The sequence below is a fragment of the Fluctibacter corallii genome, from assembly GCF_025751585.1.
Taxonomy (GTDB): domain Bacteria; phylum Pseudomonadota; class Gammaproteobacteria; order Enterobacterales; family Alteromonadaceae; genus Fluctibacter_A; species Fluctibacter_A corallii.
Genome location: NZ_JAOWKX010000010.1, coordinates 1 through 115,343, shown reverse-complemented (window position 1 = coordinate 115,343; position 115,343 = coordinate 1). Strand labels below are relative to the sequence as shown.

Annotated in this window: 100 protein-coding genes, 1 tRNA gene and 1 pseudogene (1 of these 102 running past the window's edge); 39 read left to right on the top strand and 63 right to left on the bottom strand. The window is 44.4% G+C overall.

What is annotated here, in order from left to right; translation table 11 throughout:
• Positions 1-145, bottom strand: partial view of a 50S ribosomal protein L11 gene (gene rplK, locus OE749_RS16985; protein WP_026376737.1) — the start only. Its footprint begins 284 nt before the window's first position; the window shows 145 of its 429 coding nt (coding positions 1-145); it begins with the start codon at positions 143-145; its stop codon lies beyond the left edge, outside the window.
• Positions 146-471: 326 nt separating this feature from the next.
• Here rplK and OE749_RS16980 point away from each other — a divergent pair, with 326 nt between their 5' ends.
• The 6 genes from OE749_RS16980 to dkgB all read left to right on the top strand — a co-directional run bounded on the left by OE749_RS16980 (position 472) and on the right by dkgB (position 8,116).
• A complete protein-coding gene (locus OE749_RS16980) occupies positions 472-1,395 on the top strand; it encodes an RNA polymerase sigma factor (RefSeq protein WP_263713679.1) in 924 nt (307 codons plus the stop codon).
• Positions 1,373-2,026 carry an anti-sigma factor family protein gene (locus OE749_RS16975; protein ID WP_263713678.1) on the top strand — a complete coding sequence of 218 codons (654 nt, stop codon included), beginning with the start codon at positions 1,373-1,375 and terminating at the stop codon, positions 2,024-2,026. Before OE749_RS16980 ends, OE749_RS16975 begins: the two co-directional genes overlap by 23 nt.
• A gap of 12 nt (positions 2,027-2,038) precedes the next feature.
• Positions 2,039-3,394 carry a peroxidase family protein gene (locus OE749_RS16970; RefSeq protein ID WP_263713677.1) on the top strand — a complete coding sequence of 452 codons (1,356 nt, stop codon included), beginning with the start codon at positions 2,039-2,041 and terminating at the stop codon, positions 3,392-3,394.
• Between the two features lie 10 nt (positions 3,395-3,404).
• Positions 3,405-3,929: a hypothetical protein gene (locus OE749_RS16965; protein WP_263713676.1), complete on the top strand. Its 525-nt coding sequence runs from the start codon at positions 3,405-3,407 to the stop codon at positions 3,927-3,929.
• Positions 3,930-3,950: 21 nt separating this feature from the next.
• Positions 3,951-7,142, top strand: a complete 3,192-nt coding sequence (locus OE749_RS16960) for a CHAT domain-containing protein (protein WP_263713675.1) — start codon at positions 3,951-3,953, stop codon at positions 7,140-7,142.
• Between the two features lie 167 nt (positions 7,143-7,309).
• Entirely contained in the window at positions 7,310-8,116 is an 807-nt protein-coding gene (gene dkgB / locus OE749_RS16955; RefSeq protein WP_263713674.1) for a 2,5-didehydrogluconate reductase DkgB, read from the top strand.
• Positions 8,117-8,210: 94 nt separating this feature from the next.
• Here dkgB and OE749_RS16950 read toward each other — a convergent pair whose 3' ends face one another.
• From OE749_RS16950 to OE749_RS16935, 4 genes are all read right to left on the bottom strand, one after another.
• Positions 8,211-9,035: a substrate-binding periplasmic protein gene (locus OE749_RS16950; protein ID WP_263713673.1), complete on the bottom strand. Its 825-nt coding sequence runs from the start codon at positions 9,033-9,035 to the stop codon at positions 8,211-8,213.
• Positions 9,036-9,141: 106 nt separating this feature from the next.
• Positions 9,142-9,678, bottom strand: coding sequence for a transcription termination/antitermination protein NusG (gene nusG, locus OE749_RS16945; RefSeq protein WP_263713672.1), 537 nt, complete (start codon positions 9,676-9,678; stop codon positions 9,142-9,144).
• 3 nt (positions 9,679-9,681) lie between these two features.
• The gene (gene secE, locus OE749_RS16940; protein ID WP_263713671.1) at positions 9,682-10,059 is read right to left on the bottom strand and encodes a preprotein translocase subunit SecE; all 378 of its coding nucleotides are present in this window, start codon (positions 10,057-10,059) and stop codon (positions 9,682-9,684) included.
• Positions 10,060-10,119: 60 nt separating this feature from the next.
• Positions 10,120-10,196 (bottom strand) — tRNA-Trp (locus OE749_RS16935).
• A gap of 227 nt (positions 10,197-10,423) precedes the next feature.
• Between OE749_RS16935 and OE749_RS16930 the strand changes: the two genes are divergently transcribed.
• A complete protein-coding gene (locus OE749_RS16930) occupies positions 10,424-10,828 on the top strand; it encodes a hypothetical protein (RefSeq protein ID WP_263713670.1) in 405 nt (134 codons plus the stop codon).
• A 100-nt stretch (positions 10,829-10,928) separates the two neighbouring features.
• Here OE749_RS16930 and OE749_RS16925 read toward each other — a convergent pair whose 3' ends face one another.
• Both OE749_RS16925 and OE749_RS16920 read right to left on the bottom strand, forming a co-directional pair.
• Positions 10,929-12,770 (bottom strand): ABC transporter ATP-binding protein, encoded by a 1,842-nt coding sequence (locus OE749_RS16925; RefSeq protein WP_263713669.1) that lies wholly within the window; start codon positions 12,768-12,770, stop codon positions 10,929-10,931.
• A gap of 50 nt (positions 12,771-12,820) precedes the next feature.
• The gene (locus OE749_RS16920) at positions 12,821-13,234 is read right to left on the bottom strand and encodes an MAPEG family protein (protein WP_263713668.1); all 414 of its coding nucleotides are present in this window, start codon (positions 13,232-13,234) and stop codon (positions 12,821-12,823) included.
• A 126-nt stretch (positions 13,235-13,360) separates the two neighbouring features.
• Between OE749_RS16920 and OE749_RS16915 the strand changes: the two genes are divergently transcribed.
• Positions 13,361-14,170, top strand: coding sequence for a class I SAM-dependent methyltransferase (locus tag OE749_RS16915; protein ID WP_263713667.1), 810 nt, complete (start codon positions 13,361-13,363; stop codon positions 14,168-14,170).
• A gap of 34 nt (positions 14,171-14,204) precedes the next feature.
• On the opposite strand, the gene dbpA is transcribed toward OE749_RS16915, so the two are convergent.
• The 17 genes from dbpA to OE749_RS16830 form a co-directional block, all read right to left on the bottom strand.
• The gene (gene dbpA, locus OE749_RS16910) at positions 14,205-15,584 is read right to left on the bottom strand and encodes an ATP-dependent RNA helicase DbpA (RefSeq protein WP_263713666.1); all 1,380 of its coding nucleotides are present in this window, start codon (positions 15,582-15,584) and stop codon (positions 14,205-14,207) included.
• A 38-nt stretch (positions 15,585-15,622) separates the two neighbouring features.
• Positions 15,623-16,300, bottom strand: coding sequence for a crotonase/enoyl-CoA hydratase family protein (locus tag OE749_RS16905; RefSeq protein ID WP_263713665.1), 678 nt, complete (start codon positions 16,298-16,300; stop codon positions 15,623-15,625).
• A gap of 20 nt (positions 16,301-16,320) precedes the next feature.
• The gene (gene pyrC, locus OE749_RS16900; RefSeq protein ID WP_263713664.1) at positions 16,321-17,358 is read right to left on the bottom strand and encodes a dihydroorotase; all 1,038 of its coding nucleotides are present in this window, start codon (positions 17,356-17,358) and stop codon (positions 16,321-16,323) included.
• A 234-nt stretch (positions 17,359-17,592) separates the two neighbouring features.
• Positions 17,593-17,922 (bottom strand): zinc ribbon domain-containing protein YjdM, encoded by a 330-nt coding sequence (locus tag OE749_RS16895; protein ID WP_263713663.1) that lies wholly within the window; start codon positions 17,920-17,922, stop codon positions 17,593-17,595.
• A 185-nt stretch (positions 17,923-18,107) separates the two neighbouring features.
• On the bottom strand, positions 18,108-19,991 hold the full coding sequence (locus OE749_RS16890; protein WP_263713662.1) for a HEAT repeat domain-containing protein: 1,884 nt from the start codon (positions 19,989-19,991) through the stop codon (positions 18,108-18,110).
• 71 nt (positions 19,992-20,062) lie between these two features.
• Entirely contained in the window at positions 20,063-28,357 is an 8,295-nt protein-coding gene (locus tag OE749_RS16885; protein ID WP_263713661.1) for an FG-GAP-like repeat-containing protein, read from the bottom strand.
• A 302-nt stretch (positions 28,358-28,659) separates the two neighbouring features.
• Positions 28,660-29,016, bottom strand: coding sequence for a winged helix-turn-helix transcriptional regulator (locus OE749_RS16880; protein ID WP_263713660.1), 357 nt, complete (start codon positions 29,014-29,016; stop codon positions 28,660-28,662).
• 251 nt (positions 29,017-29,267) lie between these two features.
• On the bottom strand, positions 29,268-29,732 hold the full coding sequence (locus OE749_RS16875) for a hypothetical protein (protein WP_263713659.1): 465 nt from the start codon (positions 29,730-29,732) through the stop codon (positions 29,268-29,270).
• A complete protein-coding gene (locus OE749_RS16870; RefSeq protein ID WP_263713658.1) occupies positions 29,713-33,324 on the bottom strand; it encodes an RHS repeat-associated core domain-containing protein in 3,612 nt (1,203 codons plus the stop codon). The genes OE749_RS16875 and OE749_RS16870 overlap by 20 nt, the downstream gene beginning before the upstream one ends.
• A 2-nt stretch (positions 33,325-33,326) precedes the next feature.
• On the bottom strand, positions 33,327-33,743 hold the full coding sequence (locus OE749_RS16865; protein WP_263713657.1) for a hypothetical protein: 417 nt from the start codon (positions 33,741-33,743) through the stop codon (positions 33,327-33,329).
• Positions 33,744-33,753: 10 nt separating this feature from the next.
• A complete protein-coding gene (locus tag OE749_RS16860) occupies positions 33,754-36,159 on the bottom strand; it encodes a PKD domain-containing protein (RefSeq protein ID WP_263713656.1) in 2,406 nt (801 codons plus the stop codon).
• A gap of 65 nt (positions 36,160-36,224) precedes the next feature.
• Positions 36,225-36,815 carry a hypothetical protein gene (locus OE749_RS16855; RefSeq protein ID WP_263713655.1) on the bottom strand — a complete coding sequence of 197 codons (591 nt, stop codon included), beginning with the start codon at positions 36,813-36,815 and terminating at the stop codon, positions 36,225-36,227.
• A 51-nt stretch (positions 36,816-36,866) separates the two neighbouring features.
• Positions 36,867-38,075 (bottom strand): FlgD immunoglobulin-like domain containing protein, encoded by a 1,209-nt coding sequence (locus OE749_RS16850; RefSeq protein WP_263713691.1) that lies wholly within the window; start codon positions 38,073-38,075, stop codon positions 36,867-36,869.
• On the bottom strand, positions 38,065-38,973 hold the full coding sequence (locus OE749_RS16845) for a TolB family protein (protein ID WP_263713654.1): 909 nt from the start codon (positions 38,971-38,973) through the stop codon (positions 38,065-38,067). The genes OE749_RS16850 and OE749_RS16845 overlap by 11 nt, the downstream gene beginning before the upstream one ends.
• Positions 38,970-39,689: a ferric reductase-like transmembrane domain-containing protein gene (locus tag OE749_RS16840; RefSeq protein WP_263713653.1), complete on the bottom strand. Its 720-nt coding sequence runs from the start codon at positions 39,687-39,689 to the stop codon at positions 38,970-38,972. The genes OE749_RS16845 and OE749_RS16840 overlap by 4 nt, the downstream gene beginning before the upstream one ends.
• The gene (locus OE749_RS16835; RefSeq protein ID WP_263713652.1) at positions 39,686-40,684 is read right to left on the bottom strand and encodes a chromate resistance protein ChrB domain-containing protein; all 999 of its coding nucleotides are present in this window, start codon (positions 40,682-40,684) and stop codon (positions 39,686-39,688) included. The genes OE749_RS16840 and OE749_RS16835 overlap by 4 nt, the downstream gene beginning before the upstream one ends.
• 406 nt (positions 40,685-41,090) lie before the next feature.
• Positions 41,091-41,771: a hypothetical protein gene (locus tag OE749_RS16830; RefSeq protein ID WP_263713651.1), complete on the bottom strand. Its 681-nt coding sequence runs from the start codon at positions 41,769-41,771 to the stop codon at positions 41,091-41,093.
• A gap of 486 nt (positions 41,772-42,257) precedes the next feature.
• Here OE749_RS16830 and betI point away from each other — a divergent pair, with 486 nt between their 5' ends.
• The 5 genes from betI (at position 42,258) to OE749_RS16805 (ending at position 48,171) form a co-directional block, all read left to right on the top strand.
• A complete protein-coding gene (betI, locus tag OE749_RS16825; protein ID WP_263713650.1) occupies positions 42,258-42,902 on the top strand; it encodes a transcriptional regulator BetI in 645 nt (214 codons plus the stop codon).
• Complete coding sequence (betB, locus tag OE749_RS16820; protein WP_263713649.1) at positions 42,903-44,360, top strand: betaine-aldehyde dehydrogenase; 1,458 nt, start codon at positions 42,903-42,905, stop codon at positions 44,358-44,360. It begins immediately after the preceding gene.
• A gap of 11 nt (positions 44,361-44,371) precedes the next feature.
• Positions 44,372-46,045: a choline dehydrogenase gene (betA, locus tag OE749_RS16815; RefSeq protein WP_263713648.1), complete on the top strand. Its 1,674-nt coding sequence runs from the start codon at positions 44,372-44,374 to the stop codon at positions 46,043-46,045.
• Positions 46,046-46,233: 188 nt separating this feature from the next.
• A complete protein-coding gene (locus OE749_RS16810; protein ID WP_263713647.1) occupies positions 46,234-47,451 on the top strand; it encodes a BCCT family transporter in 1,218 nt (405 codons plus the stop codon).
• A 21-nt stretch (positions 47,452-47,472) separates the two neighbouring features.
• Entirely contained in the window at positions 47,473-48,171 is a 699-nt protein-coding gene (locus tag OE749_RS16805) for a TorF family putative porin (RefSeq protein WP_263713646.1), read from the top strand.
• Here OE749_RS16805 and OE749_RS16800 read toward each other — a convergent pair.
• From OE749_RS16800 to OE749_RS16735, 14 genes are all read right to left on the bottom strand, one after another.
• A complete protein-coding gene (locus tag OE749_RS16800) occupies positions 48,161-48,703 on the bottom strand; it encodes a response regulator transcription factor (protein ID WP_263713645.1) in 543 nt (180 codons plus the stop codon). The genes OE749_RS16805 and OE749_RS16800 overlap by 11 nt on opposite strands.
• A complete protein-coding gene (locus OE749_RS16795; protein ID WP_263713644.1) occupies positions 48,681-49,769 on the bottom strand; it encodes a GHKL domain-containing protein in 1,089 nt (362 codons plus the stop codon). The genes OE749_RS16800 and OE749_RS16795 overlap by 23 nt, the downstream gene beginning before the upstream one ends.
• A 56-nt stretch (positions 49,770-49,825) precedes the next feature.
• Positions 49,826-51,919 (bottom strand): TonB-dependent receptor, encoded by a 2,094-nt coding sequence (locus OE749_RS16790; RefSeq protein WP_263713643.1) that lies wholly within the window; start codon positions 51,917-51,919, stop codon positions 49,826-49,828.
• Between the two features lie 108 nt (positions 51,920-52,027).
• Positions 52,028-52,195, bottom strand: coding sequence for a YrhK family protein (locus OE749_RS16785; protein WP_263713642.1), 168 nt, complete (start codon positions 52,193-52,195; stop codon positions 52,028-52,030).
• On the bottom strand, positions 52,188-52,667 hold the full coding sequence (locus OE749_RS16780; RefSeq protein ID WP_263713641.1) for a carboxymuconolactone decarboxylase family protein: 480 nt from the start codon (positions 52,665-52,667) through the stop codon (positions 52,188-52,190). Before OE749_RS16780 ends, OE749_RS16785 begins: the two co-directional genes overlap by 8 nt.
• Before the next feature lie 40 nt (positions 52,668-52,707).
• Complete coding sequence (locus tag OE749_RS16775; RefSeq protein WP_263713640.1) at positions 52,708-53,517, bottom strand: helix-turn-helix transcriptional regulator; 810 nt, start codon at positions 53,515-53,517, stop codon at positions 52,708-52,710.
• 84 nt (positions 53,518-53,601) lie between these two features.
• Entirely contained in the window at positions 53,602-55,167 is a 1,566-nt protein-coding gene (locus OE749_RS16770) for a carotenoid oxygenase family protein (protein WP_263713639.1), read from the bottom strand.
• A 35-nt stretch (positions 55,168-55,202) separates the two neighbouring features.
• Positions 55,203-55,625 (bottom strand): DUF2141 domain-containing protein, encoded by a 423-nt coding sequence (locus OE749_RS16765; RefSeq protein WP_263713638.1) that lies wholly within the window; start codon positions 55,623-55,625, stop codon positions 55,203-55,205.
• 243 nt (positions 55,626-55,868) lie between these two features.
• On the bottom strand, positions 55,869-56,045 hold the full coding sequence (locus OE749_RS16760; protein WP_263713637.1) for a hypothetical protein: 177 nt from the start codon (positions 56,043-56,045) through the stop codon (positions 55,869-55,871).
• A 10-nt stretch (positions 56,046-56,055) separates the two neighbouring features.
• Positions 56,056-56,304, bottom strand: a complete 249-nt coding sequence (locus tag OE749_RS16755) for a hypothetical protein (protein ID WP_263713636.1) — start codon at positions 56,302-56,304, stop codon at positions 56,056-56,058.
• A gap of 70 nt (positions 56,305-56,374) precedes the next feature.
• Positions 56,375-56,578: a hypothetical protein gene (locus tag OE749_RS16750; protein ID WP_263713635.1), complete on the bottom strand. Its 204-nt coding sequence runs from the start codon at positions 56,576-56,578 to the stop codon at positions 56,375-56,377.
• Between the two features lie 133 nt (positions 56,579-56,711).
• Positions 56,712-58,277, bottom strand: coding sequence for a methyl-accepting chemotaxis protein (locus OE749_RS16745; protein ID WP_263713634.1), 1,566 nt, complete (start codon positions 58,275-58,277; stop codon positions 56,712-56,714).
• Positions 58,278-58,285: 8 nt separating this feature from the next.
• Complete coding sequence (locus OE749_RS16740; RefSeq protein WP_263713633.1) at positions 58,286-58,825, bottom strand: SCO family protein; 540 nt, start codon at positions 58,823-58,825, stop codon at positions 58,286-58,288.
• A 40-nt stretch (positions 58,826-58,865) separates the two neighbouring features.
• On the bottom strand, positions 58,866-59,702 hold the full coding sequence (locus OE749_RS16735; RefSeq protein ID WP_404828200.1) for a sugar phosphate isomerase/epimerase family protein: 837 nt from the start codon (positions 59,700-59,702) through the stop codon (positions 58,866-58,868).
• Between the two features lie 284 nt (positions 59,703-59,986).
• On the opposite strand from OE749_RS16735, the gene OE749_RS16730 reads away from it, so the two are divergent.
• The 4 genes from OE749_RS16730 (at position 59,987) to OE749_RS16715 (ending at position 63,803) form a co-directional block, all read left to right on the top strand.
• On the top strand, positions 59,987-60,733 hold the full coding sequence (locus OE749_RS16730) for a PEP-CTERM sorting domain-containing protein (RefSeq protein WP_263713631.1): 747 nt from the start codon (positions 59,987-59,989) through the stop codon (positions 60,731-60,733).
• A 122-nt stretch (positions 60,734-60,855) separates the two neighbouring features.
• A complete protein-coding gene (locus OE749_RS16725) occupies positions 60,856-61,533 on the top strand; it encodes an SDR family oxidoreductase (protein WP_263713630.1) in 678 nt (225 codons plus the stop codon).
• A 125-nt stretch (positions 61,534-61,658) separates the two neighbouring features.
• Positions 61,659-63,275 carry a methyl-accepting chemotaxis protein gene (locus tag OE749_RS16720; RefSeq protein WP_263713629.1) on the top strand — a complete coding sequence of 539 codons (1,617 nt, stop codon included), beginning with the start codon at positions 61,659-61,661 and terminating at the stop codon, positions 63,273-63,275.
• 45 nt (positions 63,276-63,320) lie between these two features.
• A complete protein-coding gene (locus OE749_RS16715; RefSeq protein WP_263713628.1) occupies positions 63,321-63,803 on the top strand; it encodes a hypothetical protein in 483 nt (160 codons plus the stop codon).
• Here OE749_RS16715 and OE749_RS16710 read toward each other — a convergent pair.
• Complete coding sequence (locus OE749_RS16710) at positions 63,797-66,340, bottom strand: serine/threonine-protein kinase (RefSeq protein ID WP_263713627.1); 2,544 nt, start codon at positions 66,338-66,340, stop codon at positions 63,797-63,799. The genes OE749_RS16715 and OE749_RS16710 overlap by 7 nt on opposite strands.
• Before the next feature lie 140 nt (positions 66,341-66,480).
• Here OE749_RS16710 and OE749_RS16705 point away from each other — a divergent pair, with 140 nt between their 5' ends.
• The gene (locus OE749_RS16705) at positions 66,481-67,443 is read left to right on the top strand and encodes an FHA domain-containing protein (protein ID WP_263713626.1); all 963 of its coding nucleotides are present in this window, start codon (positions 66,481-66,483) and stop codon (positions 67,441-67,443) included.
• Positions 67,444-67,455: 12 nt separating this feature from the next.
• Here OE749_RS16705 and OE749_RS16700 read toward each other — a convergent pair whose 3' ends face one another.
• On the bottom strand, positions 67,456-67,785 hold the full coding sequence (locus OE749_RS16700) for a hypothetical protein (protein ID WP_263713625.1): 330 nt from the start codon (positions 67,783-67,785) through the stop codon (positions 67,456-67,458).
• A gap of 9 nt (positions 67,786-67,794) precedes the next feature.
• Complete coding sequence (locus OE749_RS16695; protein ID WP_263713624.1) at positions 67,795-68,178, bottom strand: hypothetical protein; 384 nt, start codon at positions 68,176-68,178, stop codon at positions 67,795-67,797.
• A 229-nt stretch (positions 68,179-68,407) separates the two neighbouring features.
• Between OE749_RS16695 and OE749_RS16690 the strand changes: the two genes are divergently transcribed.
• The 4 genes from OE749_RS16690 to OE749_RS16675 all read left to right on the top strand — a co-directional run bounded on the left by OE749_RS16690 (position 68,408) and on the right by OE749_RS16675 (position 71,579).
• Complete coding sequence (locus OE749_RS16690; RefSeq protein WP_263713623.1) at positions 68,408-69,043, top strand: hypothetical protein; 636 nt, start codon at positions 68,408-68,410, stop codon at positions 69,041-69,043.
• 66 nt (positions 69,044-69,109) lie between these two features.
• Entirely contained in the window at positions 69,110-70,138 is a 1,029-nt protein-coding gene (locus OE749_RS16685; RefSeq protein ID WP_263713622.1) for a hypothetical protein, read from the top strand.
• Between the two features lie 415 nt (positions 70,139-70,553).
• A complete protein-coding gene (locus OE749_RS16680) occupies positions 70,554-71,000 on the top strand; it encodes a hypothetical protein (protein WP_263713621.1) in 447 nt (148 codons plus the stop codon).
• Between the two features lie 105 nt (positions 71,001-71,105).
• Positions 71,106-71,579 (top strand): ASCH domain-containing protein, encoded by a 474-nt coding sequence (locus OE749_RS16675; RefSeq protein ID WP_263713620.1) that lies wholly within the window; start codon positions 71,106-71,108, stop codon positions 71,577-71,579.
• Here OE749_RS16675 and OE749_RS16670 read toward each other — a convergent pair.
• The 8 genes from OE749_RS16670 to OE749_RS16635 form a co-directional block, all read right to left on the bottom strand.
• Positions 71,539-72,141: a flavodoxin family protein gene (locus tag OE749_RS16670; protein ID WP_263713619.1), complete on the bottom strand. Its 603-nt coding sequence runs from the start codon at positions 72,139-72,141 to the stop codon at positions 71,539-71,541. The two genes, OE749_RS16675 and OE749_RS16670, sit on opposite strands and share 41 nt — an antisense overlap.
• A gap of 68 nt (positions 72,142-72,209) precedes the next feature.
• Positions 72,210-74,000 carry a tetratricopeptide repeat-containing diguanylate cyclase gene (locus OE749_RS16665; RefSeq protein ID WP_263713618.1) on the bottom strand — a complete coding sequence of 597 codons (1,791 nt, stop codon included), beginning with the start codon at positions 73,998-74,000 and terminating at the stop codon, positions 72,210-72,212.
• 100 nt (positions 74,001-74,100) lie between these two features.
• Complete coding sequence (locus tag OE749_RS16660) at positions 74,101-75,075, bottom strand: hypothetical protein (protein ID WP_263713617.1); 975 nt, start codon at positions 75,073-75,075, stop codon at positions 74,101-74,103.
• A gap of 161 nt (positions 75,076-75,236) precedes the next feature.
• A complete protein-coding gene (locus OE749_RS16655) occupies positions 75,237-75,971 on the bottom strand; it encodes a hypothetical protein (protein ID WP_263713616.1) in 735 nt (244 codons plus the stop codon).
• Between the two features lie 97 nt (positions 75,972-76,068).
• Positions 76,069-76,602 carry a hypothetical protein gene (locus tag OE749_RS16650; protein WP_263713615.1) on the bottom strand — a complete coding sequence of 178 codons (534 nt, stop codon included), beginning with the start codon at positions 76,600-76,602 and terminating at the stop codon, positions 76,069-76,071.
• Between the two features lie 67 nt (positions 76,603-76,669).
• Positions 76,670-77,977 carry a DUF1302 family protein gene (locus OE749_RS16645; RefSeq protein WP_263713614.1) on the bottom strand — a complete coding sequence of 436 codons (1,308 nt, stop codon included), beginning with the start codon at positions 77,975-77,977 and terminating at the stop codon, positions 76,670-76,672.
• Entirely contained in the window at positions 77,974-78,780 is an 807-nt protein-coding gene (locus OE749_RS16640; protein ID WP_263713613.1) for an outer membrane lipoprotein-sorting protein, read from the bottom strand. The genes OE749_RS16645 and OE749_RS16640 overlap by 4 nt, the downstream gene beginning before the upstream one ends.
• On the bottom strand, positions 78,764-81,175 hold the full coding sequence (locus tag OE749_RS16635; protein ID WP_263713612.1) for an efflux RND transporter permease subunit: 2,412 nt from the start codon (positions 81,173-81,175) through the stop codon (positions 78,764-78,766). Before OE749_RS16635 ends, OE749_RS16640 begins: the two co-directional genes overlap by 17 nt.
• Before the next feature lie 104 nt (positions 81,176-81,279).
• Here OE749_RS16635 and OE749_RS16630 point away from each other — a divergent pair, with 104 nt between their 5' ends.
• The 3 genes from OE749_RS16630 (at position 81,280) to OE749_RS16620 (ending at position 84,223) form a co-directional block, all read left to right on the top strand.
• The gene (locus OE749_RS16630) at positions 81,280-81,738 is read left to right on the top strand and encodes a MarR family winged helix-turn-helix transcriptional regulator (RefSeq protein WP_263713611.1); all 459 of its coding nucleotides are present in this window, start codon (positions 81,280-81,282) and stop codon (positions 81,736-81,738) included.
• A 27-nt stretch (positions 81,739-81,765) separates the two neighbouring features.
• The gene (locus OE749_RS16625) at positions 81,766-82,611 is read left to right on the top strand and encodes an alpha/beta fold hydrolase (protein ID WP_263713610.1); all 846 of its coding nucleotides are present in this window, start codon (positions 81,766-81,768) and stop codon (positions 82,609-82,611) included.
• Between the two features lie 388 nt (positions 82,612-82,999).
• Positions 83,000-84,223 (top strand): FG-GAP repeat protein, encoded by a 1,224-nt coding sequence (locus tag OE749_RS16620; RefSeq protein WP_263713609.1) that lies wholly within the window; start codon positions 83,000-83,002, stop codon positions 84,221-84,223.
• Between the two features lie 101 nt (positions 84,224-84,324).
• On the opposite strand, the gene OE749_RS16615 is transcribed toward OE749_RS16620, so the two are convergent.
• Positions 84,325-84,924 carry a porin family protein gene (locus tag OE749_RS16615; RefSeq protein WP_263713608.1) on the bottom strand — a complete coding sequence of 200 codons (600 nt, stop codon included), beginning with the start codon at positions 84,922-84,924 and terminating at the stop codon, positions 84,325-84,327.
• A gap of 485 nt (positions 84,925-85,409) precedes the next feature.
• Complete coding sequence (locus tag OE749_RS16610; protein ID WP_263713607.1) at positions 85,410-85,874, bottom strand: Lrp/AsnC family transcriptional regulator; 465 nt, start codon at positions 85,872-85,874, stop codon at positions 85,410-85,412.
• Between the two features lie 140 nt (positions 85,875-86,014).
• On the opposite strand from OE749_RS16610, the gene OE749_RS16605 reads away from it, so the two are divergent.
• Positions 86,015-87,055 (top strand): zinc-dependent alcohol dehydrogenase family protein, encoded by a 1,041-nt coding sequence (locus OE749_RS16605; RefSeq protein ID WP_263713606.1) that lies wholly within the window; start codon positions 86,015-86,017, stop codon positions 87,053-87,055.
• Positions 87,056-87,193: 138 nt separating this feature from the next.
• Here OE749_RS16605 and OE749_RS16600 read toward each other — a convergent pair whose 3' ends face one another.
• Positions 87,194-87,355: a hypothetical protein gene (locus tag OE749_RS16600; RefSeq protein WP_263713605.1), complete on the bottom strand. Its 162-nt coding sequence runs from the start codon at positions 87,353-87,355 to the stop codon at positions 87,194-87,196.
• Positions 87,356-87,546: 191 nt separating this feature from the next.
• Between OE749_RS16600 and OE749_RS16595 the strand changes: the two genes are divergently transcribed.
• The 5 genes from OE749_RS16595 to OE749_RS16575 all read left to right on the top strand — a co-directional run bounded on the left by OE749_RS16595 (position 87,547) and on the right by OE749_RS16575 (position 93,743).
• Positions 87,547-88,098 carry a GbsR/MarR family transcriptional regulator gene (locus OE749_RS16595; protein WP_263713604.1) on the top strand — a complete coding sequence of 184 codons (552 nt, stop codon included), beginning with the start codon at positions 87,547-87,549 and terminating at the stop codon, positions 88,096-88,098.
• Between the two features lie 23 nt (positions 88,099-88,121).
• Complete coding sequence (locus tag OE749_RS16590) at positions 88,122-89,498, top strand: cytochrome ubiquinol oxidase subunit I (protein ID WP_263713603.1); 1,377 nt, start codon at positions 88,122-88,124, stop codon at positions 89,496-89,498.
• Entirely contained in the window at positions 89,495-90,493 is a 999-nt protein-coding gene (locus OE749_RS16585; RefSeq protein WP_263713602.1) for a cytochrome d ubiquinol oxidase subunit II, read from the top strand. Before OE749_RS16590 ends, OE749_RS16585 begins: the two co-directional genes overlap by 4 nt.
• A gap of 111 nt (positions 90,494-90,604) precedes the next feature.
• Positions 90,605-91,576 (top strand): aldo/keto reductase, encoded by a 972-nt coding sequence (locus OE749_RS16580; RefSeq protein WP_263713601.1) that lies wholly within the window; start codon positions 90,605-90,607, stop codon positions 91,574-91,576.
• A 67-nt stretch (positions 91,577-91,643) separates the two neighbouring features.
• Positions 91,644-93,743, top strand: coding sequence for an alpha-amylase family glycosyl hydrolase (locus OE749_RS16575; protein WP_318527894.1), 2,100 nt, complete (start codon positions 91,644-91,646; stop codon positions 93,741-93,743).
• Positions 93,744-93,813: 70 nt separating this feature from the next.
• Here OE749_RS16575 and OE749_RS16570 read toward each other — a convergent pair whose 3' ends face one another.
• Positions 93,814-94,992 (bottom strand): porin, encoded by a 1,179-nt coding sequence (locus OE749_RS16570; protein ID WP_263713600.1) that lies wholly within the window; start codon positions 94,990-94,992, stop codon positions 93,814-93,816.
• A gap of 244 nt (positions 94,993-95,236) precedes the next feature.
• Here OE749_RS16570 and gloA2 point away from each other — a divergent pair, with 244 nt between their 5' ends.
• Positions 95,237-95,620: an SMU1112c/YaeR family gloxylase I-like metalloprotein gene (gene gloA2 / locus OE749_RS16565; protein WP_263713599.1), complete on the top strand. Its 384-nt coding sequence runs from the start codon at positions 95,237-95,239 to the stop codon at positions 95,618-95,620.
• Here the strand turns inward: gloA2 and OE749_RS16560 are convergent.
• The 3 genes from OE749_RS16560 to OE749_RS16550 all read right to left on the bottom strand — a co-directional run bounded on the left by OE749_RS16560 (position 95,600) and on the right by OE749_RS16550 (position 100,375).
• The gene (locus tag OE749_RS16560; RefSeq protein ID WP_263713598.1) at positions 95,600-96,487 is read right to left on the bottom strand and encodes an ROK family protein; all 888 of its coding nucleotides are present in this window, start codon (positions 96,485-96,487) and stop codon (positions 95,600-95,602) included. The genes gloA2 and OE749_RS16560 overlap by 21 nt on opposite strands.
• Positions 96,484-97,710 (bottom strand): MFS transporter, encoded by a 1,227-nt coding sequence (locus tag OE749_RS16555; RefSeq protein ID WP_263713689.1) that lies wholly within the window; start codon positions 97,708-97,710, stop codon positions 96,484-96,486. Before OE749_RS16555 ends, OE749_RS16560 begins: the two co-directional genes overlap by 4 nt.
• Positions 97,711-97,837: 127 nt before the next feature.
• The gene (locus tag OE749_RS16550) at positions 97,838-100,375 is read right to left on the bottom strand and encodes a TonB-dependent receptor (RefSeq protein WP_263713597.1); all 2,538 of its coding nucleotides are present in this window, start codon (positions 100,373-100,375) and stop codon (positions 97,838-97,840) included.
• Positions 100,376-100,683: 308 nt separating this feature from the next.
• On the opposite strand from OE749_RS16550, the gene OE749_RS16545 reads away from it, so the two are divergent.
• Entirely contained in the window at positions 100,684-102,678 is a 1,995-nt protein-coding gene (locus tag OE749_RS16545) for an amylosucrase (RefSeq protein ID WP_263713596.1), read from the top strand.
• 153 nt (positions 102,679-102,831) lie between these two features.
• Here OE749_RS16545 and OE749_RS16540 read toward each other — a convergent pair whose 3' ends face one another.
• Positions 102,832-103,887, bottom strand: a complete 1,056-nt coding sequence (locus OE749_RS16540) for a LacI family DNA-binding transcriptional regulator (protein WP_263713595.1) — start codon at positions 103,885-103,887, stop codon at positions 102,832-102,834.
• An 80-nt stretch (positions 103,888-103,967) separates the two neighbouring features.
• Between OE749_RS16540 and OE749_RS16535 the strand changes: the two genes are divergently transcribed.
• Positions 103,968-104,324, top strand: coding sequence for a hypothetical protein (locus tag OE749_RS16535; RefSeq protein ID WP_263713594.1), 357 nt, complete (start codon positions 103,968-103,970; stop codon positions 104,322-104,324).
• Here the strand turns inward: OE749_RS16535 and OE749_RS16530 are convergent.
• Both OE749_RS16530 and OE749_RS16525 read right to left on the bottom strand, forming a co-directional pair.
• On the bottom strand, positions 104,321-105,430 hold the full coding sequence (locus OE749_RS16530) for a tetratricopeptide repeat protein (RefSeq protein WP_263713593.1): 1,110 nt from the start codon (positions 105,428-105,430) through the stop codon (positions 104,321-104,323). The genes OE749_RS16535 and OE749_RS16530 overlap by 4 nt on opposite strands.
• Before the next feature lie 87 nt (positions 105,431-105,517).
• Positions 105,518-106,267: a ferredoxin--NADP reductase gene (locus tag OE749_RS16525; RefSeq protein WP_263713592.1), complete on the bottom strand. Its 750-nt coding sequence runs from the start codon at positions 106,265-106,267 to the stop codon at positions 105,518-105,520.
• 155 nt (positions 106,268-106,422) lie between these two features.
• Here OE749_RS16525 and folM point away from each other — a divergent pair, with 155 nt between their 5' ends.
• Together folM and OE749_RS16515 are read left to right on the top strand one after the other, a co-directional pair.
• Positions 106,423-107,133 carry a dihydromonapterin reductase gene (folM, locus tag OE749_RS16520; protein ID WP_263713591.1) on the top strand — a complete coding sequence of 237 codons (711 nt, stop codon included), beginning with the start codon at positions 106,423-106,425 and terminating at the stop codon, positions 107,131-107,133.
• A gap of 233 nt (positions 107,134-107,366) precedes the next feature.
• Complete coding sequence (locus OE749_RS16515) at positions 107,367-107,612, top strand: hypothetical protein (protein ID WP_263713590.1); 246 nt, start codon at positions 107,367-107,369, stop codon at positions 107,610-107,612.
• A gap of 15 nt (positions 107,613-107,627) precedes the next feature.
• Here OE749_RS16515 and OE749_RS16510 read toward each other — a convergent pair whose 3' ends face one another.
• Entirely contained in the window at positions 107,628-109,088 is a 1,461-nt protein-coding gene (locus tag OE749_RS16510) for an alpha-amylase family glycosyl hydrolase (protein ID WP_263713589.1), read from the bottom strand.
• A gap of 285 nt (positions 109,089-109,373) precedes the next feature.
• Between OE749_RS16510 and OE749_RS16505 the strand changes: the two genes are divergently transcribed.
• Genes OE749_RS16505 through OE749_RS16495 form a run of 3 tightly spaced genes read left to right on the top strand, consistent with a single transcriptional unit; the run spans position 109,374 to position 113,405 of the window.
• Positions 109,374-111,419, top strand: a complete 2,046-nt coding sequence (locus OE749_RS16505) for a TonB-dependent receptor (RefSeq protein ID WP_263713588.1) — start codon at positions 109,374-109,376, stop codon at positions 111,417-111,419.
• 41 nt (positions 111,420-111,460) lie between these two features.
• Positions 111,461-112,525: an agmatine deiminase family protein gene (locus OE749_RS16500; RefSeq protein WP_263713587.1), complete on the top strand. Its 1,065-nt coding sequence runs from the start codon at positions 111,461-111,463 to the stop codon at positions 112,523-112,525.
• Positions 112,512-113,405 carry a carbon-nitrogen hydrolase gene (locus OE749_RS16495; protein WP_263713586.1) on the top strand — a complete coding sequence of 298 codons (894 nt, stop codon included), beginning with the start codon at positions 112,512-112,514 and terminating at the stop codon, positions 113,403-113,405. The genes OE749_RS16500 and OE749_RS16495 overlap by 14 nt, the downstream gene beginning before the upstream one ends.
• A gap of 24 nt (positions 113,406-113,429) precedes the next feature.
• Here OE749_RS16495 and OE749_RS16490 read toward each other — a convergent pair whose 3' ends face one another.
• From OE749_RS16490 to OE749_RS16480, 3 genes and pseudogenes are all read right to left on the bottom strand, one after another.
• On the bottom strand, positions 113,430-114,089 hold the full coding sequence (locus tag OE749_RS16490; protein WP_263713585.1) for a glutathione S-transferase family protein: 660 nt from the start codon (positions 114,087-114,089) through the stop codon (positions 113,430-113,432).
• Between the two features lie 2 nt (positions 114,090-114,091).
• A complete protein-coding gene (locus tag OE749_RS16485) occupies positions 114,092-114,700 on the bottom strand; it encodes a glutathione S-transferase family protein (RefSeq protein WP_263713584.1) in 609 nt (202 codons plus the stop codon).
• Between the two features lie 221 nt (positions 114,701-114,921).
• A pseudogene (locus tag OE749_RS16480) lies at positions 114,922-115,343 on the bottom strand (hypothetical protein); the annotation flags it as partial.

Here is a 115,343-nt window from a genome sequence, read left to right as displayed (position 1 = left end):
GGCTTTCTGTTTTTGCGTTGAACGCTTTACAGAATTCCATGATGTTAACACCGTGTTGACCTAGTGCAGGACCAACCGGAGGACTAGGATTTGCAGCACCTGCCGCAACCTGTAGCTTAATTAAGCCGGTAACTTTCTTAGCCATGATAAATCTCTCAAATTTGGGTTAAACGCCTCGCAAACACTGAGTGATGTATGCTCAAACGGCTTCCCATCTAATAAAAGGGTCGCGAATTATAGTAGAATAATCCACTCTCTGCAACACAAAAACGCATATTTTTTGAACTTTTTGGCGGCAGAAAAAATAAACGCTAAATTCTACACTATTGTGCCTCTGTGCGCACGCAGTAATTGAATAAATCAATAGGTATGACTATCGCTAGTCACACACTTCGATAGAACAGAATCATATAGCAAGTATAAAGAAAGACCTGCCTCACATCTGTGTGGTTTGGTGTTAAATGGAGAAAATTGAAAGACCTCCAGAGTCTAATCAGCAAGTTGCAAGGCCGCATAAAATCACCTAGTCTAGCTGAAAACAATAAGGAAAATAAAAGTAGGGTGGTCACCATTAATCATTCGCAGGGCACACAAGAAAGTTTGAAGGATTTTTCTCCCGAAAAGGTCATTCAACGTATCGAAAGTGGTGACAAATCCGCAGAACAAAGTCTCGTCAGTTATTACTGGAGAGGGTTACTGTATGTTCTAAATCGACACACTCAAGATTCGACACTTGCGAATGACATCGCGCAAGATACTTTCATCACGGTTATTACAAAAGCGAGGAAAGGTGAAATCACCTCTCCATCCGGATTAGCATCGTTTATTCGTCAAGTCGGGATTAATCTGACCATCGCCTATTATCGCAAAGCAGGAGTAAGCAAAACTGACGCCTCGGAAGATATTGATGTGAAATTTGCGGATAATACCGTCTCTCCGACGGAGCGAATTGGCCAACAACAGCTAGTAGAGATCGTGGTAGAAGTCATTCAAACACTTCCCACTGAAAGAGACCGTGAGCTCATCACATCCTATTACTTACACAATACACCTAAGCAAACCCTTTGCAGCCAACTATCTCTTACGCCTGAGCACTTTGATCGTGTGTTATACAGGGCAAAGGAAAGGCTAAAATTGACCTTGAGTTCACGGCTAAATTTAGACGTCTCTCATACCACGTTGTCTCACTTACTCTCCCTCGCAATCGTGAGCACACTCACCCATTCGCTAATAGCGAGCTCCGTAAAACAGACTCCTGAACAGGTGACACACAGTGAAGTGGGAGAATTTTATTCCTCTTCGCACTTACCATACAGCAGGATAAAAGATTCTGACTTACACACGTTCGAAGTAAACACTATAGGAGCCTACCGTGACGAATACACCAACAAGTGAATTCAATAACGATTTAAACGATTTGCTCCACCGCTATCACAAGGGAATGCTGACGCCGGAGGAAGAAATTGAATTTGAAACTCGCTTAATCAGCGACCCAGCACTCCTTCACGAGATGGAAATTGAAGCGCTTCTTCACAAATACATGCCTGAAGTTCAGAAATTAAGGCAGCCAGTCACTAGCAAAGTTGCCTCTATAAAGTCACGAATTAGCCAATATAGCTGGCAAGCTTTGGCTGCATCCATACTCGTATTTTCTCTATCGGGTTCTTATGTTTTTAAGGTTTACCACTCTCAAAATGATACGTTTACCGCGACATCAAGTGTGGTATTTCTGGAGACCGTACGCTCTTCCTCCCAGCCCATGGCTGTATTTAAGAAGCGCCCAGGGGCAGAATCTTTACTCGTATTTTGGCAAACTCGCCCACTATCTAAAGCACAATACACCATAGATGTAACAACCGCTTCTACGACAGAATCCGTTTATTCGACTACGATAAATGTAACAGACGAGCATGGCGAAATTGCTATAATGCTACCCACTGACAAATTACACGGCAGTGAATATCAAATTCGACTCTTTGATAAGCAAAAAGAAATCATTGCTGAGTCGCAATTTAAAATCGAGTAGCTGGGACAAATTATGCGTAACGGACTACCACTTCACCTACAGCAAAATCTTCAGCACACTCATCAAGCCCCCTCTATAGGTACCTTAGTTGATCTAGGCATTGCCATGCATGAAGCAGACACCAGCGGTGAGGGGCGATTTATAAAAGCAGGTTATACGTATTTGGGACAGTTTATTGATCACGATATGTCTAAACTCTCCACCTCGAATACACCCGTAGATGCTAACCACGGGGTTGAAAATGCCGTCAACCACGCGACACCGCAGCTCGACTTGATGTCGATGTATGGTACTGGTTTTAACGATATAAGCGCGCCCGTAAATACGACAACCGGGCATTTGAGGCTATCTCCCATACTTGACTCACAAGGTCGAATCGATCATCGTCGCCTTTACGATTTACCTAGAAGAGCAGATAAAACGGCCATCATTCCTGATCCACGCAACGATGCACATTTGTTGCTCGCCCAATTTCATACTTTGTTCATGCGCTTTCACAATAAGGTGGCATCAATTTTATTTCCATTTACTCATAATGGAGAAGCCACCTATCAACAAGCCAGAGCTTACGTGATTGAAAGCTATAAACACATTATTGTTGAGGACTTCTTAAAAACAATTCTTCACCCTCAAATCTGGGCCTTTTATTTTGACAAACCCGCAAGCCAGTTGCACTGCTATTGGAATAAGGATACAGAGAGTGGACTTCCTTTAGCCTTCAATGGTGCCGCATTTCGATTTGGTCATGCCATGGTCAAAGATGCCTACTTTCTTAACAGTCAATCTGACAGAGTGACACTCAGTGATCTCTTTTTATTCACAGGGAAGAACAACCTAGGTGGATACCATCATCTTCCTGAATGGCTAACCGTAGATTGGTCTATGTTCTTCTCACCACATGCACAGCAGGCAAGAACAATCAAACCAAGTACAATCATTGAAGTACCAGATAAAGCGTGGCCGAATGGACAACTTGCCATTGTTAACCTGCTAAGAGGGCGAGCATTAAACTTACCTGATGCATGGACAATGATAAAAGAAATAAAAGCCACATTACCTAATGATATCCGCCCGCTACTCAAAGCTATACCTAAAGACAAGATATTCGATAAAGGGCTAACTAACTTTAATCACATTCCAAACAAACGCGACATTATTGATTCTCCTCCGTTGTGGTATTACGTGCTAAGAGAGGTGAAAGCGCTCGGCAAACGGAAACATCTTGGTCCGCTAGCCAGCTTCATTGTTGGCGATACGTTTGCAAAATTGCTCAAAAGAGGCAAATGGAAAGGCCAACATTACCCTGAACAATTGCAGACACCCACTAAATCCATCACAGCATTACTGGATTTAGTCGGAAAAGATTAAGGAACCTACGATGAATACTATGAGTGATTACACTGACTTTAACGGAAAATGGCAGTTCCACGACAAGGATATACGTGGCGATGAAGGTAATGCCGCTTATTACCCTACTGAAGAGCACCTTTTTTATGCTGTTGCCAACCATAAAGGTGTATCGACCTTCAAAGTGGATAGCGACGGCAATGCTGAATTTATGGACTGTGCTGGTATTGCGTCAAAGGATTTGCCGTCGGCGGTGATATATAGCATTGAAGATCATAAAAATGGGAGAGATCATCTGCTTGAAGCCACGTACGTGGAGAGAGAAAAAGACAAAAGCTTTATGGTGCATTATTGGTTTTGGTCAAACAATATCGAAAATGTCGAAATCAAAAAAGATATGTCGAAAAAAGATGTTATTTCTTTGTTTAATGCCGCGTATCAAGATGACATAAAGACAAAAGCGAATGGCCAATCAACCGAGCTGCATGCTTCTGAGGTGAGTAAAACCAAACTTCCTGTCGCGTATTCAAAATGGCAGTGTGTCAATAACATGTAATGTGGAAAAAGTGAGAAGCAGTTGAGATACCTCCTTTCTCTTTGGCTTTTCACGGCGAGTAGTTGGGGAATGGTATGCCCGGAAACCTTCAAGAACTGGCCGCTGGAAAGTGAAATTATTTTACAACCTGTCGGGGGCGTGTTGGTGTCTCAATCAGAAGGAGATATCGTATTACGCTCACCTACAGGTACTGTATTCGATTTTCCTTCTAAGACCGCAAACCATGAATTTGCACTCAATCATGGCTCCTCATCTTCACGCCACCCTTGGTGCCTTTACAAGAAACAGATACAAAACTCAAATGTGCTCCCCGCTCCTATTGAGCTGATTCCATTGTCCTCAAAAGATACGTCAGATTTACTCGAAGAAACCAACCGCTTATGGCAAACAAAACGCAAAACTGCGCGTGTCACCGCGGCTGCAATATTGGCGGGTCTATTTGAAAAAGTACACATGCAGGAAGGCGCTTTACGAGACTTCATTGCCCAGAATGTCGCTGCTGCTTACTTTGATATATTCGAATATCAACAAGCGTTAAATTTTATAGAAAAGTCTCGTCCAATTTATCCCATCCATACAACGACAGGCCAACACTTAACGGTTATTGAGAGTCATATTTATTTACGTCAGGATCGTGCAACAGAAGCAGAACAGAAACTCAGCAACTTAATCACACAGTTAGAAGCACAACCACTGACACGGATGGTTTTAAACTTACGTGTACAAGCGACGTCAATGCTTGCAGAAGCGAAATTAATTTTAAATAAAACCATGGAGGCTAAGGCGCTTCTTGACACCGCCATTGTCTCCCTATCAAAAGAGAACCTAAAGTCTGCGTTGTCACCGGATATACTGGCAACACTCTATGACAACGCTGGATATTTATATATTAAGTTATCTAATGAAAATACGGTGCGTCGTCCCGAACTGTTGAAGAAAGCGCTGGATATGGAGTTTGAAGCACTAGCTTCTGGTTTAACAGGCGTCAGTCAAACTCGCAAGGCGATTTTACACAGTAACATTGGCTGGGTTTTCAAAAGCTTGGGCGCATTAGACAGCGCACAACGAAACTACCTTATTGCGCTATCATTACTTGGCGACAATGACGATGAACAACGGGAGTCTGTTATTTATCGAAACTTAGGGCGCACTTACTTGGCGCTGGGCCTTTACAGTAAAGCCATCATTTATTTAAAACGCGCGCAGGAACTGACTTATAACCAAACACCGGTTTGGAATGCCCGAATTGACTGCTTTCTGGGTGAAGCATACCTTGCATTACGTAACCAACAACAAGCCGCTATCGCAGCTACGCGCTGCTTAGATTTTTTCTCTACAACGACTTCGTCGGCAGATGATTTGGCGCGAGCATTAACTCTTCAGTTTTATTTATTGAAAAACGAAGGCTCCGAGCTAACCGCACGGGATGCGATTGCAACACGCTTATTTCATGTGATGGGCGCCATTACTGATAATGACGTTTTAGCCAATGCACTTCAGGCAAAAGGAGAATACCAATGGATGAAAAGTAACGCAAGTTCAGCACTTACTACGCTCTCACAGGCTATTGATATCGCCAAAACCAGCGCAGATCCAACGCTAGCAATCAAAATGCAAATGCACCTAACGCACAAACTCATAGAGAGTAAAAATGTCTCACAAGTGGAACACACTATTAACGAAACCACAGCGTCTATTATTCAAACACTTTCAGAGATAGAGCCCTTTGAGTTAGGCCCTGCTTGGAGCGGCACCGTCGATGGATTCTTTGCTACGGTTATTAGTTATTTCATTGCCCAGAATTCCCCACAATCTATTCAGAAAGCATTAGAAACCAGCGAACTGATTCGCGGTATCAACCTAAAACGCGCGGTATTTCATGAACGTCGAGAGGTTAACGAGAATACCCAAACGACGCTCGACAAAATAAGTGCTTTGTCTACGCAAATTATAAGTCATCAAGATACCCAGTATGATTCTTTATCTCTGGCACTCAACATCGAAACCGATTTGCTGAAACTTAAGCATCACTCTGGCCCGAAAAGTCTATCGCAGCGTGAGGTTGAACATTACCGAAGCCTCACACCTCACGCGTTACCAACAGATACTGTTGGTATTACCCCACTCAATGCTAAAGAGATACTGTCGATACTGAGTCCCAGCGAGATGGGGGTGCACTACCTTGTTAACCAAAATACGATTGGTGCTTTTTTCGTGTCATCTCAAACTATAGAGTATAAGCACATAGGCAGTGTTGACGAGTTAAGTAAACTCAATGATCTCGCTTTAGAGGCCATCGCATCGAGAAGCTGGAGCGTGGCCGACCGACTCTCTGAATTGGGCAAGGCGCTATTCAAGCAAATAGACATTACCCGTTTTGATCAAATTTATATCGCACCTCACCAGTTTCTTCATAATGTACCGTTTTCGGCACTGTATCTTGAGGCATTCAATGCATCATTAGGAGAATTGGCATCGGTGACAATGCTTCCATCATTATCCAGTAAAACCTTACATAAGCCTCGAACTTCCTCGGCTGAATCTTTTAATGTCGCTGTGTTTACCGACCCTTTTATTAGCCATAGTAGCGGTAAAGAAAACTGGTTGAGTTCTCTTCCTTCATTGCCGTGGTCCAAATTAGAAGCGACACATTTAAAAACGCTATTTGGGGAGGAAAGCACTGTGTCGTTTTCAGGTCATCGCGCCAATCGCAAACATTTACTTACACAGCAAAGTCGCAATGCGACAATTCTACACATTGCCACTCATAGTTATTTCAATGAAGAATCTCCTCTTAACGTAGGATTCACCCTCGCAACAGAAGATGAGTTTGGCATCAAAGATCCAGGCTTTGTGACATTTTCTGAGTTAAGCCAATATCCTTTTTCCAATCAGCTCGTCATGATCAACGGTTGTCAAACCGCGTTAGGTATCAATGCACACGGTGAAGGATTAATGAGTATGGCGAGGAGTTTTTTGTCTTCCGGCGCTGAAAATGTTGTCGCAACACTATGGCCCGTTTCTGACCGCGCATCTTTAACCTTCATGGCCTACTTTTATGATGCGTTAAGCGAAACAGGTTCTGTTAGTGAAGCGCTCGCACGCGCAAGAAGTAACATGCGTAACAACCGACGGTTTGCACATCCATTTTACTGGGCTGCATACACACACTACTCCATTACAGGTATACATACGATTTCAATTCCTGACTGACATGCACTGATTCGAGCACAAATCACAGGTAAAAATTTCAGAATCAGTGAAGTATTTTCTAATTCATGCAAGATGTAATGATGTTATTTTCAGATATATCAACACCTTATAAGTTGGCATTATCTTTTCATGATAGAAAGTTCTTTCGTAACTCAGTAAGGATTAAAATGGCTATCATTACAATTCCCTCACCAGGCTTTGGTACTTTCCGTTTGAAAGGGACTGAGGTCAAACAAGCGACAGAACATGCTCTAGAGGTAGGCTTTCGTCATATAGATACAGCGCAAATTTACGACAATGAAGCAGATATTGGTGATGTGCTCTCGCAAAGTAACGTAGACAGAGAGGATATTTTTCTCACGACCAAGGTATGGTTTGATAATTTTACTAAAGATAAATTTATAGACAGTGTTGATCAATCCCTTGAGAAGCTACAAACCGACTATGTAGACCTTTTACTCATTCATTGGCCCTCTCCCGATCATCAAGTTCCTATGTCTGAATACTTGCCTGAACTTGTATCATGTATGCATAAAAGTAAAACACGCTCTATCGGTGTGTCTAACTTTACACCACAACTCATTGAAGAAGCGGCAGAGGTCATCGGCAAAGAGAATATCTTGGTGAATCAGGTAGAAGTGCATCCTCTGTTTCAAAACCGCCACACGGTGGATTACTGCAATAAACAAGGTATTCAAATCGTCAGCTATATGCCGCTGGGCAACGGTGAGGTGGTAAAAAATAGCCTAATGTCGAAAATAGCGAAGAAATATAATGTATCGCCCGCCACCATTGCGATCGCATGGCAGTTACAGCAGGGGCTAATCCCAATACCAGCATCCACGAGTAAGGCGCATTTAGCGGAAAACTTTTCGGCGCGAAATATCAGGCTAGAAAAAGAAGATATGGATGCCATCAATGAACTGGACACCAACCAGCGAATGATAGATCCTGACTTTGCGCCCGACTGGTAATCTACGTCAGACTTAATTGCATTCATCGTCAGTATGTGGCGTTCAATCAAGATGTTAATACATTAGGTGAGACGCCACATACTTCGCTTGATAGTTAAAACGGTGCTTGCGTGATTGCATAATAGTGAGAGTAATAACGCGATTCTATCTCGTTGTACTCACCAGATTCTTTCATGTTGCGAATACATTGATCTGTTGAGTGCAAAAATGCCGCGTGGTCCTTCACTATTTCAGATGATTTTGAGAGCGTCATGAAATACGCCCTTGAGTCAGAACCATACGTTGTTGCTTTCACCTTATGCCCGAGACCTAATTGCTGTGCATGCCAATGAAATGTGGTACTCGATGCCACTACTACGTCCACATCGCCGTTTACTAGAGCATGAACAAGTTCTTCATCTCTTTTGACCGTATGCACTTCACCCATGTCGGTTTTACTTTTTATCACCGTTCTATATTCAGGCCAGTAATTTAAGCCATTCAAGTGACCCACTTTCAATGGCTTGAAGTCAACCGAATGCTCAACATCAAATGTCGCGTCATTTCTAATAAATGCACGATAGGTAGATTCAAAGACACTTTCTTTGCCGTAGGTCACAAATGCATCACGCTCTGGATTATGACCATAAACATTAATATCAACCATACCTTCCGTTACATTCTGCTTAAGGCGCCCGACTGGAATGAACATAAATTGTGGTTGAAAACCTGCTTCAGGAATACACCTTTTTAGCACTTCTTTTGCTAAGCCGTCTTGTGTCCAAACTCTACCAGCAAAGAAGAACGGTGCCCAATCAGTATCAGCCACAACAATGCTGGGTTTTGATAGGTCTTTATTCGCAGCGCCAATACCATGCGCCGGTGTGATGAGAGCCAGCGCCGAAAAAAGAAACCCAATGCATGCACTTACTACTCTCATGCGTTTACTACTCTTAGTGTGTCTTAAAGCTTGCAACTCCTTCGCACAAATAAAAAAGGGTGACGTCCGTCACCCTTTTATCAAAATGTTTAAGCAGAAAAGCCGATTAGCCTTTCTCTACTTGCCCGAACTCTAATTCGACTGGCGTAGAACGACCAAAAATCAATACTGAAACTTTCAGGCGGCTCTTTTCGTAGTCGACTTCTTCGACTACGCCGTTGAAGTCTGCAAAAGGACCATCGGTAACACGAACCACTTCGCCTGGCTCGAACAATGTTTTTGGTTTTGGCTTGTCTACCGACTCTTCTAAGCGATTTAAGATTGCGTCTGCTTCACGCTTGCTGATTGGCATAGGACGGTCAGATGTTCCACCGATAAAGCCTAGTACGCGAGGTACGCTCTTAACTAAGTGCCAAGAGTCTTCGTTCATTTCCATTTCTACGAGAACATAACCTGGAAAAAACTTACGTTCACTTTTGCGTTTTTGACCAGCACGCATCTCGACAACTTCTTCGGTAGGAACAAGAATTTCACCAAAGTAGTCTTCCATATCATGCATCTTGATATGTTCTTTCAGTGTTTTTTGTACGCGCGCTTCATAACCTGAGAACGCTTGTACAACGTACCACTTTTTGCCAGCCATTAATTAAATCCCCAATCCGGTAATAAATGAAACCAAACGCACGATAATGCCGTCTAGTCCCCATAAAAGTAACGATACAACTACTGTAGCAGCTAAAACGATCAATGTTGTTTGGGTTGCTTCTTGTCTTGTTGGCCACACAACCTTGCGAACTTCAGTACGAGATTCCTTCGCGAAATTAATAAAGGTAGCACCCTTTTCTGTGCTTGCCGCAACAAAACCAGCAACAACAACACCTAATACAGCAACAACGGCACGAATCAGTACAGATTGCTCTTCGAATAGGTAATTTCCTGCTACTACACCGGCTAAAAGGGCAATAACAATAACCCACTTAAACATATCAAGGCCATTGGATTGCGTTTCAGTATTTTCGCTCATGCTCACTTTACTTCCGCTTTATTTAGTCGAGGTGTTATTCACATCGACATTCAATCTGTTTGGCAGGGGTGGAGGGACTCGAACCCCCAACCATCGGTTTTGGAGACCGCTGTTCTACCAATTGGAACTACACCCCTGCATATCCCTTTGCGCATTCGCGCAAAATTCAGTTGCACCAACCTTGTGAAACGCTTCGTTTTAGGGATAAAAGCTGATTAACACAAGGAGGGACGCGTATTATACTCAATGTTTGTCGAGATACAATACTCGTATAACGTTTTACCCCATTACAAATTCGCATTTTCGCGATCTTTCATCTATTACTTATTGCGTAACAATACGTTAGCGAAAAGAGGTAAAGGAAATGAAAAATATCGCAATCATCATCGGTGCCGGAGTACTGGCTGCGTGTGCGTCTAGCCACGGTTGGGACGACATGACCGCAGAAGAAGAAAGTCGTTGGAAATCCATTAATGTTAGCGAGAGCCAAGCTCAGGAGTATCAAGACAACGGCCTAACAGCGACTGACATTGTCAGCTGGAGACAGCAAGGGTTCGTCGAACCTGACGATATTCTCACATGGTCAAAATCTCGCTTTAACGCCATAGAAGCAGCGATTTGGCGTAATCAAGGATTCGATCTTGAAAGCGCCCTTGCATGGTCTGAGGAAAACTTTACCGCAGAACAAGCACAAAATTGGAAGCAAAAAGGCTTTTCGTTAGACGATGCAATGGAAGAGCGGGCAAAAGGCCTCACTCCGAAAACCTAATGCGGCCCACTGTTATCTGACTTATACAATTAAACTATTTTTAACCACGCGCTGCATTTACACACATTTTTAAAATGTGATAATTGCAGCGCTGTCACGTCTATTCAACGCCAATAAAGCCCCCGGTTTGATGCGCCCATAACTTGGCATAAATGCCATTTAACGCCAATAACTCCGCGTGTGTACCCTGTTCGACGATACGGCCTTTGTCCAGCACTAATAATCGATCCATTTGTGCAATGGTTGAAAGCCGATGGGCAATCGCCAACACCGTTTTGTTTTCCATCACCTTATTGAGGCAATGTTGTATCGCCATTTCAACTTCGGAGTCTAACGCGGATGTTGCCTCGTCTAGAATTAGGATTGGCGCATCTTTCAGCATGACTCTAGCAATAGCAATACGCTGGCGTTGCCCGCCAGATAACTTCACGCCCCGTTCTCCCACGTGCGCATCGTAGCCAGTTCGCCCTTCTAAATCAGACAGCTGCTGAATAAATTCATGCGCTTCAGCCTGACGTGCCGCATGTTCCATTTGTGCTTCTGTTGCGCCGAGCTTGCCGTACAGTATGTTATCTCGCACAGAGCGATGTAATAGCGACGTATCCTGCGTCACCATGCTGATATTGGCGCGCAAACTTTCTTGCGTAACGCGATTAATAGGTTGCCCGTCGATACGAATTTCACCACTTTGAACGTCATAAAAGCGCAATAACAGATTAACGAGCGTAGATTTACCCGCGCCGGAACGGCCAACCAAGCCGACTTTTTCACCCGGTTTAATATTGATAGACAAATCATTAAATACGGATATTTCAACACCACTCGGACCAGGGTACGAAAAGTTAACGTGGTTAAACTCAATCGCCCCGCCATTCACATCTAATGATTTAGCATCACGTTTATCTTCTACTTCGACTGGGTTAGATAATGTGTTAATACCATCTTGTACCGCACCAATGTTTTCAAATAGGGACGACACTTCCCACATTATCCATTGTGCCATGCCCGTTAAACGTAAACATAAACTCACCGCGACTGCGATTTCGCCAGGAGACACAACCTGTTGAAGCCATAAGTAAATTGCAGTTGCCGCTACACTGAAGACTAAAACCGCATTATTGAACCACACGCAGCCGTACAACACCGTTGCCAAACGCATTTGTGGATAGACTGTTTTTAGGAAATTATCCATGCTCTCTTTTGCGTACTCAGACTCACGCGAAGAGTGTGAAAACAACTTCACAGTCATAATATTGGTATAACTATCAACAATGCGCCCTGTCATCATAGAACGGGCATCAGCCTGACGCTGTGATACACGCTTGAGTTTGGGGATAAGCACTCGAAGAATAACAAGATAAATGACTAACCAACTCAATAATGGCAAGCTAAGTCGCCAGTCTGCGGCAAACACGAGTACAACAATACTAAGAAAGTACACGCTCACGTATACCAGAATATCGAGCAACTTCATCACCGATTCGCGAACAGACAGCGCAGTCTGCATCACTTTTGTAGCGACACGCCCCGCAAATTCATTCTGAAAAAAGCCTAAACTTTGCCCCAATAAATAGCGGTGCGCTTGCCATCGAATGCGCATGGGATAATTACCCAGCAGCGTTTGGTGTGTCAGCATCGATTGGGTTAGTACCAAGCCCGGTAAAATAACCAAAACGACTGCGCCCATCCACATCAAGCTATGCTTTTCTTCTTGTAAGAACGTGGCAGGATCTCGTTCGCTAAACCAATCGACTAACTGGCCCAGATATCCAAACAACGACACTTCCAAAATGGCAATACAAGCCCCCAACATAGAAACCGAAATAATCGCAGGCCACATGCCTTTAGAATAATGCAGGCAAAACGCCAGTAGGGATTTGGGCGGCTGAGCGGGGTGTTGCGCAGGAAACGGGTTCGTCAGTTTCTCAAAGAATGAAAACATAAAAGTCCAAAAGTCATACTACGGAAGAGCCGCAGGCATACAGCCTATGGCTAGATGAAACGCATTAATAATGTATACGTCCAATACATACAAATGATCGATTGTATCAGGAAAAACACGAAACGTATTTGAATGAATAGTGCCGACGACGATATCAGATGACAAATGCTTTGCCCAATGCGCGCGCCCAATAGCACGAATGCTAAGCCATTAGTTATCGCCATAGAATCGGTAGCAATGGCAAGAAGTAACAGCCCACCGATAAAAGCGAAGCTCTCAATGCAATTCATAAACGCGCGCGTAAGCCGATAACCAAACGACGATACATCGCTGCCATCAGGCGCAAACCTGAGACTCGGGTGAGATTGATTAAACACGCTGAGAGTTCGAAACGTTGCTAACCATACCAATAACACAAGCGTCCAGCCGATATAGCCTATCAATGCGATTATAGTCGCGTTCATTGTTCACATTTCCTTTTACGTTGAAGTGTCGATAAGGCGCTTCATATTGTCTTGTTGAAGCGCAAATTTCCAGCTAATTTCATAGAACATCCATTCACCTAAATCATTCAAGTCGGGAAAAGTACCATGTTCATATCCATGTTCACTTTCGCTGCACGTCGGTTAAGTTGGTTTGTTTTATTTGCATCAATTTTGGGCATTCATATGCCTGCAAACGGCTCAGTAGAAGCGGCAATAAATCATTCTGAACGCCCCAACGTCGACCGAGAGCGAGATGACGCCCGACAGCCACTTAAAACATTAACCTTCGCTGACGTTCAAGAAGGTGACACCGTCTTAGATTTGTATGCTGGCGGAGGCTGGTACACAGAGCTGCTTTCGCGAATTGTGGGGAACAGCGGGAAAGTCTTTGCCCACAATGATCAGGTAATTTGGTCTTTCGTAAAAGACGAGATGCAGCAGCGTACACAAGGAAATCGGCTATCAAACGTTGTTCGAATCGACGACGCGGAGATTGCACATATTTCGCTTCCAGAAAATTCGGTAGACGTGGTATTTAGCTCACTGAATTACCATGACATGTATTTTGTATCTTATCAGCGAAATGGTGTTACCACGCAAGTGCGAGAACACCCCGTTGATCCCGTCAAGGCAATGAAGCACATATCTACGCTACTTAAAGACGATGGGCATGTGGTGATTATTGATCACCAAGCAGCAGAGGGAGCAACACCTGATTCAGGGAATACAGTACATAGAATTCACGCAGATATTGTGATTAGTCAGATGCAACAGGCGGGCTTTGAACGGATCGACGAGGCCAATCATTTACGAAATCCTAACGATAATTATGCCATGTCAGTGTTTGACAAAGCCGTGCGAGGTAACACCGATAGATTTGTGTTGAAATTTAAGAAACGCGCGACAACTGAGTAGTCACCACGCGCACATAAGGCGAAAGCGTAAGTGATTAACTCAACTTACGCGCTTTAAATTTCTTGCCTTTAATTTTACCTTCTCTAAATTGCCGCATGCTGCGTTTAACACTTCGAGATTTAATTGCTACGTAAGCATGAGTGGCGGTAACTTTGATTTTTCCGATGTCCTCCCCTGGTACATCTGCTTCTTTGGTCAAAGCACCAAGAATATCACCCGGTCTGAGCTTGGCTTTTTTGCCGCCATCAATGGCCAAGGTGGAGAATTCAGACTCTGTAATTCGGTTAGCATGAAAACGCATAGATTGAATGCCCTTCCATTTAGCCTTGAAGCCCGCAACCTCTTCTATAGCATGAACGCGTGAAATCTCTGAAGGAGAAACTAAAGAATAGGCCCTGCCCGATGCATCAGCTCGTCCTGTACGACCAATCCGATGAATATGTGCATCTGGATCTTCACTTACGTGATAGTTAATAACCAGATCAACCCCTTTAACATCAATTCCTCTGGCAGCAACATCGGTTGCCACCAGTACGCGACAACTCTGGTTTTCAAATCGCACCAACACTTCCGTGCGAGCTCTTTGCTCTAAATCACCGTGAAGTGCCAGAGCAGGCACGCCCATCATGCTCAGTTCATCGGCGACTTCCTGCGCCGTGACTTTCTTATTGCAGAAAATAATGGTGGCATTAGGCTGACACTCACTAATTAACGCGGCCGCAGCTTTCACCTTGTGACTCTCGTCAACTTCAAAAAATAACTGCTCAATTTTTTGTTCATCGTGGGTTGAGGTAACATGCACAAATTGGGGGTTTCGCTGGATGTGATGAGACACCTGCTTCACTTGATCATTTAACGTGGCTGAGAACAACAATGTTTGACGCGCATTCGAAATGTGTCGAATAACTATGTCCATTTCTTCTTCAAACCCCATGTCTAACATGCGGTCTGCTTCATCCAGCACGAAGGTATTCACCTTATTTAACATCAAACGACGCTTAAGCACATGCTCCATAATGCGCCCCGGCGTGCCCACAATGACATGCGCACCGTGAGACAACGAAGAAATTTGCGGTCCCATTGGTGCTCCGCCACACAAGGTGAGCACTTTGACGTTCTCAAGTTGCTTTGCCAGTGAACGAATTTCTTCCGCAACCTGTTCAGCCAATTCGCGTGTTGGGCACATCACTAAGCTTTGTACATGCAAGTCTTTAGGCTCAAGCTGTTGTAACACCCCTAATGCAAAAGTTACTGTTTTTCCGCTGCCCGTTTTCGCCTGACCAAGTACATCTTTTCCTTCAAGCAGAATGGGTAAACTCTGCGCTTGAATGTCAGTCATTCCCTCAAACCCCAAATCATCAATCGCTTTTAGTAATTCTGGGCGTAAAGAAAGTGTCGAAAATGATTGTTTCATAGTTATCCGAATCGTTGTGGGATGCGATTTATTTAAAACTAGGCATCCAATTCAATGGCATTGGCTAAGCTTTCTAACAGCGGTTTACGTGCTTTTAGCTTGGTTTGGTGATGGGCCTTCATGTTCAGTTGGCTCATAAAGTTTACAATTTGCTCGATCGCTACATCCATTGCCTCTGCCGGCACGATGCGATCTAAAAATCCAGCATCAACGGCATGCTCTGGTGAGTACATTTCAGCACACAACACACTGCGATTAAAATAAACAGGTGCGAGTCGCCCTTTCGCAAGCTCTATCCCTGCATGATGCATCGTCATGCCAATCGCCACTTCATTCAAACCAATTTTAAAATCGCCATCAACACCTAAGCGGTAATCGCTAGCTAACAAGATAAACGCACCTTTTGCGACTGCATGCCCTGTGCACGCTGCAATTACTGGCGTAGGGAATGCCAGCAAACGAAGGGTAAGAGAAGAACCGCGCTGAACTAATTTTTTTGCTGCTTCTGGGCTTTCTTTCATTGTTGCCAAGTCATAGCCCGCAGAGAACATCCCAGCTTGGCCTTTGATAACAAGCACCACACCGGCTTCTTCAACTTTATCCAACGCAGCATTAAGCTCATCAAGCAATGCGTGAGAAATTGCATTCACTTTGCCATTTTGTAGCGTGATGACCGCCACTTTTTCACTTAGATTAAGATCAACTAATTGAGACATGAGTATTCCTTTATTAATTATTATGAGGTTTGCAGTTTCCAGTTGATAGTTTGCCCGGCAAAGAAAGGCACGATAGGATTGCCATTGGGCAGCACAATACTGTCGGGAATGGACCAGCTTTCACGCACTAACGTAATTGTTCCTTCGTTTCTCGGTAAGCCATAGAAATCCGGACCATGGTGACTCGCAAAGCCTTCAAATTTATCTAATGCATCTAAATCTTCAAACACTTGAGCATACAGCTCGATTGCGCTCCATGCACTGTAGCAGCCTGCACACCCACATGCCGATTCTTTGCGGTGTTTTTCATGCGGAGCTGAGTCTGTGCCTAAGAAAAACTTCGACGAGCCCGACGCCACCACACGGCGTAATGCCTGCTGATGCGTATTGCGTTTGAGTACAGGTAAACAATAGTTATGAGGCCTCACACCGCCCACTAACAGATCATTTCGGTTTAATAACAAGTGCTGCGGCGTGATGGTTGCCGCAACATTCTCTGACGCATCCAATACAAAATCGGCTGCATCTGACGTGGTGATGTGTTCAAACACCACTTTAAGCGCAGGAAATGCATCGACTATTTTGCGTAGATGTGCGTCGATAAAGGCTTTTTCTCTGTCGAAGATATCAACATGAGACTCGGTGACTTCACCGTGGATAAGCAGCAACATGCCCTGCTTTTGCATTTCTTCAAATACGGGATATAACGCTTCTATGCCCTTTACCGCGGCATCAGAATTGGTTGTTGCTCCCGCAGGATATAATTTAGAGGCGACGACACCTGCTTGCTTTGCTTTTACAATAGTGTCAGGCGTGGTTTGGTTTGTGAGGTACAAGGTCATAAGCGGTGTGAAATCACTGCCTTGTGGCCTTGCATCTAGAATACGCTGCGCGTACGCGTTTGCCATGTCGGCATCAGTGACTGGCGGCACCAGATTGGGCATGACTATCGCGCGTTTAAAGCATCTTGCGGTAGCGGGGACGGTTTCTTTTAACATGTCTCCGTCGCGAAAATGTAAATGCCAGTCATCAGGTGTTTGCAGCGTAATCGATTGCATGGTTACCTCAAAGTCATAGTAAACAGTTACACTGTATTATGCCTTAAAATGAATGAAATGATGTGATTCTTTATGCATTTTGAGGTCATTCACCTGCGGGCATTCCGGCAAGTAATGCTTTTAGCATAAACAGGGATTAGTCACGGCTTAGTCAAGGCTTAGCCATGGCTTATCAGAGTGGGCTAGGTAACAACGACCTCGTGGTCGCAGTTACCAATGGTTCTAATCGCGGAATTACGCTTTTTTCACGAATTCAGACTTTAATTTCATCGCCCCAATGCCATCGATTTTACAATCAATGTCGTGGTCTCCGTCTACCAGACGAATATTTTTCACTTTCGTGCCCACCTTCACTACCAACGACGATCCTTTTACCTTTAAGTCTTTGATAACTGTAACCGAGTCACCATCTTGCAATACATTTCCAACTGAGTCTCGAATCGTTTCAGCGTCGTCTGATACATCGTTGTCAGACCATTCGTGCCCGCACTCAGGGCAAACATACATACTTTGATCTTCATAGGTGTATTCAGAGTTGCATTGTGGACATGGGGGTAAGCTCATTTTAATTCCTTGGTAATATGGGTGTCGTGATAATAAAAATGCGGAGTGTACGAGAATCCATTAAAGATGCAAACTGCCGTTTCGTCTTTTGGAATATATTTAGCTTGCACACGCATTACCGTGCTGAATAGTGTGGTTCGTCATACACGCGCTACTAGTGACGAATATCCTACAAACCCACTTTCTCAATCGGGTGAAATATAGCGATATATTGCACTTTTTTCGTCAGTTGTAAGGTCATCACGTTCCAGCAATGCCCTCAACGTGTCTTCATTTTGCGAGGACTGTTCAAGCGTCCGCCCAAGATATTCAATGTATAATACGCGGTGATAGCTGTTTTTTTCAGACACTACCTTAGACGCTGCCCAAGTGGCCATATCATCCGAGTCTCGTGAAGATAATGCTCTTAAGGCGTTGTATTTTACTTGTTCAGACAACTCGTTGTTAAATCCATCATAAAACGCTTGCTGAGCGGCCTGAGTAGGTAACTTTAACAAGGTAAGTAAACTTTCTTCTCTCACATCGTTGTCATCGCTTTCTAAAAATGCAGTCGCGTCTTTAACAAAGCTAGGGTTGGCCGCGTTTCCCATTGCTGCAATAATGTTTTGCTGACGCTCGGTGTTATCGGTGTTGTACAAATCATTTCGCAGAAGTGATGCGACCTTATCAACTTGTGCAGGATTGCGTTTAACAGGATCGCCCAAAGAGCCTGTTGCTAGAATGGCCATTGTCCCGAGAGAGCGCTCTCGTTGACTATCAGCATCAAGTTGCTGCGTTGCTTGCCACGTCGCATCAACCAATTCATCCGTAGGGTATTCAAAATCATGTATAACAGACAACGCACGATTTTTCGTCGCCGAGCGGTAGTTGTCACGGGTAATAACATTTGCCAATGCCTGTTGCGCTTCTCGGTGCCCCGCTTCAGACAAGGCATACCAAAGTCGCAATGAAACGTCATGAGATACAAACCCCTGCTGATCTAGCAAGTCAACAAATACAAAGGCAGCATCAGGGTGCAAACGGAGATAATTGATTATAAACTTCATTGCTAGCGACTCTGTTTCTGGGTTGTCAAACAAAGTGGTGTATTTTTCTATCGCACCGCTACTATCCAAGCCCTCTGCCATAGCATTCAACTCTGGGTCAGTTTGATAGTATTTCGCCATAGCAGAGCGTGCATCTACTGCTCTTTGTTGAGTCGGCTGCACAAACACCAACTCATCAGGTGTAGTGGTGGCTTTTGCGGTTAAACGAATAAGCGCGGAATCACTCAAAACGCCATCAATGTAGGTTTCAACTTGCCCTTCTGTTGACATTGCATCCAGCCAACCATGCTCTGCGCTTAATGTATAAGACGACGTAAAGTGATTCACTTTTACATTAATATTGGCGCCTTCCCACGACATTGCTGTCATCTCGTCACTGTAATCAATGTACTGACTTTTTTGTTTTGTAAGTAAGGAGCCTTGAAGCTGGTAGTTAGCATGATAACGGCCCACCGAATCTCGCTCGCGGGTCTTCCATTGTGCTTTCGAGGCTGTCGGATATAACACCTGAAAATGCTCAAGCACGACAGAGGCTAAGTCGCCTGTCAGCTCATCGTTTACGGTTAGGTTGGTCAGTACACCATTTTCAGACATGTCGAACGCAAATGGCGCGGGCTTATGACTGGTACTCAATAACTGCTGCCCGTTTTGCATTACATCTGGCTCACTGACGAATCCAAGCACTTTCCAACCTTGCTGGCTATCTGACTGGAAGGCAAAATCAATCCGTGCTTTGGCATCGTAAGTATAGGCCTGTTGATTCACATCATCGTTTGAAGAGGTTAATGCAGCTAAATCTATCACCCCTGATACTTGGTAATGTAGGTCATAGGACAGCCGGACTCCCTCGTCAAAGCGGTACTTGAGTGTAGCCCCAATATCGGCGGTATCTGTAGACGAGCTTATGGGTGAGGAGTGTGAATCAACGTGTTGCGTATCAAGATGCGATGATGGCAAAAACAGGAAATACCCAGCCAATAGTAGCGCACATACAACCAACCCACTTAAGACATAATTACGCATTCATCACCCCATTTGTGCCATGTTATTCAGTGCCGCTGACAAGTAAAGCCAACGACACTGAATACACATGTTTATTTAACCTCTAAAGTCAGGTTCTTCTTCGAACTTCCGCCATCAAAGTTTACGCCAACATAAGGGCTGCCGCATTCTTTGTGAGGTAAAACATAGTGTTTGTTGATTTTGCTGCCTTTAACCTTTTTAGACCACGTGTAGTCTTCGCCTTTTAACCCGACAGTTTTGATCCAACTGTTATTTATAGAAGGCTTAAACATGTGTTTAATAGCTTCAAATATGCCATATTTTTTGAATAGGTTTTTAATCGCTTTTTCACGTTTTGACTTACTCACACCCGCCAACACATCTTCAGCTGACAAACCAGACCTAATTGGGCATTTGGCATAGATGTACATATCGCCGTCGCTATCTATTTTACCTTTAACAAGCAAGGCATAGCGGCCGTCACGTCGCGATTTGTTGCGAGTATGCATGCGATACGTGGCTTTGAGTTTTTTCGTATTCGGCACAGTCGCTTTGGTCACCCAACCATGCCATTTACGTTTCACCCACAAATTCTTAGAGGTGCGATAACCACTCCATTTAAACACCGTCCAAGACTTTTTCCCTACCCATTTTATCTTGCCGTAAATTTTAACTCGGCCATCCAAATATCGGGTAACCATGTCAAGGGATGCCGTTGCCGATGCCATGTCGCCTGGAATAATAATCCCTGAAAGCGACAACGTTGGACGCAAATGAATTAAATCTAAACTACCTGATGTACCAACTTTGACTGGTCCAAATTTTCCGCTTGCGTCAACCACTGCTTGTAACTTTGCATAGGGACCTGCACGCCCTTTCACGGTAACATTGTCATAAACGTTGGCATAGGATCTTGCGTACAGGCCTAACACGCCACGAACACCAAAGAAGCCTTTGATTTTCACACCCCATTTGCGGAATTTTTTGGTTTTACCGACATCTTTGTATTTACGATATTCCTCTTCACCTTCATCGTCATCGTACGAACTGAACAATTCGTTCCAGCCTTTGTAATCATCAGGCATCGTGTAGCGTTTGTCCCAGATTCGCTTATTCAGTACATCAACATAAAAATCAAAGTAGCTTCGCTTGCCATCCTGACCTTTAATATCAGATCTGACTTTCACGAAGGTCCAGCCTTTTCCTTTTACCCACGCTTTCGCCCATCCATACGCGGTCACCTTGAGATACTTGGGAATATTCGCATTGCCATATTCGCCGCCAGCCTTACCTTCAACTTTAAACTCGATGCGTGCTTTGCCTTTCGAACCACTCGATTTTTTGTAAGCTTTGACGAACATCTCTCTGTAGTCAGAGTTGCGTGAGGCGTAAGCATCAAACGACGGCTTACTACGACTTTGTAATGCCTTGTTTGACTTTGTGTCACCCTCTTGCTCGTCCTCTGAAGAAACAAGATAGATAACAGGCACTTCCATCACATTGTCTTGCTTAAGGTTGTCCCATTCCGCAATGTTAAATTCTGGGTCTGCTGTGATACGTAACGTTGCTTTTGTGTCTTTTCCGAGTGCCAATAAAGCATCATACGCAGCTTCTGTAACACGTAAATCCAGTTGCACATCTGCTTCCGCATTTTCACCGATCGTCTCACAAATTTGCTCGCCTTCTATTTCATCGCACTCTGGCACCATTGCGAATCGGTCAGACTTCACATATTCGTATATTGTTCCTTCAGGATTGACACTGGTTTCACCCTCTTCAGCTTGACGCTCTAGAATGGTAGACGTCATGTTAAGCGGGAACTCGCCTACATCAGGTACCACCAATGTTGCCGCGATATTTACGGTATCGCTCGTTGCAAGAAACTCTGATGCCAAGGTCACATTAGCGAAAATCTCAGGCTCTTCGTAGTTGAATTCAGCAGCGTCTACAGGGCGTTGATTCAGCGTAAAACTTCTATTCTCTGCAACAACTGACAACAGCTTTATGTTAGGCAAATTGGCCTGCACCACGTCGATTTCACCCACCTTGACAGGCGCAAGCATTTCAACAATTTCGCCTTGATCATCTTCTATATTTTGATCGAAGCGGGCATATAGTGTGTATCGTCCGCTCGTCGCATCGCTAGGTATAGACGCATCATAACTGCGCAAGTTAGTCACATAAGACACGGCGCTGGCGTCTAAGGTGTCAATTACATGCACCTCACCCGTATGGTTAGCGCGCGCCTCTAGTGTAATTGATAAATCTTTATACTGCTGAGGGCTACGTAACACAAAGGCAACGGGAAACGTTTCGCCAGTTGTCACAGATGATTTGAATTTCGCACGTGTTACTGATGCGTCGGACGTTTTTGATGTCACCTGCGGTATCACACTTATGGCAGACACATGAGTTGTGAAGCCAAGCGAAAACACCGCCAGTACACTCGATAGATACAGAGCAATACGCTTGCCCTTAATAGAACTAGACTTGATCATCCCACCTCTCATTGTCGCCATTGCCAATAACACCATTAACATCCACGCTAGACTGCCACCACTTTTTTGAGAAGAGCCGTCTGTTGTTGGTGTTTCAGGTTGTTGTGGCTCAATTACCACGGGTTCGTTTAACTGAGTACCAAAATACACCGCTATCTCTGTACTTTGGTTTTGTCTGCCATCAATGTCATACTTTCCGCCCTCTTTCAGGGTGAAGTTGACACAATCAAAGCCTTCTTCGTAAACGCTTTGATAGACAGTGCTATCAATAGGCGGACACACGCCGTCATTCGACTCAGCGAATAGCACAAAATTATCCTCTGAGGAAACAAACGCTGACCAACGCTGCTTATCGGTTAAATCACTCAAAGTCACAGACTTGATTGATGTATTCGCGATTTTCCCAGTAACACTTTTTGCCGTAGCGCCGCTGGTGCTCGCCGTTAGAAAGTAAATAAATTCGTCTTTCGCTGTCACCGTCTGCAATTGTGCTTCTTTCATTTGAATCAACACGCGATTAACCGATGCTTCATCACTCACGTTCTGCGGGTGCAACTGCGGGTGCGACGGCTCAGATTTAAAGATTACATTCAGCACATCAAGGGACTGCTCTTCAACAGCCACGTTAAGACTGGGGCTATTCACACTGAGCAACGACAAGTTACCCGCGCTCAAAAGCATGTCTGACATCGTGCTTATCGTCTGCTGTATATGGGTGCCAGTACCATCGTAAATGGTAATCAGCGATCTTGGCGTAAACGCATTATCCATTAAATCGAAGATCCCATCGCCATCTGTATCCTTGTACCCTTCTTCAAGGTCTGTCAGTCCATCCTGATCGCTGTCTTTGTCGGTTAGCGCAGCAAATTCATCGCTGACCACAAGGACTTGGTTAATCTCTACAGATAGCGGTTGCTCACCTGAATCAGTAACCTTTACGCTGATAGGAAAACGCCCTTCACCCACTATCGTTGGGTCAACGTTGAATTCGGTTGTAGCATTGTCTAGTGTCACGTCAAACGGTGTAATCCACTCTATGTTGTGGGTGTCTTCAATATTGAGATCTTCAACACTCACTTTCACTGTAACCAGCCCATCAAAGAGCGTCGCAACAGTTGTTTCTTTCTCATTTTGATACAGTTTGATATGAGCTGTTGGTGCTAGATTGCTCTTTGTCACCTCGACCGTTACTGCTTGACGAGATGTAACTGCGCTTAGCGGACTACGCATAATCACAGCGCTAACGGGTTGACTGTTTTCAATCTCCTCAATGGCATCTGCTACCTGCCATACGGCCTGCGGATTGGATTGCGTTAACGAAACGCTAAGCTCTGTTAGGGTGTCTATTGAACCATCTTCGTATATCACATCGACTTCTAACGGCACCGACATGTCACTGTGAGGGAGCGTTCCTAAAGGCTTAATCATGAAGCTTGCTTGCTGCGCTTCAGCAACCATTGCGTTTGTTGCAACGATATCTATCGCTGGTGATACATTAAACGTCACAACCTTAGATGTTTCGTTCTGTTCATTATCAATCGCAAATACAGTTACATCATGCTGACCTGAAGCAAATGACAGCTTCGAAAAGGTTAATTCAACGTCGCCGTCTACCGCATCAACCGCGTAATAGTCTAGTAAGTCAAATTCATTCACAGGAGTGATAAAGCGCGTTGCCTGCACCTCAACGATCGAATCTATGAATAAATCAGGCGCAACAGAATCCAGCGTAGGATCAGTCCCTTTGAGGTATTCCTCGTAATCTGACAATCCATCTTCATCACTGTCATCGTCGCCAGATGAAATAGACGCATCTAAATCGAAACGTAATTCATAGCTGTCGGGCATACCGTCGCCATCACTGTCGATAAAGCTGAATTTGTCTTGCGGGTTCGTGCCAACAAGTAACTCTTCACGATCTGATACACGGTCACCGTCTGAGTCGACGAAACTATTGTTGTCGTCAGGATTTGTATTGCTACGCAACTCTTCGGCGTCAGACATGCCATCACCATCGGTATCAATGAAGTCTGTTGCATCAAACGGATTAGTTCGTTGGAACACTTCCACTGCATCAGGAACGTGATCGCCATCTGAATCTAAGAAGCTGTTGATATCTAACGGGTCAGTACCATCTTGTTGTTCTTGGATATCCGTCACGCCATCGCGATCAGAATCTCTGTCGCTGGCATCGTTAGGATCCGTACCTCTTAGAATCTCAACATAGTCAGGTACTGTGTCGCCGTCTGAATCCTTGAAGGAATTCGCATCATTTGCGTCTGTTTGTTCCAGTTGTTCAACAAAGTCAGCAACGCCATCGCCGTCAGTATCTTTGTAACTTGAAGCAGAAAACGCATCGGTTTCATCGAACCATTCTTCACGATAGTTAGGAACTCTGTCTTCGTCAGCGTCTTTGTAACTGCTAATGTCGTTCGGGTTTGTACCTTGCGCGATTTCCAGTGCATCTGACACCCCGTCACCATCGCTGTCTACAAAGCTAAGTGGATCAAGTGGGTCAGTACCGTTACGCTTTTCGTCTTTATCCAGCATGCCATCGTTATCAGAATCAATGAACACACTTGACGCATCGTTTGGATCAGAGCCTACTTGCAATTCTTGATAATCTGATACGCCATCGCCATCTGAATCAATTGCATCTTCTTCATCTTCAGGGCTTGTGCCTAATAGTATTTCCTGACGGTCTGGAACCCCATCGCCATCCGTATCTTTAAAGCTTAAGCGGTCATTCGGGTCGGTAAGCTGAATGCGTTCTAGCGAATCAGCTACGCCATCTCCATCCGAATCGACAAAGCTGGCAGCATTGGTGACAGAAGTCCCTGCTCGCAATTCCAAGTAATCCGCAGCGCCGTCATTATCGGTGTCTAGGTAACTCAACTCAGCAAATGTATCCGTGCCCTCTAACTGCTCAATGTAGTCAGGTACACCATCTGAGTCGCTATCTAAATAAGATTGCCCATTAGCAGGATCGGTATTTTGTTCCAGCTCAAGCTCATCAGAGACACCATCGTTGTCTTTGTCTGGATAGCTTCGGTTGTCGAAAGGATCGGTTCCTGCATTTCTTTCTGTGTCATCTAACGCACCGTCGTTGTCGATATCTCCCGCATTGAGTAACGACACCACAAAATTGCGTTCAAGTTGTGCTTGGCCATCTGAAACCGTAAGGGTAAAGGTATATTGCGTCTTCGCTTGCCCATCTCTGATGTCTGCCATCGACACCGCTTGTTTAAACATCAGAGCACGCTCGTCTGACACCATAAACACGTCGCCATCTCCCGACGTAAAGGTATAAGTGAGTTGCGCATTACTATCTACATCAACTAATCCAAGCGGAACAACTTCACGCTGGTTAAGTTTATAAGTAATTTCACTTGCCCCCACCGATTCATTCAACTCGGGTGAACTTAAAGAAGGCGCATCATTTTTACCTACTACTTCGAACTGAATCAGCTGAGTAGCCAACTCGGTGGTCTCAGGATTTAACGATTTTACCTTGATTTCCAGAACTTCAGTGGCGACTTCACCGTCATTTAAAGACTCAACTAGGTCTAGTGGAGCCTGTTGCTCACCTGAGCCATTGTCCTGCGCACCATCAGGCAATAGATCGTCAATAGAACTGTCATTGTCTTCATCAATTGCTTCTTCATCTGTCGGTGTTTGGTCACCACTACCCGACTCAAATAAATCCTCTTCTGGAATATGATGATGGTACTGGTATACCCATTGATTCTGATTGTTTAAAAAGAGCTTTCCGTACGTTCCTTCATACACTGCTGTCACAATCTCAAATTCATCACCGTCAAGATCGACGATGTTTGCTAACATGTCACCCGCTGTAAAAGTGACAGGATCAACGTTATCTTCACTTTGGGCATCAGCGATCACTGGATCTGTTGAATAAGGCGCGTCATCGACATCAATCACCTCAATATTGAAGGCTGGTAATGATTGCGTATACGTACCATCACTGACTCTGATAACAATATTCTGGTGAGTACCTACGTCTTGCTGAGCGGGCACACCTGACAGTGCGCCGCTAGCACTGAACGTTGCCCATTCAGGTTTGTTTGAAATAGAGAATGTGAGATTGTCACCATCTGTATCGTAAGCAGTTGGCTTGAAATAGTATTCGCTGTTTTGATTCACTTGGGTGTCTGGGCTTCCTGCAATAACAGGTGGGCTAGCAACATCAAAAACGGAAATACTAAACGCAGGGAGAGACACTGTCTGCGTGCCATCAGATACGCTAATACCGATATTGCTGTAACTGCCGATATTTGCACTCGTTGGCGTGCCAGACAACTGGCCAGTAGACGTATTAAACGACGCCCAAGCAGGTTGATTAGTAATAGTAAACGTCAATGTGCCTTCATCGTCCAACACCGTAGGCGTAAAGCTATAATTACTCCCTTCACCAATTGACGTAGTTGGCGTACCCGAAATAACAGGTGTATTCGCCAAATCAGTCACAGATACATTTATTGAAAGCGGCACGGTGTGAGTGCCATCGGCCACCGAAACAACAACGTGGTATATATTATCTGTGTTTGCGTCATTCGGATTTTCAAAGTCAGGCGCGCTAACAAAGCTGAGCAATCCTGTGCCTGAAGCAATGGTAAATCGTGCCGCATCCGCACCACCTGTAATTGAATAGGTTAGCGTGTCGGAATCCAGATCATTAGCAGCAAACGTGCCTACCGTCGCAGTATTCTCGGCCACGGATACCGATGTCTCTTGCTTGAATTGCACTACGCGGTTATCTGCAGAATCTACAACAATGAGTTCTTGGCTGCCCACACCATCGAAATTTGCAGCATAAACGAAGCGGAAGTTATTACCTGTGTTGCTTAGCTCCAGTTCAGTGAATATTGAAGAGCCATTATTTTCATACAGAATAACTCTCGATGTCGTTGTAACGAGAAGATCTTTATCACCATCGGCGTCATAATCAATAATGTGCGTACTCGCCCCACCCGCACCAATGTTTGCAACCGTATTAGGTGTGAAGTTTCCTGCACCGTCATTTTGATACAAAATGACATTTTCAGAATTTCGAGATGCGACGGCAATATCTGCAAAACCGTCACCATTTATGTCATCAGCATCTAACCAATAAACAACTGAATCTGTTGCCCCCGAATTGATTGCCTGCACGGTAGTATCAAATGTGCCATCACCGTTATTCTTGAACCAAAACACGTTAGGGTAAATCGTGCCACTTGTATCTTCTGTGTACTGGCCAACGATAAGATCGGGATAAACGTCAGCGTCGACTCTGCCAACGGCCAACCCAAACGCACTTTGCCCCTCGCCAAACGCAAATGCAGTACGCTGAACAAAGCCACCGGCTCCGTCGTTCTCATACCAATACACTGCGTCGTTGCCATTTTGACGTACAACGGCTACATCAATATCTGTATCGCCGTCTAAATCGGTTGCAATCATACCCGCCGCTAAACGCGGAGAGGAGACATCGGTGGGCAATGCGATGCGAGTAAAGTTCTGACTACCATCATTCTGCATCCAGTAAACAGCATCTTGACTATAATCTGAAACAAGAATGTCATTCCCGTTTACACCATCTACATCCACAATGATGGATTGTAAGGATGTACCGCCTGAACTATTAATAAGATGTCTGGTGAAACTGCCTGAACCGTCGTTTTCATACCAGTAAAGCGCGCTATTGCCTGCAACATAGTCTGTATCTCCGTCGCCGTCAACATCGCCAACCGAGAGCGTGCTGAAATCAGCAGTCGCATCCAGCTCTAACTCGCTCCAATGTTGACTCCAGTTAGGTGCATTTGTTGCTGCAACAGAGTGAGCAGCGAACAGTAAAAAGGCAGCTAAAGTCCTAAGGGTTATATTCATGACAGCATACTTCCAATGAAAACGATTAAGACATCTTAAAATTCGGTCGCGAAGTATAGCAGCACAACAATAGAATTCTTTGCTTATTTTTTAAACAAACGGCACTTTAATTCTAACTTTTACGAAATATGTGGAATTTTTTTCTCAGAAGAAGGGAAAGTAAACAAAAATGTTGATAAATTTTTAACAAGTTGTTGAATTTATACTAGTTTATATAAATCACAATCAAAGACTTAAAAAGGTCACTCAAGTCTCTCTGGTGGGTTAAATCACCAAAGAGACAGAAAATCAATTAAGGCTGGTTATATATCTTGCACCATGTCTTCTGACCAACTTCGCAGTTGCTCTAGCACGCCAAGCGCTGACATACCAAAATCGGTGAGCTCATAAGACACCTTCATAGGGCGTTCGCAGATAACGGTACGTTTGACCATTCCAGTTTTTTCCAGCTCTTTTAATCGCTGATCCACCACCTTTTTGCTCACGCCTCGCAACATTCGGGTTAGCTCATTAAAACGCACGGGTCCTTCGCGCAAATGCCATAGAATAGAGCCTTTCCATTTTCCGCCAATTAAACGCATAGCACGTTCTATAGAGCACGGATGACAATCAGACAGATTGTCTACATATTTCGGTGGGTAAAAATCGGGTAATGACATCAAATACACCTCCTGATTGTGTTTTTATCATTTTGAATAAGGGGAGTTAATGGTAGCAATCCTGCGCAAAACAACCGTAGTTAATCAAATATTGCACAAATTTCAATAAAAAAGTGAATCTTCAATCGCTTATACGCAAAAAATGAACACCATAATAATCTCGTATGCGTACGTCAAATTCCTTCAATATGGATCAAAATAGAGAGAGTAGGCGTGACGGCACGATTCATCATTAGAATCGCGCCATCGAATTAGAAAACGTCCAAGCAATCTTGTGGAGCGGGCATGGAAATAAGCTGAAATAGTTCATCAGCGTTAGCAGCAGATCTGATTTTTTCCGCAATCAGTTCAGGGTTATCTAGCTCAAAGGTAGCGTCTTCATTTTTTGCATCTAATAACAGAAAATCGGCCACCAGCGCCGCCAATTCAGGAAACGCGATATGAACATCCTGTAATCGCGTCTCTATATTATAAGCGCCAAACAGAGCACTTTTGGCTTTTTCTAACAGGGTATTTCCATACAATCCACGTTTGTGAATCTCATGAATCTCCTGAACCCGTCCATCACGAAACAGCACCCAAGCACCGATATTTTGCTCAAGCTCACGCTGACTACTTTGCGCCACCCCGAATGCAAAGGTACTGAGTGGGAACAGCGCTTTTTCATTGCGCAAAATCATCAATGCCGATTCAGCGTCATGGACACCCACAATCACTCCCTCCGCCTGCGGCATTGGCTGCCGCACCGCCACCCGCGAGGGCAGAACCGCCCGCAACGCCTCTCGCCCAAGGCGGTGCACCCAGCAGTGAGCGAAGGTTAGTATTTCCTCTGGACATCCAGTTATTAAAAGAAGGTGACACTGAGTTCAAATTCCACGGCTGATTTTTAATTCGGTTAGAGACATTCTTACCCCAACCTTGATTCCGCTGCAACAACCAATGATGACGGTGCTGTCCATTGGTGACTTGCATCGCCTTAATATTGCGAGCGCGTCCCCAATGTTTAGTGGCACTCCATGTGTTTGAGCCCACGGTTTTGAGTCTGAATGCACCTTTGGCTAATCCGTTGGTGAGGCCACCACCAATCGCACCAAGCCCAGCCGATATCGCCACTTGCCCCCAACTTACGCAGTTCCAATTACCACCATTAGACGCCAGCTGTGACAGTAAATCGATACCTGCGCCTATGCCTGCACCAATAAGGCCAAACTCGCCAGTTGGGTCAGTGTAGGTAAGCGGATTATTGTGGGCGTAAGTATAGGTGTTAGGTCCATCGAATAAACCCAGCTGATCGCTTTGAATATATCGCCCAAGAGAGGGATCGTAGTCTCTTGCGTTATTGAAATACAATCCACTTTCTCGGTCGTGATATTGGCCACTAAAGCGTAGGTTGTTTACGACACCCGATGCCGACTCAGCCACTTCACCAAAAGACGAATATTGAGCCTGCCAAACAATTTGATTATTCTGGTCGATCAACGCTTGCGGTGTACCCAAATGGTCGCGTAAATAGTGATACACATTGCCATTTTCAACAATCATGCTGGGGGCGATTGCATCTCCAACGTAGCGCCGCTCTGTGCCATCAATGTTTTCCCCTACCATCATCGAGCCAGCCCAATAAAACGCAGTTTGATTAGAGGGATTCAAATTGTTGATTTTTGCCCAGCGCCGTCCAAGTGGGCCGTACACGTAGCGATAATCAACAGAAGGCGATGTTGCGGCGTTATCAGCAAATTTTTGATATTTCACCAGTTGGTTCAAGCCGTTGTATTCATATACTTCTCGCTCTCCGGAGGTTAACGCTTTTTTCTCGATACGATTACCCTCGCCATCATAGCTAAACTGATAGTCACCGTATTCGAGTAAGCGATTACCGGCATCGTATAACGCCCCATTGCCCGTGCGATTGCCAAGTGCATCATAAGCAAAATTTTCAGCGCTACTAGAGGACTGCACTTGTGTCACTTGTCCTTTCGCATCGTAAGCGTAGGTTTTGTTACCTGCATCTACGCCCTGCCATTGACTTATTCTGTCTGCTGCATCAAACACATATTGATAAGGGTCAAGCACACCTGTGTGTGTTAGCGACACCAACTGATTAGCAGCGCTGTACGCCATTTGACTGTCAGCGATTGCGCCACCACGCTGCAACTCTGTCATTCGGCCCATATCATCAAACGCATAATTGTTAGTAATACCTGAAGGCACACCCTGAAGCGCAATCGCATCGGTTAATCCGCGCGAAGACTGTGTGTAAGTTTGCTTGATGGTGAGGGCGTTGAGAGAAGTTATTTCATCTTCGGCATTGTATTCATAGTCTACCGCCACGCCGTTCACAGTCTCTCTGGTTAAGCGGCCGTATTCATCAAACTCACGAGACACGCTTCCGTTCGCATTGCTTGCAGATGTGAGGTCATCTCTGACGTTGTACCCAAAAGACAAATTATTGCCGTCACTGTAGCGTTTTTCTGTCAGACGCTTAGCAGCATCATAGTAATACGTCGCTGTCACGCCATTGGCATCAGTTCGCGTACGTAACTCGTTATCGGCATAATAAGTAAATAGCGTTTTGCCACCATCATAGAATGTACGTTCTCTCACTCGACCAAACGTATCATACAAATAGGTCACACTCTCGCCTGCCGCATTGGTCACTGATAACGGTTTTCCGGCGGCGTCATGCTGATATGCTGTGACACTCCCATCAGCGGATGTAATCTGCGTAACTCGATCAAGGGCATCATACTGATACTGCATTTTCTCGCCCGCTGGATTGGTAAGGCTAATTAAATTATAGCGCGCATCATATTCATATAACGTAGTGCGCCCTATCGGATCCGTGCTAGATACAGGCAATCCAACATTGTTGTATACCACTTGTGTAGATTGACCCAACGCATTGATATGCTCTTCAATGTACCCTTGCGCGGTCCATTTCATTTGACTAACCTTGCCTCCTTCGTCCGTCATGCTGAGCATATTTCCACGCTCATCGTAACTGTAATTGACGGTGCGTCCGGTTCTGGATGTTACTTTTTGGGGCCAAGGCAATGCACCATCAAATTCTGTGGTGATTGTGCCACGGCTATCTGTACGCTGAACCAGATTGCTATACCCATCATAACTGTAGGTGGTGACTAGTCCGCCTGGCGTAGTCAAACGAATGGGCAAGCTGTCTTCGTTGCGCTCAAACGTGGTCACGCGATTTAACGGTTCCTCTACCCTAGTATATTGTCCGGTTTCGTTATATGTGTAGGTCCAGCGACTGCCGACACTATCGACTTTAGACGTACGACGGTTCGTCTCATCATAGGTGTAGGTATATTGATTTTCATACTCCTTATACCGATACACCTTGCTGCCGTTGTAGGTCACTTGCGTTTCTACCACACCAGCTTCATCGGTGACTTTTGTTAAATGAGAATAAACCTGTGCATCGCCAACATCCTGATATGTCGAGTACTCATAATAACGAACCCCTCCAGCAGGATCAGTCACAGACAGTAAGTTACCGCTGGCATCATAGGCGTACTGCCAGGCTCGACCGCTGTGGTCGGTAATATCAGAGATAAAGCCGTTAAGATTATAATTATATTGAAGCGCACGGCCATGTTCGTCTGACTTCGACACAAGTCGACCATCGGTATCATAACTGTAACTTATGAGATTGCCATTTCGGTCGGCTTCACTGATCACCTGCCCACTAGCGGCAAACACGTAGTATCGACCATCCCGCATGAGCAGCTTGGCGGTTCCATCTGCCTGAGGTATGACCTTATCGAACAAACCCGGTGCAGTGTACTCGTCATTATCGTCAAGGCTGTAAGCATATCGCTTACCGTTAGGCAATCTGCGTACATATTCTTCTTTACGCACTATTACGACGGCATCATTTACAACCTGTTGCTCAAACCGAGTAACAGGCACCAATGCTTGGTCGCAACTCATACTCCAAGCCGACCCCATCGCACCCACACGTGGATCCCGTGAATTGTATGTACGAGAAACACTCAGCGCCGGTGTGCCGTTAAGTAAAATATCTTGCTCAGTCCACACTAATTGACCGGTCGCAATATATACCGGAGAACCTGTGCTGCTGTTGTTACACGGATCGTTCTCACAATCTGGCCCTTCACAGGGGCCAGGATCATCAGGATCGTTTGGATTGGTGGTGTCGTGCCCCTGATCCCAAGGATAGTGGTATGCAAATGCCGAATGCGAGAGTAAACCCGATGATAGCGACAGCAACAAAGTGAGCGCTAACGCATATAATCCCGAAATAAAAAAGTGTTTTCGTTGCTGCATTTTCAGTTCACTCCTGTGGCTGAGGTTGCTTCAATGTGAGAAAACTGCTCTAGCAATTGATTAAATTGAGACTCTGTATGAGCTCTGGCTTCACGTAATGCATCATCTGCAGCCAGTACTTGCTCTATCGCCAATTTATTTTTCTTGTAATACAGCACGTGCTCGGCAGCAGTAATGCCATGTTCAAGGTAAACCTGACTAATTAATGCCTGTGTATTGGCATCATCAATAGCTTGCTCACCCATGGATGCACTGTCTGTCAGTAGCACGTAACGGCGCTGCATACCTTCTACTGTCAATTGCTTGACTTGAGAATCGATAGCTAACCAAGTATTTGGCGTAATAGACGCAGCGTGGGATACAGGCACAACCCACACCAACAGAAGAAAAAGACTGACGGTTTGGAATAAATATTTCATCCTGCGTTCCTTAATAATAAATACGCTGCATGCCAAACAACGACATTGAACGAACACCATTGCTATCAACGGCATTGACTGCAATACGATAACTTCCAGGTGCTAAGTAGTCGTCATCGTCCCCTTTACCATCCCAGAGAACTTCCACGGTGCCAGCAGCTTGGTTTGCGTAATAACGATGGGCAACTTCACTGCCTGAATCAACACTCGCCACCGTCACTTCAATGCTGGCGTCTTTACTTAAGGTAAAGCGAATCTTACTGTTACCATCTTTAATCGCATTATTAGACGTTGGATCTAGAATACCGGGCAACACCGTTAACCCAGATAATTGCGGTGCATTCTTCACGTAAATTACGTTGTCAGCCAATTCCCAACCCCAAATACCAAATAGGAAAGGGTTACCGGGAATAGGCTCGACGATTTCACCGTTTGGCGCTTCACCATTCCAGTAAATCGTATAACTCCCTGCGCCTAGCGGTTGCCTTTGTAAGAAAGTGACCAGTCGGGTATTCGTTCTGAATAGTCCCATGAAGGCAGTAACTTCTGATGGCCGCTGCAACGTAAACGTTATATCGAGCGGATCATTATCAAAAGGCGAAAAGCGGCTCGGAATTCGGGTTCGAGACGGGTTGTATTGACGCCCACCCGTTGAATCCCGCAAATCCACCCGCAGCTCTACATCGTTTTCTTTGTATAGCAAGACCGCGTAGTACTGGCCTTCAGGCATGGGATTGCCACTCGCATCTGTTCCATCCCACGCATCGACATAATTGCCTGATGTTCGTAATTGCCAGGGTATAAGCACACTAACAACCTGATTATTTACGTCTTCTATTTGCAGTTGAATGTCGGTATCGCTGTATAAACGCGTGTTAATTTGGCTGACGTCGCCGATATCTGTACTCAAGGTATGATCGTTCACTTCATATAATCGAGGCTCGGTGGCATTCACCGTCACTTTACGAATATCGATTGCGGTCTGCCCATCTGACATCACTACTTCCAGCGCAGGGAAAAATACACCCGCAGAGGTATAGACGTGACTAGGAGACGCATCTTGCGAGTCTGTGGTGCCGTCACCGTCAAAGTCCCAATTCCAGCTCACAACCGACACACTGGGATCTGCATCTACAATACCATTAAAGTTAACACTCAATGGCGCAGTGCCTGAAATACGGCTAAGTGACATAGTGACCGATGGGCTGCCAGCAGGCAATGCACGAATTTCAATATTAGGAAGTGCGGTTTCGGTTTGCGCACCTTCGTTGTCGGTTACGATCACCCGAGCTTGATAATTGCCAGCGTCATTAAATACATGACCGGTATTGCCAGAAGACGTCGAGGAATAATCGATGCTGCCGTCGTTATCAAAATCCCATTCGTACAAGGCAATGCCGTTCGAGTCTGTTGCCGAAGCAAAAAACGAAACTGCTAACGGTACTTCACCGTTTGTGACATTTACCGATGCATTGACTACTGGCGGCTGGTTGGTGACATCTAAGTCATAGGTGGCGGTTTGCAGTGTGCCATCACTGGCTAGGGCTTCAAGAAGCACGGTGTATTGTCCTGGTGAGGCATAGTAATACGTTTGATCCCGCCCAACAGTATCGGTGCGATCAAAATTTCCGTCGCCATTAAAATCCCACCGATAACGTTCAATCGCAGTAAATGTGTCGGTTAATGGACTAAAGCGAATAGAAATCGGCGCAAAACCCGATTCAGGCGTCGCTCTAATAGAGAGTTTCAATAACGGCGAGACCACGATTGTTTGCGATGCATTTGCACTGCCAGTGCCGTTGGTTGCGGTAAGCGTATATACCGTTGTCCCCGGCGGTGTCACCGTATAAGAGCCGTTGTTATCTACCACACCAATCGCAGGCGCAATAGACACTGACTCGGCATTGCTTGTGGTCCAACTAAGTTCGACCGATTGTCCCAATACGATATTATTACTCGAAGCGCTAAACGAGGTAATTTCAGGCAGGGGAATATCGGGCACCACATAAGGGTTCACCACAAAATTGAGGCGTTGGCGGCTTGCGAGTGTCCATATCAAGGTAAACTGCAATACCTCACCAGCTTGCCAACTGGTTTCATCAATTCGAATGACGGGTTGGCCTGATGTCGTCATATCATCAGCATTATCCAGTGTAGCGTCGTTACCAAATCCACTCACCACCATGTAAACAGGCCCTTGCAGCGGCAAGGTGGTGCTATTTGTGACCGCAATATCATAAGACGTTTTGCCCGTGCGGCGGTTATATTCTGCATCACCATACTCAAGCGTAAATTGATCGGGCGTAAGTAAGGTTAAACGGGTTTCATCCACTGCCGAATGGGCATGCCCTGACAGCAGGCATGCAAATAACACGATAAGACAAAATTCAACGCTGAAGCGCTTCAGGTATCTCATTATCTTCTCCTAATGAGCCCTCACCGATACAGCTAGCCGATGGTAGGCACTTTACATTGACATGCTCAATGTGATTTACGATTACGCGACATTCCTATCGCAGCGAAAAAGGGAATCAACAACAGCGCCACATGGGGTTCACTGACGCTTGTCACAACGGTTTGAAGCCTAAGGTTACTGATCTCAACGAATGACGAAAAATCGATATCCCCTGGCAGCGAAGACAATTGAAACGTTAGCCCAAGGGTTTGCCCCACAAAGCCAGACAAGTTAAATAGCGCACTGCCTGACAGGCTGTTGTTTAGTGTGAGGTTAAACGCTCCGCCTAGCCCGTTACCTGCGTCGTCGGTTAAAAACGCGCGAAACTGGTCATTGCCATTGGCGGCCTCGACGAAGTTAAAATCGAATGCCACGCCTACATCAGGCTGAGCATTAAGAATATTCGGATCGCCCAATCCCGGATCGTTACTTAACAGCACAAACGAAAAGCTCGGGTCCTCATTTATGGTGGCCGAACTGCCATCAGGCGATACTGACACTGCAGGGTCAGCAAAAAAGTCATTCAAATCTAAATTCACCAAGGCAGCATTCGCCGTTACACCTTGAAAAATCAAGGTAATCATGATGAATAAACGCGAGATAGGGTGCATTCTCATGATGGTATATCTCCTATTCGTCGGTTTGCTTTATTGCAATTTACAGCGCTTTTAACGTTCTTGTTTAGGTCCGTTACCAGCCACGACTTTCGTCGCTGACTCACTTGTACTCTCTTGGTTGTTTGGAACCGTCACGAACATGTTGTAAACGCCTACATGTCCCCATAAACCGGATATATTCACAGTAAACAGGTGTCGTCCGGGCGTTAAGTGTCTGGGGTCCCATTGCCACGTAAGCGGCGTGTAGCCCGTTTCTTCTTCCGCTACAAACTTTCCATCAACGAAAAAGGAAATCTCATACTGACTCTGCTGCATCAACCACTTGTCTTCGTCATTTAAATTGACAGACACCAACAACGGTGAATCAGCAATGACATCGCCGTTGTTGTTTTTATTCACGTCAGACTTAATCGAAAACAAGATTTCTGGCTCATAAGCCGCGCTGCGGGGAAGAAAATAATAAGGCGAGATACGCTTGCCATTTCGTTGACTAATCATACTTTCAGGCCGAATCTTTTCGGCTGGCCATCCTTTTTTCGAGCGATAAGCGGTATAACTCAGGTCAGGGTTGCCATGGGTGATCACCGTGTACTCTGGCAATGTGTACGCCATAACTAAAACACGTAAATCTTGGTGCGTCGCTAAATGCATCACGTTAGATTTGTCATATCCATTCCACGCTTGGCGATTTTCACCCGCCATTCTCGGTTCCCAAGACAAAATGGTGTTCATCAATGGGCCGCCTTGCAGCCCCATACGCACCATCACTCTTGCGGGTTGCGCTAAGGTATATGCCACTGTCGAATTATTTAGAATGCGGGTATTTACCTGCTCAAGTAATTCCCCCCCGCTGTGATTACGAGAATCAATGACCTGCTCTACGCCGTCTTCGCTTATGGCAGTGATCACTGCTGTGTAGGCCTCATCTGGCACGACGTCTCCAGCATTATCTCGGCCATTCCAATTCAGAGATTGAATACCAGGTTGCACATTCTTCATTGTTACCGTTTTGATATCGTCGTTATCACCAGAGTAAAACGTGACACGCAGAGTCGATAGCGGCGCTTTGACCGTCATTGTTAACGTTGCACCCGATGCTTTTGCCGTACTTTTTACCGAATTTAACGTTGACGTATCGAGCAATACACTGCTTAATGTAAGGTCAGAAACCAGTGTTTCTTCCGCTACAGAAACAGACATTCCACTTGCCACACACACCAACAGTGCAATAATACCTCGACACCACTTGTTAAGCTCCACCAAAACGTAACTCCTTCAAATCACTCGCCCCGTCTACCATGCGGATCACTTCCAACTTTGCCTTTTCACCATGTTGATCATCTTTAAGCGGCATGCGCATTAATTGCGACTGCCCTTGCTGTTTACGGATAAAGTACACGACATCGTCAGCCAATACGGGACTGACATCCACTACATTGCCCGATGTGAGTTGAACGGGCGCGTTGGCTGTATCCCCCAACGCCTGTTTCCAAATATGAAAGTAGAAATCTTTATTCGAGCTAAACACTAACGTGGAAGAGTCTTGATCGACAAAAGGTTGACGAGAAACCGCATTGAGTAAGGTTAGCTGCCTTGCTTTGCCCGTTGTCAGGTCATGTTCCCACACTTCTTGCAGCACGCCACCACACTCCACTGTGCAGGTCACATTTCCGTAGAACAGCAACGCATCTGGGGTTAGGAAGGGTTCAAACTGCGCTGAACGCTGAGTAATAACTGGTTCAACGTTGCTACGAGGTCGATGCCAACGATAAATATCCGAATCAGCGCTACTGCCTTGTTTTAGCAAAACATAGTAAAGGTTTTCACCTTGCGGGTCGTACGCCAGATGGGTATATGTGTCATATTGATTGGCCGCCACTAAACGGCTGTCAGTTCCTTTCACAACATCAATCTCTCTTATATCACCGCTCGCAGCGACATAAGCGATTTTCTCTGCCGACAGTGTTAATGCTGGCACGCGAGGTTCCGATTTTGTGGGAAAAGACTGCCACTGGCATTTATCATCAGACAAATACAATGACCATTCACCCTCTACTAACGCTGAGACGAGTAGATTCTCGGGCGGACATTGATCAGCAACAGATGCTATCGGAATCAACACGATGGAGATAAGTACAGTTCGAAGCCATTGGATCATTTCTGAGCCTCCCTAACGGGTATGCCACGAACAGGAGAAACCACTTTATGTTTGCTAAACTGACCGTGAAGGAGTTCGGACAGCTTAACCAGTACAGCCAGCCCCAAGGATAATGCCAAGCTGAGGTAGAAGTAGTACATCACACCTTGACGAGATTCGGTGCCGATCATAAAGCCGTGAACGAAACCAAGAGAAAATACCACCAGAGCGACTTTGTGTAGCCATCGCCAAATAGCCTGTTTCGATGTGCGTCGCTTGATGCCTGAATAAATAACGGCTCCAATAGACCAAAAAGCAATAACGCCAAGGGCCAAAGCAAACTGATAATACCCTTTAGCAAAATTTGGTACGAAAAGATGAAGTGCCAAATGGTCAGTTCTCACTGACACAGCCCAGGCAAAACACACCCCATGAAGCACACACAAAGCGGCAGCAAACATACCCAGCCATTTATGATGCTGTGCCGACGGACGCATAAACCAACGACTTGACCTGTTACTTCCTGTCAGTACCCAGAGTACCTGTAGCCATATTGCTGTCACCGCGTACAAGCCAAATAGCTTCGCTAATATGTACTGCAATTGCCCTGTAGGCACAGCAAAGCCAAAATACACGTTGAGATCGCCGATACTTTGCAACCACACCAGCATAGGGACAACGACAACAAAGCCCCCAATAACACGCCAAACAAGTGAGTGTTTTGTATTTGTGGTCATTTCGCTCCTCCTAGAGACATCTCGCAATGCCCTTGAGGACAACGCTTGATGAGCGCAATACCTTGCTCGTCGCTTAATCCATCTTTGCTGGCTACAGGCATACCTTCATGCACCCAGCCTTTGATGCCATAGGGATTTAAAATCACCGCATTGTTAAATCCTTTCATGCGAAGCGCTTTTGCCATTTCAAAGCCCCGGAAATCTTTTACGCAGTAAGCAACCACCAAAGCGTCATCTGCGTAATCACTTGCATTGAGCTCATTGATGCGGCGCAACTGTACATTCAATGCACCCGGTATATGGTTTTCAGCAAATTCTTCTGGCTCACGAACATCAATAAACGTGACTCGCTCGCCCTTGGCAATCGCTTGCGCAACATCACTTACCGATAATTCAGGGACAAATTTCGCATCGGCAATAGCCGTTCCGATTTTTTCTTCTAGGTAGCACCGATAACTTGGCAATAGCTCAGAGGGCGATTGAGGCATAAGGTTATTCGAAATGTAGTTATACACATTATCAAAGAAGGCGAAATAGCACGCCATGGGCACAGGTTCTGCGTCTTTATTTCGTTGTAATTGGCGAAAACCAGACTCGACAATGTCAGCCATGGGATCGGACGGCGTACCCCAGAAATTCACTTCAATATCGTAAACAATATCCACGAGTCGTTTAGCATTGTCGTCTTGGGTTTGCGTGGCTTGCAACAAGTGAGCAAAGGTCGTGGTTTGTTCGGTGCGTTTGTAGGTGGCTTCTGGAAAATCGAAGGTGTTCTGGCTATCCCCCATTTGCGCTGTACCAGTGCCCGCTGGCATCACCACAATATCCGCGTTGGGCGACACAAACCGCTGTATAAACCATGCCGATGCCCACTTATCAGGCCCAAACCCTTCCCATGTGTAGTACACATCACGTTCAGGCTGCGAGCAAGATACAATCAATAGCGTTGACAGTGCTAAAACACAAATGCGAGAAAACGAAAGAAACCGAACCACACAACCTCCCTGTTGATGCAAAGTGTGCGACAGCGACTTCTTATCTGCTGAAGTGACAATTAATTTGTATTCATACTAATGATGAAGAGATGTTTATTAATACCCACACAAAGGCTAGGTATTTACACAAGAGATTAGTTTATTTTTTATACTAAATGCAAATGAAATTTATATTAAAAAGAAAAGACGAGTAAATTCAAACGGTTAATAAAAACACCCAACAAACCGCCCGCTCAACGAGCATTTCTGGCTATGCTCAGCAATCCCATCAACATAATCGCGTTACCCCAGCGCCTTTTCGACGATAGACATCAAAAGCGACGTCAACCAAACGTGTGGTGCCTAAAATGAAAAAAGGAGCACGCGGCTCCTTCTCAAAAAACAGCAGCTTAAACCGCGGCTATGATTAACGCTTTCTTGCCGCGCCTGCCAACAAAAGTAACCCTGAGAACATGATCATAAGGCCACTCGGTTCGGGCACTACCGCAACGCGTACACCCGCAAGCGCTACGTCGTCATTATCACCGTCTAACCACACCATAAACGCAGAACCAACAAAGTTACCCGCTAACTGCGTAACATCAATACGGTCATTATCTGGAATTTTGTTGTCTGCCGATGTATCTAAAAGATCAAGTACGCCCGCACCACTGAAACTGACATTCGATACGTTAATGTCGTCGGATGACGATGCATCTTCAAACCACAGTGATAACAATTCTACTTTTTGGCTAAATACCAGTAGGAAACCTTCATCCGGATCGTAGGGATAATCCGCTGATGCTCCTCCATCTAAGAATGGACCATCATCAAAATTGGAGACTAAACCCAAACCTAAATCTGCGTAAAAAATGCCGAAAGGATCAGGCACTTTCTGCCATGGTTCTAGCTGTTCGCCATCGCCATTGAAACCTGTCGTCCAACCGGATACATCCATAGTCAAACCTGATTCCATGAAAGAAAGCGAGTTTTCAAATATCGGCATATCATCATTAATCAGATCATAATCAACAATAAGACTGGCAGAAGTAGAGGTAATAAAAAAGAAAGAAGCAACAAAAGTAAATGTTTGAATGAGCGTACGCATATACAACCTGAACGTTTTATGTTTTTACATTGAAACGCCTCATCCTTTCTCTGGTTGACAAGCAAAAGACGCCTCTTGTTTAAGAGCGCCGATAAAGCAAAATTTAAGCCAAACCCTATACCATTGATTTAATTACAATAATTATATGAAAAAAAGGTGTGCGTTAAATTTTTTGACACCTAGAATTCAGACCTCTTACCAGCTTAAGGCTGCTGCTTTCGGTGTGCCAGAGAAACAGGTTTTTCCGCCAACATTCGAATAATCAATGTGTCACTTGGTCTGTCAACGCCCCTATTAATTCGCGCTCTAATCATTTGCTTTCAAACAGTATATTGAGCTTAAAATTGACTAACTTAAATACATAAAGTCGAGAATACCCTTGTAAAAAGGATATTCCGCAAACACACCGTGCCCTTCCTACCTACTTGATAATTAGTACTCAAATGATTAAACTGTTTTTAATTGAACGGTCAATTAAGAAAAAATATGCCCAAAGTCGGAATGCAACCCATCCGGAAATTACAACTTGTAGAAGCCACGCTCACATCGATTGAAAGACATGGACTGCATGACACAACGATTATGAAGATCAGTCAGATTGCTGGTGTATCGACGGGCATCATTAATCACTACTTTGGTGGCAAACAGCCCTTAATTGAGCACACCGTTCTTTATTTACTTGAACAATTGCGTACCACACTGTTAGACAAAACTCGCGGTAAATGCATCTCAGCAGAAGAAAGGTTAGATGCCATCATCGAATCTAATTTTTCAGGATTTCATCAATCTGTCGCGGCAACCAAAGCTTGGATCAGCTTCTGGGAACATTCATTGCACAATGATCGATTTGCGCGTTTACAAAGAATCAATAATCAACGCTTAATCAGTAATCTACGCTACTCTTTTAAACAGATACTGGGTAACGCTGATGCACATCATGCAGCACTGCGTATGGCAGCCATGATTGACGGATTCTGGCTGCGTAGCGCGTTGAGTCATCATGCACAAAGTGATTTCGAAATTGCTGAACAACATTGCAAAGCGTATGCGAGATCACTGATTTCAGCACAAACCTGGTCGACTGAACACAACCAGCGTGTGTCGCAATTTAGCTTAGTTTCGGAGCAATAAATGCAACAAATTCAAAATTTCATCGACGGCGCAAACATGCCTAACTCAACAGGCGAGACTTTCGACGTCATCAACCCTGCCACTGGCGACGTTGCTTACAAAGTCGAAGTCGCTTGCGAGCAAATCAAAGAAAAAGCGATCGCAAGCGCAAAAGCAGGTTTTGAAACGTGGCGCAGCATGACCGGAATGGAGCGCAGCCGAATATTACTAAAAGCCGTTGCACTTCTTCGTGAGCGTAACGATGAATTAGCAGAAATAGAAGTGCGAGATACTGGAAAGCCATGGCAAGAAGCCTCGGTGGTTGATGTAGTAACGGGTGCCGATAGCATAGAGTTTTTTGCAGGACTGGCCCCCGCTATCGAAGGGAATCAGCAAGACTTAGGTGGCGACTTTTACTATACAAGACGCGAACCGTTAGGCATCTGCGCAGGTATTGGCGCTTGGAACTATCCATTACAAATCGCTTGCTGGAAGTCTGCCCCCGCGCTTGCGTGCGGCAACGCAATGATTTTTAAGCCGTCAGAAGAAACCCCATTAGGTGCAGTTAAATTGGCTGAAATCTTTATAGAAGCTGGTGTGCCAAGCGGCGTATTCAATGTTGTGCAAGGTGACGGCCGCATTGGCGAATGGTTAACGACTCACTCAGATATTGCAAAAGTGTCATTCACCGGAGAGGTAGGCACCGGCAAAAAAGTCATGATAGGCGCGGCGAGCTCGTTAAAAGATGTCACCATGGAACTGGGTGGCAAATCTCCGCTTATCATCTTCGACGATGCCGATTTGGATAACGCCGTGTCGGCAGCATTGCTTGGCAACTTTTACACACAAGGCGAGATCTGTACCAACGGCACACGTGTTTATGTGCACGATGCTGTATACGACGAGTTTATTAAACGTGTCGTTGCGCGTACTAAAGAGAACGTTGTGTTAGGCGATCCGATGCACCCCGATACCAATGTGGGCGCGCTTATCTCTAAAAAGCATCACCAATTAGTGCTGAATTATATTCAAAAGGGTAAAGCGGAAGGCGCAAAGCTTGCGTGCGGCGGTCAGGCTGCACAGCCACAAAACGCGCCCAACGGCTTTTTTGTAGAGCCAACCGTTTTCGTTGATTGCGATGATGACATGACCATCGTTAAAGAAGAAATTTTTGGTCCAGTAATGTCGGTATTGCGCTTTTCGGAAGAAAGCGACGTGATTCAACGCGCTAATAATACCCACCTTGGTCTTGCAGCAGGCGTTTTTACGCAGAATATTCAACGCGCTCATCGTGTTATTCACGCGATGGAAGCGGGTATTTGTTGGATTAACAGCTATGGTTTATCGCCTGCGGAAATGCCTGTCGGAGGCTATAAGCAGTCAGGTATTGGCCGTGAGAACGGCGTTGAAACACTGAAGCATTACACGCAACTCAAAGCGGTATATGTGGGTATGCAGCCGCTGGAAAGTCCATTTTAAGGAGCGCAGCAATGGCAGATTCGTATGACTTTATCATTGTAGGCGCGGGTTCAGCGGGTTGCGTGCTAGCCAACCGCTTAACCGAGTCGGGTAAGCATCGGGTATTACTGGTGGAAACGGGCGGCAGTGATCGCAGCATTTTCATTCAGATGCCCACCGCTCTCTCAATTCCCATGAATACCGAGAAGTATGCATGGCAATTTGAAACCGTGCCCGAGCCTCACTTGAATAACAGAAGAATGCATTGTCCGCGCGGTAAAGTGTTGGGTGGCTCATCGTCTATTAACGGGATGGTGTATGTGCGTGGTCACGCCAGAGACTTTGACGAATGGCAGGCGCACGGCGCGAATAATTGGGACTATGCTCACTGTCTTCCTTATTTCAAAAAGGCAGAGAGTTGGGCATTTGGCGCAGATGAATATCGCGGTGATCAAGGCCCCCTTGCTGTAAACAACGGCAATAATATGCAGAACCCGCTGTATCGCGCCTTTATCGACGCAGGCGTCCAAGCGGGCTATTTTGAAACCGAAGATTACAATGGCAAGCTACAGGAAGGCTTTGGCCCCATGCATATGACCGTCAAAGACGGCGTTCGCTGGTCAACCGCCAATGCGTATCTTCGCCCTGCGATGTCACGCTCAAACCTGACCGTAGTTACGCATGCAACCGTACAAAAAGTATTGCTGAAAGACAAAACTGCCTACGGTGTGCGCCTTCGCGTTAAAGGCCAGCTAAAAGACTATCATGCAAACGAAGTCATATTATCTGCAGGCTCAATTGGGTCTCCTCACCTGCTGCAATTATCAGGCATTGGTGATGAAGCGGTACTAAAAAATGCAGGTATTGAAGTAATTCACGCATTACCTGGTGTGGGTAAAAACCTTCAGGACCACTTAGAGTTTTATTTTCAATTCCGTTGCAAGCAACCCATTACCCTCAATGGTAAGTTAGATTTGTGGAGCAAATTTAAAATTGGGGCGCGTTGGTTCTTTAAGAAGGATGGTCTAGGCGCTACCAATCATTTTGAATCGTGTGGCTTTATCCGCTCAAAAAAAGGCGTGGAATGGCCAGATTTACAGTATCACTTCTTGCCTGCCGCGATGCGCTATGATGGCAGAAGCGCGTTCGACGGACATGGATTTCAGGTTCATATCGGACATAACAAACCCAAAAGCCGCGGGCATGTTCATGTGGTAGATAGCAACCCCATTGCGCACCCCGAAATTTTGTTTAATTACCTGTCTCATGAAGAAGACCGAGAAGGGTTCAGAGATTGCGTGAAATTGACCCGAGAAATTATTGGTCAACCTGCTTTTGATCCTTATCGCGACACCGAAATACAGCCGGGTGAACAGGTTCAGACAGATGAAGACATCGATGCATTTGTGCGCGCAAACGTAGAAAGTGCCTACCACCCCTCTTGTTCATGCAAAATGGGGGAGGACGACATGGCCGTCGTAGACTCATCTACACGCGTGCACGGCATTAAACAACTACGTGTTGTTGACTCATCTATTTTTCCCACCATTCCTAATGGCAACTTGAATTCACCCACCATTATGGTCGCAGAAAAAGCGGCAGATTTAATTCTGGGTAATGCACCGTTGCCACCTTCTAATGCAGAAGTAGGAATGGAGCCAGACTGGCAGAGCAAGCAACGACATAGCTCACCAGAGAGGGCGTAAACCACTAATCGATTTTAGTTAGTTAATTCACCGCCGCACAGGGTTTACCTATCACCAGTATTCAATACGTTTTTGAGTATACGATTTCTGGTGATAGCTAAGGTCTGAAGCGTGTGCTTATGCACCCATTGCGGTCACGACCAATAAAGAGGCAGTAACATGCAACAATTACAACAAGGAGCCGCACAATGACACTTTGGCTCAGCGCTGGACTGATTTTTACCTTTGCGAGTATCGCATTTGTGTTGATTAAATGGGGTAACGCACAATGTGTTGGCGTCACGCCCGTACGAACCCTAACCTTCATAGCCATTCTGTTCACATCAGGACTGGATGTCGGCTTGATTATGTTCCCACTCACGGAGTTTGCAGGATACGCAGACCATACAGCAAGCCCAGAATATGCCTTTACCAATCCACTGGCAATTGAGTTCGGATTTTGGGGCTTTTTGATTTGGGGATTTTATTTTCTTACCTGTTTTTATTTCTGCATCATCGAGCCGCGAGTTAAGTTCTTCGAAATTCCGCTGGTAAAGGTGATCAACAATGTCGTGATCATTGGCACCTGTGCGTTTACGGCTTACTTACTCCTTGCCAACCTGCCTTGGTATTTACCCCAGTTAGGCGACGGCGAAAGTATTATTCCTACCTTCTACCTTGTAGTTCTGGCAGTGATTTCAGCAGCAGTATATTCAAGTACAAGCCTCAAATATGTGCGCTTTTTGAGCTTATCGTCTACCTACTTATTTTTCGGGTTAATCGCATTAATGTGGTTTGGCGCATTTATGGGTGATAACGGCTCACCTAGCGAGTTTGCGTCTACCATTGGCCTCATTGGTGACTATTTTGCCAATATTCATCATTTCGTATTACCCATTAACGATTACCACGAGTTCTACCTTTTCTGGTGGTTCGCATGGAGTATTATGATTGGCCAGTTCACCTCTCGTTTTGTGGGTGGGTTAAAGACGTATCAAGTGTTTGCTGCCATGCTGGTATTTCCGTCCATTCCGATCGCTATCTGGTTTAGTATTTTGTACTACTACCACGCGAATGGCTTAGATTCGTCAGGCTTGTATAACATTGCAATGGTTATCGTGGGTGTCACCTTTGTTATTAACTCACTAGACTCACTCATTCGCCTATATACCGACAACCTTAACCTGACTGTCGCCCGCTTTGGTAAGCCGTTATATATCGCGGGCAATATCGCAGCGCTATTTTCACTCACGCTGCTATTCAAACTCGACTTCTTGCAAATTCAATGGGTTGGCGCGTTAGTTATCGCGATTTTCTTCGCCTGTACGGGCTACATTCTCGCTACCAAATACAAGCGAGTACGTGAAATTGAAGGCTCACCCAAAGAAAACATTGTCGACTTTCATAAAATTGAAACGATTAACTAAACACACAAGGGAAACAATACTATGACAACGACCAAACTTTCTGCCATCGCGCTTTTATGCGCACTCTCTTCTAGCGCGGCGATGGCAAACTGGTCAACAACCGTGACGGCAACATCAGACTATATGTTCAACGGTGTTAGCCAAACAGATAATAACCCCGCAATACAAGGGAGTATTGACTACTCAGCAGAGTCTGGATGGTACGCGGGCACGTGGGCATCGAATGTTGATTTTGGCGACGAAACCGATGTGGAGTGGGACGTGTATGCAGGTAACTACTGGCAACTTACGCCAGAAATCGGGTTAGATGCAGGCATTGCGTATTACACTTATCATGGTGCAAGTTATTCAGATGAACTCAACTACCCAGAAGCCTACGCAAAATTCAATTACGCCAGTAATCTGGGCACCACTGAATTCAACATGTGGTACAGCTGGGACTATTTCGGCCTTGATGCAAACCATCACATTTTTATGTTGGCGCACACCTTTAGCGTGGCTGAAGGGCATAACATACGTGTAAGTGCCGATCGCTCTACATCAAACAATACTGATCGTTGGAATTGGAACGGCAGAGACGCATACAACCATGTACGCATCGCTTATCAGACGAGTTACAACGGATTAGATTTTGAAGTTGCAGCAGAAGATACCAATATGGATATTGACATTGCTGATACAAGAGTTGTGTTCACGATGTCTAAGACGTTTAGTTTATAGCATGACTCACCGGCGCATGTTTTTGCAGCTTTCGCTGTAGCGTGCGTCGGTGCATCCCCAGTTGCTCAGCCGTTCTGCTCACATTGCCGTGATTTTCCATCAAAACCTTTTGTATATGTTCCCATTCAGCCTGAGCCGGTGTCATCGGTTTTATCTGCACTTCGTCTATCTCAGGTTTGTCTGATAAACAACGTAATAACGTCGCAAATCGCACAGGTTTTGCCACATAATCGGTTGCGCCCCGCTTCATAGCAGAAACCGTAGTCGCAATACTGGCATAGCCGGTCATCACCACTAAATGCGTTGGATTAAAATGCGCGATTAAGGCTGGAATAGCATCGATACCCAGCGAATCCTCCAGCATCATATCCAGAAAAATACCAAATACATTATGCTGTACTTGGTCTGCACGCGCCATTGCCTCTTCAGCAGTTTTAAAGGCTGATGCATGATAATCGCCTGTTTGGGCAAATCGACGAGACAGCACGTCTGTTAACCTCACATCATCGTCAATAAGTATGATTTTCTGCATATTTCTCTGTTACCGGTAAAAGAATTTTTGTCATCGCCAGATTGTTTTCGCTTTGCCAGACTACGCTGCCGCCAAACTTTTCAATACTGGCATTGCTCACGATGGCACCAAGCCCCATGCCGTCTTTGCTGGCAACTAGCTTTCGTCCCAATTCATTCAAACGTGACGCATCATCATTGCATATGGCATTGCGAATAGTCAGTTGCCATTGTGAAGCAGTAAGCAGAAAATCAACCTGGATTCCCTCTCTCTCACAACGAATGCTGGCCTCACAAGCGTTTACTAAAATATTGGTTAATGCAGGCAGGAGCGTCCGATCTGCCATCACGACCGTATCTGGAGCTTGCTCGTCGAGATGCCAACTAACGGGTACTTCAGGCCTAGCCAGTGCGATGCTATTTCTCAGGCTCTTGAATAACGCACGCCCCTGATAGCAGGTTTGCCTAAACTCGCGCACATCATCAGCCACACCCCGCCATTCACTTAACATCACTTCAACACGCGTGAGTTGTTCATCTAGAATATCTACTACATCGGCAGAGTTATCTTCACGGGCTTCTTCTATTAATAAACGCATAGTTTGAATCGGCGATGCCGTATCATGAGTGAGCTGTGCCGCGGCCGTGCCAATGGCGAGTAATTGCTCATCACGCAGCTGTCGCTCACGTAAGTTTTGAATCGCATCTTGCTGTTGCATTAGTCGTAGGCGCAGATAAAACACAACGCTGGCGATCAAAAAACATGTGATAACAAAGCCAACAATCATATCTCGTGCATGCGTGAGCATCATGTCGCCGTGACCATGAATATGGGTGTCTAAAAACACCAACTGCGTGAGCTGGGCCAGAATACTCAATAGTAACAGCCCTACGCCTGCGCGAAATGGTAGCAGCATTAAGCCCAATACCAGCGGAACAAGCAATATGCTGCTAAACGGATTAGTAGCAGCACCATGAATCGCAATCACAACATTCAAGGTACTAATTTCAAGAGCTAACACACCAGAAGACACCCACACTGGGAGACGCTTTGATTTAAAAACAAAAGTTAGCAGCAAAAATAGCATAGTAGCGATACTCTCCTTGTCGCTATCTCAGTGAATAATGAGATTAAATGATGAGCTTACTCAAAGCGCCAGTTAACCTGAAATTTCAATGATCGCCCTGCGCCTTTCACTTGCTCATAGCCACCTTCTGGATCGTTAGCAAACTGAGCAATGTTTACTCCGCCAAGCGGTAACTGATAATCATGATCCAGCAGGTTATCAATAGCAAGGCCATAGGTTACGCCCTTCCATTGAGATTGCAATTGCAGGTTAAGTAAATGGTAAGCACGAGTCTGATTTTCTCGTCTACGTGTATCGACATTACGCTTTGCATCTACCCACTCCCACTCCAGTGTGGCATTCATATCGTCGCCCGCATAGGTAACGGAAACGGTATTTTGAATGGGTATGATTTGATATAAATCGCGTGATTCCTTTTGGCTATCACTAAGGTTTGAATGAGCACGTCGCCCGTGCTGCCATTGCAAATTATTGCGCAACGTTAGGGTTTTCTCACCTTTCATTGGAATGGTATAGCTCGCCGTTAATTTTGCGCCATACAGCTGGGCATCGACGTTGGTAAATTGCAGTATATTACGCGCATTCTCAGGCGTTGAGGTACGATTAAACGAACCAATAACCTGCGCATCAATGTAATCATCCACATGGGTATGCCAGACTTGAGTACCGAATTGCCATGCGCTTTCAGCAACCTGATATTCAACGCTCAATGTGCGGGCCTGCTCGGGTTTTAATTGGATTCGTCCTACATAACCATTGCCGTCACCGTACCACCCAATCATGGATGTTGCCATCGGCCCGCGTCCCCAACTGTATCGTTCGTATAAATTAGGAGCGCGATTTTTCTGGGCAACTCCAAACGTCAGTACAGCCGTGCTATCGAATTGATAATGCAGATGAGCAGTAACATCAACAAGATCATCCGTTTGGCGTTTGTCTGCCAAATTAAAGGCGATAGCCGCTTGCGCATCGGCGTTAGGCATCATATCCATTGGCATAGAATTGTAGGGTTGTACGTTTGAAGTATCCGTTTTAACCTTCTCATACCGGACACCCAACAAGCTATACCACCCAACTTGCGGGGCTTGACTGTACTCGGCATAGATGCCTTTACGCGAACGCTGACCATTATTTACATTGATGTAGTCATTTGGCCCCATCATCATTGAATTTGTCACAGCGGGCCACCAATCATCAAGCTGCTGACGAACATACAATTGCCCGACTTTTATCTGTTCATTATCCGTTAGAGGAAATGTCCAATCGAGCGTGGCGGTCATATCATCGCCTTCAGTTAGCATCACCATTCGTCCTTGCTTTTCTTCTGTGAAAAAGCCCATTTCATGATCGGTTGCTTGCCAACTTACACGTCCATCTAACTCAAATTGCTGAAAAAATCGCTGATACTGCACGCCCAGCTTGGTGCTCCGATTGTCGGTCATATCCATATACTGATTAGCAAAACCTTGATACGGAATCATTTGGTGATGAAGTTTCACACTAAGTTGTTGTTTTGCATCTTGATAAGCCACATTCACTGTGTGATTTTGCCCCTCATACAAGGTATCTAACACGCGATTTCCATCACCATCATCGTAACTATTACTACGCGCGTAGCTTCCAGCATAGCCAACAAACCACGCTTTATTGGCAGCTTGCACACCGGCATTAATAGCGTGCGCATCCCCATTACTTTGATACTCTGCCCCCAATTCGGTTTGCAAATGCGCCAAATGTTGTGAATCAGAAAAACGTGGTGATAAGGTCTCTAATTGAATTACGCCAGCAATGTTGTCTCCTCCCTCACTTACTGGTGACACCATCGGAGATACGTTAATAGAGGTAACTTGATTGGCAGACACATAAGACAAAGGCGGATTCATGTGATTGCCACATGCCGAAGCAACAGTGGCACCGTCAACCACCACACCAATACGGTCACCCATTAATCCATTTATGATTGGCAAGGGCGCAAGGCCGCCCGCAGCAGAAAAACCAACACCTTGCTTATCTAGCGCCTGATTTAAGTGAATGTGCGCGCTGTCACGGTGGCTTTGCCCCACAACATAAATGGTTTCTATAGACTCATTGGCTAACATACTGAAAGGGACACAAGATAAAAAAGAGAAAGCACGTCGATACTTAGACATCCAAATACATCCTGTCGAAAATTTGGGTGAATAGTAATGAGAAAGTTAGAACGAGAAAATGCGACAAATTGTCGCACCTTCTCTTCTTATGTAAGTCATTGTATCGCGTTACGCGCTGGCCGATACAGAATGTAAGAACAAAATGCCAGAGCCTCCAATAAAACACCATACGCCCATCACGGCCATAGACGCAAATGCAGGCAGAAACATCACACTTCCCGCTAAAAAAAGCAGGCTTGCAACAGGTTGCGCAATCTGATCAATTAACTTACGCATGATTGGCTTCCTCATTTTGTTGCAGTGCGATGTCTGGTTTAAATCCAAACCCAGCAGAAATACGATTCCAACCATTAATCTCCACAATGGCTGCGGTTAACCCAATCACTTGCTCTTGAGAGAACACCTCGCTAAGCGCATCGTACGCTGGCTGTTCAGGTGCATGCAACGACAATGTTGTCAGGGCCTCCGCCCATTGTAGTGCAGCGCGTTCTTGCGTGCTAAAACACTCCGCTTCTTTCCAAGCACCCAATACATCTAAACGCGCTTGTGCTTCTCCGGCCTGTCGTGCTTCGGTGGCGTGCATATGCAAACACAGACAGCAACCATTAATTTGCGATACGCGAAGCCTCACAAGGTGCAAAAGCGATTCAGGTACATGTTTCGACGAAAATTCTCCTAAACCCAGCATATTAGATACGAAGTTTTGAGATGTGTTGAATAGTGTTTCTTGAGAGATAGCTGTTTTCATAGGATTTCCTTTTAATGTTTGAAAACAGCGTAGCGGTGTTTCACTTTAGAATATTGTAAATATGCGACACTTTTCGTTTGTGATACCGTCGCGGGGTTTCACTGACAAAGCGAGAAAACACATGAGTAAAATGCGCTTGATCGTAAAAACCGCATTCCAACGCAACCTCTGCGGTAGGCAATGCATGGTAAGACAGCAACCACCGCGCCTTCATCATGCGTAAAAAAGTAAGGTACGATGCAGGTGTAATATTCAATTGCTTACGAAAAGTACGCTCTAATGTGCGCTTACTCATACCCAACTTTTCAGTTAACGATGCTACATCATCTTGTATCGACACTCGCCTAAGTACCGCATCAGAAATCACATATTTAGGAAAGGTGCAGTGAAGGCTGCATGCATCAATCCATTGGTTAGCGAGCGTAATCCAATGAGACTCTGAAGCCGTTGTGAGTGCATGCATGAGCTTTATCAATGTGGGCGACGGGGTACTAGTCAGATGCTCGGTAATGTCTACTTCGCCATTGTTTACCTCTTCAGCGTGCAACCCCAATAAAGGAAATGCAAAGTGTGGTAAAAAGCGAATGCTAAACACCTGAGCTAAGTTATCAAAGCGTACAATTTGGGTTTTACTGTAATGAGCAAGAACGATGCGTAATTTCCCGTCGTTGATAATAAATGACACACTGGTGCCCCCATCGGGATACAACTTTTCGGTAATATTTTGAGGACGCTCAGGCGAAATACACCAGTAACACTGAACGAAGTGGCGTGCCGTGCCCGATGGCAAAAATCGGCGAAAACGTAACTGCTCAGCCGATGCCATTTGATTGAAGCGCATCGGCTGCATAAGTTCAGTTAACGTGGTATGAGTTGTAAGATGCTCGCTTAACAACATTGCCCTGTAAAACACGTATTATTGTAATAACGAGTGTTACACATAGGTTCCATGAAAGCCAAGTGGCAAATAGTAAGGTAATGTTGCAGTGGCAAGCGGGCCATCAGCTACGTGCTGCGCATCGAATACCGACACCCCCGTCTGGTCTTTGATAAAATCTAAATACGTGTGAATCAAGTACCCTTCGCCTTCTTTGTTGCTGCCTTGCTTCTTCACAAAAATAGGCTCTTCAACATAGACATTCTCTCCGTATTCATACGCATCCATGTTGTCAGTTTGGGTATTGTAACTTGCAACCGTGTTGTAGCGAGGGTTTGCCGGGTTGCTGCCTCGAATAATGCCAGTTTGGATTTGAGTTTTCTGCCCAACAAACTGAGCATCAAACATCGGAAACTCCATACCATGGGGTGACTTCACCAACTGTGCCGTTTTGCTTGTCATATTAATTACAAGCTGCGAAGCGCGAGATTTCACGTTAGGTGCTTGCTCACCAACGAGATCAGCCATTGCCGTTTTAAACACATATGCATCGTCATACCAACATAAGTTCACGACCAATGCGTTGCCTTGCTCCCAACTATTTCCGAAGTGATAGACAAAGCCAGGTTCTGTTGGAATATCTGCCACGGCTTCCAAGGTGTTTTTATCAACAACAAACACTCGCCCTTCTTTTTGTCCGTACCATGAATAAGACTCGGTGTAGACTTCGTTGCGCTTACCTTTGATAAGCGGCGACAAATAGAATATCAGGTAACGCTCGGTCATCGCAAAGTCATGTACGTAGCTATCACGCGGGGTGTTTACCAATTTGAACTGTTTCATCTGTCCAGCTGCCGATAAGTGGTAAATCACAAAAGCATATTGGCCAGACAATGAAACCTTTCCAAAATTCCAAATATTGCCTTGCCTATCTATGTGCGGGTGCGCCGAAAAAGGTACCCCTTTGAGTGCATCTGAGAATGCTTGCTCGCCTTTGGTCTCCAGAGTTTCAGCATCAACTCGATAAGGTGCAGCCGCTTCCCACAATGCCCACAATTCGCCATTGACTGGCAAAAGTGACGTATTCGCCTGACTAATACTTTGTGGACTTTTGGCTAGTTCAGCATGGGCGATTCGCGTCCCTGAACTTGAATACAGAAACTTTCCTGCATTCTCTTCTCGACGATATTTTTCGGTTTCAACAAACTTTGCCTTGTGCGTTACCCCGTTTTTGTGCAGCGCAAACTGATTAACAAGGCCATCGCCATCGAACCAATGGGCATAACGGGTTTTATTCCTTACTCGTAGACCTGGGCCATTCCTGTAAAAATGATGGTTATGCATTTGCGATGGTAACGTTCCCTGCCACGACACCTGAGTCGGGGAGATGTCAGCGGTTACACCCTCCCACGCTTTTAAATGGGGCTTTACCTTTAACGCTTCATTAAAGCGCTTATAGTATTGCTGATTTTGCGCGAGTGTATCGATAGCAAGCGAACCTACTGACATGTTAGCGCTCGCTGCGCCCAAAGGGAAAGCGCCGGCCTTTGCCATCACTGCACTTCCTCCTACCAGCGTGGTTGCATTCAACGCATTTTTTAAAAACTGGCGACGTTCCATCATTTTCTCCTTCTTAGTAAAGCGTAAAGCGAACTACATTAGTTAAGCTTTACGTTAATGACTGGAGCATCTTCAGATACCGCAACGGCCAAGTCTGCAAAGCGCGGAGGCCCCATAAGTCGCGGATTGTTGCTAAAACCATAAGGTTCGTTAGGGATACCCATAAAATTGCGGCCCAATTTATCGTTGCCATCTAGATCTTGATAAACCATAACACCGTAATTGCCTGATGCTACCTGCTCAAACGTAGCTTCAATTTCACCATTTTGTGCCTCTACTGTTGCTATATGCGCAGCTTTGTAAGCCTTCATGCTCTCAGCAGAATCATATACAGCAATCTTAATGCTACCTTCACTATGCTCAATGTTAGAAACCTTGACTCGTAAATCAACGTGTGACGCTGAGGCTGTTGCCGCCAATGTCATAGCTGCGGCGAAAGTAAGTGACGTGAATGTTTTCATGTGTTGTTTCCTTTTTGTGTTCCGTTTCGTTGATGCATACTTTACGGAAACACGACACGGCACAAATGTGCCAAAAGTCACAATATTCACAAAAACATGTGAAATACGAATAAAACACACTGATATGAAAAAACAAATGAGCAAGTAAAAGGTTGGAGGCTGACCGTATCACAGAGACTCGGCCGTTAATATACTACCTTGAGGCGACAAGAGCAGCGGTATCACTGCTCCTAAAATAGCAATTTAATCGCCTACGAAATACTGACTAATCACGTATGTCACCAACATGCCAGATAGACATAAAATACCCACCATCGTCGGAAAGATATTGAAGTACCAATCGATACCCGCCCCTATCGCGGCTCCAAGGAGTCCGAATGCATGAATATAATGAGGATGTTTTACTGGTTTGAGTTGCATAATATTTCCGTTATCCACCAAAGCGCTTATTGATGTAACTTTCGACGTCTCTTCTGACACCACTACCTATAGAATAGCCACCAGCAAAGGTGACGAGTGTTGCCCCAGCTGCTCCGACCCAACCCACAGGCGTTGCCGCAACAGCAACCCCAATCGCCACCATGGTCGCTCCAGCGGAGACGGCATTCCAACCCACCCCGCCTGAAACAGTGCACAATTCATGGTCGTTTAATTTCGCCATTGATGTTTCAACTAACATAGCCTAATTCCTTTTAAATATTTACAGTTCTGTGTGTGACACCAACCAATGTTAAGGTAGTTATTTCCATTTACATACTAGGGTGAAAGTTAACAAATGAAACACCTTGTCTGCGCCCAGATGAATTGATATTAAACATTTCAGCTAATTCAGTACTTGGCATTCCACCGTCTCCAGACCAAACCACAGTAGCGGTCGGCGAAGTGCGGTCATCGAGCGAACCACCGTGAATATTCAACGCCTGATTGTCATTAATTAAATGTAGTACTTTCATAATCTTTTCCTTGATCTATTAGACAGTGCGCGAGTAACCACTACCAACGCATAACATGCTTCCTTACATGAAATCTTATTGTACAAGTATCGATAGCGCTACATAACTGTACCAAAGTAGTATTTACGCTCACTCATACCAATTTAAATTGATGGATTTGTTCTGCCATCTCTTTCGACATATGCGTTAACACCGATGCCTCTTTTAGATTACGCTTGGCGTCATTCGAAAATGCCTCTGTGGCTAAGCGAATGTTTTCTGCATGTTCACGAATTTCAGAGGTCACCCCTGTTTGTTTTTCAGCCGCATCTGCAATGTGCATAACACGTGCATTGATATGCTTAATAGCATCAGCAATCAGCACATAATTCTCAGAGGCCTCTTTTGATTCTGACACACTTCTCGTGCTTAATTCCTGACAGCTTTCCATCGTTTCCACCGCATTATTAGATGTACTTTGGAACGTGCTTATCATGGTTGAAATCTCTTCCGTTGATGCATGAGTGCGTTGCGATAAATTTCTAACTTCCTCTGCGACTACAGCAAATCCGCGTCCTTGCTCTCCTGCACGCGCGGCCTCAATCGCCGCGTTGAGCGCCAGTAGATTAGTTTGTTCTGATATGCCGCGAATGGTAGCAACTATCTCGTTAATTTGTTGACTATCTTTTTCTAACTCTGTCAACACCTCCGTGGTTTGCTGCATGCGCTCCGACAGCTGATTAATCGTATTTTGAAAGGCCTTTGATACGTTACGTCCTTTTTCGCTCACCGATACCGCCTTGGTTAACTGTTCAACCGTATCAGAGGCACTAGACGAAATGTCATCCGTTGCCTCATCAACCTTGATGACGGAATCAGCCAAATGGTTGATCTCGTCTGTTTGCCGATCAACTTGACCTTGGCTTTTTTCGGCCATTTTGGTCGCAGTGAGCGCTTGCTCAGATAAGGATTTTGACGCCGAAGCCGTTGCCGAAAGACTTGCATGTAAGCGAGAAAAAAAGCGATTCACTGTCGCGATTAAAGGAGAAGGATCATTAGATTCTATTTTCGCGGAGAGGTCTCCCTTTGCCCCCATTTCAATCAAAGAAATCACACGATTAGATTCTACAAACTGAATGTTGCCGTTGTAAATGTAATAGGTAGCAACGGCAGCGCCAATTAACGCAATCACCACATGATATAAAAGCGGTGCAAACAATCCGATTCCAGTTTGATCGCCCCAAGAAAAAATAATCAGGTCAACCCCCATTGCAGACGCACCGATACTCTGGCAATACGTCAGCGTTAGATGATGCGCAACCGTTGTCACAATCAATGTTAGAAGGGGGACAATATCTCGATAGCGTATCAAAATAGTGAAATTCAGGAAAAATAGAAAATGCCCCTCTCCTAGCCCATTGACTTGCTGAATACTAATGGCCATCATCACCGTTAATGCCGTAGCCATGATAACGCGCGTGATCGGCTGGCCTTTCATGGTTTTATAAGCCGCCAGCGCAATTAAAAACGTAATACCACCGCCAATCAGGCCAAGCAAAAAGTACCCATATAGCCACGGTGTCATCGCCGTCAAAATCACAAAATAAGCGAAGATAACGGCAAGTACGGTTTTATCTGCATCAATAAAGTCTCGCTCAAACGCTGCCTTCACATGAGTCGAAAGCCGTTTATCGTAACAAACAAGTAACTTGTTGAGCATAATGACTCCTAATTGGATAGTGCATGTTTGAGGGTTTGAATAGACAGCGCGTCGGGGCCGAATACTTTGGTAATAAACCAGGCGTCATTGCGCCACTGAAGCAAATAGGTTCGCCCTTGATGAAGAATGGCCTCGTTACGTTGCCTGATATTTAGGCCAAATTCATCGCGTAATATATAAAGTTGCTGTTCAGTCGGTTTAAACGCGCGAATATCATTATGAAATGTCTGCGCATACCGCTGCGCGCTCTTTTGAGACGACGTTTTGTCTATATCGACGTAAAACATGTGTGGCATTTGTACGGTGTCAGATTCAGCCTGTGCAAGCTGCGACCAAATAGACAAGGTAACGGGGCACACATCGCTGCACCCGCTAAATCCAAAGAAAACCAGCGCATATTCGTTTTCAGAGGGGGGAAATATGTCTGAAGAGACTTCGCGGTCTGTCGAAATCCCCCATAACGGTAAAGAAAACATAATGGCCATCAAACTGCCAAGCAGCAACATTGACCATAAAAATTTCGCTGCGGTATAAAACACATCGCTCACACTTTTTAAGTCTGGAGATAAAAAGTGTAGTTGATAAACGCTAAACCCGAAGCAGTTGTTTTATGTGTGATAACCCCGTTTGAATGCCTTGCATTTTATGACTTGCATTATCCAGCTCAACAATGAGATGTTGCGTACCAGCAAGCTTACGTTGTTCAAAAATGCGTTTGAAATCAATCACGCCTTCGCCGACAGGCACGATTTCTCCATCATGTCCCATGTCTTTAATATGAAAAAGTGGAAAACGCCCAGGGTTCGAACGAATATAAGTTAAGGGGTCTTGTTTCGCTTTATGCACCCAATACACATCTAGCTCGAAATCAATAAGCTCAGCTTCAGTATTTTTTAGAAGTACATCAAAGGGGATTTGATTGTCTAGCGGATAAAATTCAAAATCATGGTTATGGTAGGCTAACGTAATACCATGCGCCTGACATTGCTCTCCCCATTGATTCATTTGTTCAGACAATCGGTAATAGGTATCTATTGTCGAACCCCGCTGTTGCGCAGTCAAATAGGGAATAATCAGGTAACGGTGTTGTAATTCAAGCGCAACATCAATTAGCTGAGAAAGGCGGCTCTGAAAGTCTTCTATCGGAATGTGTGCCGAGGGTGCAGTTAACCCCTCGCGCGTGAGTATTGTGTGCAGTGTTTTGGGCGATTGCTGAAAATATCCTGCAAACTCGACTTCTTTAAAGCCTGCCCCTGCCACCAGCATTAACGTCGCTTCTACACTCACCGACATCCACGCGCGCAGTGTATAAAGTTGCAGGCCAATGTTTGACGCATTCACACCTTGAGGTTGACCAAGTAAAGGATGCGCCGCACCTGCTAGTAATGCGGTTGAACTCAGTTGCAGAAATTGTCGCTTATTCACAGTCATCCTTATCAAAAACAGATAATACGACGACCTTAAAATAAACCACATGATCTCACCAATGAACTTCATTCATACCCATCCCTTTTGAGTGTCATTATTTTTAACAGACACTTGCATACAAGTAGTCATAAACATCAATTCGTTCCCTGTATCCTTTGCCAATCAAGTCAATTAACATTATGGCTTAACATTTGCTTAAATTTGAAGCTACGCCGTGTTGCTGGGTTATATTTTGAGTAAGCAGCAGCACATTCATAATTCGATTTTTTATTGTGTTGTATATGAAAAACGTAAAAACTTACTTTGCACTGGCATTGCTGTTGTGTGCATCTATATCATTAAAGGCGCACGCCGCTTTAATCACGCTGGAACAAACGGTTGATTGGTCTGTTGAATTCGATACGACCGACGATGAAAGCAACGGCAAAACATCAACCAGCCGTGTACCGAGAATCGTCTTTGATACATTCGATGCATCACTTGGTACACTACAAGACGTAAAACTGTCTTTTACGTCAGACATAGCTTACGAACTAGACCTATACGCGAGAGACACCACCCGTAGAATCACCTTTCCCGGTGGCAATAAATACGACCCTTCAGCAAGCGCCACATTTGATTTAAATAGCTTTGTTCAAATAAGTCAGTCTTCTTGGTTATTAACCATGTCTGATCCAGTAAAGCAAAGCAAGCGAGCAAGCTGTGAGAAACTCAATGTGCGCACCAGCTCGTGTGACGATAATACGCGCTTAAGTCATAACGTTGATTTCATCTTTGATGACGAAGATATCGCTTGGTTTATTGATAACGCACAACTCACGCTCTTGCCGGTCATTTTTGCTAGCAGCGAAATTACCCGATGTAACAACGATTGCTCTGGACGAATTTTTGGTAATTGGCACGGTCAACTCAATATTAGCTATCGCTATGATGACGCTACAGCACGCTCAGCTGTAGGCGTTCCTGAACCTTCTACCCTTGTCTCGCTAGCATTGGGATTACTTATATTCGCGCGAAAACGTCAATAAGAAACACGGCCTAACGCGTATTTTGACGTGTTGGGCCAACGCTTCTCAGTCTTCTTACATCTACTCCCATTCAATTTACGACTACACTCTTGAATCAATCTTTTTATCTTCAGGAGTATTCGATGTCAGAAAAAGTCATGTTAATTACGGGTGCCACCAGCGGCATCGGAAAAGCCACCGCTCTGCGCGCCGCAGCGAAAAATTATAAATTGATTCTCACAGCCAGACGTAAGTCGCTATTAGACGATTTGGTCAGTACCATCGGTGAATCTCGCGCATTTGCAGTAGAAGCAGACGCCACCGACTACTCCCAGCAAAAAGAGGTGATTAAAGCGGGCGTTGAGCATTGGGGTAAGCTTGATGTTGCTTTTGCAAACGCGGGAATGGGCGTCAATGCATCAGGAACAGAAAACGGCGATCCGAAAGAATGGGACAGGCTCATCGACATTAACGTGAAAGGTTTACTCTGGACAGCCAATCTTGCGTTACCTCATCTGAGAAAAACCCAAGGCCACTTTATTATCACCAGTTCAGCGGCAGGCAGAGCAACGTTGAAAGGATCTGTTTATGGGGCATCAAAATGGTTTGCCTACGGTTATGGAAAAAACCTAGCTGAAGAAATGGCCGAGTGGGGTGGACGCTGCACCACGATATGCCCAGGCATGGTAAATACGGACTTTTTTGATGAGCCGAAACCCGACAAACTCGACCCAAATGATGTTGCAGAAGCCGTGTTATATGCAACCGAGGCAAACCCACGCAATTCCATTCGAGAGGTCTTTCTCATGCCAACAAATTAACAATCAATCCCAACAGAGCAACGGATTGTCTGCATTTAACCCTGCTAATTCGTATAAGACCACAATACTGAGTAAGTCGTCTACACTTATTAGTCTTGTGGTTTTTTATGCGAAAAACAATCAGTATGTTAAAGCTTACGATTCGTCAAATGCTAATAATTGGGTTTTCCATCATCGTTGGTTTGCTCGTCATTTCATCCATTATTGCCATTAACAAACTCTCAGGCATGAACTCACGCATTGATACGATTGTTGACGGTTCAGCCATGAAAATAAAATTAGGTGCACGATTAAACCAAGGTGTCATTGCGGTTCAGCGGGCGGAAAAGAATATTATTCTCGCAAAGAGTCAGCAAGACATGAACGAATATATTGAAAATATAGCGTCCATTCGTAACGACATGCAATCTCGACGCGCTCAGTTACGAGAATTGGTAGACGAGAACGGTCAGCGTTACCTTGACGAATTTGCAGAAGTATGGGAGAAATACCTTGGAGTTAATCAACAAGTGATAGACTTCGCCCTGAGTCTGCAAAACCAAGACGCGTTTAGTCTATCTTCTAATCAGGGCCGCGAACTCAACGACAAAGCCAGCGAACTTATCGCCAAGATAGTGGATGTGAATGAAAAAGGCTTAGAACTCGACCAGCAAATTAGCACCGATAACTACAAAACCGCCAGGCTAATTCTCGTTATAAGCTTGGTGATAAGCAGTGTTTTAGCCATCGGCATTGCCGTATTCATCATCCGACGTCTACGTATTGGTATATCAGAAGTAAGCAAAGTCACCACGGCCATTGCCAACGGTGAATTAAATAACCGCATTAATAACTCAGGTCATGACGAACTTTCTGACATACTGCGATCGTTAGCCACAATGCAGCGCAAGCTTAAAGAAACCATTAACAATATCGAGCACTGTGCTACAGAGCTAGTGGACACTTCTGAACATCTTAACGCAACTGTTGAAAATACGCTCACTAACATAGAGTTGGCTCAGCAAAACACGGTTCAAGTTGCCACCGCTGTGGAAGAAATGTCTGCTACCGTAAACACCGTTGCGCAAGATATTAATCACACTGCGCTCACGGCTAAAACAGTGAATGATCAAGCCGTGGAAACTAAAAACTCGGTATCAAATACTGGAAACACCATCGACAACTTAGCAACGCAAGTAAATACCTCTTCGGAAGTAGTTGGACAGGTACGTGAACGCAGTAACGACATCAACACGGTACTTGAGGTCATAAGAAGTGTGGCAGAACAAACAAATTTACTCGCTTTAAATGCCGCTATAGAAGCAGCCCGAGCAGGGGATCACGGCCGTGGATTCTCAGTAGTAGCCGACGAAGTAAGAAACCTTGCAGCGCGCACACAAGAGTCAACGGAAGAAATTAATACTATTATTAGTAGCTTACAAACCAGCGCCCACGAAGCGGTAGAAGTCATTAACCAAAGCACCGATGAGGCGCGTGAAGCAGTCGAACAAATGAATACTGCGGAAGAAGCGCTACAATCCATCACGCAATCTGTCGACAAAATTTCAGATATGAGTAGTCAAATCGCGACTGCAGCGGAACAGCAGTCTGTTGTGACGGATCAAATAAATCAGAATGTCGTTACCATAACTGAAATGTCTCACTCGAATGTAGAGAGTGCACATGAAACGAAAAAGGCCAGTAAAAAGCTTCGTCAGGTTACAGGAAATTTACGCCAATTAGTCAACGTTTTTCAAACTTAGCACTACGCTTAAAAGGCAACCCACCGCTCACATAAAGGACATATTATGCAAAGTTACAATTTTCAGGTCATTCCCAAAGAGAACAGTAATTGGGACATTTCTAGCGCGTCAGGAAGTTATTCTGGCACCACTTACATTGATTATCGCGCCTTATCAGCGGGTAAAACCGTAAACTTGTATTATGAAATTTGGTCAGATAGCGAGTTCGAGTTTGCTGAAAACGGCACCATTTTCACCGATGCCAAAGACAATTTTAATTATCAGTTAACCAGTTTAGTGGCGAACAGTGGTCGCTCGCTAATATTAACCATCACGAATATTGCGCCTCATCAAGCCTTATCGGATGCACTGATAGACAAGCTCAAAGCGTCACCGAGAGAGGCCGTAGAAGGTACCTTGAATAAGCAAAAAGACTACGAAATCAATTTCCGTCTGGTCGCGAAAAAGAAAGGCGATAATACCAGCCTAATTCGCTATTTCTCGCAAGATCCTGCCGTCATTATTCAGGAAATGGAACCGAGTCATTGACACAAATAGTCTTTGTGCTCAGGACCCAGTATACGACGAAAGTCGGCTTCTGAGCACAGTGGCTTAAACCACTTTAGTCGATAAAATGCCGGGCTCCATCCTTTTTGAGTGCTTTGCTCGATCGAAGCCAAGGCAGAGTAAGGCTCATTCAAAAGCGTTTGAACCAGCGCTTTTACAAAATAGGCTTCAGGCAAATCAGGATTGGTGTTGAGCACGCTATTTACTCGTGCCAATGCTTCATGCCCCTTTCCCAAATGTGCAAGTCCTTGAGCAAGCAGCAGCTGCTCATTTGCCGCCCCCTTATGCCCTGACATCGCTGATTCAAGCAACCTATATTGAGCTAGCGCGTCATGTTGTTTTCCTAAATGGGCAAATATATCAGCTCGATTTAACCATAGAGTATGGTTGTCTGGGGACGTCTGTAACGCCAGTTCAACATGATGCAATGCCAGCTCAAACTCACCACTAAGCAGCAAAGTAACAGCATAATTCGAGTGTGTTGTTATCGTATCTTTTTGATTTTCTATCAGCGTCGAGTAGCTCATTTTTGCAACGTTGAGCTCTCCCATTAACAGTGCAATATCTGCTAACGATTGCCGAGCAACCCAATCATTCGGTGCAGTTGACACAACACGTTGCAAATACACAAGAGCCTTTTCAAATCGTCCTTGTCTCATGTAACCAATAGCTAGATTACGGGCCATGAGTAGAGATGCGTGCAGTTGATATGCTTTTTCTGCATGCGTCAGTGAACGTGTAAAGTCACCTAGATAGCGAAAGTAAATAGCCAATAGCGTCTGACGCTGATACTCCTGAAGTGATGAGTCCATAATTTTACCGAGTAACACACGCTCATTCCCTCGCTCTTTTCTTACTCCAAATAACGCCAACTCATCCAATAAATAGGCTTCACTGTTATGGTATTGAGACGGAGCGTATCGCAGCGCATTTTCCAAATCAGCCAATACACTGGCGTCACCTGAATTCTTAAAGCTGCGAATCGCAATTTTTCTATAGAGTGAATAGAGTGGTATGAAGCTGGGACGTGTTTCAATAAGTCTCTGTACTTCATTTAGTAAGGTGCTAGCTGGACGGGACGCGCTTTCAGTCTCTGTTGTAAGCGATATATAGCTTTCAAAAAATGTTTCATCCGCGCTTTCGGTTAACGGCAATGCTGCCTTCCCCTCTGTAAGCAAACTGATTGCTTCGGCGGTTGCATTGAACGCACTAATAAAGCTTTCAGTGTCAGTAGCACTGTTGATACCGTCTAGTATGGTGGCAGAGTCACCGTCAATGAGATGAAAGCGCATGTCGCACGCATGAACATTACAATCTAAAAGTATACTTACCACATGACGACTGTTAAGCGCGTTCGCGATCGCCTTGATGGAAGCGCCCTCTCCCAAAAGGCCTTGAACACGCCTAACTTCTGTTGGCGCGATTACACTGTACCTCTCATGGTCAATCAAGTAAGTTTGAATAGCATCACTCACCGCAAGAGAGAGCGACTGCCGTTGAGCCTCTACGGCGGTAGATGTTTGGGTATATTCTGGTGGCATTATTGCAATTGAAACCGGTGGGAATATGGAGGCTTTGTTATATAACCAAACAGACATTCCGGTAAGTATTGCCAGCAAACACATGCAGGCACCAACCTTAACCCATTTGCCCAATCTGACGCTGTCATCGACGTTGATATTGGTCAGATCAAGCGTTGGATTAGTCGTCTCGTTCTGGAAGGCTGATAAAATTTGCTGTAACTGCTGCCGCACCTTTAAGCTTGACTCTGGCCTTTTATCTGGCTGCTTTTCTAATAACTGATTAATCAAACACCCCAGCGAATCAGGAATGCCTTTTAGTTGTGTTGCATCAATCTGACACGGACGCGACTTTATCTCCTGTGCGATAGCCTGAGATGAGGCATTTTTTGCTTGTGCTTGGTATGGGTGTACGCCAGAAAAAAGCTGATAAGCAATTATACCCAAAGAAAAAAGATCGCTTTTTTGGTTTACTGCGGCCCCCGCAAACAGCTCTGGTGACATCACCAGTAAGCTTCCTTGGCTAACGTAATCTCCCGCCTGTCTACCTATTAGTTCAGCAATACCAAAATCTGCAATTTTAGCCACGCCTTCTTCACTCACTAGCACATTTTGCATTTTAAGATCTAAATGCAACACGCCTTTAGAGTGAGCAGCGGAAAGCCCGTTAGCAATATCAATGAGTACATTCAGCTTATCTCTCACACTAATCGGTCCTCGCTGTAACCAATTTGCTAAGGTTGCCCCGTTCACGTACTCCATTTCTAAAATAAGTTGATTATCCCCCTCGTGAATACGATAAATCTGAACAATATTAGGATGATTAAACTGCGCTAGACACTGCGCTTCAAACACCGCCCTATGTGCAGGCTGTACCGCTAAATCAATTACTTTTATTGCTACAAGGCGGCCAAGCTGAAGATCCTGCCCGCGAAAAACGTGACATGTTCCCCCTTCCCCAAGGTGATGAAGTTGAGAATAATGTTCATCTAAATTCATAGTATATCCACACATTTTGTTCGACTCATCACGTTCCATATGCGATGGCCCTTTCTCACCAAACAATCTCGCCATGTGAGATTAGAGAATAATTTTTATCAGCTTCTATACTTAACATAGATGATATTGGAAAGAACGTAATGGCTAGGTTAAAACACTCGCCTTCTGGCGACACTATTTTTCTAAAGGCGTTTCATCGTTTTGGTAGACTGGCGTTCTCGGTCGATACCCTCCTTAATTACCCAGAGATAACTCGTATTCACGCAGTTGTCGAATGGTCAGGCAACGAATGGGTCTTGAGGGATCTGAGTCGAAACGGTGTCTGGATTAATCAGCAACGGATCCCTCCTCGTGAAGCTGTCTCCATAACAGCAGGAGACATTATTGTTTTTTCTGAGTTAAATCCTGAGCCTTTCGAAGTGATATCTGACGATAAACCCTTCGACTTATTGATTCCAGACGATCCCGCTGGACATGACGCTATCCGCTTACGCAATTACCATTTTTTACCTAATGCTTCGTCTCCAGAGACAATCATCTATTTTGATTCAGAACAGTATCGCTGGTGTGCAGAAAATATTCATCTAAGAGTGCTTCAACCATTGAATGATGGTGAGATAATCACCATTGGTGATAGCACTTGGCGCATGTTTAAGGCCTCAGTAGATTCTGAGCACACGTTAGATCTTCACTCGCAGGAGACCGCTTCTTTGGAATACATTTTTAGTCTCAGCCTTGACGAAGAGCTGGCTGAATTGAAAGTGAAAAATCAACATACGACGCTAGATTTAGACGTAAGATCCCACCATTATCTTACCGTACTACTGGCACGCTACAGGCTTCAAGATATGCAAGAGGCTTTCGAGGAAGACGTTCAAGGGTGGGTGTCAATGAAGCAATTATCTAAAGATTTGGGAATGAGCGAGCAACATGTGAATATTCAAATTCATCGCGCTCGAAAGCAATTCGTAGAATGTATTGAAGACAAAATGGCAGCGCAAATGTTGATTGAAAGAAAAAGAGGTAAAGTACGCTTTGGCGGTAAGCACTTTACCATTTTGAAAGGAAGCAATATGGAGTCATCAATGCCAATGAGTGCTTAGTGCGAGCGCTGTTTACTCCGCGATAATATCGCACGTTGCATTATTTTTGATCGCTCTATCAACACTCGCTTTACAGTCAATAATAAATTGCCTTAGCTCTACAGGCGTGCCATCTAACTGCAAAATCGTATCAAATTCATCGGCTAACTGCTCAAAGTTAGCTTTTACGCTCTGTGGCTCGGCTTCCTTGCCAAATTGGTGCTTCCATAGCCGTTGAAATATAGGTATATCTCTATAACCTTCAATACATGAATAATATCGCTCCCACATTTCATCATGAATCACGACCACATCTGACGAGGCAACGTCTCCTGAACATGAACTAAAAACGATTTTTCTCATAAATACACTCTACTGACAATTGCCTGGCGCATTGTTAAACTCTGGAAACTGCGTAACCACCGTTCCATCTGGTTCAATAATAAGCCTTCCACACTTTTCACCAGCCATACCTACAACCTGAGCCAAGTTGGCATCGTAGCGTATACGGTTATCAGGTTGAACGACTCGGTTACGGATTGAAGAATTTTGCACTAACGCACAAAATTGGTTGGCACTTTGCAGCGACTGACAATATTGAGCAATGAATCGGCTACCAGGCGCATTTGGGCCGCAATGTCTAGCTTGAATATGGTTAAATGACTGCTGAGTAACGTTACATCGTGCATCTTCAGCAGTAGCGTGTAAAGACAGCGTTGAAAAGCAAAAACTGAATATAAAATGTCTAGCTTTCATGACTATTCCCTCATATCAGGATTGAAATTTTGCTATATCTTTTTTGCAAATAACATAGCGTTTTAACAACTAAACTCAGCATATGAAGTCAGACACAAAATTGTTATTACCGATCATTACAACCATTAGGTAACGCTTGGTAATCGTTTTTATCACTACGCCTTCCTAGTCTTGTCAGTGTTAATACAACCTGTATTGACAATCAAACTGTAGATCAAAGGAAAGAGTCATGACTATATATACGTTATCAGTAAGAAATGAATCATTGAATGCAACCCGATTTGCTGTCTTTCAAGAAAAGCCAGAACTTGATGTAGGCAGTAACGTGTTTACGTTAGCTTGGTTCAGCAAATACGCCTATCAAGGCACGCAAGCGGAATTCGGTTGGGCGATCAATTACAGCGCAATTTGGTCAAGGCCAGGCCAAGAGCTTCGCACAGGCGTGGTGTGCAAAAGCTCGCAAACTAAAGCCGTTGATCTGAATGGTCCAAATACCGTAACGCTCGGTTACGACAAAGAAAATGACGCATTCGACTTTAGCCAAGTCACTGAAGGAAAAAGTGGCAGCATATACACTAATTGCAACGATTCTGTCCCTCACTCTTCGGCATCACCGTCTGCCGCAGCAGGGGTTGGTATTGGTATGTCGGGAGCGGGAACCTTTTTAGTACAAACCCAACCCAACATCAATTTAACTTGGACACCCAAACCCAAGTACTTCCTAGTGGCAGGTTCATTTAAATCCGGAGAAATTCTTGATGTGCAAACGATCATGAATGCAGGTCGCGCTTTGGAGATTCCTTACAAAGGCATTACCAGCCAATCCGCCTACCTTGATGAAAATAACCAATTACATCTTGGGTAATCATCCGTTCTTTGTGTGTGCCCCAATTAACTTATGTAAGGGCACGCACACCTTTGGAGAAAGACAATGGAAATGTTATACGAAAACTCACAGATTTTGCAGTTATACTACGCGCTTAAGCAAAAAAATCTCGTTTATAATCATAACTTTACTTATTTCAGCAATAAAACTTCCAATACCCCGGTTGAATACAATCATCCTGATGGCTGGATATATATCGATAAAGGAACAGGAGGGCAAATCAGCCTCAAGCATGAACAATGCAGAATCGTGAAAAGCAGTGACGCAAGTATTACCATGCACTTTCGTCAGCAGTTACATGAGTTTCCTCGCTGGAAGTCTGTATTGCTGGGCCAACATGTAACAAGTCAAATTCAACTATCTGCTGAGACTGACTGTACTATTTCGCTCAAACTAGAAGATGGAGTAACAACGTCTCAAAAAACACTATCACTCAGCGCGAATAACCAAATAACCGTCAACCTTGAAATAGATATCGCAGACAATGCGTCATCACTCACTTTTGAACTTAGCTGTAGCACACCTTCAGCGGTAATCTGCATTAACTACGTGATCGCTAATATAGGCAACGTTGCAATTGAAACCCTACCCTGTATGGTATCAGGCATTATTGGTGAGCGAAAACAGTATATCGCCACGGCAAATCCACCAGCAGAAGAACTGTCTTTGTGCGAAACACCAGTTGCTCTCAATGAACATCAAACACGATTAAATTCTGTCATTAATTATCGCTTTGGAAAACAGGGCGACTTTTCTCTTTTGCCTGATCTACGCGGCTATTTTAGCCGAGCATGGAATAATGCTTCCAATATTGATAAAAACGCTGACGAAAGGGAGATGGCTGGATCACCGAATATACAAGGCGACTATGTTGGTACTGTAGAGCCAGATATATTTAAAGAACACAAACATACCCTTAACTTCGCACCTATCAACATACTTAATCCAACCAATGGCAGCCCCTCAAACGGTGTGAATATTACCAGCACGTCTGACACTCAAGTGACAACAAAAGGTCATCAAGAAACCCGTCCCATTAACATCGCCGAGTTATACACAATCAAATGGGCGTAACCTCACTGTAATAAAAATAAGTGCATAACCAAGATAAGCTAAGAAATGTGAGCAATTTTGAAGAAAGAAAAGAGGCGCATACCGTATCCTGTACATCTTCAATGTGCGCCTCTATAAAGTTCCCTGTGGAGATGAGCGTCTCTCCGATAGTCCGAACGTGAATACCGCTAACGTACTCTTACCGCCTTCGTTTCCTTGACTATCTATATTTTAACGAACACCACTCAGATTGTTATTACACTTTATTACACGAGTACATAGGATAGGTTCACTGAATACGCTTGTCATACCTTGACAATACGTATTAACAGAAATAACAGAGTATTTGTGAACGCCTTTACTCATACGATTTAGTACATAAAAGTGATAGAGGGATTTAAATCAATAAACCCATTAGAAAATAAGGATATGAAAAATGAAAAAATTTTTAGGCGCTGCGTTATTATTATTGACCTCCAATGCCTTAGCGGGAGAAGCAATCATCCCATTTTGGCAGGCCAATGCACACGCTTCATATACGCTATCAATTAGCAATGTGTCTGCTACTGATGCAGAAGTTGAGGTGGAATTACGTAACAAAGACGGTTCTTTATTCAATGGGAGTTACAGCACTGATAATGGTGGTGCAATTAATACTCCATTTGTGATTCCTGCAAACCAAACGGTTTGGATATGGGTACAAGGTTCAGGAACAACAGTTGCGTCAACGCTACGGGGTTATGGCGTAATTAAAAGTACAGAAGCCAAAGATGCAAATGGTAAATCTTTCATAGTCGCTTATGGAAAATATGACAGAAACACAAGTAACTCGACAACTGGTGCATGGATGGCCGTTCCAATCAACAATGGCATGCCATTTTAAGGCATTATCATTTGTAACAAAATAGGCTAATTTGTCGATACACACTTCCACTCACGGGTAGTAATTTGGCATGATGACGTTTACCAACAACAAACTCATGCCATTATGCACCCAACCATTAATCAACTATGTCAGGCCTATTTTAACGCTAGCCAACAAGCACCGTTTTCCATTCCGTATTGGCACTTTTGCGATAATCAAGCAGATGCCGACGACTGTGCCAGACTCGTCGTTGAAGGTGTAAAGCGTGCCACATCGCCCTCGCTATGGTGGCATGAAGCCCATAATGAACCCATAGCAAAAGCAGGCGATTTACATGTAGTGACTAACTGGCAGGGTGAAGCACAATGCATCATTCAAACAACGCGTGTAGCCATTGTGCCATTTAATCAGATCACGGCCGAATACGCTGCACTGGAAGGTGAAGGAGACAAAAGCCTGGCGTACTGGAAGCAAGTACACTGGGCGTATTATCAGCGTGAGCTTGCAGAAACAGGATTTACCCCGACGTTAGAGATGCCAATTGTGTGTACCGAGTTTAACGTGGTATTGGCTCGCACTCAGTCAGTATTGGCCTAGTCACTCGGTTAATGCGTGAAAGTTGAGATGATACCCTTTTCCCTAAATAGTTAGCCGTGGCTAAGTCCGCACTATGGGCTTGGCCTTCTGGTGCATGCGCCACTACCCCCAAGCTGCATCCAAAACGGTTCACGCCACCTTCGAAATTATCTAATCCAAAATCAAACCCTACCCATAACATGCCGTGCTGACTCGCGAGCGTCATCAAATAGCCAAGTGTTGAAGTTTGTTCTCCATTAACCGCGCTACCACAGGTAAAACCCGCTGCCAGCTTTCCCGCCCAGCGTTGTTCGCACCAAGCTTCGCTACTGGCATCTGCAAATGCTTTGAACTGCGCAGCAACTGAACCCATATAGGTGGGAGAACCAAAGATAATAGCATCAGCACTGTCTAGCTCAGAGAATAAAGACGCGTGCCGAAACCGTCCTTTTACGATGTCATCTCCGGTAATTTCATATGTGTTAATGGTGATATTTGAATGGTTTATTGCACCTTGTGCGATAGCACTTGCTAATTGGCGGGTCACGCCACCTTTTGTGAAATAGATAATCGCGATATGCATTACACTTTACTCCGTCAGTATTTAATGATTGTCGGAGCGCAACCGTAAAACCTCAAGTTAACCTTAGGTCAAGAGATATTTTCGTTTTGTTGATTTCTCTGCGATGTAGGCGCAGCTACCACGCGGTTTCTCCCAGCCTCTTTGCCTTCGTATAAACACATATCAGCACGTTTAATCATCTCTTCTATGTTTGTACCCAACTGATATTCACATACCCCTAAAGTACTGGTAACTTTGATAATATACCCCTCATACTCCACAGCCATGGCTTCAATTAACGCACGCAGTTTTTCAGCCACTATTAGCGAGTTTTCTTGATTTGTACTGGCTAACACAAGTAAAAACTCTTCACCGCCCCAGCGCCCGAATAAATCGTTTTCACGAATATTTTGTGTAATCAAGCTTGCAATGCGTTTCAGTATGAGGTCGCCGCCGTTATGTCCGTACTTATCGTTTACTTGCTTAAAATGATCAATATCAAAAATAATAATTGAAAAAGGTTGAGCATAACGATTACACCGCGCAATCTCTGAATTAATCGCCTCATATACCACTCTGCGATTAGGCAGCTCGGTCAGTGGGTCAGTTGTTGATAAAACCTCAAGTTTCTGGTTCTTCTCGGTAATTTCATTTAAAAATCGCTGTTTTTGCCTAAAGCGACTGATCATTAACATCATGGTAATCAGTGTGAATAAACTCAGTGCACTCACTAATACGATAACGTAGCGATCTTTCTGCTTTTCTTGTTCAAGCAGCTCTATACGCCGTTCTTTAATCTCAGACTCGTATTTTTCTCCGATTTCTTGCGCGACTTTCTTAGCCTCACTATTTTGAATTTGGTTATCAATTTCATCTTGCTTCAAGTGAAAAGTATAGGCTGTTTGATAATTGTCTAAGTCAATAAAAAGATTGGTTAATTCTTCGTATATATTACGTAGAATAATTTTTGAATTATTTTCAATGGCACGCGCTTCAGCACGCTCTAAGAAGTCTCTGGCTTTCTCGTAGTTTTCCAACAGCCGATATGCATTGCCTACATTCAATAAGCCAATAGTAATGTTGTCTCTCGCGTTAATACGCTCGTAAATTGCCAACGCATTTTGTAAGTTTGTCAGCATGCGTTGATAGTCTTGTTTGTCTTCGTATATCACACCGATATTGTTATACACAGACGCAACACCGCTTTCATTTCCCAACTCTTCATACAGTGCTAAAGCCTCTGCATATAGGGCCAAAGCTTCATCAGGTTGCTGTTTTTCTCGATTAATAATTGCTAGCGCAACTAAAGAACTAGCACGGTGCGAAGGTAGGTTGTGTTCCAGCGCGACTTCATAGCCGCGAACAAAGTATTTTTCTGAGTTTTCTAAGTTACCAAGGCGAAAATAAGCAATGCCCATTTCATGAAAAAAGTCGCGTAAATAATCAAAGTTGGCAGTACTCTCAGCCAATTCAAGCCCTTTCAGGCTTGTTTCGATCACTCGCTCAAATGCCCCTTGCTGGCTTTGAATTTCGGCTATGATGCGGTAGGTATCTAACTGATACGTCGTATTTTCAATGATATCCTGCAATCGAATAGACTTGTCTGCATACTCCATCGCTTCGTCAAGTTCGCCGAGACGCATCAAACCTTCAGCCATAATGTTCATTAACAGAATACTGTCTTCGTCGGCTCTCGATTTTTGCTGATATATGACTCTGGCTCTTTCAACCGCCTTGTCTGGATCCGTTTTTACTAATGCCAGTATTTTCGTTAATGGCTCAGAGGGGGTGGAGGTTTGTGCAAAGGCGACTGATAAAGAGCTGCCAATGAAGAACAGATAAATACATGTGATTGCTGAATAAACACCAATATAACGCATTCTTACGGCGTGCACCTTTTTTTGCTTCGTATTTCGGTTCCAAGTCGGACTTTTAAAGCGTAGTACACTGTTTTACGTTAGGGAAATCGGAAAAACGCCTTCAAGGCTGATCGTCGGGTTGTGATCCAAATTTCAACATCTGTCTCTGTTGTTCAGTCAGAACTAAATCAATCAGTCGAGAGATTTCATTTTGTTGTTGCGTAATGATGTCAGGCACAGGACCGTATGGGTTGCTTGATGCCCCGATGGGGATAAGCGCATCATTTACAGAAGCGTGATCGGCAACAATTTGTTTGATTTCTTGCTTTTGATATTCGGTCAGATCGGGTACTGAAGCCGCAATTTGTTCTGACAACATCACACTGTTTATGGCGGAATGCGCTGCAATTTTTTGCGCTTCAATCTTACGTAGTTGTGACAGCTCTTCATCGCTAAGAAGCGATGCTAGCTTCCATTCTAAGTCTCTTTGGTTTTCTTCATACTGAAAATTCATTTGCTCATTGAGTACAGCGAACTCGGCTTCATTAAAGTCTGCCTCATCAGAGACTGACGTACCATATGCTTGCGACACGTTAAAATCGGCTAAGGCCTTTTCCATTAATAACGCTTGTAAACGTTCAGATCGTGCTTGATCAAGGGCGAGCGTATAACTGGCTTCGGTTACAAGAGGCCTCACAGCCTGAGGTATGATATTGTCCGCGACAAACTTTTCTGAATTCATGAGTCGCTCGAAAGTATCAACCGCACTCGCATTTATTTGTTCTGAAGTATCGGGAAAGATGCCTTCTTTCGATTCAGGTGCATCAATAGTTAATTCTGTATGTTCGCCCTCATTTCCCTTGGCAAATTCCATTACGGATGAATAATCACTACTCGCTAAATCTACCGATTCACTACGATGATTATTGACTGGCTTTATTGAATTGGGATTATCTGTATCTCGATGCAACGCGTTTAACTGTGCTTTTAGGTAAGCGACTTCCGCATCTTTTAGAGATAGAGCGTGCCATAGATAAACCGATATCGCCGCAAATATAACAAGCAAAATTAGATAGAATGGCGAGGACTTTGGCATATTATCGTCTTAATAGATTGCAATAATCTTTCGATTTAGGTTGCTCCCATAAAAGAAAGCAACCTTTTATCAACGCTAGGACAAAAATACATCCTCCTAGCAACACCGGAAATATAGTTATTTGAAGGGTTTTAATTTCTTAATTATCTCTCCAACACCACTTACTTACCTACCAATATCGGTTTCAATGATATATCAATCGCATTATCTACCTTTGCAATATCTGAGAAATTCTCTTCATTCAATTCCACCTCATTATTCCATTTATTTATTTTTCCCACTAACTCAATACCCCCAACATGTTCGTATATGAGTTTATTTTTATCGTGAATTCGAACGAGTAAAGACGATGCAGGCACTTGCCCTTTCACAATGACACTATTGTTTAGAAAGTTATTCCAGAAATCTGACGATTGCTCGCTTGTTCCATGCCATCCCGCAGTATCTGATTGCACTTTTGCTCTGGTTATAAAAACTCTGGGGATCAATACAAAGTTTGCACCACTATCTTCTAGAGCCTGCTTCGCAAACTCTCTTTCAAGGAGAAAGATCTTTTGGTGCTTATAGTTACCAGTTTGTGAGTCATATAAGCCCTCCCCCTCTTTTAGAGCGGTATATTTTGCTTTCCAACTCTCAGAGATATCTTCACCAATAACCACTGACCATCCATCAGCTTCAAGATCACTTTTTATTGAGCCAATAATGTGCTGCTGAACATTGTCTGGAACGCCTAACACATCTCTCGCCGTATTGAATGGTAGGATTACAAGCGCCTTTTCATTAGTATTCAGGGCTTGTTTATCGAATTTATACTTGTAGGGGAACGTATTTACGCAGCTAGCCAGCAAAAAGACACAAACTAGCACACTTATGTTTTTTATGTTTTTTAATATCATGAACTTATCTCCATATAACGTATTGATGTCGCGCACTCATTGCTACGATATACTGTCTAAAAATGTTGAGTTATAGTGATTGATTATTGCCCAAGCGCTAACGCTCAGCATACTTTTTATTTGCTTCGAAGGCTTCCACTTCAAGTGGTGCATTTTGATAACCATACTGCGCAAGATCGCTGATATGTTGCATAACCACATCATTCAAATTCGATCGTTCTATTTGCAAGACATGAACTAATTCATGAGCCAATCGTGGGCGGTCAAGCTCGTATCCTTTTCTTACATATATTGAATAGCCGAATACTTGCGCATTGTTAACAATGCCTTCTCCAATAAAGCCCAACGACAGACCCATTTCTTTTAGAGCCGGATTTTCGTAGGGGTATGGCACGCTATCAACATAAATAACCCTGACGTTCTCCGGCGCTTTAATACCAATGTCTTTCGCTAGTTCTATGCCACTTTCATCCAACGGTGTGCCCGATTGTAAGCCTTTGTCTTCAATTTGATGCGCCCACGCGATATATTGAGGTAAAAGGTACTCAAAAAGTTGCTTCTCACTGATATTTGCCCACACATTAGTAGAAGCTATCAATCCAACAACTGTGCTAATTATTATTTTTTTCATCTTTTTCTTATTAGTAAACGTAAAACACCAAGACTACCTTGTTCACAATAAGATTCAACAAAACCCTCTAAAAGCCATATGAAAACATTAAGGTCACTCTGTCGGCTTTATCAAATTGTCCGAACCGTCCCTCCTGCTTACCAAAAAACACATCCGCTCCTACACCAATCAACACATGATCGGAATACGCATACTCAAATGAGAGTTGGAGTACACCATCACCGTCGTTTGCATTCATCATCAGTAATGCTTCTAATTCCGCGCTATCGTTAAGGAAATCATGCCTTGCCAGCAGCGTTAGGTTGGTTTCTGTACCATCTCGATTAACGTCTTTCGGTGTATCTAGTAGTACAGACTGAAACAACTGCGTACTCAAAAGAAGGTCACCACTAACTTGGTAATCTAGCCCCACTACATAGCTAATTTCTGAAACACGCGTTACATCAATCCAGTCTCTTTCATTTTCCACTGTAACAAAACGATCTGAAAGCCATCCGGTTTCTAACCGTAATGTTACTTTACCAAATGCATTCGATGCAGAGCCGCCCAGCAAGTGGGTCCGCTCATAGTTTTGCGTAACATCATATTGGCGATCTGTCCCTCGTCGCTGCCTTGTCACTGGCATATCATCGTACACATATAAATAATTCAGTGACCAATCCCAACCTTGGTAAAATCCGTTGACTCTAACACCAAAGTCATCATCTTTAATAAATCGATTTGGCTTGTTGATTAAGACACTCGTAATGTCAGGTGACGTATTAGACTCGACAGTCGTTTGTTTAAAGGAATAAGTTCCACTGCGTGGTGTGTCATTATAAGTTTTATCAGGGATCCACAAAAATTGAAGTACAGCATCCGCGATTGGCTTTTCAATATTTACCATCCAAGTAGGAATTCGCCGCTGCTCGAAATCGCCAAGTATGAACTCACGAAAGTGCAACGGATTCACCGCATCAAGTACGCGTAAACCGTCCGCTTGCCCCCATACTACCTGCTGTTTGCCTATGCGAACAAATGCATCATCCCAATAAAAATCTACGTAGGCTTCTCTAAGCTCTGCATCGATATCTTCACCCAATAAGAAACGCTGATTCATTGACGATCTGACATCATTTGACGCATCAGGCTGCCCTGGTTCGAGGGCATCAGCAGGGTCAAACCTTGCCATACCTATTAGGGTAAAATTACCTATTGAGCCAAACTCGCCCTGTAATTCTGGCCTAAACACGAAATCAGCTTTTTGTATTTCTCGGTGTTCGGTTTCTAGCGCCATTTCAAGTGACAAAGTTCCCCGAAAATCCAGACCTTGTGCATGTGCCTGAGATTGACTCCACCACATGAGCACAATCATTATCGCGACTATACGTATCACAACCCACGCCTTAATCGTGCTTGAGTGAACAAGCTTTCAGGCACGTCTGACTGATAGTCAACGTCAGAAAATGTTAATCGTGTTGAGTGCCCTGTTTTGTGATTCGTCGCTAAAATGCGGGTTGCAGTGATAATACCATCAATCACTTCTACAACTTCTATTGTGATGGTTTTAGCATGATTGCCATTTACATCGTATAGCTCGGTTTTACGCGACATCCAAATGGTTGGGTCTACGTACCAAATCGCACGCGAATACCCCAATTCATCTTCAATTTGCTCATTAACCGGAACACCTTCAACAACATGTAGAGTCCTTCCGTCTAGATACTCCATCCCCTTGTCGGTAAACGTGTAGTCATCAATTTCGACTTTTTGTTCTTTTTTAATGTCTTCGTAAGTAAAGTCAGTACCCAAAAAGTAGTCCCCCCGATCAGACGCAGAGATACGCCTAACTTTTCTCAATGCTGGCAAATACAGCCATTGGTCATCATCAACCGACGGATCGGGATAGTCGAAGGTAAGAAAACCCGTGCCTCTCACCCGTGTGGGTTCCTCATAAAAAATCACCGTACGTTTCTCATCACCAAAATAACGACGATAAGAGCGCGTTTTCTCGGTTTTGGTTTTGCCGTCTTTGTTTGTCAGTTCCAGTACAAATCGGCGTTGAATCATGTTGCCGTCATCACGCGCATTAACCTGCTGCATCACCTCTAACCCTGACGTGGCGCTGGTTGTTGGCGGCACTGTGCAACATGCCAATGCCAGAAAAATTGCAATGGGAGTATTAATTTGAAAGTGCATACGCTTGCTCCGTTTCAAAGGTGGGTTTTAATGCGTTGGGTTTAATTAACATGATTAACGCGGGTAACAGGGTCATTGATGCGACAAAGGCTACCGTTACGGCAATCGCCACCAGCGAGCCAAATTTGATTAGCGGAGGCACGTCTGACGTTGCCAATACACCAAATCCACCCGCGACAGCCATAAAATTGAACAATAAAGCACGGCCAGTTGAGGGAAAGAGCGTAAGTAAAGCTGTATTATCAAAACCAAATTGATGTGTTATTTCCCGTATTTTGTCTAACGTATGAATCGCAAAATCGATGGATAAGCCAATTGCAATTGCAGCGAACATACTGGTTCCTACCCCAAGCGGAATCCCTAGAAATCCCATAATCCCGTATACAAATAATACCGCCAAGCCAACGGGAACGGCCGCAATCGCACCCAAGGTTAATGACCGAAAAACACACATCGCCACTGTAGCAACGGCAATAAATGAAATCGTAATCGATGCCAATGTGGCTTGGTCGATGCCTTGTATCCAGTAGTAATTAACCGTAACACGCCCAGTTACGGTGGCGGTGAGATCATCACGGTTTAGATTATTTCTAATCCACTCTTCTAGTGCAGGAACCACTATTTTGTTATTGATATATCTGTCATTATCAACTTGAGCGCGAATCAACGCCCGTTGATAGTCATAATCCACTTCTTCCTCAAAATCGGTGGGATCAGCAGAAGCGCCATACAGAAAAAAGAGCTGGCCGATAAGCGCTTCATTATCCGGAATACGGTAATATTCTGGCTGTCCACCCTGCACCGCTTTATGCAACTGCTTAACGTAGTCCACAACCGACGTAGTGCCATTAACTCCTGGCAAGGTTTCCATGAAATGTTGCAATGCTTCGATATCTCGGAGCGTTTGCGGATTAAACAACCCTTCTGACACATGGCTGTCTATCATGACATCTAGGTTGTATACGCCATCCATTGTTTGATTAATGGCTTTGTCGGCCTGAAAAATCGCTTCTGTCGATTTAAAGCTCTCAATCCTTGCTTCATCCACAACGACCAAACTAGAACCCACAATGACGACCGTGGTCAACAATGCAGAAATCGCCACAACGGTTTTCGGCCTGTTAAGGACTGTTCTACCCAAAGCAGTCATGAGCTTCTCGGCTAAATTGCTAGATGGTTTGCTGCTTTCTTTGTGCTTAAATGGATACGGAAGACGCTTTGTTGGCCATACGAGCATGGCACACGGCAGCAATGTCATTGAATATACCCACGCAAGAAAAACACCCAATGCACCGAACAAGCCAAAATAGTAAACGGGTGGCATAACGCTAGAAAAGGCCAACGCCAAAAACCCCGCAACCGTAGTAATGGAGGTTAAGGTAATGGGACGCCACATCGCCGACATACTCATCGCAACCAATCGCTTCTTATCTAAATCAGGGTTTGCGCGTAACAGTCGGTAATACTCGCTAATAATGTGAATGCTATCTGCAACGGCAATTCCAATTAAGTTCACCACCAATCCGTTAGTGATCACGTAAAAACTGGTCTCACTGGCGGCCATCATGCCGAACGAGCCCGATACCGTTGCAAAAACAATCAGGTTAGGTAATACGGCAGCGCGCAGACTAAAAAACGCCAACAGCAATACGAAGGTGATAATTAACCCCGCCATGGGATTCAGTTTTCGTGCATCTCTATCAATGTATACCGACAGGTAACCCGACACGGCTCCTTCACCCGCAACATGCAGCGCTATGTTTTCCGGTAAGTCTGCATTCTCGACAATCGCTAAAAAGGCTTCGTATGCTGCGGTTCCACTGTCCTCATCGAGTAATTCAGCGGCAATAATGGTTGCCTTGCCATCTCGTGACACCAGCGAACCTTGTAAAAGAGGAAATTGATTGATGGCATTACGAATCTCATTAGCGCGAGCTTGCGTTCCAACAGGCGCAGTAAATCGTTCAGCGTTTTTATCAAAAAATGGGTCGGTGACGATGCCTTCTTCCGTCCCCGTAATATTGTTTTCTGTTGCCAAACTGGTGACACGATCTGGGTCGATATAGGGGATTCGTTCAACTTGTTTTGTTAAGGTTTCCACTAAAGACAAGGCTTCAGGGAAAAATACACCTTTGGGGTCTTGGCTCACAATGGCGATCACAAGGGGATCAGTGAGCCCAAATACAGACTCCATTTTTTCTTTATAAATCAATGCAGGGGAGTCTGGCTGCATGAATGCATCAGAACTGGTGTCTCGCTGAAGTGTTGGAATATATCGAGCCATCATCCCAATCATTACGAACGTCATAGCAAGCACTGCCCATCGGTAGCGTAACAGAGTGAGAAACCCACGTGTCGCCTTGGTTTCAAAATACATAGCATGAATCTGATCCACACTCGCTCTCCTTAAAGTGTATATGCACTATATATCTAAATAGTGTATATGCACTATGTCAAGTTTTAATTCAAATTAAAGTGCTATATTGATAAATAGAAATTATGGTGTATATTCACGATATGAAAGAATTTACAGATATTATCAATGACGTTGCTAGCCGCTGCGTAGCCGTTAGAACCCTGAGTACGGCGCGCTCTATCACTCGTCATTACGACAACGCCTTACGTCCTGTCGGACTAACCATCACGCAATTTACGTTATTAGTGACGATTGCCAAAGTCGCGCCAGAATCTATATCTCAAATCGCAGAATTATTGTTTATGGAGCGCACCAGCGTTTCAAGAAACTTGTCACTGCTTGAAAAACAAGGCTTAATACAACGAGGACATGCAAAAGAAGCAAGGAAGCGGCCGGTAGCATTAACTCCCCAAGGGCAAAACACGTTACGTGAAGCTTATCAATGTTGGGAGTCGGCTCAATCGCAACTAGAAAACGAGTTCAATCGCGATGAGCTCCAAAATACTATGTTGTCACTTCGTGCATTAAGAAACATTTGTTAACGCATTAATCTGTCAAGTGAGGCTACCATGAAACATCTCGTAATCGCATTACTCAGACTTAAGTTCTTCATACTTAGCTACGTTGCTCCCAAGCAAGCAGTAAACAGTGCAACAACGCTTTTTTTTACGCCAAGACGCCACGCACCGCGAGCACAGGAAGAAGCCATAAAAAAAGACGCCATCAAGCATACCCTTGACGATGGCACGGTGTACTACGAGTGGGGTGAAGGTGAACCGATTTTGTTCATTCATGGTTGGGAAGGCCGAGCCACGCAAGTCTGCGCGATGCTTTCACCGTTGGTTAATGCCGGGTTCAAAGTATATGCGGTTGATGCCCCTGCACATGGCGACAGTAGCGGCGATAAAAGCCACCCAGGATTTTTCGTTAGTACACTATTTGCATTGGAAGAAAAAATTGGTGCTTTTCACACTATCATCGGTCATTCAATGGGCGGCGGAAGTGCAACCTACGCCATCACTCAGGGCTTAAAAACGAAAAAAGTAGTTACAATAGCGGGCCCATCTAATTTTCATGACGTCGTTAAGTCTTTTGTCGATTTTATTGGGCTACAGGGAAAGGCTAAATCTCTATTTATGGCATTTGTGGCCGAGGAGGTAGGCATTCCATATGCGCAAATTGCAACGAATAAGTTGTCTGACGCAACCCAAGTGCTCGTGCTTCACGACGAAGACGACAGAGAAATACCAGTTAAACACGCCCTCGCCTATAAAGACGATGCTCTTGTTAAAATACATATCTCTAAAGGGTTAGGCCACAGAAAAATACTTTACACGAATGAAGCCATATCGGTTGTCGTCGATTTTATTCGTCAGGATTTTTCCCACAGCCATAGCTTAAATCGCTGTTCATAGCGTGTGCTGATAAGCTCACCGTTAACGTAAATAGGGTAATTAAAATCTGCACGACCCAGTCGCTTTCCAATCAATTTTTACATTCGCATGAGCGGTCATAAAACTAATCTGATGGCCGCTTATATCCAAATAGGCTAACTTTTCTCATCGGCAACGCACTAGCATTTACACGCACCGAATAAACAATTTGGTTCAAGAAAAATCATTTTCTCGATACATTCATCTTAAATTCTACCTGTCACAACGCATAGGATTAGCTTATTAGTGTGATAAATGAAAAATACCTTACACCATGATTTTCTGGCAATTCTCCATGGAAGCAAGGATGAACAGTTTCATCATTGTCACCCTATCAATAATGGACATAAAAACAGGAAGGACAAAATCAGTGCATAAATTCATATCTCACTTATTTGCATGTCTCACGCTCATCGCAACAAACAGTTTTGCGACACAAGATATGATTCTGGCCAAGGATGGCAAAGCCGGCGATTCTTTTGGATACAGCGCAGCCATAGATGGCAATACCGTGTTAATCGGTGCACATCAAGCAGACATTAACGGGATAAGAAATGCGGGAGCGGCGTATGTTTACGTGCTTGATAAAAACGGTTGGCAGCAGCAAGCTAAACTCATAGCCGACCCCGTATTTACCGAAGATACAGTGGGAGGCAAGGTAGCGCTGCACAATAATATCGCCATGCTAGGTGTAATGAGAAGGGACGACAAAGGTCAAGACTCTGGCGCTGTCGTCGCGTTTGAACGAGAAAAAGGCCTGTGGAAGCAGCAACATATATTCACGGCTCCCGATGCCAAACCTGGTGATGCATTTGGTCAAAGTATTGCGCTAACCGATAATTTTCTTGTCATCGGCGCACCGCGTAACGACGCGAGTGGCAACGATTCAGGTGCCGCTTACATATACAAACGTGAAAACGGCGCTTGGCATTACCAAACAAAAATCACCGCCAGCGACGGTGCTCAAGGTGATTTATTCGGCATCAGCGTTGCCATTGATGACAACACAATTCTTGTGGGCGCAGATCTGCATGATGACAAGGCAGAAAAAGCAGGCGCAGTTTACGTTTATGTTCACGACAAAAACACGTGGAAACAAGAAGCTAAATTAATGGCTTCAGATGGGGGTAACACCGATATTTTCGGTGTAAGAGTAGCCGTTTCTGGCGATACGGCGCTCATTTCAGCAAGGCGAGACGATATTGAGGGAATAGGTATAGACGCTGGCTCGGCCTATATTTTTGAGCGTAGTGGCACTATATGGACACAACACACAAAACTGATATCACCAGATGGGCAGGCGGATGATCGTTTTGGTCGTGATGTTGCGTTGAAAAAAGACACCGCAATTATCAGCGCAATGAACCATGACGCAAATGGCCCTGACACAGGTGCACTGTACGTGTACGAAAAAAGGGGAGACAGCTGGCGCTTTGCCTCTAAGGTTGTAGCTAACACGAGCAATCCTAACGATAGATTCGGATGGAGTGTCGCGTTATCTGATGACGTCGCTGCAATCACTGCACCCAATCATGGAACTAATGGCCAAGACTCAGGCGCGGTGTTTATACAAAAACTCAATGAGGCTCAGTAGATTTATACATTAACAATAGACGCTGACGCTACACATAATCGCAGAGCGTCAGCTGTTGCATATAGCTTAGATAAAATCGGCGAATTAAAAAGGGTTAGTCTCTAAAACGAGTAGGTAACACCAATATTTGTCGCACTCCAGTCTTGTTGTGGGCTATCACCGATTTCAAGTTCTGGCAAAATTTGGTGATCTAAAAATGCCGTCACGCTATCGCTAAAGCGATAAGTCACGCCTAAACCGTACGTAAAGTCTTTTTCTTTGTGGCTAACTACGTAAGGGTAAACAACCTCTGTTGTATTGCCTTCTATATCTGAACGGTAGCTTCTAACGGTAAATTCGTACCGAGTGTCGCTCACTCCCACCAAGGCATAAACACTTACCGAATCAAAAATCGGATAAGAGGCCTTTATTAGTAGCATTGCTTGTGTATCAATCTCTTCCTTGTACTTTTCCCCTTCATTACCATCCAAATAGGTTGAAGAATATCCTGAACTGCCAACATTGTATCTCGCTTCCAGCGTGAAGTACTCAGATATACGATACCCACCTACAACCCCAACCGCTTCTGGTTTTCTATCAGGAGCGACAGAAATATCCTGAAAACTGTATTGTAAACCAAGGTGCCAACGTTGACTTTCGTCGGCATGCGCTTGAAATCCAAGTGATAATAACGCGCTAAGCAATAGAAGTTTTGATTTCATTCGAAGCTCCATCTTCCTGTATTGTTGATTAAAAAGTAGTATTGAGTGAATACTAATTTGAAAAAATGAACTGTAACTGAATACCGATGATAAGCAAGTGTAAGTTTGGGCTGGTAATCCTCCCGAAAAATAACTGACTAACAATCCGTACACGCCCAGAAAACGTTCCTTCTTTATAGATGTGCCTTTCATCCTTACACCAATAATCACAAGATCTGTAGCACCAAATCACTTATAGGTTGAAGTGCAAGTGAAAAGTTTAGCGGATAGTCACCGTTGACAACTTAGCACTGTCTTTTTTATGAGTTCTAATCAGCAGCTCTGTATGTGAAGCTGCCTCTTAAAGTAATCAAATGCTAAGGTCAGGAATTGGGCGTTAGCGGAAGTTCCCCTCAAGCGCTTTGACGGGCATCAAAAGACAAGGAGCGGACATACATGGATACGTAATTTAACCTGCTCTGACATACAAAGAGTGTCGCTTTACTTTATCTCAATGGCAGTCGCGTAGCTGAGGTTACTTCCCGCAAAGACAAACTGGACTTTATAGCCGATACACCTTTTAGCTTTCTTAAAACCTGTTCAACAAAACTGCTATATTCATCAAGGTCTTTCGCAACAACTTGCAATAAAAAGTCGGCATCGCCTGTTGTATTGTGACAGAACAACACCTGTTCCGAGTCTCGTATTACCCTCTCAAAGTGCTCGGTAGTCTCAGTATCATGTTCCACATAAGTTAGTTGAACAAAGGCTATAACACTAAATCCCAGCTTGCGACGATCGAGATTGGCTTGATACCCCTTTATATAACCATCTTGTTCCAAACTTTTGATTCGTCTCCAGCTAGCCGCCTCGCTGATTGAAAGATCCGCTGCAATTTTCGAGTTGGACAATCGTCCATCTGACTGCAGTTTCTTCAAAATACCAATATCTTTTCTATCTAGTCGACCCATCTGAAGAATCATTTTAAGTTGAATCTATTTACGAAAGATAATTGCACATATTTGTGGGAAATGACAGGAAATGGAAAAGTAATTTCACACCAAACAGGTAAACTGACGTGATTGAGGTAAAGGTACTGAGGAGGAAATCAATGAAGGCCGTAGTAATTGAAAATTTTGCTGAATCGCCAAAGATCATGCAGGTTAGTGATCCCACGCCTAACTCCGATGGAGTTGTCATTAAGGTTGAAGCTACTGGCGTTTGTCGTAGTGATTGGCATGCTTGGATGGGGCATGACCTAGACATCGTACTTCCGCATGTTCCAGGCCATGAATTTGCTGGCATTGTTGAGGCTGTTGGCAAGAATGTTCGTGGTTTCAAGGTCGGAGACAGAGTCACTTCTCCCTTTATCAGTGCCTGCGGCAACTGCAGCGACTGCGACTCGGGCAACCATCAGGTTTGTGCAAGTCAGACTCAACCAGGATTTACCCATTGGGGCTCATTCGCTGAGTTTGTTGCTATCGATCACGCGGATGTAAATTTGATTTCTCTACCTGAAGAGATGGCCTTTACAACGGCAGCCAGCTTGGGTTGCCGCTTCGCTACATCATTCCGTGCAGTGGTTGACCAAGGAAATGTGTCCGCTGGGCAGTGGGTTAGTGTCCACGGCTGCGGTGGTGTAGGTCTCTCTGCAATTATGATAGCAACTGCTCTCGGGGCGAACGTCATAGCAGTCGACCTTTCGGATGAAGCTCTGAAGCTGGCAACCAGTTTTGGCGCTGTCGCAACAATCAACGCGAACCAAGTCGACGATGTGGTTGAGGCTATTCACGAAATCACAAAAGGAGGAGTACACGTTTCATTGGACGCATTAGGTCATCCAATAACCGCTGTTAACTCGGTCAAGTCGCTGCGTCGCCTCGGTCGTCATATCCAAGTCGGCCTACTATTAGCAGAACAATCTACTCCGCCGATTCCAATGGATAGGGTTGTCGCACATGAACTAATGATTCTCGGCAGTCACGGCATGCAAGCATATCGGTATGATGCGATGCTCAACATGATTCTTTCTGGCAAACTCGCCCCTGAAAAACTTTTGGGCCGCTGTATTTCTCTTGAGGAATCAATCTCAGCCCTTACTTCATTGGAAAGAAAAAGTTCGCCTGGTGTAACAGTTATAACTCAGTTTTGAATCTTGAAGACTTGCTTTTTAGCTCACCAGGGATGGTATCAGGCAAGTGAACAGACTTAAGTAGTGAACGAAAGTAAATGGTGTAAATTCAAATGTCGACCTGCCGCCACTCTCCCTAATTTTACTGTTCTTACTTCATTACGAGTAAGGTCCGCTATACGTAAAAAGCGGCCCCTGATTAAAGTGATGCTCAATGTCTGCTTCACACAGAAAGCGGCTGTTCGTTTTTGCAATACGACCGTCTGCTCTTTTATCTATTACTGCCCCACAAGTTACCGCATTTGAAGATGCGCTTTTCATCCCTCACACCAAAAATACAACACCTATAGCGCCACATCACTTTTATTTCGCCACTATGAGACGGCCATTTCCCAATATAAGATTTTATTTCATCGAATATGAGATCCCACACCCACAAAAATTTATAATTTTCATTGATCAAAATCAAACAAAGCTTTATAGTTTTCAGAAATTACTGAAACTTCAGAAAAATGACTTTTACACCGCTTCTTCAATCATTCGTAATGCACTTTGGTGAAATGGGTAGCCGCTGGGGCTTCAACCGTACTGTCGGGCAAATGTATGCACTGCTCGTGATCAGCGATGAACCGTTATCAGCCAACGACATCGCAGAGACCCTCAGCATTTCGCGCGGCAATGTCAGCATGGGATTGAAAGAGTTACAGTCATGGCGTTTGGTACAGCAGCACCACAAACCTGGTGACCGAAAAGACTATTTCATGGCATTGGGTAGCGTATGGGATATGGCACAACGGGTGCTCGAAGAGCGCAGAAAACGTGAAATTGATCCTACCCTTTCACTGTTAAGAACTATATTACTCGAGTCACCTGCCAATGAGCAGGAAGCTTACGCGCAATCTCGCTTAAATGAAGTGCATGATCTTTTAGAGAACGTGACACATTGGTCACAAGAACTTCAGCATCTCAGCCCAGAAAAACTTGAAACACTGATGAAACTGGGTGCAGGCGTGGGCAAAGTGTTAGATATGAAAGACAAGCTCTTACCGAGTAAACGGAATTAACTTTTAGCTCAAGAGGTGTAACCATGGCCGACGTACTGATGCTCTCGCGGATTCAATTTGCCGCCAATATCAGTTTCCATATCCTGTTCCCTACCATTACTATCGCCCTATGTTGGTTTCTATTCTACTTTAAACTGCGCTACGACTTTACGGGTCACCCAGTTTGGATGCGCATTTACCGCTTTTGGGTAAAGATTTTTGCACTCACCTTTGCCTTAGGCGTGGTCAGTGGCATTACCATGTCGTTTCAGTTCGGAACAAACTGGCCAGGCTTTATGGAAAAAGTCGGCAATATCGCGGGGCCATTATTGGGGTATGAAGTACTTACCGCCTTCTTTCTGGAAGCCACCTTTTTGGGCATCATGCTGTTTGGCATTCGGCGCGTCCCCTCATGGTTACACACATTATCTACACTCATCGTGGCAATTGGCACCTCGTTATCTGCCTTTTGGATCCTCGCGCTAAACTCATGGATGCAAACGCCTCAGGGCCATGAAATGATTGATGGTGTCGCCCATGCCAAGGATTGGCTGGCGATTATTTTTAATCCATCTTTTCCTTATCGATTTAGCCATATGCTGTTGGCCTCTTTGCTCACCTGTTGTTTTTTGATTGCTGGCATTTCTGCATATCGTCTTCTGAAAGGCGATGATAAGAAAGCCCCGACATTGGCGCTTCGAACTGCCATGTATGTGTGCGCTGTCGCTGCGCCATTACAGGTTTTTGTAGGAGATCTTCACGGTCTCAACACCTTTGAGCATCAACCGCAAAAAGTGGCAGCAATGGAGGGCGTTTGGGAAACGGAAAAAGGCGCGCCATTATTACTATTTGCTATTCCCGATGAAGACAATCGCACCAATCATCTCGAAATTGCCATTCCCAAGATGGCTAGCCTCATTCTTACACACGATCCAAATGGTGAAATTCGCGGGCTAAATGAATTTGAAGGGGAGCATCCTCCCGTAGCGCCTGTGTTTTTTGGGTTTCGTATTATGGTTGGGCTTGGCATGCTGATGTTATTAACTGGATGGACAGCCACCTACTTACAGGTCAGGAACAAAGACTATCCCTCATGGCTATTAAAAGGGTTGGTCGGCATGACATTCGTTGGGTGGATTGCCACTCTAGCAGGTTGGTACGTCACAGAGATTGGTCGTCAGCCGTACTTAGTATCTGGCATACTGAAAACGGCCGATGCAGTCACCGATATTGCACCAGCCAATGTCGGGCTTACCCTCGCCATTTATTGCACTGTGTATGGATTATTATTGATTGCGTATATTCGTACCGTATTTTTAATGGCGCAACGCGCAGTTGAAATCGAAGAATACGACAAAACTGAGCTACCGGGTTATGCACCCGGCGAACAAGCGCTCGAACCACAAGAGGCAAAAGCATGATAAATCCAGAATATCTGCCTTTGATTTTTGCTGCGCTTACAGCGTTAGCGGTACTAGTGTACGCCATTTTAGATGGTTACGATTTGGGTGTCGGCATTTTGTTACCCATGGACAATCTGAACCACAGAAATAAAATGATAGCGTCTATCGGCCCATTTTGGGACGCCAACGAAACCTGGCTCGTTTTGGCTGTGGGCTTAGTGCTTATCGCTTTTCCCACCGCCCACAATATTATACTTAAAGCACTCTACTTGCCTGCTACGATCATGCTAATTGGTTTGATTTTGCGCGGTGTTGCCTTCGATTTTCGGGCCAAAGCTGCCGAAGGCAGTCGACTCCTTTGGGACAGATTGTTTAAGCTCGGCTCAATTATCGCATCCACCAGCCAAGGCTATATGCTCGGTATGTACGTAATGGGATTTGACGACAGTTGGATGGCATACGGGTTCGCCATCCTCAGTGCGTTGGGCGTAACAATGGCCTATGTGATGATTGGTGCAGCTTGGCTAATCATGAAAACGGAAGGAGAGCTTCAAGCCAATGCCATCCAATGGGCCAAATGGGCAGGACGAATTTGCTTTGTTGGCATCATTGCCGTTTGTACTGTTAATCCGTTTATAAACGAGTACGTTTTCGAGCGTTGGTTTAATCCACCTTGGATGTATTTATATCTGATGATCCCCTTTCTAAGCTTTTCGCTGGTATTCTTACACGATAGAGTAGTTGCACGTTTACCATTAGAGAATGACAGGGGCAGCTGGTTGCCCTTCTTAATCACAATTGTTGTCTTTATATGTTGTTTTAGTGGTTTGGCATTAAGTTTTTACCCCTATATCGTTTTAGGGCAAGTCACTATTTGGGAAGCAGCAAGCGCACCTGAATCCCTTATGTTTATTTTGTGGGGCGCCATCGTGGTGATCCCGTGTATTGCCGCCTACACCTTTTTCTCCTATCGGGTTTTTTGGGGAAAGGTGACAGATTTACACTACTATTAAGGCCACCCACTAGCGCCTGACACCTTGCCAGGCGCTACGCATACGTATTCACTTTATTCCTCTAGATGAGCCACTAAAATAGAGCCATACTTCTCTATTTTTGGGCCATTTATGCACACACTACCTTTGTCTTCGTATTTGCCAAATGTGAGCACGCTCGCATATGGTTGTATGGGCCTCGGCGGCAACTGGGATAGGTCTGCCATCACTGATGAGCATATCAAGCAAGGCCACGCAGTTATTGACTGCGCCTTAGACAACGGCATAAATCTGTTTGATCATGCTGACATTTATACATTGGGCAAGGCGGAACAAGTGTTTGGTAACATATTGGCAGCCAGACCCAGTCTGCGTGAGAGCCTTTTTTTGCAGTCAAAATGCGGAATTCGCTTTGATGATGATAAAGGACCGAAACGCTATGATTTATCTAAAGATTGGATCATTTACAGCGTCGAGCAAAGTCTAAAGCGCTTACATACTGACTATTTGGATATATTGCTATTACATCGCCCTGATCCATTAATGCAGCCCGACGAAATCGCAGAAGCATTCGAGGCACTGCACAGTGCAGGCAAAGCTAAGCATCTCGGTGTATCTAATATGAATAGTGCACAAATTCAATATTTGCAGCGAGCGATTGATGCCCCTATTGTCGCTAACCAAATTGAAATCAGCCTACATCAACGGCAATGGCTTGAAGACGGCGTAATGGTGGGCAACCCCGCAGGTAAAGATCTTAATTTCAGCTCAGGCACGCTTGAATACTGTCAAATGCACAACGTGCAAGTTCAATCATGGGGAAGTCTCGCTCAGGGTCTATTCACAGGCAAGCACGTTGCAGATGAATCTGAATCTGTTCAACAAACAGCAAAATACGTTGCCCAGCTGGCGGCAGAATATCAAACCTCTCCGGAGGCCATTGTATTAGCCTTTTTGTTAAGACACCCATCGAAGATTCAGCCTGTATTAGGCACAACAAATCTGGCTAGAATTAAAGCATGCGTTGCTGCTACATCCGTTAATTTAACACGAGAGCACTGGTATAGATTGTTTGAAACCGCCAGAGGCGAAGCACTGCCCTAAACATGTAGACACCCATAGCCAACTCGAATAACCGACAACCTCAAAAATGAACATGGACACCCACACAATGACAATAAAAAACCTGATACGGATACCCAACCAAAAAGTGGGTGTCCGATTTGTTTCACGACTAACGTCTCTCACAGCATTAAGCGCATCGCTCGCAGCTGCTCTGATGCTAGGCGGATGCTCGTCGCCAGATACGTCGCACAGTTCAGAATCAGAGAAAGACACCCTTACCTATCTGCACCGCGATCTCAGAGATGAAAATTTTTATTTTGTTATGCCTGACAGGTTTAATAATGGCAATCCTGACAACGATCTCGGTTCAAAAACCCATGCTATATCCCAAGGCGGGCTTGATGTGACATCCAAATGGGCTTTTCATGGTGGAGACATGCAGGGCTTAGAAGAAAAACTAGATTACCTCAAAGGAATGGGTATCACCGCGATTTGGATGACCCCAATCTTACGTAATCAAGCAGTGCAAGAAGGCGGCTTTGGACACCACGGCTATTGGATTGTCGACTTCACTGAAATCGACCCTCACTTTGGTACCAACGACGACTTAAAATCTCTTATTCATGCTGCACACAAAAAAGACATTAAAATCTTTTTTGATATCATCACCAACCACACTGCCGACATTATTCGCTATCAAGAATGCCACAACAGCGACGGTACGTTTAAAGGTGAGCACACTTGCCCATATAAATCGATGCAAGACGTAGCAAATGGCGATACTTACACGCCATTTATTCCTGATCACCTCAAAGAGGTAAAACATCCTGCTTGGCTTAACGATCCGAAATATTACAACAACCAAGGCGACAGCTTCTGGCAAGGTGAAAGCGCCATTAATGGTGATTTTGCTGGCCTTGATGACTTAAATACGCGGGATCCCAACGTTGTTTCGGGCATGGTCGAGATTTATCAGAACCTGATCACCGAATTCAAACCCGACGGGTTCAGAATTGATACCGTTAAACATGTAGATATGAGCTTTTGGAAAGACTTTGCGCCCAAAATTGTCGAGCATGCTCAGGCGCAAGGCATTCCTAATTTTCATATTTTTGGTGAAGTGTATGACGGGAATGCAGAAGTATTGAGTAGCTTTACAACCGAAGGTACGCTTCCCTCCGTGCTGGACTTTGGCTTTCAACATGCCGCAGCAGAGGTATTTTATCGCGGTAGCTCTACTGATGTCATCGCTAAGCTGATTAACAACGACGATTTTTACAGTGACGCTGATAGCAACGCAGATCTATTAATGAACTTTTTGGGAAATCACGACATGGGGCGGCCAGGATTATTTATCAACCGCGCAACACCTGATGCCTCTGAAGACGAAAAGCTCAAACGTAGTGTTGTATCTCATGGCTTTATGTACTTCTCCCGCGGCATTCCCGTTGTGTACTATGGAGATGAACAAGGGTTTACGGGTGATGCTCATGACGTAGATGCTCGTGAAGACATGTTCCCCTCTCACGTTGCCAGTTACAACGACAACAATTTACTCGGCACTTCAGCCACCACCGCTGATAATAACTTTGACACCACACATCCGCTTTATACCTCGCTTGCTTACTTTGCTCACATACGTGCATCTCAACCTGCTCTAAGGCGCGGTGTAATGGTAAATCGTAACGTTACCAACAACTCTGACGTATTTGCGTTTTCTCGAATTGACGAAGATGAGCAAAAAGAGGTGCTTGCTGTATTTAATCCGACAACAGCACAGCAAACCGCGCAACTTACTGCTTATGCAGCAGGATATGAGCAACTATCAGGCGAAGGGGACGTGAATCATACAGAGTCAGTCTTGCTTGTTAGTCTGCCGCCGTTGTCTTATTCGTTACTCAAAGCCACAGACAAAGCCCCTATCATTACTGACTTATCTGTAAAGATGGGGAAGGTTGAAGAGACAGCATCAAGGGTGATACTGCCTTTCACAGTGCCATCTAAAGTAACCGATACACCGAGCATTTTGCGTCTTGAATTGTTTGCTGGCGATAATATAGATGCCGCACCATTGGTCACTGATTACCACACGCCATACCAGGCGATTCTCAGTAAAGCACAGTACCGCGCGCTTAAGGGGAAACGTATCACGGTAAAAGCAACCAACGGCGAAGGAGCCAGTCAACTACATACATTTACTCTGTAAGTGTTTGCAAGATCCCATTAAAAAGGAGCGATAAACGCTCCTTTCTTGTATTAAAGATTATTTTATAAAACTAGAAGACCAAATCTATCCCCATCGTCACTAACTTATTGCTAACGTCAGAAGGCATGCCTTCAAGCTTATCGTACTCTTGATTGGTGTAATCAATGGTGAAACTTGCCGCAGGATGGAAATTCCAACGGAAGGTCACGTTATGGGTGCTGTTTTCACTTTCTTGTATAAACACACAATTTCTGAAAAATGATGCGGCAGTAGCACCACACACGGGCACAGAAGGTGGATTAGGGTTCGGTATCGCAGCCGGAATACTATCAGCGACGTCGTAGTCATTATTCCTTTCATTCTCAGAGTAAGTATAACTAATCATCATCTCGCCAAAACGACGCCCCACCATAGCGTAGTAGGCACTGGTGTCTTCTCCAAAACTTCCTCGAATACCATAATTAACATACTCTGTATTGACCACCCAGTCTTCGTAATCAATAAAGAAACCGATATTTCCGAAGTACCCATGATCATCTTTAGTTTGAATATCATTAAATATGTCTAAACGATTGAAAGACGCAAAAAAGGGTTCAAATGCATCAATGGACGTCGCGAGAGTCATGTCTGCCGTAGAGTATCCTAACCGGAAAGAAAACCAATCTCTCGTGACATTAATACTGGCCCCCATTAAATCTTCTGCTTCTGTGGGTAAAATAAATCCATTAAATTCTATATCTTCGTCAATCACGCCATAAATAGCTTGAAGCTCAACATCCCAATAACCAAAGTTGGTATTGTAGTTGGCTCTGAATCCTTCCATATTGTTAAAGTTGATACCGTATACATCACGGGGTGTGCGCGCCCACGGAAATGCATAACCCACATCAAGGTATTCAGAGTATTTGAAAAATGGTATACGCAAACGCCCCGCAGACACGCTGAGTTGATCGTTTACGGCATACGTAAGGTAAGCCCATTCAAACTCTGCATCATAATCATCCGCGCCTCTGGCAACAATTTGCGCAGTCGCGGTCAATCCATCCATAAGATCGGCAGTAGCTTGAAGGCCAAAAAGTGAATTCGGCTTTGACGAAATATCATCATCGTATCCATACAGCGTTTCATCATCATCGGTTGTTATACCCAGATAGAACGAGCCAAAACCGTTGAATCGAATCTCGGCTAAAGCACTGGGTGCGCTAAGCAGCGAACACACTGCAATAGGCAGAAGATAAGTTTTTTTCATTGAATGTGTCCCATGAATGTTTTCGTTATTAAAATAAGCGTAGACAGTTAAACGAAAAGCGCCAGAAAATTTCAATGATTCAGGGTCTTACTCGTATGAGTAGCGCAATGTTGAGGGTTGGTTTCTCTTTCTACCACTGTGTAAATTGTTCTGCCCTACCAACTCCTAGTGTTGAATATCCGTATTACCGTCATCTAAAATGCAGATTGGACAAACGGTACACCATAAATTGAAGGACGAACCCGTGTTTGAACGCATTCATCACGTGGCAATTATTTGCTCTAACTATCCGCGAAGTAAGCATTTTTATACTGAAGTTTTAGGATTGCGTGTAATAGCTGAAACCTACAGAGAAACTAGGCAGTCCTATAAGCTCGACTTACAATTACCCGATGGTAGCCAAATCGAGCTTTTTTCCTTTCCTGACGCACCGCCTCGCCCAAGTTATCCTGAAGCTCAAGGCTTGAGACATTTGGCATTTGCAGTTAAGGATGTTGAACACGCTAAATCTCACTTAGAGCAACAAGGAATAACGGTGGAGCCTGTTCGCGTTGATGAATTAACACAAAAGGCATTTACGTTTTTTAGTGACCCGGATGGCCTCCCTCTAGAGATTTACCAATGCTGACTGCGCCAGTGCAAACCCGCCGTATAAGCCTGCGTCTTGCTCAAAGTAAGGCGAGCAAATAATATCTGATATATGTTGATGAGAAGGGAGCGAAATATACTTCGCCAAAGACGAGTCTGTTGCAGCCTGAACACGTTCTAATAAACCTGTTTTTGCCATGACGCCGCCTCCCATCAGTATCTTTTGCGGGCTCAACGTCATCATCAAGTTATGGCAAAGTTGAGATAAGACACCCACTTCAATTTGCCACGCTTTATGCTCTATCGGCAGAGTTTCAGCAGGTTGCTGCCAAATATGGTTTAACGCGAATCCTGACGCTAAGCCTTCAACACAATTTCCATGAAACGGACACACGCCCTCCACGTCTGGTGGCGCATCAACCAGCATGTGACCAATTTCAGGGTGCACCAAACCATGTAGCGGCTTACCATTAATAATGATGCCGCCGCCCACACCTGTCCCAATCGTCAAATAGACTGCTACATCAGTGTGTTGCGCAGCGCCCCATTGATATTCAGCCAACGCCGCCCCATTCACATCAGTATCAATACGTATTGGACACCCACACTGTTGCTTAAAAAAATCTAACAACGGTGTATGGCTCCAATCAGGCTTTGGCGTGCGCGTAATATACCCATACTCCGAAGATTTTGGGTCGAGATCCAAGGGGCCAAAGCTCGCAATACCAAGTGCTGCAAGCGGGTAGTCATGCTTGTAAGTTTGAAAGAACGCCGCTGCCTGATGCAACGTTGTCTGTGGGTGTGTGGTCGGTATTCGGCAAGCGGCCAGTATTTCGCGCGCGTCATTAAATATGGCACAATTAAACTTTGTCCCACCCGCCTCAATTGCCCCAAAATATTGCATCATATTTTCTCCTGTCCGCCATATTCCTGCGCCTCAATAACAGCGAGCCTACGAGCAGTCGGATTTACTATGAAATTATAAACCAGTCCAAGACTCAATATCGTTGCAAAGAATGCAGCGACAATAAAACCGTATTTGGCATCGCCACCAAAAAAGTCACTTACGATACCCATAATGAGAGGGCCAGCCGCTGCACCTGCTGCGGTAAAAAATAAAATAACGCCAGCAACCGTTCCATGCTCATGCTTTGGAAAACAACTGATTCCTTTAGAGTTAAACGTTGGATAGATCACCGACATAAAAATGCCCGATAAGGGAAACAAGTAGAGTGCTACCTGCTTTCCCCCCAGCAGCCCGCCCACAAAGCAAAGCACAATGGCAATACTGAATAACATCAACACGAGTGCCCAATTGAAACGGTGCATCATCCAAATACCTACAAATCGGCCTAATGCACGCAAAATAAAAAAGGCGGTGACGGAATAAATAGCAAGGGTTCGTGAAACACCCTCTGTGTAGCAGTGATATACGGCATTAACACTAGATGCATCACATAGCAGATAACTAGGCATCCAGACATAAATCGCACTTTCAGCGGCAACATACAAAAACGCACCAACCGAAAAGCCCATCGCATATGGATTTTTTAATAGTGCAAAGCTAGAAGTGCTCGAGATGCGCTTCGTTACCTTTGCATCTACCTGATGCGTGGGATAGTCAATCAGCAATGCAATTACAATCAGTAGCGTACATAATCCACCAGCCAACACGTAAAGCCATTGCCAATCAACACCCTGAGTTATTAAGTAAGCGACAATGAGAGGACCAATAATCGCGCCCACACCAAAAAATGCTTCTGCTCCATTCATGGTAGATGTATGGTGTTTGGTAGAGGTCGAAATATCACCAATCAACGCAAGGGCGCCTGTTTTAAATATTCCAACTGCCATGCCAGAAAGGGTCATCAATGAAAGCAACGTGACGAAAACGTGGTCGAAAATAAACCCATAGCATGCACTTGCGAACACAAACAAACCAAAAATAATGGTTTTCTTTCGTCCCCACTTGTCGGCCAAAAAGCCCAAAAACAGACCAGAAAGGGCGATTCCAAGCATTGGAAAAGAATGCATCAAACTTGCCTGAGTATTGGTAACGTCAAATTCCCGCTTCACTTCTTTGATGATTTCGCCCACAGAATCAGACGTCATCGCAAACATCATAAACATCAAATAAGTGAGCCATCGAATCACAACAATATTCCGGCTCTGCTGCATGTGTGTCATAACTTCAACTCTTTACTACGTATCACCCAACACCATGTTGAGCGACAACACTGACCTGCACCCTCAACACTTAAAAGGTATATTTCATTGCAATCGACGATGTGCGTCCATTCAATGGCCTAGCACGAATAATATCGCCAATCTGTGCGCTTCCCTCTTCAGACTCAGTAATCACAAACTCGTCTGTGGCATTGTTCACATTAACCGAAACAGAAAATGCATCACTAACAAACCAAGTAGCAAAAAGATTGACAATACTGTAGCCATCTTGCTTGAGCGCATTACTGTCTTGGACGTAGAAATCTGTTGAGCCTTGAATAGATGCGCCAACTAACCAATCATCATTTTCATATTGTGGAATCAGGGTATAAATCACATCTGCCTGACGCCTTGGCGTTTTGCCTACAAGCGCAGGATTAAATTTATCGTCGCTGATTTCTGCATCTGTCCACGTGAGGTTACCGGAAATCGAAAAGCCAGCTCCGAAGCTATAATTTCCCTCTAACTCTAGCCCCGTTGCTTCGTACTCACGAATAAAGGTTAAGCCGCTGGTCACCTCAGCTTGGGTGTCTTGTGTCACTGTATCGAACAGCGTGGCATTGATTTGATAATCCTTTGATGCGTATTTGACACCCACCTCAAGTTGCTCAGTTTCATCAAACCCTGTTGTGGTCGATGTAAGGCTACCATCACTGTTGAGCGTACCTGCGATTTGCAGTAGTCGGTCGGCGATCGCTCTGCCACCTTCACTATACCGTCCAAAAAGGGTCAAACTATCGCTATACAAATACGAGCCACCCACAGAAAAAGCCGTATTACTCGCCTCATAATTTACAATTTGTGTACTCGCTCCGGCTTGATTCAAATTGATGACACCTCCACCAAACCCAAACCCATTTGATGCAGAAGCATCTTCCGAGTTACCTGAAATCACGCCATCGCCGTTTAAGTCAACGTCTGTTGTACCGCCGCAACATCGACTAAGCAATTCGCCGTTAGCATCCACCGTATCTCGACGCGCGCTCACATCAAATAACCAGTTGTCACCCACTTCAAAGCCTATATTGATATAAGGCGCGGTGGTGGTGTAGTTCAAATCCCAATTCCACGAAAGAAAACTGGGCACCCACAAACCGTTGTTTACGAGTGCTTCGCCATTGGCATCTTCTATATGTAAATACTGAGAGTCAGTGCCATCTACTGTTTGAATAAAGGTTTGCCAGCTCTGCCAACTGGTCGCGATATCTTGCTTGGAATAGTAGTAACCCAGCGTCACCGATACGCCATTGTCAAACTCCTTGCGTAGATTCAAATCGTTGATCATGTTCCCCAAGTCATTGAATTTCGTATCAAACAGAAGGTTTAAGAACGCTAAACCCGAATAAGTGTCTCCCGCATTAGTGCCGTTGGCTAAGGTAACCGACGTCGTTGCACAATTAAATGGATTACCATTGCCATCAAGCGCTGACTCGCAGATTGCCGCCGCCATATTGTCTGCTGATTGTGGTCCATAATCGCCAAAGGTATCGGTAAATGGAGAGATAAACCCACCACTGATGTCAGACACACGGAACCGGTTCACTAAAAAGACATCTCGTGCCACTTCCAAATCAGCCTCAAATCCAAACGAGGTGACATTAGACTCAATACCATCCGTGAGATCACGATTTTGCGGATTACCATAAGCATCAAAACCGCTAATGTTTGTGGTAAACGCCGAGTGCAACGTTTCACTGCTTGCGTCAAAGTTAGCCACTGGGCCATATTCCCCATTGCCTTTAACTCGCACAGGTGCGGGTAAATAAGTGGTTACTTTGTCATCCAAGTGTTTAACATGGAAACGCAAGTGCCCGGCGTCTAGCACTTTGGTAATGTTGAACTTAACTTGCCCTCCCTGATCACCATTGAAACCTGTATCTCGAGGCCCTTCTCCACCGCGCGCAAACCCACCGATATGGAAGTAGAGATCCCGATTGATTTCACCGCCATAGGCAAAATCCAACCGAAACTCGTCATAATCCAAACCATAAGAGACACCCACTGCACCGCCTTCTATCTCACCCGTTTGGCTAATTAAGTTAATCACCCCGCCTGGTGAATTACTTGCAAACGTTGACGCTGAGCCGCCACGCAGAGATTCAATCAATTTCACCGACCAATCGTATCTGAGGAAGTTGTCAGTATTACCAAAGTTGATATCGCCATATTCAAGTACGGGAAGCCCATCCTCATGTATTTGCATAAATTTAGAGCCTCCGGTTGCTAACGGAATACCCCGAATAGTGATATTGGCATTGCCGCCCCCTCCGGAAGACTCAGCACGAATGCCTGGTAACGCCCTGAATACTTCAGCGGTAGAGCGAGGAGCCAATTTCATAATCCCCTCTTCATCAAACGAACTTACAGACACTGATGCTTCTTGCATCGTAGCGCCAGATGGACTCGCCGTGACAACAATTTTTTCCCAATAAGGCGCTTCATTTTTTGTGGCATCTTCTTGTTGAATGCTTCCATCGGCATTTTGGGCCAATGGACTTAGATACTCAGGTGCATAACCGCTTCCGCAAAGGGCAACCGCGATGGCAAGGGCTGTTTTTTTTACGTGCATGTTCGTCTCCAGAAGGCGTAGTGTGTTTTTTCCAGACTTCTTATACCCCCACTTACTATCGGATACCCTTGAAAGCCTGTCTAATCAAACGACGGTGTTATCTCAAAACTCAATAAAGGGGCTACGCTTTAAACAGTATCTAGACCCTAATTAAGAATAGTTTGAAATCACAACTTAATCGTTTAAGATAACGCTAGCAAAATATTTAACACATGTAAACATATTGTTATTTTTTACTAAGGATGCTCTATTATTTTTAACTTAGGCATTCACAAATAAGACTTAAACGAGTAAGCGAGGGTGATAATGTGAGCACGAAATATGACAGCCAACGTGGCTTAGACAGGCTACTTAAAGAGATCGATATGTCTATGCTCACACCCTCTGATAAACGCGTATTTTTAGCGCGTTTAAGTGAACATTTTGAAGCTCTATTTTCACATTTCACACACGTTTATGGTTATCACTACGATTGCTACTATCACTTACGAGCATTACTGAACACACTGGCCAAAAACCTGTCGGAGCGCACAGAAAGTTTAAAAGCCTTAGACGCGTCGAGGCTCTCTAACCCGCATTGGTATGCACACCACAGTATGTTAGGAATGGCTTGTTATGTTGATTTATTCGCGGGCGACTTGCAGCGCCTAAAAGCACGTATTCCTTATCTGCAATCGCTTGGCGTGACCTATTTACACCTGATGCCCTTATACCGCTCGCCAGAGGGAGACAGTGATGGCGGTTATGCGGTATCTGACTATCGCCAAGTAGACCCAAAACTGGGAACGGTTTCTGATTTACAGTCGCTCGCCACTGAACTTCGAAATGCAGGCATTAGCCTGATTTTAGACTTTGTTTTCAACCATACCTCTGACGAACACGCTTGGGCAATGGCGGCTAAAGGTGGCGATAAAAATTTTCAGCATTACTATTACATGTTTGATGATAAGTCTATCCCGAATCAGTATGAGCCCCATTTACGGGAGATATTTCCTCAGGTCAGAAGGGGAAACTTCACCTTTGACTCCACATCTCGAAAATGGATTTGGACCACCTTCAATAATTTTCAGTGGGACTTAAATTACACCAACCCTGAAGTATTTACTGCGATTACAGACGAAATGCTATTCCTCGCCAATTTGGGCTGCGAAGGATTGCGATTAGATGCGCTGGCGTTTATTTGGAAAGAGATGGGGACGGATTGCGAAAACCAACCAAAGGCACACACCATAATTCAAGCCTTCAATCTGTGTTTAAAAATTGCGGCCCCTGCAGTGGTGTTCAAATCCGAAGCCATTGTGCATCCAGATGAAGTCGTAAAATACATTGATAAAGAAGAGTGTCAGTTGTCTTATAACCCTTTACTTATGGCACTGATTTGGAACAGTTTGGCAACTCGAAAGACCCGTTTATTAACCGCGTCGATGCAAAAAAGCTTCTCTATTTCACCCGATTGCGTTTGGGTTAATTATGTTAGGTGTCACGACGATATTGGCTGGACCTTTGATGACAATGTGGCTTGGCAATTAGGAATCAATCCACACGACCATAGACAATTTCTCAACGCATACTACACCGGTCAATTTGAGGGTAGCTTTGCAAATGGCGTCGCGTTTGGCGAAAACCCAAACACTGGCGATTGCCGTGTGTGCGGTTCGCTTGCATCTTTGGTTGGCCTTGAAGATGCGTTGGCCGACAATAGTATTGAGAGAATAAAAACCGCCATAGATAGAATCATGCTAACTCACGCCATCATACTCAGCATTGGTGGCATCCCATTAATTTATTCAGGCGATGAAGTCGGTTTACTCAACGACTACGAGTATCGCACGCAACCAGATAAACAACATGATGATAGATGGGTACACCGAATTCCTTTGACAGATCAGGATATCGCCGCATCTCAAAAACAAGGAACCGTGCAGCAACAGATCTCTGCACGCCTCCAGCACTTAATCCAATTACGTAAAACTTATCCTGTGTTTGGCGCAGGCAATACCACAATCATAGGAACGGAAAACCAACATGTTTTTGTGTTTCTCAGACAATCTTCAGCTTCGGATAGCGTCAGCGTTAAATCACAAAATGATAATAATACTGATGAGACACCCACTCAGTTGCTCGCGCTATTTAACTTTACCGAGCATACACAACAGGTTGATGCAAAATACCTAGCTCAGCTAAAAGCTCCCCATTTATTCGACTTAGTGTCTGAAGAGCCGTTAAGCCACGAAACAACGATTACGTTAGCGCCTTATCAAATTAGGTGGATTGTGCCCAAGACACCCACTTTTTATAGCTGATATTGTGGCTGACATTGAGACACCCAATCAGGGTGTCTCTAGTATCGCCTAAATTCACACTTGTATTTGGACACCCACTCACACCTGATTAAAAACACGTTCAAATCTTGTGCACATGTAAAGAAGATGAGACTGGTAAACTGCGACTTTGAATTAAACTTGTGCGCTTGCTCGTTGAATAAAGCGCGTTGGTAGTACTACCGAATCTGTTGACTCATCAAATAACATCCGAGCCGCAACTCTGCCCTTTTCTGCACTTTGCTGACATACTGTCGTCAAAGCAGGCTGCATTTGGCTAGCCGCCGGAATATCGTCAAATCCGAGCACACTGAGAGACTCAGGCACGCGAATATCTAGTTGAGTAGCAACCCGTAAAGCGGCAAGCGCAATCACATCACTCATACATAACAATACTCTGGGGCGAGGTGTCATTGTTAGGGCCTCTCTCGCCGCTTGCTCTGCTTTTTCAGGCGTATTCACAGGGATATGCCATATGCGATCGGGCGAAACATTACGATTCTGGTTTGCAGCTGCGTCAAGATAACCCTTAAGCCTTTGCCGTGAAATTTCCTGCGAGGAACATAAAATATCTTGCGACGTTAAGCGACATACTCGGTCAGACTCAATAATGCGCATCCCCAAAATACATATATTACCGTCCGTAGACTTAAGCACACTCTCTGCGGAAGTATATGCGGCTTGATAGTTATCTATGTTTACAGAACGAACAGCTTCCTGCTCAAAGTCAACTGCCACCACGGGCTTTCCAAGCCTGACAATCCGCTCAAAACAGGATGTATCTGGTGCACCATAGAAAATAAACCCGTCGGGAAGAGATTCAGCGGCACGCTGCGAGGCTGCCTCCCCCCTACTTGATAACAGAAGCATCTGTTTTTTGTTTTCCACCAGCACGTCTGCGATACCTTTAAGTAACTGGTTCGCCATAGGATCAGAGAAGTTATAACTCAAAGAGTCTGCAAGCACGACACCAATTACATCTGATTCGCCGCGTCTTAATGACCTTGCTGCATGGCTTGGACCATGATATCCAAGCGCAGCAGCCTCACTTAGAATGCGCGCTCTTAATGCTTCAGACAATTGATCAGGGCGATTGAACGCATTGGAAATTGTTGCGGTAGAGACGCCAAGTTGCCGAGCGACTTCTTTTAATGTGAGCTTTTTTTGAGTATTCAAAACAACAGACTTCATATTAGGAATAAGTTGAAACTATCATAATTGATCACTAAAGTTGAAGCGTGTAGTTTTGATCCGCGGTCGAGGTTAGAACAATGATAGACATTTTTCATGCGTCTGATTTACTTTTACACCAATTGTCTCAAGCTAAACACGAGCGCGAATTCATCTCTCTTGCACAGTCCAACTTATCTTCATACACCTTGGCAACACGTGTAAAGCATTCTGAACTCGATATTGCGTTTGCTGCCACTGGAGGCCCGAGTTTTTGGGTCAATGCGAGTAACATGGCTATCGCATTCGCTCCTGAACCAAACCGATGTTCCACATTCGGAGATATACTCGTTGAACAAGGCACGGGTTACGTGAACCTTTCAACAGAAATAGGGTTTATTCCATTGGTAGACGCTGTTGAGCACCTGGGCACGCTAAAACAAAAAGCATTAAATTAGTGCGTACTTTGCATTTGCGTCAATGCCTTTAGCTTACCTTCGTATACCCTGCGCTCTTTAGGCAAATAGCTCAATGACATCGCTTTTTTTAGCGCTTTTCTCGCTGCCGCATACCTCTCTTGCTTAACATAACTTTTAGCTAAACCTAAGTATGTTTCATGTAGATAAGGACCGTTCTCCACAGCCTTTTGGTAATACCTTTCAGCCAGCCTAAATTTACCAGATATTAATTGTTTTTCCGCTAAATCTAACCATTGGTAAGGGTTATCATCATCAATAAACTCGGCGCTTTCAAGCAAGTTATCTCTTTCCACGTAACGCTTTTGCAACGAGAGAAGGAATGCGTAATTAGAAACTGTGCTGGCTGAACCACCTAAATCATTCAAAGCATATTTGTATGTATTTTCTGCGTACTCTGTCAGATCATTGATTCGATAGAAAACAGCTAAGGCGTTAAATGTTTCAACATTTTCAGGGGCTAGCTTGAAAGCAGCCCATAAACTCCAAAATGCCTTTTCCATATCTCCTTTCTCTAGCGCTTCTGCAGCAATATTTTGATAAAACATTGCAAATACCTCTTCCGAGGACACTTTATCTCCCCGAACATTCCCTTGTCTCGGAAAATAATCAATGATTACAGAAGGACGCCGAATAACCACTTTCTTAGTTGTATCATTGGGCTGCTGAAACAACCGTGTTCTAACATGCGAGGATACCTCTGTGATCCTTTGCTTCCGATCATATACTGGGAGAGAGTTTACCTTTTCGAATTCCATATCAATACTTACCATCTCAGCCAAAGATTTAGTCAGAAGAGCAAGCGACATACAATTCCCTTGTCCTAAAGTCAGTGCATCCGCAGATATATATGTACTTTGATGATAATTAAAGCCGTCCAACAAAGAATCTAAATAATTTGCAATACGTTTATGTTCAGGTACCTGAGATTGCCCCAATGAATGAAAATACGATAAAAAGTGTGCTTGTTGCTCTTCAGTCAATGCCAGGACATCTTGTGGTTGTATCACCCTCGACTTCTCAAAAAGTTCATGTTTAAAGTAGCCACTGCCTAATTCAAATGCACTCGGTTGATTGACTATATTCACGGGTGTAAGCGATGTATTGTTTGTATTTGTACAGCCTGCCACAGATGCCAATGTTATTAAAAAAAGAAAGAAATATCTCATAATCCGTTACCAATATTGTTCGAGGGTTATATTCCCCGGAGAGCGCCGCAAATGTCGAGTCAGGCCCAGTTCTTTTAGCACATCCATGGCGTCTTTAATCATCTGAGGATTACCGCAAAGCATCACCTGAGAGGTTTCTTGATCGAGAGCAAGACCAGCAGCACCTGTAATTTTCTTCTGTTCAAGCAAAGCTGGAATTCGGCCATGAAGGGCAAAGTCTGTTTTTTCTCGGCTTATAATAGGAACAAAACTAAATCGACCTTTGTGCGCAGACTTCCAATCACGAATATCGTCTAAATACGCTAAATCATTTTCTTGCCTAACCGCATAAACCAACACAATATTTTCATACTCTTGCCAAACCTGACCAGAACGTAATATTGAAATAAATGGTCCGACTCCTGTTCCTGTTGCCATCATCCACAACGTTTTGCTTTTGGGAACTTCATCTAACGTTAAGTAGCCCGTGGCGGGCGACATAATCAGAATACTGTCGTTCGCTTCAAGTATATGCAATTTGGGTGACAGCAGACCATTTTCTACCGGAACTGCCAATATTTCCAATGTTCTGTCATCTGGGCTGTTAACCAGCGAATAGGCCCGAGAGAGTACTTTACCATCCTCTTGTAAAAGACCTAACTTAGTAAATTGACCTGCAATAAACTTGGGGAAATTAGGGCAGTCTACTTTGAGACTGAATAGATGCTCATTCCAATCAATTCTCTCAATCACTTTCGCTTCTAACCATTGCGCCATGATATCTCCCTCAACGCGCTAGCGTTTCACTCTTGAATGATGCAGTTCTATTTTGGAAATTCCACGCTATCATGTTCCCCTTACCCTGTGTAGATAATTTCATCGATAATGGGTATAAATCACGAATATAGGTTTATATAAACACGAGACTCAACATGGCATTTATTTCTCCAATTCTCATTACTGGTGCGGCCCAAAGACTAGGGCTTGCTGTGGCCATCGACCTTCATAAACAAGGTCATGAAGTCATCGTTACTTACCGTTCAGAAAAGCCTGGACTCGATGTGTTAGACAATTTGGGCGTAACGCTCATCCACGCTGATTTTGACGAACCCGATGGATGTGAAAAGCTCTGTCGCCGTATTCAAAGTGACTACGATGCATTACGAGCGGTAATCCATAATGCCTCAGCATGGGAACCTGAGTCATCAGAACTGTCACCTTCGTTAATAGATAGAATGATGAATATTCACGTGAAAGTGCCATACCATATTAATCTAGCACTTGCCCCACAACTTATTGCTCACAAAGGCAAGTGCGACATAATTCACTTCACCGACTATGTCGCGCAAACAGGAAGCAAAAAACACATAGCCTATGCCGCCAGCAAAGCAGCCCTTGAAAACATGACGCTGTCATTCGCACAACAATTTGCTCCTGAAATCAGTGTGAACAACATTGCGCCGGCGCTACTGATGTTCAACGAAGATGACAGTGAAGAATATAAAGAAAAAGCGCTCAAAAAGTCGCTACTTGGTTTTTGCCCCGGGGCCAATGAAGCCGTTAAAGCCGTTAATTACTTATTGGACACCCACTATATGACTGGTCAAACATTACACTTAAACGGTGGGCGGCATTTGAAGTGATGCAAACCTCCAAGACAGTAAAAAACTAAATGTGAACCAACTTGGAATAGTTTAGACACCCATATTTATCATTGCGGAAGACAAGCAAATTTAGCCTCTCTTTTTTAACGCGTTGTGGGTGTCCAATTTATGACCCCCTAACCTTTTGGCCTTTGCTTCCCGCAAAGAGGAAAGGCAACCACTAGATAGTTCTATCAAAGCGACTAAACTGTATTTTATTTGGGCGTAAATTTATGATTCGTTCATTAAGTAATAATGCTCGTGGCGTGTGGGATGTGATGCGACGTATTCACAATGCCAACAAACATCCGAACCGTTCAATTCAGGTTAGTCAACTTAGTAACACGGGCATGTCCTCTGACAATTGGAACGCTGGCTTGAAAGAATTGTTAGATCAGCAGCTGGTTGAGCACATAGATAACGGATATAAGGTAAACGACAGCGATTTAGAAAAGCTGAAACAATTGAACATAGACTAAATCGCGCAGCATAAACTACTCCTGTGCCTTTCGTACAAATTGATTAGCCAACACAACAGCCTGTTCAGGTGCGACATCAACTGTAATGCTGTTTCGGGAAGATTTAACATTGCCTGCATCAATGAGCGGAATCACCGTGTCTGTATCAGATTTTTTTAAGACTATACGTTGCTCAGACTTGCCTCGATTTGCGATCACCCAAACCCGTTGCCCTGCATGTTGGCGCATGTAGGCATAAATGCGAGCTTCATCATCCGCAATCAGCGGTATGATATTCCCCTTTGATAAGGCAAAGTAGCGATTACGGGCGCTGAGCAACTGCCTCACATGCTCACGAAGTTGAATAGTTGTATCAAACTGATTTCCTCGCTGCTTGCTTTCAGGCCATACCATCGAAGGTATCGAAGCTTCATCACTTTTATTTTGTGACAAAGCCAACTCATCACCAAAGAGTGTGACGGGTACTCCCTGATAAGTAAATAAGAGTGTGAGATACAATTTAGCTCGTTCAAGAACGCCATCAGAAGCTAAGATATTTGTGTCTTCGAAAGAGTCAACTGCCGAATCAAAGAGTCGAGGATAAGCAAAATCAAAGCTTCCTAGGTGCTGCGTTGCAGCGATTTCCTTACTCCATCTGCGACGGGACGTTAGAGTATGAGATTTAATTTCCGACGGGACTACAGTCGTATCAAAAGCAAAGTCCAATAACAATTTAGTAGTTAATACATCGGCCCCGGAAGCAGGGTGTGAATGAGTCACTCCATTTGCATCAAATAAATACAAGCTGCCAATTAAATTACTGAATGTCGAATGCCAAAGCTTAATATCTCCACAATCTACAATATCAACCTGCCACGCGTTAGCACCATTAGGATGTGTATCAGATTGCGTCCATTGCTTAAGTGCTTTGAAATCCAATCCATTTCGCGCTTCGAACTCCATCGCATTTAACGCAATCTTAAGCCCTAATTTGTGTGCTGTTTTGATAAGCGAGCGCAATGCCACGTCGGCACTCAATACAGTACCCGACTTTTCTTGCGGAAAATCTTTCAACAATAATAAATCTTGCTCAACGTTTTCACCCAAATAAGGATCGACATGAAACTGTTCGGGAGAATCCGATGTTTGAATAAACACACCGTCAAGATAGATAGCGTTAAAGCCTAAATACTTCAGATACGACAGCTTTAACTCAAGCCCTTTTAGCGTGCCACCATAGTTTCGATATAAGGTCTCTCGGTCAATAGCCACCTGCCCTTTATCCAAAGGATTCATCACACCCAATGCTTTTCTTCGATAAAAACGGTCTGGCACCAAGTAATACCAATTGGCCTTTTGTGCCCAATCTGGAACGAAAGCAATCTGCTCCTTTGCAACATTAGTTTTATTGTCACAGAACGAATCAGTCGCATGCGACACGGGGCTGACAATCCCCCCCCAAAGCGCGAATAACACTAACAGATACGTTCTACACATTGGCACCTTACTTCCGTGTTTAACAACCATGAACCATACTGACGACAACAGCGGTATTTCAGGCGTAATTTTGAATTTACATAAAATTTTTACCGTAAAATACCAGAATGAATGAAAATTCGGAATAATTTGTTTTAGACTATGCTCGCTTATTAGACTCATCGTCTCAAAAGATCGGTTCGTCAGCTTATGCGAAGCATTTTGATCTACTTATTTTAAAGTAAGCGACATACTCTACGGTTCGAATAATTTTATACATCACCTACTTTTCGCCAAGGAACGCCCGTGATAAAACTCGCCACCTCACTTCCTATTGTGGTCTCCATTCTCACTACATCGCTTAGTCATCCTTCTTTTGCAAACGATAATATGCTTGAAACCATCACGATTACCGCTTCACGCTCAGATAAACCACTGCATGATGTAAACCACAATATAAGTCTTATTGATGAACAGCTATTGTCACTGTTTAATCATGAACACATAAATCAAATAATGTTCAATACGCCAGGCGCTTGGATAAGTCGAGGCAATGGCCAAGAGCATCTCACAGCAATTCGATCTCCAGTCTTAACCGGCGCAGGTAGTTGTGGCGCATTCTATGTAGCACAGGATGGAATAAGCTTACGCGGACCAGCATTCTGCAATGCGAATCAGCTTTTTGATAGCCATAGTGAAGCAGCAAGGCGAATAGAGGTGATACGTGGAGCCAGTGGTGTAGAGTACGGTTCAAATGCTGTTCATGGAGTTATCAATATTTTATCTCCTTCTCCTTTAACCTCATCCTCTTCAAATATTGCAAATATCACGTTAGGTCCCGATGAGTTCGTAAAAGCAGCGTTATCACTCAAACACCTAAACGATAATTCTGCCACCCAATTGGACACCCACTTTTCAGAGGACAGTGGCTTTCAAGACAGCAGCGGATACGAACAACAAAAAATAAGTCTGATACACGAAAACACAAACGAAGACACCCACTTTAAATGGGTGCTATCGGCGACTAACTTAAATCAAGAGACGGCAGGATTTATTCAAGGTCCTCTTGCATATAAAGATGACGGGTTACAAACACAAAACCCAAATCCTGAGGCTTACCGAGACACCCAAAGCGCAAGACTTTACGGTATCATTACTCATTCATTGAATGAGACAATGCAATTTACCATTTCCCCTTATGTTCGCTGGACTGACATGCAGTTTCTTCAACATTATTTGCCGTGGAAAGCTACAGAAGAAAATAGCCAGCTTGGCGGGGGGGTGAAATCGACAATTACACTAAATAGTAATGCACTAAAAACAACGCTTGGGCTTGATATTGATGTCACTCAAGGCGCGCTTTTAGAGTTTCAGGATGAGCCTTTCTCACCTTCAATCCCTGTGGGTGTCCATTACGACTACGACGTTACCGTTCAACAGTATTCTCCTTTTTCGCTAGTCGAATATAGTTTAAGCGAGGCATTAACCATCAGTGGCGGTATTCGCTATGAATACATGTATTTTGATTATGAAAATAAAACCGACACGCTAAGTGCTTGTGAGCCAAGTGTAACAAGTTGTCGATTTTATCGCCCTGACGACCAAACTCGAAGTTTCAACAATTGGTCTTGGCAGATTGGGGGGCGCTATGTGGTTAGCGAATCGGTAATCGCTTTTACGCGAATCAATCAAGGCTACCGAGCCCCCCAAGCGACCGAACTATTCAGACTTCAAGCCGGACAGCAAAGTGCAGAGCTAAACAGTGAACGCATTAATGCATTTGAGGTGGGTGTCCGAGGTAAGCTAGCTGATATTGACTTCGAACTCACCAGTTTTGTAATGGAAAAATCTCACTTTATTTTTCAAGACACCCAACGCCAAAACATCAGTAATGGTGAAACCCGCCACCATGGTTTAGAACTTCACGCTTCACAAATGAGAGACAGTGGCACTTATTGGCGAGTGAACGGCACTTTGGCTAAGCATCGCTACGATAATAGCTTAATGCTAAGCCGTACCGTTATTAATGGAAATGAAATAGATACCGCGCCAGAGCACATTGCTAGTGTCGCTTTAGGGAAAAAATGGAAACATGGACACACCTTTGAACTTGAATGGCTACACATGGGAAACTACTATCTCAATCCTGAAAATACCGCGGAGTATGCGGGGCACAATGTATTCAACTTGAGAAGTACCTTGCGTATCGCGCCAGAGTTGAACCTACATTTGTCAGTATTAAATTTACTAGATAAAGACTACGCAGAGCGCGCTGATTTTGCTTTTGGTAATGAGCGCTATTTTGTGGGTGAACCACGAAGCCTATTTGTAGGTATACAGTGGCAATGGTAACCAACTATAATTCAACACATATTGGTTAATAATTTAATACTATGTCGAGTTTACATCGTTTACCTGCTGAATGGTTTCCACAAGAAGCCGTTTTGCTCGCCTGGCCAGATGAAAATACAGATTGGGCTCCATGGCTAATACAAGTAAGAAACACCTATTTGCAGCTCATTGATGCCATCAATAACGCTGGTGCGGGGGTCATTTTATTAACAAGGCCGTCACGGGTTGAAGAGGTAAAAGATACGTTAGGTACCCATCGAAACGTACTCATTGTACCCGCTGATTACAATGACACATGGTTGCGTGATTACGGCTTTCTCACTTGTCAATCTCAGAGCGGTGAGATGCTACCTATTGAGTTTACCTTCAATGGCTGGGGCAATAAGTTTGACGCATCCAAAGATAATGGTATTAACCGCAGTATTTTGAGCTCTCTGTGCCAACACGACTTGAAGACCTTTGCAGAGGTCGTCGAGGGGGGAGCGTTAGAAATTGACGACTCCGGAACATTGTTGTCTACTCGCTTTTGTCTAACAAACCCTGAGCGTAATGGCGAAATGTCATTAGATGCTTACAATGCATTGTTTAAACAAGCTTTGGGCGCTAAGAATATTATTATCTTAGAGAACGGGCACTTAGAAGGTGACGACACCGACGGCCACATTGATACTCTGGTGCGTTTCACGCCTTCAAATGGAGTGGTCATTCAGAGCTGTTTTAATCGCTCGTCAGACAGCCACTTCCAAGGCCTAAATGCACTCGTAGAAGAAGTCCGCGACGCATTGCCCAATCATGATATTTTTGAATTGCCATTGCCTTACATAATGAATCAGGACGAAGAACGCCTCCCTGCTTCATATGCAAATTACTTGATTACTAATCAACATGTGTTAGTACCTATTTATCAACAACCAGAAGATGAAGAGGCATTGTCAGTTATAAAAGCAGCATATCCCGATTTTTCAGTGGTCGCAATCGATGGTCTACCGTTAGTACAACAGTTCGGTAGTGTGCATTGCATTAGCATGCAAATTCCGAAAGGCACTTTGAAGGCCGAGGTGCTAGACGATATTTCAAAAGGGGTGTCAGTATATGACAACAACTAAATTAAAAGTAGGCTTGGTTCAACAAGCGATCAATGACAACAATAAAGAAAAGAACTGGCAAAAAAGTGCCGACAAAGTCGGTGAATTAGCGGCAAATGGCTGCAAACTCGTCATGTTGCAAGAGCTTCACAGCACATTGTATTTTTGCCAGCAAGAAAATACCGACTTCTTTGATTTAGCTGAACCGATCCCAGGTCCTGCGACAGAATATTTCGCCGCAATTGCTGAAAAGCATAACATCGTATTAATTACATCGTTGTTCGAAAAACGAGGTTCTGGCTTATATCACAACACTGCCGTAGTCTTTGATTGTGATAAAGGAATGGTTGGCAAATACCGAAAGATGCATATTCCTGATGATCCTGGGTTTTACGAAAAGTTCTACTTTACACCGGGCGATCTTGGTTTTACGCCTATCGATACTAGCGTAGGCCGTCTTGGAGTATTGGTTTGTTGGGATCAATGGTATCCTGAAGCAGCGAGAATGATGGCCATGGCTGGTGCCGACATGTTGTTTTACCCGACGGCAATTGGCTGGGATAAAAACGACTCAGAAGAAGAGCAGAAGCGCCAATTTGATGCTTGGCAGACTATTCAACGCTCTCACGCTGTTGCCAACTCCGTACCAGTCATTGTTGCTAACCGGACTGGCTTTGAAGCGTCACCAATGGCAGATGACCCTGGAATTCAATTTTGGGGACAAAGTTTTATAACTGGCCCTCAGGGCGAGATTCTTGCTCAAGCAGGCGTTGATGAGGAAACCACCCTCATGGTCGAGCTAGACTTAGCTCGAACCGAGCAGATAAAGCGTATTTGGCCTTACTTTAGAGATCGCCGGATTGATGAATATGGCGATCTTACAAAGCGCTGGCGTGATTAGGCATTCGTTAAACATATGGCGCAATCACCGAGTGACAACGTGTTTTGCGCCCTTTAATAGCTTGTCTTTATCAATTTTCCCTGGCACCTCAACTCCTTTTCGAGCCAATGGTCTAGATTCAATACTATGACGCCAACGGTTTAAATTAGGCATATCATCAATAGACACCCCTGACCATCCATATGTACGCACCCAGCACCAATTGGCCATATCGGCAATAGAGTAATCATCAACTAAATATTCGTGATCGTTAAGGTGGGTGTCTAACACCTTGAGTAAACGAGAGACTTCATTTTGATAGCGATCGATCGCAGGTTGGATTTTCTCCGGGAAATATCGATAAAACACGTTAGCTTGCCCCATCATTGGACCCACTCCCGCCATTTGAAACATTAACCATTGCATTACTTTACTGCGTTTTTTCGTGCATGTTGGCAAAAATTTTCCAGACATTTCTGCGAGATATAACATGATTGCTCCAGACTCAAAAACAACAAAATCACCGTTGTTTTTATCAACAATAACTGGAATACGACCGTTTGGATTAAGTGATAAAAACATATCAGTTTTTTGCTCACCTTCCATTAAATTCACTGGTTTAACTACATATTCTAATTGCATTTCCTCTAAAGCAACCGAAGCCTTCCATCCATTGGGTGTCGCGGCAGTATACAACTCAATCATGGCTATGCCTTTGCACTCGGGCGGGACGACATAGTGGCATGCCAACGCTGCAAATTGGGCATACCTTCATTTAATCGGACATCCACCACACGGCCAAAATCAATGGCGCAAAGTGCTGTGATATCAACGATTGTGACGTTTTCCCCCATAATATAAGTTCTGCCATCAAGACGTTTTTCAAGTAGAGAAAGATACTTCTTTGCATTAGTTCGACAATCTTCACCAAAGTCAGGAAAAGGAGTCATGCGATCTTTAAAATAGCCAGTGGTGTGCTGAAAACACAATCCAATTTGATTAAATAAACCCATTTCCACTTGGCGTTGCCACATGGCAACAAGCCCTTGCTCCTTGGGAGACTCCCCCATCAAATAAGGCTCAGGTTGAATCGCCTCAAAATAACGACAAATCGCGTCAGACTCAGCGATACAAATACCATCATCAAGTTCAAGAACAGGCACTTTGCCCAATGGATTTTTCTCTCGCATCTCAGCAGTTCTGTTCTCACCTTTTTGGATGTCTACTTGGACATATTCAACGGAGATATTTTTTTCAGCTAGAAAGATTCGAACTCGTCTGGGAGTGGGTGCAGTGTGGGTGTCATATATTTTCATATCGCTACTTTTATTGATGCAGATTCAATTCATCAAGACTAAGAGAACAAATACTTGATAATCAAATCACCGATAATGTTTTACATCAATAAACTGTACTGATTGGCCAAGGTTATTGATGCAGTTAACCCCACAGGTAACGCTCTCTCATACCATTTTAATAACGGCGGAAAGCTCTAATACCATACTGATGATGAATTTTTCGTTAAATTGATGGTATTTCAACCAGCTTTATCTTGGTAGGGGTTTAAATTAGATAATTGATTAGGTTGCAGACCATAGGTTACTTTGCCATGATCGATGCATAATTCTGATGCATCGAAAACTTGTTTAATAAACTCGAGCTGTAACGTTTTATTTATTCCGAAGCTTTTAATTGCAGAGCAGGAAAGAAGCAGCAATTTTTCATATTCTTTTAGAGAAATTGACACTCCCTCCTCCTCAAAAACCGTATCCATATAGCCTTTAAAAGGTAATCGCTTAGTTTCTCGTGAACATAAACGTCGTTTTATACTTGTATAATCGGAGTTTTCAAGGGTACTTGCTATTCCAGCTCGAATGGGATTTAAATCTACATAGGCCATGCAAGCCAGTACAGCCCGCTCATTCAATAACGCTTGAGACTTAAATCTGCCCTCCCAAA

What these genes read in the sequence shown, in the direction of transcription:
- OE749_RS16590 (WP_263713603.1), top strand. Translation starts at nt 88,122, where the DNA reads ATGGCCGACGTACTGATGCTCTCGCGGATTCAATTTGCCGCCAATATC.
- OE749_RS16655 (WP_263713616.1), bottom strand. Translation starts at nt 75,971, where the DNA reads ATGATATTAAAAAACATAAAAAACATAAGTGTGCTAGTTTGTGTCTTT.
- OE749_RS16840 (WP_263713653.1), bottom strand. Translation starts at nt 39,689, where the DNA reads ATGACCACAAATACAAAACACTCACTTGTTTGGCGTGTTATTGGGGGC.
- OE749_RS16745 (WP_263713634.1), bottom strand. Translation starts at nt 58,277, where the DNA reads ATGCTCAACAAGTTACTTGTTTGTTACGATAAACGGCTTTCGACTCAT.
- OE749_RS16750 (WP_263713635.1), bottom strand. Translation starts at nt 56,578, where the DNA reads ATGAAAGTACTACATTTAATTAATGACAATCAGGCGTTGAATATTCAC.
- secE (WP_263713671.1), bottom strand. Translation starts at nt 10,059, where the DNA reads ATGAGCGAAAATACTGAAACGCAATCCAATGGCCTTGATATGTTTAAG.
- dbpA (WP_263713666.1), bottom strand. Translation starts at nt 15,584, where the DNA reads ATGAAACAATCATTTTCGACACTTTCTTTACGCCCAGAATTACTAAAA.
- OE749_RS16925 (WP_263713669.1), bottom strand. Translation starts at nt 12,770, where the DNA reads ATGTTTTCATTCTTTGAGAAACTGACGAACCCGTTTCCTGCGCAACAC.
- OE749_RS16860 (WP_263713656.1), bottom strand. Translation starts at nt 36,159, where the DNA reads ATGAGATACCTGAAGCGCTTCAGCGTTGAATTTTGTCTTATCGTGTTA.
- OE749_RS16720 (WP_263713629.1), top strand. Translation starts at nt 61,659, where the DNA reads ATGTTAAAGCTTACGATTCGTCAAATGCTAATAATTGGGTTTTCCATC.
- OE749_RS16950 (WP_263713673.1), bottom strand. Translation starts at nt 9,035, where the DNA reads ATGAGAGTAGTAAGTGCATGCATTGGGTTTCTTTTTTCGGCGCTGGCT.
- OE749_RS16500 (WP_263713587.1), top strand. Translation starts at nt 111,461, where the DNA reads ATGTCGAGTTTACATCGTTTACCTGCTGAATGGTTTCCACAAGAAGCC.
- OE749_RS16660 (WP_263713617.1), bottom strand. Translation starts at nt 75,075, where the DNA reads ATGCCAAAGTCCTCGCCATTCTATCTAATTTTGCTTGTTATATTTGCG.
- OE749_RS16595 (WP_263713604.1), top strand. Translation starts at nt 87,547, where the DNA reads ATGACTTTTACACCGCTTCTTCAATCATTCGTAATGCACTTTGGTGAA.
- OE749_RS16830 (WP_263713651.1), bottom strand. Translation starts at nt 41,771, where the DNA reads ATGCGTACGCTCATTCAAACATTTACTTTTGTTGCTTCTTTCTTTTTT.
- pyrC (WP_263713664.1), bottom strand. Translation starts at nt 17,358, where the DNA reads ATGCAATCGATTACGCTGCAAACACCTGATGACTGGCATTTACATTTT.
- OE749_RS16615 (WP_263713608.1), bottom strand. Translation starts at nt 84,924, where the DNA reads ATGAAATCAAAACTTCTATTGCTTAGCGCGTTATTATCACTTGGATTT.
- OE749_RS16705 (WP_263713626.1), top strand. Translation starts at nt 66,481, where the DNA reads ATGGCTAGGTTAAAACACTCGCCTTCTGGCGACACTATTTTTCTAAAG.
- OE749_RS16690 (WP_263713623.1), top strand. Translation starts at nt 68,408, where the DNA reads ATGACTATATATACGTTATCAGTAAGAAATGAATCATTGAATGCAACC.
- OE749_RS16865 (WP_263713657.1), bottom strand. Translation starts at nt 33,743, where the DNA reads ATGAAATATTTATTCCAAACCGTCAGTCTTTTTCTTCTGTTGGTGTGG.
- OE749_RS16630 (WP_263713611.1), top strand. Translation starts at nt 81,280, where the DNA reads ATGGTGTATATTCACGATATGAAAGAATTTACAGATATTATCAATGAC.
- betB (WP_263713649.1), top strand. Translation starts at nt 42,903, where the DNA reads ATGCAACAAATTCAAAATTTCATCGACGGCGCAAACATGCCTAACTCA.
- dkgB (WP_263713674.1), top strand. Translation starts at nt 7,310, where the DNA reads ATGGCTATCATTACAATTCCCTCACCAGGCTTTGGTACTTTCCGTTTG.
- OE749_RS16890 (WP_263713662.1), bottom strand. Translation starts at nt 19,991, where the DNA reads ATGCGTAATTATGTCTTAAGTGGGTTGGTTGTATGTGCGCTACTATTG.
- OE749_RS16610 (WP_263713607.1), bottom strand. Translation starts at nt 85,874, where the DNA reads ATGGGTCGACTAGATAGAAAAGATATTGGTATTTTGAAGAAACTGCAG.
- OE749_RS16715 (WP_263713628.1), top strand. Translation starts at nt 63,321, where the DNA reads ATGCAAAGTTACAATTTTCAGGTCATTCCCAAAGAGAACAGTAATTGG.
- OE749_RS16845 (WP_263713654.1), bottom strand. Translation starts at nt 38,973, where the DNA reads ATGATCCAATGGCTTCGAACTGTACTTATCTCCATCGTGTTGATTCCG.
- OE749_RS16675 (WP_263713620.1), top strand. Translation starts at nt 71,106, where the DNA reads ATGCACCCAACCATTAATCAACTATGTCAGGCCTATTTTAACGCTAGC.
- OE749_RS16730 (WP_263713631.1), top strand. Translation starts at nt 59,987, where the DNA reads ATGAAAAACGTAAAAACTTACTTTGCACTGGCATTGCTGTTGTGTGCA.
- OE749_RS16700 (WP_263713625.1), bottom strand. Translation starts at nt 67,785, where the DNA reads ATGAGAAAAATCGTTTTTAGTTCATGTTCAGGAGACGTTGCCTCGTCA.
- OE749_RS16920 (WP_263713668.1), bottom strand. Translation starts at nt 13,234, where the DNA reads ATGAACGCGACTATAATCGCATTGATAGGCTATATCGGCTGGACGCTT.
- OE749_RS16760 (WP_263713637.1), bottom strand. Translation starts at nt 56,045, where the DNA reads ATGCAACTCAAACCAGTAAAACATCCTCATTATATTCATGCATTCGGA.
- OE749_RS16580 (WP_263713601.1), top strand. Translation starts at nt 90,605, where the DNA reads ATGCACACACTACCTTTGTCTTCGTATTTGCCAAATGTGAGCACGCTC.
- OE749_RS16770 (WP_263713639.1), bottom strand. Translation starts at nt 55,167, where the DNA reads ATGATGGAACGTCGCCAGTTTTTAAAAAATGCGTTGAATGCAACCACG.
- OE749_RS16495 (WP_263713586.1), top strand. Translation starts at nt 112,512, where the DNA reads ATGACAACAACTAAATTAAAAGTAGGCTTGGTTCAACAAGCGATCAAT.
- OE749_RS16510 (WP_263713589.1), bottom strand. Translation starts at nt 109,088, where the DNA reads ATGTGTAGAACGTATCTGTTAGTGTTATTCGCGCTTTGGGGGGGGATT.
- OE749_RS16680 (WP_263713621.1), top strand. Translation starts at nt 70,554, where the DNA reads ATGAAAAAATTTTTAGGCGCTGCGTTATTATTATTGACCTCCAATGCC.
- OE749_RS16930 (WP_263713670.1), top strand. Translation starts at nt 10,424, where the DNA reads ATGAAAAATATCGCAATCATCATCGGTGCCGGAGTACTGGCTGCGTGT.
- OE749_RS16640 (WP_263713613.1), bottom strand. Translation starts at nt 78,780, where the DNA reads ATGCACTTTCAAATTAATACTCCCATTGCAATTTTTCTGGCATTGGCA.
- OE749_RS16765 (WP_263713638.1), bottom strand. Translation starts at nt 55,625, where the DNA reads ATGAAAACATTCACGTCACTTACTTTCGCCGCAGCTATGACATTGGCG.
- betA (WP_263713648.1), top strand. Translation starts at nt 44,372, where the DNA reads ATGGCAGATTCGTATGACTTTATCATTGTAGGCGCGGGTTCAGCGGGT.
- OE749_RS16650 (WP_263713615.1), bottom strand. Translation starts at nt 76,602, where the DNA reads ATGAAAAAAATAATAATTAGCACAGTTGTTGGATTGATAGCTTCTACT.
- OE749_RS16775 (WP_263713640.1), bottom strand. Translation starts at nt 53,517, where the DNA reads ATGCAGCCGATGCGCTTCAATCAAATGGCATCGGCTGAGCAGTTACGT.
- OE749_RS16895 (WP_263713663.1), bottom strand. Translation starts at nt 17,922, where the DNA reads ATGAGCTTACCCCCATGTCCACAATGCAACTCTGAATACACCTATGAA.
- OE749_RS16600 (WP_263713605.1), bottom strand. Translation starts at nt 87,355, where the DNA reads ATGAAAAGCGCATCTTCAAATGCGGTAACTTGTGGGGCAGTAATAGAT.
- OE749_RS16585 (WP_263713602.1), top strand. Translation starts at nt 89,495, where the DNA reads ATGATAAATCCAGAATATCTGCCTTTGATTTTTGCTGCGCTTACAGCG.
- OE749_RS16525 (WP_263713592.1), bottom strand. Translation starts at nt 106,267, where the DNA reads ATGGCGCAATGGTTAGAAGCGAAAGTGATTGAGAGAATTGATTGGAAT.
- OE749_RS16625 (WP_263713610.1), top strand. Translation starts at nt 81,766, where the DNA reads ATGAAACATCTCGTAATCGCATTACTCAGACTTAAGTTCTTCATACTT.
- OE749_RS16605 (WP_263713606.1), top strand. Translation starts at nt 86,015, where the DNA reads ATGAAGGCCGTAGTAATTGAAAATTTTGCTGAATCGCCAAAGATCATG.
- OE749_RS16800 (WP_263713645.1), bottom strand. Translation starts at nt 48,703, where the DNA reads ATGCAGAAAATCATACTTATTGACGATGATGTGAGGTTAACAGACGTG.
- OE749_RS16755 (WP_263713636.1), bottom strand. Translation starts at nt 56,304, where the DNA reads ATGTTAGTTGAAACATCAATGGCGAAATTAAACGACCATGAATTGTGC.
- OE749_RS16855 (WP_263713655.1), bottom strand. Translation starts at nt 36,815, where the DNA reads ATGAGAATGCACCCTATCTCGCGTTTATTCATCATGATTACCTTGATT.
- nusG (WP_263713672.1), bottom strand. Translation starts at nt 9,678, where the DNA reads ATGGCTGGCAAAAAGTGGTACGTTGTACAAGCGTTCTCAGGTTATGAA.
- OE749_RS16970 (WP_263713677.1), top strand. Translation starts at nt 2,039, where the DNA reads ATGCGTAACGGACTACCACTTCACCTACAGCAAAATCTTCAGCACACT.
- OE749_RS16490 (WP_263713585.1), bottom strand. Translation starts at nt 114,089, where the DNA reads ATGATTGAGTTGTATACTGCCGCGACACCCAATGGATGGAAGGCTTCG.
- OE749_RS16905 (WP_263713665.1), bottom strand. Translation starts at nt 16,300, where the DNA reads ATGTCTCAATTAGTTGATCTTAATCTAAGTGAAAAAGTGGCGGTCATC.
- OE749_RS16965 (WP_263713676.1), top strand. Translation starts at nt 3,405, where the DNA reads ATGAATACTATGAGTGATTACACTGACTTTAACGGAAAATGGCAGTTC.
- OE749_RS16515 (WP_263713590.1), top strand. Translation starts at nt 107,367, where the DNA reads ATGATTCGTTCATTAAGTAATAATGCTCGTGGCGTGTGGGATGTGATG.
- OE749_RS16670 (WP_263713619.1), bottom strand. Translation starts at nt 72,141, where the DNA reads ATGCATATCGCGATTATCTATTTCACAAAAGGTGGCGTGACCCGCCAA.
- betI (WP_263713650.1), top strand. Translation starts at nt 42,258, where the DNA reads ATGCCCAAAGTCGGAATGCAACCCATCCGGAAATTACAACTTGTAGAA.
- OE749_RS16695 (WP_263713624.1), bottom strand. Translation starts at nt 68,178, where the DNA reads ATGAAAGCTAGACATTTTATATTCAGTTTTTGCTTTTCAACGCTGTCT.
- OE749_RS16790 (WP_263713643.1), bottom strand. Translation starts at nt 51,919, where the DNA reads ATGTCTAAGTATCGACGTGCTTTCTCTTTTTTATCTTGTGTCCCTTTC.
- OE749_RS16885 (WP_263713661.1), bottom strand. Translation starts at nt 28,357, where the DNA reads ATGAATATAACCCTTAGGACTTTAGCTGCCTTTTTACTGTTCGCTGCT.
- OE749_RS16710 (WP_263713627.1), bottom strand. Translation starts at nt 66,340, where the DNA reads ATGAATTTAGATGAACATTATTCTCAACTTCATCACCTTGGGGAAGGG.
- OE749_RS16485 (WP_263713584.1), bottom strand. Translation starts at nt 114,700, where the DNA reads ATGAAAATATATGACACCCACACTGCACCCACTCCCAGACGAGTTCGA.
- OE749_RS16805 (WP_263713646.1), top strand. Translation starts at nt 47,473, where the DNA reads ATGACAACGACCAAACTTTCTGCCATCGCGCTTTTATGCGCACTCTCT.
- OE749_RS16560 (WP_263713598.1), bottom strand. Translation starts at nt 96,487, where the DNA reads ATGATGCAATATTTTGGGGCAATTGAGGCGGGTGGGACAAAGTTTAAT.
- OE749_RS16535 (WP_263713594.1), top strand. Translation starts at nt 103,968, where the DNA reads ATGATAGACATTTTTCATGCGTCTGATTTACTTTTACACCAATTGTCT.
- OE749_RS16665 (WP_263713618.1), bottom strand. Translation starts at nt 74,000, where the DNA reads ATGCGTTATATTGGTGTTTATTCAGCAATCACATGTATTTATCTGTTC.
- OE749_RS16795 (WP_263713644.1), bottom strand. Translation starts at nt 49,769, where the DNA reads ATGCTATTTTTGCTGCTAACTTTTGTTTTTAAATCAAAGCGTCTCCCA.
- folM (WP_263713591.1), top strand. Translation starts at nt 106,423, where the DNA reads ATGGCATTTATTTCTCCAATTCTCATTACTGGTGCGGCCCAAAGACTA.
- OE749_RS16915 (WP_263713667.1), top strand. Translation starts at nt 13,361, where the DNA reads ATGTTCATATCCATGTTCACTTTCGCTGCACGTCGGTTAAGTTGGTTT.
- OE749_RS16810 (WP_263713647.1), top strand. Translation starts at nt 46,234, where the DNA reads ATGACACTTTGGCTCAGCGCTGGACTGATTTTTACCTTTGCGAGTATC.
- OE749_RS16725 (WP_263713630.1), top strand. Translation starts at nt 60,856, where the DNA reads ATGTCAGAAAAAGTCATGTTAATTACGGGTGCCACCAGCGGCATCGGA.
- OE749_RS16550 (WP_263713597.1), bottom strand. Translation starts at nt 100,375, where the DNA reads ATGCACGTAAAAAAAACAGCCCTTGCCATCGCGGTTGCCCTTTGCGGA.
- OE749_RS16555 (WP_263713689.1), bottom strand. Translation starts at nt 97,710, where the DNA reads ATGTTTATGATGTTTGCGATGACGTCTGATTCTGTGGGCGAAATCATC.
- OE749_RS16570 (WP_263713600.1), bottom strand. Translation starts at nt 94,992, where the DNA reads ATGAAAAAAACTTATCTTCTGCCTATTGCAGTGTGTTCGCTGCTTAGC.
- OE749_RS16880 (WP_263713660.1), bottom strand. Translation starts at nt 29,016, where the DNA reads ATGTCATTACCCGATTTTTACCCACCGAAATATGTAGACAATCTGTCT.
- OE749_RS16870 (WP_263713658.1), bottom strand. Translation starts at nt 33,324, where the DNA reads ATGCAGCAACGAAAACACTTTTTTATTTCGGGATTATATGCGTTAGCG.
- OE749_RS16575 (WP_318527894.1), top strand. Translation starts at nt 91,644, where the DNA reads ATGACAATAAAAAACCTGATACGGATACCCAACCAAAAAGTGGGTGTC.
- OE749_RS16780 (WP_263713641.1), bottom strand. Translation starts at nt 52,667, where the DNA reads ATGAAAACAGCTATCTCTCAAGAAACACTATTCAACACATCTCAAAAC.
- OE749_RS16685 (WP_263713622.1), top strand. Translation starts at nt 69,110, where the DNA reads ATGGAAATGTTATACGAAAACTCACAGATTTTGCAGTTATACTACGCG.
- OE749_RS16785 (WP_263713642.1), bottom strand. Translation starts at nt 52,195, where the DNA reads ATGCGTAAGTTAATTGATCAGATTGCGCAACCTGTTGCAAGCCTGCTT.
- OE749_RS16540 (WP_263713595.1), bottom strand. Translation starts at nt 103,887, where the DNA reads ATGAAGTCTGTTGTTTTGAATACTCAAAAAAAGCTCACATTAAAAGAA.